Source organism: Achromobacter sp. EB05 (genome assembly GCF_044232075.1).
GTDB classification, from domain to species: Bacteria; Pseudomonadota; Gammaproteobacteria; order Burkholderiales; family Burkholderiaceae_B; genus Achromobacter; species Achromobacter dolens.
In genome coordinates this window covers 1,186,720-1,300,405 of record NZ_CP155917.1, presented here as the reverse complement: position 1 = coordinate 1,300,405, position 113,686 = coordinate 1,186,720, and the positions used below count along the sequence as shown (strand labels likewise).

Below are 113,686 nucleotides of genomic sequence, written 5' to 3'. Positions count from 1 at the left end.
GACCATGAACATGGCGGCGGTGCCCACCACCGACAAGGTCTTCATCAGGTAGGGCGCGGCCGCCACGATGCGCTTGCCGAACCAGGCGGCCAGCGCGGCGCGGCGGGCGCTCAGGTAAAGGCCCAGGTCGTCGAGCTTGACGATGCCCGCCACCAGGCCGTAGACCCCCACCGTCATGACCAGGGCGATGCCGGCCAGCACCACCGTCTGGCGCAGCAGATCGGCGCCGGCCACCGCCCCCAGGGTGATGGCGATGATCTCCGCCGAGAGGATGAAGTCGGTGCGCACCGCGCCCTTGATCTTGTCGCGCTCGAACGCCACCATGTCCACCGCGGCGTCCTGCAGCGCCTCGGCGCGGGCGGCGTGATAGCCCTCGGCGGTCTCGCCGTGCGGCAGGAACTTGTGGGCCAGCTTCTCGACGCCCTCGAAACACAGGAACAGGCCGCCGGCCATCAGCAGCGGCGTCACGGCCCACGGCGCGAACGCGCTGATCACCAGGGCCGACGGCACCAGGATGAGCTTGTTGATGAGCGAGCCCTTGGCCACCGCCCACACCACCGGCAGTTCACGATTGACCGGCACGCCCGAGACCTGCTGCGCATTCAGCGCCAGGTCGTCGCCCAGCACCCCGGCGGTTTTCTTGGCCGCCACCTTGGTCATGACGGAGACGTCGTCCAGGATGGTGGCGATGTCGTCGAACAGTGCGAAGAAGCTGCTGCCTGCCATGGCGGATTCCGCAAAGTGGAGATGCCCGAGTGTACAGGCGCCCGCCGGCCAGCAGACGCGTCCCGGACATGGCCGTTTCCGCCCGTTACCTGTCCGGAGGCGGCGTGGGCGCCCACCCGCTGTCCGCGTATGCTGGCCACCAGTCCGCCCGAAGGAGACTTTCATGCTCGAATTGCGCCCTAGTTGTGAACACTGCGACGTCGACCTGCCGCCGGCCTCGACCGAGGCCCGCATCTGCAGCTTTGAATGCACCTTCTGCGCGCGCTGCGCCGACGAGGTGCTGGGCAACGTCTGCCCGAATTGCGGCGGCGGCTTCGCGCCACGGCCGGTGCGGCCGGCCACGGACCGGCGCAATGGCAATTTCCTGGGCAGGTATCCGGCGGCGGCCGAGCGCAAGCACCGCCCGGCCGACCTGGCCGCTCACGCCGCGCTGCGGCAGGCGCTGCGCGGCATCCTCGCGCAGGACCGCTAGCGCCCCATCACGTCGAACACAACGAAGGGCCACGCCACGCGTCCGCGTGCCGCAAGTGGCGTCGTCCCACCGTTGAACGACATGGCGCGGCCGGCGGGCCCCGGCGTTCAGGGACCCGGGATCTGCTTCAGGCAGACATTGACCACGGCCATCACCTGCGCGCCCAGCTTCTCGCTTTCGGCGTTGTTGACGTGCGTGGCCAGCAGCTCGTCATAGCGCAGAAAATCCTTCACCGGCACCTTGGACTGCAGGCCATCCATCACGCACTGGCAATAGCCCTTGGCCTTGGCGTCGACGTCGCTGGCGGCGATAGCGGGCGGCGCCTTCGCCTTGAAGGCTTCCAGGCAGGAACCGTAGGTGGCGCGCTGCACTTCGGGCGGGTATTCCGTCTTCTTGCCGCAAGCGACCAACAGCAGCAAAGCCGTTGCGCCCGCGCCCAGGGCGGCGCGGCGGGACCGGACTCTCATGGCGTTCCTCTGTATTCGATCGACCAGCGCCGATTGTGGCACGGCCCAGGCGCGGCCGCATGCCAGCGCGACCGCCTCGCCGGTGCGGCCTGAGAAGACGCCAGAACCGCCCCTTCAGGCCCGACCCGCCGAAAACGCAAGAACCGGATAGCGCGACCGACGCGGTCTGCCTATCGTTGCGGCTCATTTCTTCCAGGAGGAACCATCATGCAGCAACTGATCGGCAAGGTCGCCATCATCACGGGCGCCAGTTCGGGCATCGGTTACGAGACGGCCAAGCTGTTCGCGCGCGAGGGCGCGGACCTGGTCCTGGTGGCGCGGCGCCAAACCGAACTGGAACGCCTGGTGGCGGACATCGAACGCGACGGCGGCCGCGCCGTGCCGCTGGCCGGCGACGTGCGCGACGAGGCGGTGGCCGAAGCGGCCGTCGCCGCCGCCGAATCCCACTACGGCGGCCTGGACATCGCCTTCAACAATGCCGGCATGACCGGCGACGCCATGCCGCTGCACCAGGTTACGCCGGCGCAGTGGCGCACCATCCTGGACACCAACCTGGGCAGCGCCTTCCTCGGCGCGCGCCACCAGATCCCGGCCTTGTTGCGGCGCGGCGGCGGCTCGCTGGTCTTCACGTCCACGTTCGTCGGCCATACCGCGGGATTTCCGGGCATGGGCGCCTATGCCGCCAGCAAGGCCGGCCTGATCGGCCTGGTCCAGGCCATCGCCGTGGAATACGGCGCCCAGGGCATCCGCGCCAACGCCCTGCTGCCCGGCGGCACCGACACGCCGATGGGCCGCGCCTCGATGGACTCGCCCGAGGCGCGCCGCTACATCGAAGGCCTGCACGCGCTCAAGCGCCTGGCCACGCCGGCCGAGATCGCGCGCTCGGCTCTGTACCTGGCCTCGGACGCGTCCAGCTTCACCACCGGCACGGCATTGCTGGTGGATGGCGGGGTGTCGGTCAATCGGGGGTGAGCGCCGCCGTGGACATTCTCGCGCCGCAGACGCTCGGCGAAGAATCAGTCGATTGTCCTAGAAACACGCAACAAGCTTGATACGTGTGGGCAGGAACCTTAGAAAGTCTCAGGTTCCTGCTTCTTTTGCTTTGGCAGGGCGTAAACCTATATAGATTAAGCTATATACTGGACAGGCTCCGCATTGTTGTGTACGTCATCAACTGGGCAAAGAAGGCCGTCAGGCAATTGTTGAAACTCCCCGTCAGCGATCAACGACGCATCCTTGGAGAAGTCGCCAAACTGGAAGCCTTCCCGGCCATGCACAACATCAAGGCACTCAGCCAACACCAATATGGCTTCCGTCTGCGGATCGGCGCGTACCGCGTCCTGTTTGATGTCGCAACCGCCGTTCGCATCATTGACGTTCAGGAAGTGAAGCGACGCGACGACAATACCTATTGATACCAACCGTGGAACCTCCATGCGCCTGCACCCCACTATTCTCGAGTCCGACGGCAAGCCTGCGTTCGTCGTCCTTCCCTACGCGGAATACCTGGCGTTGACCGGCAAGAAATCGCGCCAGACCCGGCGCCCTGCGCGGGTGCCCGCGGATGGCTCGATTCCCCATGAGGTCGTCGCGTTGATGAGCGGAAATGGCTGGAGCATCGTACGCGCGTGGCGCGAGTACCTGGAGATCACCCAGATCGACATGGCCACCCGGCTAGGCATACGTCAACCCAGCTACGCGGCGATGGAAGCCCCCGATGCCAATCCTCGAAAGAGCACGCGTGAGCGCATCGCGGCAGCCCTCGGCATCCAGTTCGACCAGCTCGACGTGTAGCTCGGGAAAAGGAATGGCCCTTCAGGCGGGCCATTCCCCACAGTGATCACCGATTGCCTTAGGTCCGGACGACACCACCGACAGCAAACTCGCCAAGCCCCCCTCAACTCATATACACGCCGCCATTGATCGCATAGTTCGCGCCCGTCACGAACGCCGCCTCGTCAGAAGCCAGCCAGGCGCACAGCCCGGCCAGGTCCTTGGCGGTGCCCAGGCGGCCCACCGGCACGCTTTCGATGATGCGGTCCAGCAGCGCCGGCGGGAAGGCCTTGACGGTGTCGTCGGCGATGAAGCCCGGCGACACCAGGTTGACGGTGACGCCGCGCGCCGCCACTTCCTGCGCCAGCGAGCGGGTGAAGCCGATGACGGCGCCCTTCGCGGTGGCGTAGTTGATCTGGCCGATCTGGCCCTTCTCGGCGGCGACCGAGCCGATGTTGATGATGCGGCCCCAGCCGCGCTCGGCCATACCGTCGACCACCTGCTTGGTGCTGTTGAACAGCGTGTCCAGGTTGCTGCGCAGCACGGCCGACCAGTCGGCGTGGCTCATCTGGCGAAAGCGCATGTCGAGCATGGCGCCGGCGTTGTTGACCAGCACGTCGATCTCCCCGACCTCGCGCCGCACCTTGGCGAAGGCCGCCTCGGTCGAAGCCCAGTCGGTGGCGTCGCCTTCCGAGGCGATGAAGTCGTAGCCCAGCGACTTCTGTTCCTTCAGCCAGTGATCCTTGCGCGACGAGCGCGGCCCGCAGCCGGCGATGACGCGGTGACCGGCGCGGTGCAGGGCCTGGCAGATCGCGGTGCCCGTGTGGCCCATCCCGCTGGTGACGTAAGCAATGCGCAAAGCCATGAACGTGCTCCTTTCAAGAAACGTGGGAAAGCGCGGCCGTCAGGCGACGGAGCCGACCAGGGGGAACAGGCCGAACGCCAGCGCGGCCGCCAGCATCACCAGGCAGACCATCGTGGCCCACTTGAGCGAATAGCGCTGGTGGTCGCCAAACTCGACGCCCGCCAGGCCCACCAGCAGGTAGGTCGACGGCACCAGCGGGCTGAGCAGATGCACCGGCTGGCCGATCAGCGAGGCGCGCGCCATTTCCACCGGCGTGATGCCATAGCCTTGCGCGGCTTCGCTCAGGATCGGCAGCACGCCGAAATAAAAAGCGTCGTTCGACATGAAGAAGGTGAACGGCAGGCTGACCAGCGCGGTGATGCCGGCCAGGTACGGTCCGAGCGCGTCGGGGATCACCGCCAGCAGGCTGCGCGACATGGCTTCCACCATGCCCGTGCCCGACAGGATGCCAGTGAAGATGCCCGCCGCGAAGATCAGCGACACCACCGACAGCACGTTGCCGGCATGCTGCGCCACGCGGCGGCGCTGCTCGGCCAGGTTCGGGTAGTTGATGATCAGGGCGATCGCGAAGGCGATCATGAAGAGCACCGGCAGCGGCAGCACGCCCATCACCAGGCTCACCATCAGCGCCAGCGTCAGGCCGGCGTTGACCCACAGCAGCTTGGGACGGCGCAGGTCGTGGTCGACCTCGATCTCGGGCAGGTTCTTGGGGCCGTCCTCGTCGTAGCCGGCGTGCAGCGAGGCGCCCTCGGGCAGCGACAGCACGCCCAGGCGGCGGCGTTCGCGCAGGCCCAGGAAGAAGGCCAGCAACAGGATCGCGACGATGGCCACGCCCATCACCGGCACCAGCGGCACGAAGATGTCGCCGGCGTCCACGTGCAGCGCGCTGGCGGCGCGCGCGGTCGGCCCGCCCCATGGCGTCAGGTTCATGACGCCGCTGGCCAGCATCGCCAGACACGTCATGGACAGCGCGTTCATCTTCAGGCGGCGGTACAGCGGCAGCATCGAGGCCACCACGATCATGTAGGTGGTGGAGCCGTCGCCGTCCAGCGAGATGACCAGCGCCAGCACGGTGGTGCCGACCACGATCTTGAGCGGGTCGCCCTTCACCGCGCGCAGGATGCGGCCGACGATGGGGTCGAACAGGCCGGCGTCGATCATCACGCCGAAGTAGAGGATGGCGAACATCAGCATGACGCCGGTGGGCGCGATCTTGCGGATGCCATCGAGCATCATCTTGTCGATGCCGGCGCCGAAACCGCCGAGCAGGGCGAAGAGGATGGGGACGAGGATGAGCGCCACCAGGGGCGAGAGGCGCTTGGTCATGATCAGCGTCATGAACGTGATCACCATGCCGAAGCCAAGCAGGGTCAAAAGCATGAGGGGGTATCTCCGGGCTCGTTGTTATTTGCACGCCGGTGGGGCGCTGGGGCGGAAGACTAGGAAGAAAAGCTGTCTGGAACCTGTCGTTTTTTGGGAGGGCCGGGGTCGGGTGGATGGGGTTTGGTGGGGGGCTAAAGGAGATGTAGGCCGTCCGGGGCGGGGTGGGTGTCGCGGAGCGCGCCTGCGATTGCGGTCCGGAGCCTTCGCTCCGGACTTGCCTAGGCGGCCCCCCCCTGCCTCAACCTCGTGGCCGCCCTTCGGCGGCTGCCTTCGGTTTCCGTCGGGCGCATCTGACGGCGCGCTCCGCGACACCCACCCCGCCCCGGACTACCGGTTTCTGGGTTTGATGCGTTGCTGGACCTCGGCGGCATGGGGGAGTGGTGGCGGCCCGCCTTTTTGGGCCGCGCGGGCGGCCCAAACGGCATACGCGGTGGGGGATTGCGTGGCGGTGTGCGCTGCGCGCTGGTTGGGAGCGGAGTGCTATGACAGGGCGTTACAGGGGGACGGATGTGGCGGCGGGGGCCATTGGTGGCGTGGGACGCTATGCGACAATCTCGCGCATGCGGATTCTGGTGATCGAAGATGATGAGGACCTGGCCGACGCGCTTGTGCGTCGGCTGCGTCGTCTTGGGCATGCCGTTGATTGCCAGAATGATGGGTTGAACGCGGATGGGGTGTTGCAGTACGAGACCTTTGACCTGGTGATCCTGGATATCGGATTGCCGCGCATGTCGGGGTTCGAGATCCTGCATCGGCTGCGGGATCGGGGCAGCAAGACGCCGGTGCTGGCGTTGACGGCGCGCATCGATATCGAGGATCGGGTGCATGCGCTGGATACGGGGGCCGATGATTACCTGGCCAAGCCGTTCGACTTTCGCGAGCTGGAGGCGCGCTGCCGGGCGTTGCTGCGGCGGCCCGGCGTGCAGGCGGCGGGGGTGCTGCGGTTTGGCGAACTGGTGATCGACAGCGCGGCGCGGCAGGTCAGCCTGGCGGGGCAGCGCATCGATCTGCCCAAGCGCGAATACAGCCTGCTCGAAATTCTGCTGGCAGGCATGAACCGCGCGGTCAGCAAGGCCGAGATCGCCAACAAGCTGTTCGCGTTCGATGACGACGCGGCGCCCAATGCCATCGAGGTCTACATCGCGCGGCTGCGCAAGAAGCTGGAAGGCTCGCCGCTGCGCATCGAGACGCAACGCGGCACGGGTTATCTGCTGACGGCGGCCGGGGATGCCGACGCCACCGCGGCGCCAAGGGACTGAAACGGTGCGGTCCCGCCGTATTTCCGTGCGCCGGCGCCTGCTGGCGATGCTGCTGGGGCTGTTCGTCGTGGGACTGGGCGCGCTCTACCTGCTGGTGCGCGGCTATGCGCAGCAGAACGCCGACACCACCTATGACCAACTGCTGCGCGCCTCGGCGCTGTCGATGGCCGACAGCCTGCAACTGGTGCAGGGCGAGTGGCAGATGGACATGCCCTACGCCGCCCTGGCGCTGCTGGAGCAGGCGCCGCGCGACCGCGTGTTCTATCGCGTGGCGGCGGCCGACGGCGCGCTGATCTCCGGCTACGCCGACCTGTCCGCTCCACCCGCTCACGGCGCCGACGCCGGCGCCGCGCCGCAACTGTTCACCGCCGACTACCAGGGCCAGGCCGTGCGGGTGGCGTGGATGGAGCGCAAGATCGCCGGCCCGCGCGCCACCGAGACCGCGCTGATCCAGGTGGCGCAGACGCGCGAGGCGCGCAATGCGCTGGCCGAGCGCATCCTGTGGCAGGGCACGCTGGCGCTGATCGGCTTTACCGCCGCGGCGCTGGCGCTGGCCTACTGGGGCCTGCGGCGCTCGCTGTCGCCGATCCAGCGCATCGAACGCGAGCTGGCCGCGCGCAGCGCCGCCGACCTGCATCCGATCGCCGCGCCGGTGCCCGAGGAACTGGACACGCTGGTGCATTCGCTCGACGGCTTCATGGCGCGGCTGTCCGAGAACCTCGACACCCTGCGCCTGTTCATCGCCGAGGCCGCGCACCAGTTGCGCACGCCGCTGGCCGCGCTGCACGCGCAGATGGAAGTGGCGCTGGACGAGGAAGACCCGGCCGAACAGCGCCGCAGCCTGCTGGCGGTGCTGCGCAACGCCGAAAAGCTGTCGCGGCTGGTGAACCAGTTGCTCAGCGACGCCAGCGTCATCCACCGCAGCAACGTGCGCAAGTTCGGTCCCGTGGACCTAGCCGAGCTGCTTTCGCAGGCCGTCTACGACACCGTGCCGCAGGCCGACCCGCAGCCCGACGTGCGGCTGCGCCTGCCCGCCGCGCAGGAGAACGCGCCGCCTTGCATCGCGGGCGACAGCCTGATGCTGCGCGAGGCCTTCAAGAACCTGGTCGACAACGCCCTGCGCCATGGCGCCTCGGCGGACGGCCACATCGACGTGCGGCTCGAACGCGACGACGCCGGCTGGCGCATCACCGTGGCCGACCAGGGGCCCGGCATCCCGCCCGCGCTGGCGCAAAGCGCCTTCGAGCGTTTCTCGCGCGGCCCCAATCCACGCACGCCCGGCGCCGGCCTGGGACTGTCCATCGTCAAGCGCGTGGTCGATATCCACCAGGGCCGGCTCAGTCTCAGCAATCGCCCCGGCGGCGGCCTCGAAGCCGTCGTCTACCTGCCCGCCAACGTTCATGACGCCTAGATTTCCCCTGCTCGCGCGCCTGGCCGCGGCCGGCGCCGCCCTGCTCCTGGCCAGCGCCAGCCCCGCCGCCGAGACCAGCGCCGACGGCCTGACGCTGGGTCCGGCCGACAGTAAGCACGTGCTGGTGCTGCACGCCTCCAACAGCGTGCGGGTGTTTCGCGGCGTGCTGGAGGACTTCAGCCAGCTCAATCCTGGCGTGCGCCTGGAATACACGGAACTGTCGACCCAGGCGCTGTATGCCGAAGTGGCCGCCCGCGCCGCGCAGGCGCCGGGCGAGAAGGCCGGCCCCGACCTGGTCATCAGCAGCGCCATGGACCTGCAGACCAAGCTGGTCAACGACGGCCATGCGCAGCCGCACGTGTCGCCGGACACCCGCGCCCTGCCCGCCTGGGCCAATTGGCGCGACGAGGTCTTCAGTATCGGCACCGACCCCATCGTGATGGTCTACGACACCCGCACGCTCGACGCCGCGCGTGCGCCCCGCACCCGCCGCGAGCTGCTGGCGCTGCTGCAGGCGCCCGACCAGCCGCTGGCCGGCCGGATCTCGACCTACGACGTCGAAGGCAGCGGCATCGGCTACCTGGCCGCCACCCAGGACGCGCGCCTGGACAGCCTGGCCGGCGCGCTGCTGGCCGCCTTCGGCCGCAACGGCGTCAGCGTGCACGAATCGACCGAGCATGCGCTCGACAAGCTCGAACGCGGCGAGATCACGCTGGCCTACAACCTGCTGGAATCCTATACCCGCCACCGCATCGACCAGGGCGCGCCGCTGGCCATCATCTACCCGCAGGACTACACCCTGATGCTGTCGCGCTCGGCCATCATTCCACGGCAGGCGCCGCGCGCCGACCTGGGCGCGCGCTTTCTCGACTACCTGCTGTCGCCGCGCGGCCAGGACATGCTCGCGCGCCAGTCCGGCATGCGGCCGGTCGGCGCCTCGGTGGTGCCGGCGGCGGGCGTGCGGCCGGTGGCGCTGGGCGTGGGCTTGCTGGTGTACCTGGATCCGCTCAAAAAGCGCCACTTCCTCGACCTGTGGCGCGCCGCGGCCCAGCCGCCGGGCAAGCCGGACTGAAGCGGGCCGGCCGCCCGCTCGCGGCGCATGGCGCCTGCCGATGACGGGGCGAGCCCTTCGTCTCCAGGCATTGCGCCTCGACGAGCGCCAGCCCAATGAGCGCTAACCGCCCAGTTGCCCGCCCGCGCGTACCAGGTCCGCCAGCGTGCGCACCTGCATCTTGCGCATGACACGCCCGCGCCGCACCTTGACCGTGATCTCGCTGACATTGAGTTCGGCCGCGATCTGCTTGTTCAGCATGCCTCGCACCACCCGCTCCATCACCGCCTTCTCGCCGTCGGTCAAAGTATCCCAGCGGGCCTGGACCTCATCAGAACCCGATGCGCTTGCCAGTTGCGCGCGATCCTTCTCGACCGCCGCGTGGATGGTGTCCAGCAGGTCCTGGTCGCGAAACGGCTTGGTCAGGAAATCCACCGCGCCCAGCTTCATCGCCGCGACCGACATGGGAATGTCGCCGTGGCCGGTGATCATCACCACGGGCATGCGCCGCCGCGCCTGCTGCAGGCTGCGCAGCAGGTCCATGCCGCTCTGCCCCGGCAGGCGCACGTCCAGCACCAGGCAGGCTGGGCCGGTGCCCGGATCGGCGTCCAGGAACTCCCGTGCCGACCCATAGCCGCGCACGGGCAGTCCGACCGAATGCATCAGGTCCTCCAGCGACTCGCGCAGCGAGGCGTCGTCATCGACGATGTGGATGGTGGCGGGCTCGGGCCGCGTGCTTGCGATCATGAAGACTCATCCTCGGCCGCCGCTGGCAGCATGAAACAGAACACCGCGCCCTCGCGCGCGGCGGGTTCGGCCCACAACCGGCCGCCATGGCTTTCGATGATGCCGCGACTGATGGTCAGCCCCAGGCCGGTGCCTTCGGGCTTGGTGCTCCAGAAGGTGTCGAACAGGCGTTCGCGCGCCTGCGGCGTCAGGCCCGGGCCGGAGTCCGTCAGCGAACACTGCACCTGCCCCGCCTCATGGCACGACAGGCGTAGCGTCAACTGGCGGGCGCCCGCCGGGGTCTGCTGCATGGCCTCGATGGCGTTGAGCACCAGGTTGACCAGCACCTGCCCAAGCTGGACGCGATCGCCCAGCACCGCCGGCACGCGCTCCTGGATGCGGGTGGACACCACCACTTCGTTGCGCGCCAGCTCGCCGCCGGCCAGCTCCAGCACCTCGCCGATGACGTCGGCCAGGTCCAGCCGCTCGCGTTGCGGCGCGGCATTGCGCGCGTCGCGGCGGATGCGCGCCACCACTTCGCTGGCGCGATGCACGTCGCCGGTCATGCGCTGCAGCGCGCGCAAGGCCCTTTCGATGTTGGGCGGATCGTGCTCCAGCCAGCGCTGGCAGGCGCTGCCGCTGGTGGCGATGGCCGCCAGCGGCTGGTTGATCTCGTGAGCAATGGACGCGGTCAGCTCGCCCAGGCTGTGAATGCGCGCCATGCGCGCCAGTTGCGTGCGCGCCTCGAATGCCGCGTCCTCGGCCGCCGCCCGCTTGAGCGCCAGGTAGGTGGTCACGCCAATGGCGGCAATGCTGATGAGCGCGTTGATCAGCCCGAGTTCGCGCAGTGCGCCGCCATTTGGCGTGAGGTACAGGCTGAGCAGCGTCAGCGCCGCGCACGCCACCGCGACCAGGGTGACGCCCTGTCTCGGCAGGAAGCTCAGCGCCGCCAGGATCACCGCCACGTAGAACACGGCCACGGCGATTTCCAGGCGGGTGAAGGTGTCCGCCAGGAACACTATCGCCATCAGCGCCACCAGCAGCGCAACGCCCGCGCGGGGACGCTGTTTCAGATACCTGGCCGGCTTGAGGAACATGGCGCTGCCACCTCGTTGAATGGACGCCGGCGCCGGGCCCCGATGGCCCCGCGCCGCGAGCTGCCATTGTAGAGACAGGCGCGGGCCGTGGCGCACTTTCGGAAAGCCGGCATATACCAAGGTATAGGTCCGCCATCCCAATGGCGGCTCGCCCGCGCGGGGGCCGGTTCCTATAATTTTCGGATCCCTCCCGGGCGCGTCCTTCGGCCGCGCCGCCCCGCCAACGCCTACTGGCAGCGTCCCCATGAAACCGTCCATCAAAGTCCTCTGGATCGTCCGCGGCGCCGTGCTCGTCGGCATCTGGATCGCGCTCGGCGTGATCCAGGCGCTGCACCGCGTCGCCTGAGACAATCGGGCGGCGCCCGGCCGCCCGATCCTCCCTCCCTTCAGGGCAGGAAACACAGGATCCCGCCCACGCCCAATGTCCACGCCAGCAGCATCGGCACCAGCAGCCGCAGCGGGATCAGCGGGCCATCCGGCAAGTCCGGCGCCTGCCCCGCCTGACGGAAGGCGGCCCGTTCGATCTCGTAGGCGTGCATGTCACGCGAGAATTTGCGCATTTCCTCGAAAGCCTTTTCCATGTCGTCTCTCCCGGCATGTCAGTACCACCGGCCGTAGCGGCGGATGTAGAGGGTCTTGACCTGCTGCGTCAGCGCGATGTAGCCCAGGATGGTCAGCGCCAGCCAGCCGAAATAGATGGGCGGCAGCGACACGAATCCGATGGACTCGGCGATCGGCGAGAAGGGCAGCCAACATGCCAGCGCGATCGCGGCGGTGGTCGACAACAGCACCGGCAGCGACGCCGTGCTCTGCAGGAACGGGATCTTGCGGGTGCGCAGCATGTGCACCACGAAAGTCTGCGACACCAGGCCCTCGATGAACCAGCCCGAATTCATGATGGTCTGGCCGCCGTCGCCGCCATGCAGGGCATAGGCCGCGCCGGCGCCGAACACCGTCCACATCAGGAAATAGGTGGTGATATCGAACACCGACGAGGTGGGCCCCAGCCACAGCATGAAGCGCTGGATGTTGCCCGCTTCCCACTTGCGCGGCTTCTTCAGGAACTCATCGTCCATGCGGTCCCACGGCAGCGTCAGTTGCGAGATGTCGTACACCAGGTTCTGGATCAGCAGTTGCAGCGACAGCATCGGCTCCCACGGCAGCCACGCCGACGCCACCAGCACCGAGAACACGTTGCCGAAGTTCGAGCTGGCGGTCATGTTCAGGTACTTGAGGATGTTGCCGAAGGTCTCGCGCCCCTTGATGACGCCTTGCTCCAGCACCATCAGATCCTTTTCCAGCAGCACGATATCGGCGGTTTCCTTGGCGATGTCGGCGCCGCTGTCCACCGAGATGCCGACGTCGGCGTCGCGCAGCGCGGGGGCATCGTTGATGCCATCGCCCAGGAAGCCCACGGTGTGACCGTTGGCCTGCAGCGCCTTGACCACGCGCGACTTCTGCAGCGGCGTCAGCTTGGCGAACAGCACCGCGGTTTCGGCGCGGCGGCACAGCGTCACGTCATCCATCTGCTCGATGTCGGCGCCCAGCAGCACCCGCGCGTCGTCGTCACCCAGATCCAGGCCCACGTCGCGGCAGACCTTGGCCGCCACGATGGGGTTGTCGCCGGTCAGCACCTTCACCGCCACGCCGTAGTCGTTGAGCGCACGGATCGCGGCCTGCGCCGAATCCTTGGGCGGATCCAGGAACGTCAGGAAGCCGCGCACCACCAACCCGCTTTCGTCGCTGGCCTGGAACTGCGTGCGGCCGCTGTCCTCCAGGCGGCGCGAGGCCACCACCAGCACCCGGAAGCCATCGCAGTTGTAGGCCTCGGCGCTACGCAGCAGGCGCTTGCGCATGGCCGCGTCCAACGGACGTTCCTGCCCGTCGATCATCACGCCCGTGCTGACCGCCAGCATTTCCTCGACCGCGCCCTTGGTGATCATCTCCAGGCCGCCGTCGACGCTGCGCACCACCACCGACAGACGCCGGCGCACGAAGTCGAACGGGATCTCGTCGACCTTCTCGTGATGCGCGCTGCGGTCCCAGCCGCGCAGCTCCCGCGCCCGGGCCAGGATGGCGCGGTCCATCAGGTTGCGCTGGCCGCTCTGGTTGGCGCTGTTCAGCCACCCCAGGCGCAGCACCTGGTCGTCGACGTCGCCGTCAACGTTGAAGTGATGCTCCAGGATGATGCGGTCCTGCGTCAGCGTGCCGGTCTTGTCGGTGCACAGCACGTCCATCGCGCCGAAGTTCTGCACCGAGTTGAGCCGCTTGACCACCACCTTGCGCCGCGCCATCGCCACCGCGCCCTTGGCCAGGTTGGCCGAGACGATCATCGGCAGCATTTCGGGCGTCAGCCCCACCGCCACCGCCAGCGCGAAGGTCAGCGCGGTGACCCAGTCGCCCTTGGTGACGCCGTTGATGACGAACACGATCGGCACCATCACCAGCATGAACTTGATGAGCAGCCACGACACGCTGTTGACGCCGCGGTCGAAGCTGGTCTCGACGCGCTTGGTCGACACCACGTTCTTGGCCAGCGAGCCGAAATACGTATTCGGCCCGGTCCCCACCACCACCGCGGTGGCGGTGCCGCTGACCACATTGGTGCCCATGAAGCAGATGTTGGCCAGGTCCAGCAACTCGGCGTTCTCGCCCGCTTGCGCCTCGGCGCGCTTGGCGCTGACATTGCCCAGCGTGTCGTACTTCTCGACCGGCAGCGCTTCGCCCGTCAGGATGGCCTGGCTGATGAACAGGTCGCGCGACTGCAGCAGGCGGATATCGGCCGGGATCATGTCGCCGGCCTGCAGTTCGACGATGTCGCCAGGCACCAGTTCGTTCATCGGCAGTTCGCGGCGCACCGGCTCGCTGGACTGGCTGTCGCGGCGGACCACCGTGGCGGTGCTGCGCACCATGGACTTGAGCTTCTCCGCGGCGCGGCCCGAGCGGTACTCCTGGATGAAGCGCAGCAGGCCGCTGACCGTCACCATGGTCAGCATGATGACGATGCCGGTCCAGTCGCGGTCGGCGGGCGCGGCGAACTGGATATCGGTGAGGTACGAGACCGCCGCCAGGCCCAGCAGCACCAGCACGAAGGGGTTGCGGAACGCCCGCAGCAACTGCAGCCAGGCCGGCGCGGGCTTGTCGTGCGCGACCTCGTTCAGGCCGTCGACCGCGCGACGCGCGGCAACCTCGGCGTCGCTCAGCCCGGCGCGTTGCGTCTGCAGCGTCTGCAGGCTTTCGTGCACCGACAGGCCGGCATGTCGCGCCACCGGCATCGTGCGGTTCTTGCCCGACGCGGCGCCGGCCGCGGGGGTCTTCTCGCTGCGAGGCCCGCGCGGGGCCGGCAACGAGGCTTCTTGGACTTGCTTCATGTTCGCTGCTCCCACCCGCGCACCGCCGGTGGGAGCCCGCCGTTTTCACGGCGCGAGCGTCCCCCGTCCACGGCCCGCGCGGGCTTGGTGGAAATTGAAAATCGGGTAAGGCGGAATCAATGCGGGACGGGAACGGCCGGCGCCTGCGCGCGCGGCGCTGGCGCCACGCCGACACGCAGCGTATGCACGCCAAGCTCGCGGCACAGGTCGCTGAGCCAGGTAATCACGGGCCAGGGATTGCCGCTGTCGCTGCGCAGGCTGATGGCGGTGCAGGCCTGTTCGCCGTCGGTCGAGTAACGCACGTCTGCCACGGTTTCCGACCGCTGCCGCAGTTCCTCGTAGAGGCGCTTGCGGATCAGGGCCAGCACCGCGGGGCTGCCGTAGAACGTCAGGTTGATGAAGGCCGGCGCGGGGGCCGCGCGGCGCACGGGGTTGGGGGAAAGGGTATGGAACAGCATGCGCGTCTCCTGGAAACGGGCGATTCCGCCCGCAGGGGTTCGGATGGCGCATGCAAGCCGTCGCGGCTCCGGATCGACCCGGACGGGCGTGGCGGCTGACAAAAAAATGCAGACCCGCTAGACCCGGCGTGCGCCGTGGGTTCTGGTACTTCCGTCGTCTTCCACGGCGGGCTCCTATAGGGTTGCAACAGGCGGCAGTGTAGGTCCGGGGCGGCGTTCCGAACAGATCATGAGGCGTATACCTTGGTATAGATGCCGGCGCGGGCAGGCCTCGCGTGCGGACTGCCCGCCCCCGGACGCCGCGCGCTCAGAAACGCGTCTGCATGCCGATCCGTACCGTCCGGCCCGGCGCAGGCATGAAACTCTGCGCCAGCGGATCCAGGTAATAACGGTTCGTCAGGTTCTGCACCGAGAGGCTCACCATCACCCGTTCGCGCAGCCGGTAGGTCATGAACAGGTCGAACAGGGTCACGGGGTGGTACACGAGCTGTTTCGTCGTCGGTGTTTCCTGCCACGGCTCGTCGGCCTTGACCGTGGGGCCCGAGGTGTAGGCCATGCGCCCGCCCAGCGTCAGCGCTTCATTGAAGAAGCGCAGGCCGGCGGTCAGGCTCAAGGCCAGCCTGGGCGGATTCTGAGCGTTGGTATACGAACCCATGAAACTGCCAGGGGTGCACGTCGGCGTGTTTTCCGTATGCCGCATAGCGCTGGGGTTGTCACGCAAGTGCTGCGCGAAGGCGGCGTCGCAGGTCTCGGTCTTCAGGTAATACGTGGCCGCCAGATCGGCGAACACCCGCCCGGCGTCATAGCGCGACTGGAATTCCAATCCGCTGGTCTTGTAGCGGTCGGTGTTCCGCATCTGCAATGCCTTTTCGGTCAGCTCCTCCACCCCGTCATAGTCGTAGTAGCGCACGATGTAGTTCTTGATGTTGTTGTTGAAATAGACCACCTTGGCGGCGACCGTGTCGCCATCGGCCAACAGGTTGCCACGCACCGTGCTGGCGCCGAATTCCCAACTATTGGAACGCTCTGGCTTGAGCCCCCTGCCCGGTGACAGGCTCATCGTGCCAAGGCTGGTCTCGAACAGCGATGGCAACCGCAGCCCCTGGGTGTACGAGGCATAGACGAAAGTGTCCGGCACCAGTTCCAGGTTCAGGCCCACCGATGGGGCGAAGCCGCCGCCGCGGCTGCGCAGCCTGGGGGCATGCGCATAGCCGGTGACGACCTCTTTCACATCCTCGTCATAGACGCGGGTCGAGCCCGCCCCGAAGTCGTCGTACGGCACGCCGACCTCGGGGCGGTTGCTGTCCTGAAACACGATGCCGTTATGCAGGCGCGGGTCGGTGGCGTCCGTGTACAGGCCTTGCTCGTCCGGCCACCACGTCTGGTAACCGAAGTTGCCCGGCCACCACCACTCACCCGGCTTTTTCACCATGATGGGGCGATAGGAGCGCGGTTCGCGGATGGCAGTGGAATACACGCCGCGGTCCCTGACGTCAAAATGGCTGTAGCGGCCGCCGCCCCACAACGTCAGCGACGCCACCGGCCGGTATTCCAGCTTGCCATTCAGGCTGAACTCCCGGCGCGAGGCATCGCGCAGCACGCGGTTGCCGTCGATGTCCTGCTGCGTCGTCACCACGCTGCGCTGCGGCCGGAGATCCTCGACCTGGAATGAGCCGCCCAGGTTGAGGCTGACATCGCCGCGCGCCGTGCGCCACCGCGAGGTATTGGACAGATCGCCGCCAATGCGGCGGTCGGCCTGCCGGGTCCATCGGCGATCCGTCACGTAGGCCTGGGACGCCGGCGCCCACACCGAGGTCAATTGGCTGGTCTTGGCATCCGTCATCCACAGGTTCACGCCCAGGTCCAGCAGCGGATTGTCCGCCGGCTGGAACTGATAGCGCGCCGTATAGGTGTCGATACCGATTTCCCCCAGCGGATACTGCGTGATGCCCGCCGTGCCGGACCGGATGATGTCCGACGGCATGATTTCGCCGATTTTGCCGTCGTAGCGGCGATAGCCCAGTTCCAATGCGTGGCCTTCGGCGGGTCGCAGCGTCAGTTTCAACAGCGTCGACTCGGTTTCGGCCGACGAATTCAACACTTCCTCGCCAGGGTTGTAGGACTTGGCCACGCTGTTCATCTCGTAGCGACCACCCGGGTAGTACATGCGATAACGCTCCCGCCCCTTCTTGCCCGAGAAGTAGTTGCCCTGGTTGCGGTGCGCGTAGGCCGCCACGAAGTCGAGGCGGTCGTTGGCATAGGCAAACGCCAGGCTGCCCGATTCCGCGCGCGACCCGAACAGGCTGCCATGGCTATCGTGCGGAACGGCACTCAGATCATTCGCCGAGGGCTCCCCTGTGGAGGACGATGGCGGATTGACGCCACGATGTGGCGGCGCCACGCCGTTGTTCCATAACTCGCCCTTCAGGCGCAGGCCGACCCGGCTGCCTTCCGTGAGGATGTCCCGCACGCCCAGCGTGCGCATTTCCACCGAACCGCCGATGGCGCCGGACGTCACGAAGGGACCTTTGTTGACGGTCACGTCGCTGATCAGGTCCGGGTCGATATAGCTGCGCTGGGCCGTGCCTCCGTATCCGCGGTACACGTCCAGCGCCTGCTCGGAGCCATCGACCCGCACCGCCACCCGGCTCTGCCCCTGGATGCCGCGGATGTTGACGTCCAGCGCGCCGCCGTTGCGGCTGTCGCCAACCTGCACCCCCGGTATGCCGGCCAGCAGATCACCGACCGACACCCGGCCGAAACGGTCGAGGTCCCGGCTGGACAGATACACGGATGAACGTGGCGCGGCATAGACCTCTTTCCCGGCCACCGCATCGCCCTCGATCTCGACCGGCGCCAGGGTCACGGCTCCCGGCGACACCACCAGCACATAGCCGGATGCGCTGCGCCGGGCCTGCAGGCCGCTACCGCGCAACAGCGCCGCGAAGCCTTCTTCCAGCGCGTAGCGGCCATGCAGCCCCGGACTCTCGCGACCGGCCACCTGTTCGGCAATCAGCGACAACGCGATGTCGGACTGTTGCGCATAACGGCTCAAGACGTCCGCCAGCGAGCCGGCGGGAATGTCGTATTGCCTGTCGACGCGCTGCGCCTGGGCAATCAGCGCGATCGACGCGCCCAACCCGGCCAGCACCAGGCGGGCAGCGGGGGGCAGGCCGCGGGGCTGCGGCGGCGGTGAAAATCGGAAACGGCGGCGCTGGCCTGCCGGGTGGAGCTTGTGCATGATCGTGGTCCTTAGCTCGGGCGTCGGGACCTATCGATACGTCCCGGATCATCGCCATTCAGAAGACATGACGCGCCGGACTCCAAAACACGAACCACCCATCGCAGGGAATCTTCCCGGACTAGCGGGCGGCTTCGCCACCGGTCCTCCCCACCCACACGAAATAGGACGAGGCGAACCGCAGCGTCAGGCCGGGTACGCTCTCGGCCAGCAATCGCAACGCCCGGCCCGTATCGTCCAGTGGCAACACCACCGTCATGCGGATCCCCGCCAAGGCGGCCTCGTCATAGAAAATGCGGCCGGACCGGTGCCGATTCAGCTCCTCCAGCACGTCCGCCAGCGGCTGGTCCCGCGCCGCCAACTGATGGAATCTCCAGGCGTCCTCCACCTGGCCGGGATCGACCGCCGCAATCGGCCCGACGCCCTGCGCCGTAACCACCACGCGCTGCCCGGCCCGCACCACCAGCGCCTGCGTCGGTGGCGTGCCGGCCGCCTCCACCCGCACGCGCGATTCGATCATTGCCAGCTTCGTCACGCCGTCATGCCGATCCACTGCGAAGCGCGTACCCAGCGCGACCAGCCGCGCCTCGCGCGTGCGCACCACGAAGGGACGCAGCGCGTCCTTCGCCACCTCGATCAGCGCCTGTCCCTGCACCAATTCCAGCTCCCGGCGCTGGCGGTCGAATCGCAGGTTTACCGCGCTGTCACCGGCCAGGGTGACGCGCGAACCGTCCTCCAGCAGCTCGACGCGCCACTCGCCGGTCACGCTGCGCACATCCGCCATCAGATAGGACGCGGGATACACCCGCAGTGTCATCCCGCCCGCCGCGGCCACGAGCAACGCCGCACCGATCGCGAACAGCATCCGGCTCGCGCAGCGTTTGCCCGAATGGGCAAACGCCGCTTCGAATCCCGCTCGCGCCGGCGCCCCCGATTTCGCCCCCGATTTCGCCCCCGATTGCGCCGCCGAGCCGCGCAGATCCTGCATCCGGTCCACCACCAGTCGCATGCCCCGCACCGCCGCCTCGTGCACGGGACTTTGCCGCACCCACGCCTCCAGTTCGCGCTGCGCGGCGTCGCGCTCGGCCGCGTCGTCAGAACTCAGGCGCACGACCCACCGGGCGGCCTGTTCGGCGATGGCATCGGGGATCGGCACGCGCCTCATGCGGCGGCTTCCGGTTGGCGACCGGATCGCCCGGCCATCATCAGGCCAGCACCCGGTGACAACGCAGCAACCCCTGCGCCAGATACTTCTGCACCATCCGCACGGAGATTCCGAGACGCTCGGCCACCACCAACTGGCTGTGGTCTTCCAGGTAATGCAACAGGAACGCCTCGCGCCCTTTCGGCGCCAGCGCAGCCAGCGCGGCTGCCAGTTGCTCCACCACCTGTATCGCGCTCATCAGCGCCTCGGGTGATGGCGCCCCTTGCGGCAAGGCATCCGCCGCCAGCGTCATGGCTTCGAGATAGGCCTGTTCGACGCGCTGGCGCCGCAGGCGGTCGAGCATCAGCCGGCGCGCGGCCGTGGTCAGCCAGGCCCGCGGCTCGACCAGTTCGGCGGGAGGAACCCTGGCCGTCAGCAGCCGCAGGAAAGTGTCATGGGCCAGATCCGCCGCCTGCTCCGGACATCCCAACCGGCGGCGCAGCCAGGCAGTGAGCCAACCGTGATGGTCGACATAGAGCGCCTTGACGGCCGAGACCAGGGGATAGGCTGCAGTCACGATCCACTTCATTCCGACGCGAGCGACCGGCGAGCGTCTTGAGGAACTCAAATAAAAATGAGTTTCAATACTATGTGGATGAAAAGCGCTGCGCAAGACAAGAGAAACATCCGTCGCTCATCTGTTGCACCGCGTCGTGCCGGCCGCCCGCCGCCTTCGTTGGCGCGGCGCCGCCGCCTGCCGCTCAGGTCAGATACGCCACTACCTCATCCGCCGTCAGATAGCGCACGAACGTCATCGACGGCTGCTGCGCATCATGGATCGCACCGTTGAAGCCAGACCAGTTGCGCTGCATGCCGTCCTCGGTCTCCAGCGCGATCAGCACCCGCTTGCCGTGCCTGGCCAGGTTGTCGCGCAGCGCCGCCTCGCCCCAGGCAAAGCGCATGTCGTTGACCAGCTTTCCCTGCGCATAGGCATCGGCCTGCAGCCACTGGAAATCGGCGCTGTCGCGCTCGGCGTCGGGCTCGCGCGCGGCGATCTCGCGGCGCACGCCCAGGGCCTGGACGTGGTCGCGCATCAGGTTCTGCAACAGCGTGAAGGCGTGGAAATTGTTATTGATGCCGTGCGCCCGCGCCACGAAGCCCGTGCCGGAGGTGGGCAACACCACCACGAGCTCTTCCTCGTAGCTGATGCGCGAGGCCAGCCACAGGTAGTGCAGTTGCTCGAACGGCACGTTGTCGTTGAGCGTGGTCATGGCGTACAGGAGGTCCATCAGTTCGGCGTCGGCGACGAAGGCCTGGTGATTGCGCTGGTCGCGCATCAGCATGGCCATCATCGGCAGCACCAGGGTGTCGATGGCGGCGACCTGCGCATCGAGTTCCCAGCGCCGGTCCTCGGGAATGGCTTCAAGCCGCGCCACCGCCTCTTTCCAGGCCAGGCGGTCGGCTTCCTCGACTTCGGCGTCGTCGTCCTCGACCTCCAGCGCGCAATACGGTCGCAGGGTCCGCAACCACGGGCCCAGCAACGCCTGCAACGCGGGGAATAGCAGCACGGGATCGGCGCCGTCCTCCACCAGCGAGCCGCACATCAGCGCCAGCGCCGCTGCCCGGCTGGGGTGCAGGGACGGCAGCAGTTCGGCGCAGAACCGCAGGCTGGCGGCGGTGTGCGCGGACGCCAAGGCATCTTCGTAGAACGCGCGCACCTCAGGCCGCTTGAAAAAGCCGTCGAGGGTTTCCGCGTCGTCGGCGGAGACGACCGGGGTGCGCAGCGCGGTGGCAAGCGTGGCGTGGGCAGCGGGCATGGCAGGGAATCCGTGGAATATCGTTGGCGCAAGGGCGGACGCCCCGCCCGCGTGGCTGCGGCGCGCCTCGCGGGAGGCAACCGCCCGGAGATCATCGCACCGGCAAGTGTACTGAATGGCGCGTCCCGTCCCGGGCAACCTGGCGGACCTATCCTAAACCGCGAGGACCGCGTCTCAATAGCAGACCTATCCGATGGCATCGCCGAAGCCTGCATCGCTACGATCCGCGAAGCCCTTCGTTAGCCGTTCCCGAGATAGTCCGATGTCGCAATTTCCCTCCCCCGCCCCTGCGGGCACCCACGCTGCCAGCGGCACGCACCCCCTCCCATCGGCGCCCGACGAAGCGTCACAAGCGCTGCCGCTGCAGTTCCGCGGCCGCGCGCGTGATTACTTTGGCGTGTGGGCGGTGAATGTCCTGTTGACGCTATGCACCTTGGGCATCTGGTCGGCCTGGGCCAAGGTCAGGACGATGCGCTGGTTCCGCGGCCACACCTACCTGGCGGGCGCCGGGTTCGACTATCACGCCACGGGCGGGCAGATATTCAAAGGGCGCCTGCTCGCCATTGCAATCATCGCCGCTGTCTCGCTCATCGGCGCGGTATGGCCGCTTGCCGAACGGCTGCTATCGCTTTTCATCCTGTTGGCCGTACCATGGCTGGTCAATGCCAGCCTGGGTTTCCGCGCGTACATGACCTCCTGGAGCAACGTGCGGTTCGGCTTCCAGGGCAGCTACGGACGCGCGCTGCTCGTCTTCGTATTTCTGCCGCTGCTCTCTATCTTCACGCTCGGGCTGCTGACCCCGCTGGCCACGCAACAACGTGCCAGCTATGTGGCGGGAGGCCACCGTTACGGCTACGCCGCCTTCTTCAGCGCCCCTCGCCTGGCGATCCTGTATGCCGGGTTGCTGCGCGGCATGGGCATATTCATAGTCGTCTGCCTGGTCGGAATGTTGGCCGCGCAATGGGTCGGTCAGGCCGCAAATCCCGAGTTCTCGTTTAGCGAAATGCTGCGGGGGCTTACCGACCCGTCGCATCGCCATCCTTCGGCCGGACCGCACATGTTCCTCTCCGTTTTCCCCGTTCTGCTCGCGACACTCTACGCCGCGCTGATCGTAGCCGCGTTGTACTACGGCGCCTGCGCCCACAATGAAATTCTCAACCGATGCACGCTACAAGGCAGGCACCGGCTGCACAGCGCCGTGGCGCCCTGGCGCTACACCTGGATCACCCTGTCCGGCATCGCGGCCAGCATATTGACGCTGGGGCTGGCCTACCCCTGGGCGCGCGTGCGCCAGTATCGCTACGTGACGCAGCGCATCACCGTGCTGGCGGCGCCTGGCCTGGATGAATTCGTGTCACGGCAACTGGCCCATGTCCCCGGCGCCTTCGGTGCCGAGTTCAGCCAGCTCGAAGGTTTTGCCGGTGTCTCGGCCCTCTGACCACACGGATGAGCCGGCGGCGGGCTCCCCGGCGTCGCCAGGCGACGCCGTATCGGTCATCATCCACGGCCGGCTCTACGCCGCCGGCAGCGCGGCCAGCCATCCGGCGAGCCTGCAATGGCAGGCGGATGGCTCCGTGTCGTTGCTGCACGGCCAGGCGCGCCGCACGCTGCCGGCCGGCGTGCTGCGATGGTCCAGCCGTATCGGCACGACAGCCCGGCGTGCCACGCTGCCCGACGACAGCGTCTTCGAAACCGATGACAACGACCAGGTCGACCGCCTGGAACGCCTGCTCGGCCGCCGCAGCCATCTGCTGCATCGCCTGGAGCGCCTCAATCTGGCCGCGCTCGGACTGGCGGCCTTGGCTACCCTGGCGTTCGTCGTCAGCCTGCGCTGGACCATTCCCTGGCTGGGCGACAGCCTTGCACGCACCGTTCCCCCCGCTACCGAAGCGCGCATCGGCGCCAACGTCCTGCATACACTCGATCGCCTCGTGCTGCGCCCCAGCCAACTCGCCCCCGACACCCGGCGGGCCATCCAGGCCGTATTCGATGAACTCGTGGCGCACGCCGACCTGGGCGCGACGCCACCGCAGTTGTTGTTCCGCCAAGGCGGCCCGTTGGTGGGCGCCAACGCGATGGCGCTGCCGGGCGGCCCCGTCATCGTCACGGACGAACTGGCGCGCCTGGCCGGAACAGCCCAGGCCCTTGCGGGCGTGTTGGCCCATGAACTCGGCCACATCCAGCACCGCCACGGCATACGCCGTCTTGGCCGCCTGGCGGGCCTGTCGACCGTGGCGCTGTTCTTGACCGGTGATGCCTCCAGCCTGCTGCACCAAGCCAGCGTGCTGGGCACGGGGCTGCTGGACCTGTCCTACTCCCGCGATTTCGAGCGGGATGCCGACGCGACCGCCGTCGCGCTCATGCGCAAGACCGGCAAGGACCCTGCGTTGCTGGCAAAGCTGCTGCAAGACCTGGCGGCGCAGTCCAGAGTGGCCGGCACCACACCGAACTGGCTTTCCAGCCATCCATCGACCGAAGAACGCACGCGCCTGATGCTGGAAGGCCGATAACTCGCGTATTGCAAGACAAGCCGTTCAATACCGGTAATTCACCCCCAGCATCGCGCTGAACGGCGCCCCGTAGTAATTGCTGTAGACGTTGGTGCTGGCGTAGTACTTCTTGTCCAGCACGTTGTTCAGATTCAGCGTGGCCGACCATTGGCGGTTGAACTGGTAGCGCGCCATCAGGTCCACCAGCGCATAGCTGCTTTGCGAGGAATCGAACTGCTGCCCGCCGGGGCCGCGGCTGGTGAAGCCGCTCTGGCTTTCCCAGCGCACCCCGCCACCCACGGTCAGGGCGCTCCAGTCGCCCGGCAGGCGGTAGGTGGTGTACAGCTTGGCGATGTGGCGCGGCAGCCCGACCTGGGTCGAGAAACCCGTCGGCAGGCGGCGGTCGACGTAGGCGTACGACAACTGCATTTGCCAACCGGGCGCGAGCTCGCCGCTGAGCTCGGCTTCGACGCCGCGCAGCACGGCGCCGTTGGCGGCGACATAGGCGTTATCGCCATTGGGGGCCAGCTTGTCGCCGTCCAGCATGGCGTAGTTGTCCTGGCGGGTGCGGAACAGCGCCAGCGCGCCATTCAGGCGGCCGTCCAGCCAGGCGCTTTTGAGGCCGATCTCGTAGGTATTGCCCTTGATCGGCGCGACGCCGCTGCCCGACACGGTCTGGGCCTGCTGCGGCAGGAAGATGCTGGTGTAGCTGGCATAGGCGGACAGTGTCGGCGTCAGGTCGTAGACCACGCCGGCATACGGCGTGTACACGCCCTGCTCGCGCATGTTGTCCGGATAGGCCGAGCCGTCGTTGTAGGTGTATGAGGCCTGCTGGTCCCACCAGGTGATGCGCGAGCCCAGGATCACCGACAGCGCGTCGGTCGGCCGCAGGCGCAATGCGCCATAGACCGCGTTCTGCTTCTCGGTGTAGTAGCGCTTGCCCGTCGCCTGCCATTGGGGTTGCGGCATGTCGCCATCCCAGGCGCGCACGTCCGGGATGACCGGGTCATAGCCGGGCGCGGTCCACAGCGGATAGGTGTCGTAGTCGCCCCGGGTGCGCGACAGGCTCACGCCCAGCACCAGGTCGTGGCGGCGGCCCAGCGCGTCGAAGGCGCCGCTGAGGCTGGCGTCCAGCGCGTTCTGGGTCTTGGGGATCGGCCATTTGGCGACCCAGACCGAGGCGCCCTGCCCGGTCTGCGGATTGGCCCAGCCGTTGCTGCTGAACCAGCCATAGGTGCGGTCGTTGTCGTCGCCGGTGCGCGACAGCGTCAGCGACCCCTTCCACGATGACGAGAACTCGTGGTCGAGCGTGGCGAAGACGTTGTAGCGCGTGCGTTCCTGGCGGCTCCAGTTGGTGGCGGAATTGAACCGTTGCCGAAAATCGGTCTTGGAGCCATCGGCGTAGTACGCGGGAAAGCCGAAGTACGAGCACGCCGTGCACTTCTTGCGCTGGTATTCCGCGCCCAGGGTCAGCAGGGTGCGCTCGGTCAGGTCCGCCTCGACCACCCCATACAGCAGTTGCGAATCCTGCTTGACGCGGTCGATGAACGAGCCGCCTTCCTGCCAGGCGCCCACCAGCCGCCCGCGCAGCTTGCCCGACGCATCCAGCGGGCTGCCCAGGTCGAACTCGGTGCGCTTGTAGTCCCACGACCCGATGCTGGCGCCCACGCCGGCCTCGAACTCGCGGGTCGGCCGCTTGCGCACCAGGTTGATGGACGCGGCCGGATTGCCCGCCCCGCTCAGCAGCCCGGTGGAACCGCGCACCACTTCGATGCGGTCATACAGCGCCGTGTCCAGCCCCAGGGCATTGAAGTCCTTGTGGGTCGGCACGCCGTCGACCTGCATGTTGGTGATCTCCATGCCGCGCGCATACAGGCCCTTCTCGTTGTCGTCGGCCGAGCCCTTCTTCTTGAAGGTCAGGCCCGGGGTGTTGACGATGGCGTCTTCCAGCGTGTTCAGGCCCTGGTCGGTGAGCCGCTGGCGCGTCATCACCGAGACCGACTGCGGCGTCTCGCGCAGCGTCATCGGCAGCCGGGTGGCGGTGTTCGACACGCCGACCGTGTAGGAATCGGTGCCTTCGCTGGGCGCGGGTTCGCGCGCGCCCAGCACTTCGACCGGCGCCAGGGTCTGCGCATTGGCGGCGCGCAGGCCATAGCGGTTGCCGCCCTGGTTGACGGCCTCCAGCCCGGTGCCCGACAGCATCGCCGCCAGGCCCGCGGCCACGCCATAGTCGCCCCGCAGGCCGGCGCTCTGGCGGCCCTGGGTGAGCGTGGCGTCGAACGACAGCACCACCCCGGCCTGGGCGGCGAACCGGCTCAGCGCCAGGCCCAGCGGACCGGGCGGCACATCATAGTGACGCGACGCCTGCGCGCCGGGAACGGCCTGCGCCTGCGCGGACGGCGCAGCGCCCAGGACGGTCAACGCGATGACAACGGCGCGCGCCAGGGGCGCGAGTGTGGCGGAGTGACGAAGCGAGGGTACAGAAGGCATGGACTCAGGTTTCCGTGTGGCAGATCCGACGTAATCCCTGCTAAGTCGGACGAGCGCGGAAAAAGGACAATGCCGAGCGAAAAAAATCAGTGGCGGGCGACGATGCGGACGTAATAACGGGTAAAGCGCGCTATGTTCACGGGCAGCGCGCGCGTCACGGCGGCCAGCGCCTGGTCGGTGTCGTCGACGGGAAAGGCCCCCGACAGGCGCAGCGCCGCCACGGCATCGTCGCATCGCAACAGCCCGGGCCGATAACGGTCGAGCCGGGCAACGAAATCGTCCAGGCGCCAGTTGTCGACCACCAGCAGGCCTCGCGTCCAGGCGTCGGGTTCGCCGGTGATGGCGCCGGCCGCCTGCGCCCCCGCGAGCGCAAGCGTGCCCTGTTCGCCCGCCTTCAGGATCACGGGCGCGCCGCCCGTCGCGGGTTCCAGCGCCACCGCATGGCGCAGCACCGCGACCCGCGTCAGGTCATCCTGCCGCGTGACGATGAAACGCGTGCCTAAGGGTCGCACCGCGCCGTGCGCGGTGCGCACGCGCAAGGGCGGCAGGCCGGGACGGACGTTGTCGGTATCGACCAGGATCTCGCCGGCATGCACGAAGATGCGCCGCTGGCCGGCGTCGACGGTCACGTCGACCGCGCTGGCGCTGTCCAGCCAGAGCAAGGTGCCGTCCGCCAGCCGCAGTTCGCGGCGCTCGCCCGCCCCGGTGCGGTAGTCGGCCAGCATCCGCTCCGTCGGCAGGGTGCGCCAGGCCGCCAGGCCGCCGGCGCCCAGCAGCGCCACCGCGCCCAGCCCGTTGCGCAGCGCGGCGCGGCGGCGCGAGAAGTGCTGGTCGGCACGATTGAGCGTGTCCGCAGCCAGGCGCGCCGGCGCGGCTCCCAGCGTGCCGCGCAGCCGTTCCACCTGGCCCCAGATGCGCGCATGTTCGGGATCGGCCGCCAGCCAGCGCCCATGCGCCGCCACGTCGGCCGCGCTGACGTCGTCTGCGCAGAGCCGCGCGTACCATTGCGCCGCCGCGGCGATGGTCTTGTCCGCCATGGCCGCCTACTGCCGGGCCAGCGCGTACACCAGGCAATGCTCGGTGGCGCGCGCCATGTACTTCTTGATGGAACTGACCGTCACGCCCAGGCGGGCGGCTATCTCGGCGTAGCTGGCCCCTTCCAACTGGGACATCAGGAAGGCGCGCCGCACCTTGTCGCCCAGGCCGTGCAGCATGGCGTCGATCTCGCGGATGGTCTCGAGCAGGATGGCCCGGGTCTCGGGTGAAATGGCGCTGGCCTCGGGCTGCTGCGCCAGGGTTTCCAGCCAGGCCCGTTCCAGCACCTGGCGGCGGATGTGGTCGACCAGCGTGCGTTGCGCCACCGTGGCCAGGAAGCTGCGCGGCTGCCGCACGCCCTGCAATTGCGCCATCGATGCCGGCGAGGCCAGCAGCCGCAGGAAGGTGTCCTGGGCCAGGTCGGCGGCCTCGGCCGGCACGTTCAGCCGCCGCAGCAGCCAGCCACGCAGCCAGCCGTGATGGTCGCGGTACAGCCTGCCCAGCTCGCGGTGTTCCAGGGATTCCGTGGACGACATGGCCGTCGCGTCAGCGCCTTGAGTATTTCGGGAATGGGAATTGTAATCATTATTGATGAAGGCGTTCAATCCGCCTCCTTCCCTTCCCTTTCCGCGATCGCGGCGCGCGGGGAGCCGCTTGAGACACCGCGCCCGAATGGGCACGGCCGGCGTTTACTTCTTCTTGCCCGAGGCGTCCTGCTCGACCACCATGTCCAGCACGTACACCTTCGAGGGCGCGTCGGCCGGCGGGTTCTTCCAGTCGTAGCGCTTGACGCGCAGCACGGTGCGCACGCCGTCGCGGTGATCGTAGCCTTCGATCGACTGGTACAGCGGATGCCAGTCCTCCTGCGGCGGCAGTTGCACACCGGCCTCGTTGTAGCGGCGCTCGCGCACCATCAGGCACTGGTAGCGCGGGATCATGGGATGGCTGCAATCGGCGCGCTTGGGCGCCACTTCCAGGAACATGATCTCGCCGGCGCTGCCGTACAGGGTTTCCGGCGTCGGCTCGCCGACGAACTTCAGCACGCTGCCGTCCTGCGCCACCAGTTCCAGGGCCGGTTCGGTGGACTCGCCGCTGAGCGTGGCGCGCAGGTCGCCCTTCAGGCGCTGGCCGATCTCGGCATCCAGTTTCATCAGGCCGGGTTCGCACGCCTTCATCGTCGAAGCGAGGTTGGCGACATGCAGCACGCCGTCCTTATACGTGTAGCCGCCGAACTGCGTGTTGCAGCCGCCGCGGATGTTCATGCCATCGGCCGAGAACGACAGGCGCAGCGGTTGTTCGATGCCCTTCTGCAAGGCGGGGATGGCCTTGCCCGAGGCATCGGTGGCGGACGCCAGGCGCCAGTGGTAGGCCGGCAGGCTCAATGCGTTGGCGGCGGGCGTCGAGGAAGAGGTGGACATGGTGGAAGATCCTTCGCCAGTGTGGGAAACCGGTGCGCAAGCCTGCAGCAAGGCGGCGCAGACCGACGCCAGGAGAATCGTTTTCTTCATGGTTTGTTCCTATCAGCCGTGTGGCACTGATGAAAACCGCGATTCTACGTCCGCGCCATGGACGAAATGGGCGGGTCCTGCCCACTGACGTATCAAAATCTTGCCGTCCGATTGAACACAAGCTGACACCAAAGGCTGCGTCCGCCCCGCGCCGCCCCTGCGGCGGCGCCACGAATGGCGCGGCGCGGGCCGCTCGCGTCCCGCCGTGTGATTACAGACTGACACTTACGCGTCGCGCAAACCGCAACATTGCACGCAGTGATGCGGAGTTTTGCGGCGTTCTTTCTTGCCCGCGGCGCGCCGCGGCGCCTCAATCCACCCGCAGCATCCCCGCCTCCTCGCGCACCCGGCCTTGCGCCAGCAGCGCCGCCAGCGCCAGGCCCAACCGCGCCTCGGCGTCCGCCGGGGTGCGCGACTGGCCCAGCAGGCGGCAGACCGACTTGATCACATCCGCGCGCGGGGCGTTGCCGGTCATGGCCAGCACCCGCAGCACGCCGTTGGCCAGTTCCTCCAGGCAGACGTCGTCGACGCGGCGGCGCGAGGCCTCATCGTCGCCCGCGCCGCGAAAGCCCGCCCAGTCCGCCGCCCGCGTGCCCGCGGGCCAGAGGAACGTGACCTCGCCTTCTTGCGTGCGGCCGCTGTCTGCCGGCGTCAGTTGCCGCAGGCGCTCGACGATGCGCGTGCCGGTGCGCTCCAGGCCCCAGGCCCGCGCCACCCGGCGATGCAGCACGCTTTCCGGCAAGGGGCCTTCGGTCTCGATCACCTGGCGCAATTCGGCGCTCAGCCGCGCGTTGCTGGCCTGGACGTAGAACGCCTGCGCATCGCCCGCTGGCAGCGCGGCCACCGCGTAGGTCTCGATGCCACTCGCCGGCGCGCCTGCCGGATCGGCCTGGCGCGGCTGCGCCTCGCCCTCGGTGGTGATGCTGAATGCCACGTCGTCGTCCGCGGCGTCCGGCGCCTCGGGCGCGACTTCCGGTTCCGGCGCGGCCTCCTCCTCCTCGCGCGCCAGTTCCGCCTCCAGGCGCGCCAGCAGCTTTTCCACTTCGCGTTCGGGATTGATCCACCAGTCGGTCGACCAGATCCGGTGCAGGCGCCACCCCAGGCCTTCCAGCACCACTTGCCGCAGCCGGTCGCGGTCGCGCGCGGTGGCGCCGGCGTGGTAGGCGCGGCCATCGCACTCGATGCCCAGCAGGTAGCGGCCAGGCGCGCGCGGATCGACCACGCCCATGTCGATGCGGTAGCCCGAGCAGCCGACCTGCGGATGCACCACCCAGCCGCGCTCGCGCAGCACCTTGATGACCTGGGTCTCGAAGGGGCTGTCGGGTTCGCGGCCGGTGGGCAGCGACTGTTCCACCAGCGCGCGCGGCCCCTTCAACGCAAACTCCAGGTAATGCTTCAGGTCGCGCACGCCGGCGGCGCGCACGCGCGACAGGTCGATCTGCTGCGGCAGCAGCGTGCTGTAGATCACCACGCCTTCGCGGGCCCGCGAGATCGCCACGTTCAGGCGGCGATGGCCGCCTTCGCCATTGAGCGGGCCGAAGTTCATCGTCATCTTGCCGGCCGCGTCCGGACCATAAGTGATCGAGAAATAGATCACGTCGCGTTCGTCGCCCTGCACGTTCTCAAGATTCTTGATAAACAGCGGCTCGCGCGCCTGCGCCGAAATCGCCTTGTCCAGGGCGGCATTGGCGCGCCGGCGCGCGTCCAGCAGGGTTTCGATGAGCGACTGCTGCGGCTGGTTGAACGTCACCACGCCCAGGCTCTGGCGGCGGCGCGCCGGATCCAGGTAATGCTGCTCAATGCCCTGGACGATGGCCTCGGCCTCGGCGCGGTTGCTGCGGCTGCCGCCGCGGTCGTAGACGCCGGCCACGCGTTCCAGCCGCACCGCCACGTCGTCGGTGACCGGCGACGGGAAGGTGATCAACTGCGAATCGTAGTAGGTCACGTTGCTGAACGTGATAAGGCTTTCGTGGCGACTGCGGTAATGCCACTGCAGCCGCAGGCGGTTCATGTCGGCGCCCAGGCACTCGTCCAGGATGCTCTCCAGGTCTTCCACCTGGCCATCGTCGCCGGCGCCGTCGTCATCGTTGGCGGACTTGCTGAAGAAACTGGTGGGCGGCAACTGCTTGGTATCGCCCACCACCACCAGTTGCTGGCCGCGCGCGATGGCGCCGATCGAATCCCACACCGGAATCTGCGAGGCCTCGTCGAACACCACCACGTCGAACTGCGAGTGACCGGCATCCAGGTATTGCGCGACGGACAGCGGCGACATCAACAGGCAGGGCTTGAGGCGCGGCAGCAGCGAAGGCAGGCGCTGCATGAGCTGGCGCACCGGCACGTGGCGCGTCTTCTTCTGCAGTTCGCGGCGCAACAGGCCCAGCTCACTGTCGGGACTGACCAGGACGGCATTGTTGGCAGGCACCTTGCCGGCCAGCAATGCCGCGATATAGGCCGAGGTGAGCTGCTGGAAGCGGTCGTCGGCCAGGCGGAACTCGCGGATCTTGCGATCGTGGTCGGCGCTGGAGAACGAACGCAGCAACGACGACCGGTCAATGACCTTCTTGACCCACCAGTTGCGATAACTGAATTCGAAATGCGCCTCGACCCCGGCCAGCGGCACGCGCCCCGCCTCCAGCGTGGCCACAAGCCCCTGCAACTGCATGCCAACCGCCTGTTCGCGCGCCTGGCGCCAGACGCACCACGGCATCAGGCTCTGTCTGTTGAGCCGCCATCCGGCCAGCACGCCCTGGAGGCGTTCGAGCGCGCCGCTGTCCTGCGGCAGGCCTGCCAACGGCGCGGCGGGATGCGCCAGCGCCTCCACCACGGCCAGTTGATCGCGCAGCCCGCGCCACGCGTTGCGGGCGTCGAGCAGGCGCTGGCCGAGCGCGGCGCCCGGCTGCAGCAAGGCGCGGTTCTCGCCCACCAGCGGCTGCAGGCGCGTGCGCAGCGCGGACGCCGTGGCCGGGTCGCCGGCCATCAGCGTGACCGCCTCGGCGAAACGTTCGGCCCACTGCTCGTGGCGCCCGACCTGCTCCCAATCCGTGTCCAGGCCGGCATAGTCATTCTGCAACAGCCGCTCGGCATCGGCCTTGAGCGCCGCCAGTTCGCGGTCCTCGGCGTTGACCCGCGCCAGCGGTTCCAGCATCGCGGCAATGGCGGCGTCGTCCGGACGGCGCGCATCGACGCGCAGCGCCGCCAGGCGTTTGCACACCCCACGCCTGGCGAAGACCGACTTGGGCCACCAGGCGGCGCAGGCGGCCTGCCATTGCGCCCGCAGCGCCGCCGCGTCCAGGTCCGCCAGGCGCGCCTGCCATTGCGCGCCGACCTCGGCCCAATGCGCATTGCGCGCCAGGCCATGGCGGGCCAGGGCCTGCACCCGCAGGCGCGCGGCCGGGTCATGCGCCTGCGCGGCCAGGCCGGCGGGCACCTGCGGCGCGGCCAGCAGGACGTCGATCAGCGTGTCCAGGCGCGCGTAGGCGTCCAGGCTCAAGCCCGCGGCCGGCACGCCCAGTTCCTCGCCAGCGGCCTCCACGCAGGTCTTGAACGCGTCCACCGCCTCGTCCAGCGCCTGAGCCGCCGCCAGCAGCGCGTCCTGCCAGCTCGGGCTCCACTCGGTCATGCCGATGTGCGCCAGCGCGTGGCCGTGCAGCGCTCCCAGCTCGCCGGACAACGTCGACATGCGCCGCGCCGCCTCGCGCAGCCGCTCCAGGTCCTTCTCGTCGTGCGCCTGGGCATCGGGCCAGTACATCGGCGACGCCTCCCGGCCAGCGTGCAGGATGCAGGTGCCGATGGCGTCATAGACCGTCAGGCCATTGGCGTGACGCTGGTGCAGCGCTTCGACCAGTCCGTTCAGCTCCTGGCGCAGCACGCCCAGGCGTTCGGCCTCGCGGTTCCACTCCTCGCTGGTGCGCTGGCCACCCAGTTCCAGCGCCCGGCCAAGCTGCTGCAGCACTTCGGATTTGCGCGCCTTGGACGAATGCAGCTCCAGGCAGAACGGCGCCAGCCCGATGTTGGCCAGGCGCCGGTGCACCACCTCCAGCGCCGCCATTTTCTCCGACACGAACAGCACCGTCTTGCCGCGCGCCAGCAGGTGCGCGATCAGGTTGGTGATGGTCTGGCTCTTGCCGGTGCCGGGCGGGCCTTCCAGCACCAGGTCGCGGCCGGCGTCCACCGCGCAGATCGCCTTCAATTGCGAGGAATCCGACAGCAGCGGCGTCAACAGGTCCTGCGGCCGGTAGCTGTCGTCCAGGCGCTCGAAACGCGGATCCCAGGGCTCCTGCGCAAAGGCCTGGCCGGGATGGTCGATCAGGTGCCGCACCACGCGGTTGGCCTTGAGCTGGCCGCTGCGATCCTGCAAGTCCTTCCACATCAGGTACTTGGTGAACGAGAAGATCCCCAGATGCACCTGCTCCAGCACTTCCCAACCGGCGATCTCGCGCACCGCCAGTCGGAACGCCTGCAGCACTCGCGCCACATCCACGCCCTTGTCGTCGGTCGGCAGCACGTCCAGGCCGGGGATGCGCAGCTCGTAGTTGTTGCGCAGCATCTGCAACAAGGTCGGATTGATGATGGTCTCATCGTCATGCCGCAGCAGCCGGAAACCGCTGCGCACCGACTGGCGCTGCAGCGACACCGGCATCAGGATCAGCGGCGCCAGGTGGGCGCTCTCGGCGGCGGGATGCTCGGTCCAGCGCAACATGCCCATCGCCAGGTACAGCGTATTGGCGCCCCCCTCCTCCAGCCCGGTGCGCGCGGCGCCGAAGAGGGTCAGCAGGTTGGCATCCAGCGCCTCCTGCGGCACGCGCGCGATCAGCTCCTGGTTGCCCAGGGCCTCCAGCGCCATGTCGTCCAGCGGTGCGCGGCCGCCACGGTCGACATGCACCTGCGCCACGCGCGGATCGCCGCCCTCCATCAAGGCTGCCGGCAACGGACGGATTCGGAACTCGCTGCCATCGGCAATGGCGTCTTCCAGGCGGCCCAGGTCGGGCGCCACCAGCGGCAACGTCGACTTGGTGTTCTTGAAATTCAGCAGCCGGTTGCGCAGCGTCAGATCCAGCAGGCGCGACTTCCATTTGGCCAGGCGGCCTTCGGGGCTGTCGTCGGCCGGCTCCAGGCTGATGACGAATTCCGGGTCCAGCGGCGGCAGGTCGGGCGTCGGCTCGATCGCTGCGGGCGCCTCGGTGGCGTCGCCCCCCTCCGGCGCCGTGGCGCCGGCGCGCGACGGCAGCGGCTTGATCTGCAATTCGCGTGCGCGATGCACGTCGATGGCATAGCGGAAAGCCTCGTCTTCACGCAGGTGGGCCGCGCCCTGTTCCAACGCCAGCCGCAGCGACGGCCGGAAATTCGGATGCTGGGCGATGCCCGTGGTTTCGAACGCCAGGAATTCGCCGCTGTCCACGCGTTTGCGCACGGCCTGCACGTCGTCGGTCAGCGGATCGGCGAAGCAGGCCGGATGCAGCCACACGCCCACCCAGGCGTGGCCTTCCTTCATCAGGATCACGGGGCGCAGCCCGGCCTGCTCCAGGCAGGACGAGAACAACATCGCCAGATCCAGGCAGGTGGCCACGCGGGCCTCCAGGATGCGGTCGGGCGTGCGGATCTTTTGGCCGTCGACGCCGAACGACGCGGGCGGCTCGGCGTAATGCAGCGATTCGGCCGCCAGCGTGCTGTAGATGGCCGACACCTGCTTCCAGACCACGTCTCGGCTCTTGGACTGGTAGCCGTTCATGGTCAGGTCGTTGTGCTGCTCGCGCAGCAGCCGGGCGGCCTTGCCGATCAAGACATCCACGGCCGGGTTGTTGGGCATGGAAAACGCGGCCAGCAGTTCCGGCAGGGCGCGCGTGCCGGCCCACTGGTCGTAGGCCAGCACGGCCACAGCCTGCGAGGCCCGGCCCACTTCGCGCCCATCGGCCTGCGCCGTCACCTCGATGGCGGCGCGCTGCGCCTCCTGCAGCTCGGCCAGGTAGGCATGGTCGGGCGTCAGGTCCAGCGGCGCGATGCGGCGGATTTCGCCCGGCACCAGCGCGTCGAAGCGCAGCCGCACGGGCTGCGCGAAGGCCGGATTGCAACGGATGTGGACCTCGACGTCCTCGAACGTCTCCTGCGAGCGGTTGATCAGTCGCAGCGAGCGCAGGACCGGCACCGCGTTCTGGATCGACGCGTAGCCCAGCGTCGGATCGGCCTCGATCTCGATCGCGACCGCGTCTGGCGTGCCCGGGGCCGGGCCGGCCGGCCCGGTGGCATGCGCCGCGCCTTCCTGAATCGCCGCGGGTTCCAGCTCTAGTCGCTTGTCCATCGATCGCTCTCTGCTCGGTTCATCGCCATTGGGCAGGGACTATAGACCGAATCGAGGGAATATTCGCGGCCGCCCCCAACGTTCACAGCAGGCGGAAGCTGCGCCGCCCGCGCGCCACGCCCCCCCCTGCCAACCCGCGGGCGCAGGCCTTCATCGATTACCTCGCCTGCGCCGAGGGCCGCGCGATCTTCAAGAAGGGGGAGCTGGAAAACAGACTGACGCCGACGGCGGCGTGTCAGCGGCGTTCAGCGATAATCGCGCAACCCCACTACCGCCCGGCTCGCCGCCGGGCCACGCCGATGCGTATCCGCGCCGCTTTGCTGCTCTGCCCGCTGGCCCTTGCCCTGCACGCCCCGATGGCGCGCGCCGACACCCGGGTGCAATCCCTGGACCAGGTGCCCGGCGCCATCAAGACGCAGGACGCCCGCAAGATGTACGACAGCCAGATGAGCGGCGCGCCCCGGCCCGACGGCCTGGGCGCGCAACTGCCGCCGGGCTTCAGCGACGCGTTCCTGCTGCAGGAGCTCGCGCCCGGCCAGAATCCCAAGCGCCTGCTCGTGGCCGGCGCCAAGGCCTGGCCGCAGCGCCCCGGATCCTATGTCGCGCTGGTGTGCCTGGCGGCCAGCGCCGAACGCGCGGAACGGCTCAAGCAGTTCGGCGGCGGCGATTGCGCCAACCTGTCGCGCGACCAGGACAAGAATGAAGTGTGGGTCGGGGTATTCGAATCGGCGCCCGGCGCGGCGCCCCGGCTGGTGGCCCGCACCGAGGCGCCGGTGACGACGCCGACGGACTGGAGCGACACCGACATCGACCCGCCCATGGACCTGGCGATGCAGGATGCCGGCGCGCCGATGCTGTCCACGCCTGAAAGCTGGAAGCGCTTCGACCTGGCGCCCTACCGGATCTCCCCCGACGCCACCGCCTTCGGCCTGCGCGCCGGCTGGAGCGAAGGCTACGCTGGCGGCGGCGCCGACTTCGAGGCGCTGTACCTGTTCCGCATCGAGGGCGCGGCCCTGGAAGTGGTGTTCGCCCAGCCCATGTCGTTCGTCAAGAGCATCGCCGGCGACTGGAACCCGGACGGCACGCGCGAACACGACGAATCCGACGCCAGCAACGCGCTGGTGATGCTGCCGGGCAAGACCGGCGGCTACTTCGACATCCAGTTGCGCCAGCAGGGCGGCAAGTGGAAGCGCACGTTCAAGTGGTCAACGCAGAAGCGGGCCTACGAGTAGACCCGCTCCGGCCCTCAGGCCGCATCCACGTAATTCGGTTTGCCGCCCAGGAACTTCAGCAGTTCCTCGGGCTGGCTGACCTGCGCCAGCGGAATGAAATACACCTCGTCCGGCACGTCCTGGCGCTGCACCGGAATGATCTGCAGATAATCCGGCGTCAGCGCGATCAATTCGATCTTGTCGTTCTCGTAGGCGGACTCGAAATGGCTGCCATTCTGATCCAGCACGAAGCGGTCCGCATAAAAACGCGCCGATCCCTTCAGGCTGGCGGCGCCCTTGAAGATGGTCTTGCGGATCATGCGCTTGAGCACCCACTTGGGCGTGGGCTGGCCGTTGCCCAGGCCCTTGATGATGCGGCGCGTCTTGGCGGCGGCGATGAAGCTCAGCGCCATCAACAGCATCACGCTGGCAAACACGGCGGTATGGGCGCCCACCTTGCCGGTGGTCAGCTTCTCGATGCCGACGATGACGATGGACGCGACAAACGACCCATGGCGGATCCAGGTCCACGTGCGCGTGGCCGCGTTGACCACGTCGGCGGCGCGCTGGCGCTGCGCCAGCAGATGGGCCTCCAGCGTCTCGAGCGGCAGGTCGTAGTCGGCTTGGCTGATGGGTACGGCGTCGGTCACGGCAGGGCCTTTCTGGATACGGACAAAACCTCGGATTATGCCTGTCCGCAGCCCCGGCAGGCCCCAGGCCGCTGGCGTGTCCGCAGGGCCCGCGGGTTTTCCCGACCCATGCCGGGCGCACGCATTGCATGAAAAAACCCGCAGACCCCGTGAACGGGATGTGCGGGTCTTGCGGTCCGAAGCCGGGCGCGCCAGGCGCCCGCCGGATCAGCCGATCACGCGGAAACGCTCGGCGTCGTCCATGAAGCCCTTTTCGCCGAAGCCGTTTTCGTTCGAGCCGAACGGCATCTGCGCGCGCAGCTTCCAGCTTGCCGGGACGTTCCACTCGCGCGCCACGGCGGCGTCGATCAGGGGATTGTAGTGTTGCAGGCTGGCGCCCACGCCAGCGTTGGCCAGCGCGGTCCAGACCGACAACTGGGCCATGCCGCCCGCCTGTTCCGACCACACCGGGAAGTTGTCGGCGTACAGCGCGAATTTCTCTTGCAGGCTACGCACCACGTCCTGGTCTTCGAAGAACAGCACGGTGCCCACGCCAGCGGCAAAGCTCTTGAGCTTGGCTTCGGTCTTGTCGAAGCCTTCGGCCGGAGCGACCTTGCGCACTTCCTCGATGGCCAGGTTCCACAGCTTGTCGCTTTCGGCGCCAAACAGGATCACGGCGCGCGAGCTCTGCGAATTGAACGACGAGGGGCTGTGCTTGATCGCTTCCTGGATCAGGGTCGCCAGTTCCTCTTTCGAGGCGGACAGGTTACGGCCCAGCGAATACTGCGTGCGGCGCTTCTTCAGTGCGTCGATATATGCGTTGCTCATGAGGATATGCCTTTCGACTGGTAGATAGAGGGTGAGGAGTGAGCAAATTCTAACGGCCGAGGCCGCGAGCGGCCACCTTTCCGGGCCACAAAAAGGCGCTTTTCCCCGGAACAAACTGTTCCAGTTTTGTGGCGAATGGCCCTCGAGGGGGAGGATGGCGCTGGCGTCGACCGCCTGGGCCGCCCGCCGGCGGCGGCGATGCGATCACACCGGCAATAGCCGTCCGTTGCCCGCTGACGCGATACGGGCCCCGGCCGTGGCGCTCGCTCCCCCCACGCGGAACGCCGAGACCGCCTGCCGCAGGTCGGCGGCCTGCTCGCGCAACGCTTCGGCGCCGGCAGAGGCTTCCTCGACGCGCTGCGCATTCTTTTGCGTGTCCTCATCCAACTGCGCGATCACCCGCGCCACGTGCTCGATGCGGCCGGTCTGCTCGACCGAGGCCTGCACGATGCCGTGCATGGTCGCGGTGGTCTGGGTGATCGAGTCCAGGATCAGATCCATGGTTTCCCCGGCGGCGCCGACTCGCTCGACGCCCTGGCGCACGGTTTCGGCCGACTGGCTGATCAGCGTGTTGATTTCCTTGGCCGCGGTGGCCGAGCGCTGCGCCAGCGAGCGCACTTCGCTGGCGACCACGGCAAAGCCCTTGCCCTGCTCGCCCGCGCGCGCGGCCTCGACCGCGGCGTTCAACGCCAGGATGTTGGTCTGGAACGCGATGCCCTCGATCACCGACGTGATCTCGGAAATCTGCGCCGATGCCCTGGAAAGATGCTCCATCGTGTCGACGACGGCATGCATGGTCTGGCTGCCTTGCCGCGCGGCATCCATGGCCTGCCCCGCCATGACGCCGGCTTCCTGCGCGTCGTGCGCATTGCGCTTGACCGCGCCGGTCAGCTCTTCCATCGAGTCGGCGGTCTGGCGCAGGGCGCGGGCCTCGTCGCTGGTGCGGGTCGACAGGTCGGCATTGCCCTCGGCAAGTTGTACGCTCACCACCGACACCGCGTCGGCATGCTGACGCACGCCGCCGACCACCGAGGCCAGGTTGCGCTGCATGCCCGCCAGCGTCGCCAGGATGCTGCTCTCGTCACCCGGTTTGACCGCGATCGGGCTGGCCAGGTCGCCGGCGCTGACGGACTGCGCGATGCGCTTGAGCGCGGCCGGTTCCGCGCCCAAAGCGCGGGTGATGCGGCGGGCAATCAGCCAGGCCAGGCCCGCGCCCAGCAGGATGGCGGCGCCGGTCAGGGCCAGCATCAGTTGCTGGAAGTCGATCCCCACGCGGCGCGCCATGTCGCTCTGATCCTTCATCAGGCGCTCTTCCAGGTCGATCATGCGGTTGATGGCCGCAAGCCACTGCACGAACAGCGGCCGCGCCTGGTCCAGCAAGGGCCGCGCCTGGGCGGTATCGCCCCGCTCCAGCGCCGTCAGCAGGCGCTGCACCACGGGCAGCGTGCGCGTCTCGACGTCCTTGATGCCGGCCAGGGTCTCGCGTTCCTGGTCTGACACATCGGCGCCCTGCACGAACAGGGCGTCCATCGGCACGGCCGCCTCGTCATATTGGCGCTTCAGGCGCTCGATGTCAGCCACCAATGCATGCAGCTCGGCGGGATTGGCCAACACCGCGTCGCGCAGCGCGATCGAACGGTCATGGACGCTGCCGCGGAAGGTAATGGCGTAGCGCTGCTTGACGCCATGGACGTCGTTGATGGCGGTCAACGCGCCATTCATCCGGTTCACCTGGGTGATGCCGACCACGGTCAGCAACACCATCAGGCAGAGAACCACGGTGAATCCGAGCATGATCAGGCCGCCCGTGCTGCGCAGGGTGCGTGAGGGGGAATGGGAGTCCTGCATGAAAGCTCCTGCGGCAGCCGGCGGACCGGAAATGCCTATTTGATTGATTTATAAAAACTATTAACCATTAATAATTAATTATATATAACTATTGTTGCAAATAAACACCCTTGTCCATGGCGTGAACGCCGCCCGCAGGGACCTGCGGCTCGCATGCAAGGTGGTGGCGGTGGCGCCCGGTGCCCGCACGCCGGCGGGTTTCGGCGCTGGCGCATCGGTGTCAGACTAGGCGCCTGCCAACCCGGAGATCCCATCGATGCTGAAAGACCGACGATTCCAGATCTGGCTTGCCGTGTTCGTCGTGATCGTGGGCTGGCATGTCGCCCTGCTCTGGCCGAGAAGCGCCGGCCATCCCTCCATCGGAGGCGGCGGGTACGATCTGTCGAACTTCGTCTACACGCTGACCCTGCTGGCGTTCACGGCGCTGTGGTCCCTGGTCGCGGCGCTGATCGGCATGGCGCGGCGCGACGCCCTGGCGGCCAGGCGAGCTAACTGGCTGGCGGCGGCGGGCGCCATCACCTTCGTGGTGGCGGCCATCGTCTTCGGCCACCACCTGCGATAGCGGCGTTCCGCGCCCGCGCACCGTCCGCGCCCATAGGCGCGCACGACGCCCGCGCAAGAAAAAGCCGGCGCACAAGGCGCCGGCCGATACGTCATCAGGCATGCCGACGGCCACGGGACAGCCCCGCGGACGCGCTCGCGGCCTCAGGTGCCGACGGCGGTGCCGTCCTGCTTCCAGATCACCACCGTGGCCGGGCGCGGCCGGCTGGCGCTGGCGTCATCGGGCCACTTGGACGCCATCAGCGGATTGTTCTGCGCATCCGTCACACTCGGGCCTTCGCCCGGGTGCTGGATGTTGATGAACAGGTACTTCTGGTCGGGCGTCCAGGTCAGGCCGGTCACTTCACAACCGACCGGGCCCGTCATGAAGCGGCGGATCTCCTTGGTGGCCGGGTTGGCCACCAGCATCTGGTTGTTGCCCTGGCCGGCGTAGGCGCCGGTGTTGGAGTAGTTGCCGTCCGTCTCGATCCACAGCAGGCCGCGCTTGTCGAAAGCCAGGCCATCGGGGCTGTTGAAGGTGTTGTCGGCCGTGACGTTGGCCGAGCCGCTGCGCAGATCGGTGCGCGGATACAGCGTCGGGTTGCCGGCCAGCACGAAAATGTCCCATTCGAAACTCAGCGACGCCGGGTCGCCATTTTTCTCGCGCCAGCGCACGATCTGGCCGTACTGGTTGCCGGTGCGGGGGTTGGCGTCATTGGCGCCCGGATGGTTGGGGCCGCCCGGATAGCGCGCGCTGCCGCTGCCGCGCGAGCTGTTGTTGGTCAGCGTGACATAGGCTTCGCGGGTGGTCGGGTGGGTCGTGATCCACTCGGGCCGGTCCATCGGCGTCGCGCCCACCGCGTCGGCGGCCTGGCGCGTCTTGACCAGCAGCTCGCCCATGTCCTGATTGAACAGCGCGCCGAGCGTGCCGCCGGCCTGCGCAGGCGTGTCGAGCTTGAGCGGGATCCACTCGCCCACGCCCATGGCGTCACCCTGCGCGGCGCCGTCCAGGAAACGCGCAACGTACAGCGTGCCCTTGTCCAGCAACAGACGGTTCAACGCCGGGCGGGCCGGGTCGTACTTACCGTCGGACACGAACTTGTAGATGTACTCGCTGACCTGGTCGTCGCCCATGTAGACGACCACGCGCTTGTCGTCGGCCAGCGTCATCGCCGCGTTCTCGTGCTTGAAGCGGCCCAGCGCGGTCAGCTTCTTGGGCGTGGAATTCGGATCGAACGGATCGATCTCCACCACCCAGCCGCAACGGTTGTATTCGTTGGGCTCCATCGCCCAGTTGAAGCGGTTGTCGTAGTGGTCCCAACGGTAAGAGCTGCTGGAGGTCTTGCCCGAACCCTTGTAGCGCTCCATGTGCGCCCGGTATTCGGCGTCGGGGTAGTTCACCGTGGCCGGATCCGCCGTGCCGACACCGAAGTAGTCGGTGAAGTTCTCTTCGCACGTCAGGTAGGTGTTCCACAGCGTGTAGCCGTTGCCACAATTGCCGAAGGTGCCGAAGCAGCGCGTGCCCGTCGGATCGGCATTGGTGCGCACCAGGCGGTTGCCCGCGGCCGGGCCCACCAGTTGCATGGCGACGTTGGCATTGACGCTGCGGTTGAACGGCGAATCCAGCACCGCTTCCCACTTGCCATTGGCCAGCCGCAAGTGACGCACCGACACGCCATGCGCGTGCTGCGACTTGCGCACCCAGTCCAGGTTCCACTGCGCGTTGCCGGGCTGCACGCCGACGGGATAGAAGTATTCCGGCGTGGTGTATTCGTGGTTGGTGACCATCAGGCCTTCCACGCTGCTGCCGTTGACGCTATCGCTGCCGTCGATCGGGAAGAAGTGCAGGCCGTCGTGGTTGTAGCCCAGTTGGCGGGCCTGGTCGTCGCCGCCATTGCTGGCGTCGGCCTTGAACGCCGGCGCGCCCGCAAAGAGCGGATCGCCCCAGCGGCTGATCACGGCGAACTGGTAGCCCTCGGGCACCACCACGGTATCGGCGGTGCTGATGGGCACCGCCTTGAAATTGAGCTCGACCGGCTTGGCGGGCGTCTCGCCGCCCGGGTTGGAGCCAGGATTGCCACTGGACGAATCATCGTCGTCATCGCCGCCACAGGCCGTCAGGCCCGCGCCCATGAAGCCGACCGCGCTGGCGCCCAGGCCGGCCTTGAGAAAGCCGCGGCGCGAAACGGCGCGTCGTACCACTTCGTTGAAATGCGGTGCCTTGGAGGGGTTGGACGGGATGTCGTCCTGGTCCGAAGAACTCATCAGTTTTCCTGTCAATGTCGCTGTTATCGACTGGCTCACCCGCGACCCAGCCTGCCGGCATGATCGCTGTCCAAGATGACGGGTTAATAACAGCTAAATGAAAGGTTTGACAGGGGCACGGAAACCGTCCCGTCCAAAGCCGCGCGCACGGCGACAAGCGCTGCAAAAGCAAAATGCAAAAAGCCCGCTGGAACTTGCGTTTCAGCGGGCTTTTCTTGATTCCTGGTGCCGACGGCGAGACTCGAACTCGCACAGCTTTCGCCACTACCCCCTCAAGATAGCGTGTCTACCAATTTCACCACGTCGGCTAACTTTTGCCAGAAAAGTCGTGCTTTCCTGGAAAGTCGAACATTCTATCACGCAATTGGCGATTCGCGTGAATCCGTCCCGCCATATCGCTCAAGCCTTCGCCGCCACCGGGCAACCCGCCCTGACGCGTCGCGCCCCACCTGGCATCAATCTGTCATGTGGACAGGCAATACTGGCGTGGCCATGCGCACACCCGGGCCGTTCCCGGGGAGTTCCCCCCGGATATTCATATGAAAGGGAATTCGTTGGCGCGCATGTCCGGCCGGCTTACGATGCCAGTCATACACAACAGGGCCTCAGGCCCGTACAAGGCTCCACCATGCAACGTCTGATATCCCCGATCCTGACCCGCCGTCCCACGCTGCTCGCCGGCCCGCGCAGCGCGCGCCGCTACGATGCCGTCGTGTCCCTGCGTGCCTACCGCGAAGCGCGCCAGCTACGCGAGTCCGCCGAGCGCATCCTCGCCGTCTCAGCGCGCCACATGCTGCCGGGCGCCTGAACGCCTTCCGCGCAAGACCAGCGTTCCAGGACGGAACGCCATGAAAAAAGGCCGGCGATAGCCGGCCTTTCTCATTGGGGCGGGACGCTTACTTGGCAGGCGCCTCGGCCGGCTTGTCGCCCGCGGCGGCCGGCGCCGACGGCACCGAAGCGTCCGGCTTGGCAGCCGGGGCCGGGGCAGGAGCCGAACCGGCGCCAGGCACCGACGAAGCGGCGCCGGGGACGGACGAAGCGCCGGGCACCGACGAGGCACCCGCGCCCGGTTGGGCCGGCGCGGCGCCCGGCACCTGCGGCACGGAACGGTCGGCCGGGAAGTTCTGCATCACGCCGGAGTCGACGGCGGGGCCGCTGGTGCCCTTGTGGCTGACATAGGCCAGGCCGGCCGTGGAGGCGAAGAAGACCACCGCGGCCCACTTGGTGGCGCGCGACAGGAAGTTGGCCGCGCCGGTGGCGCCGAACAGGCTGCCCGACGAGCCGCTGCCGAACGCGGACCCCATGTCGGCGCCTTTGCCCTGCTGCAGCAGGACCAGCACGATGATAGCCAGCGCCGAGATCATTTGGACGGCCAGCAGAAGTTTGAGCATCAAGGGCATTACAGACTCCGGAACGGAAACTTAGATGGCGGCGATTCGCAAAAATTCTTCGGCCACGAGCGACGCGCCGCCGACCAGGGCTCCGTCGATATCAGTCATGGCGAACAAACTGGCGGCATTGGCAGCTTTGACGCTGCCGCCGTACAAAACTTGCACCTGGGCCGCGCCCAGCGCTGCCAGGGCGGCGCGGATGGCGCCGTGGACTTCCTGCGCCTGCTCGGGGCTGGCGGTACGGCCGGTGCCGATGGCCCAGACGGGCTCGTAGGCCAGCACCATGCGCGAGACGGCCTCGGCGCCCAGCGCCAGCACCGGCTTGAGCTGGCGCTCGATCACAGCCAGCGTGTTGCCGGCCTCGCGGTCGGCCAGTGACTCGCCCACGCACACCACCGGGGTCAGGCCGGCGGCCAGGGCCGCGCGCGCCTTGTCGGCGACCATCTGGTCGGTTTCACCATGCAGCACGCGGCGCTCGGAGTGGCCGGCCAGCGCATAACGGCAGCCGAATTCCTTGAGCATGGCGCCCGAGACTTCGCCCGTGTAGGCGCCTTTGTCGTGGGCGCTGACGTCCTGCGCGCCCCACGACACGGCGCTGCCGGTCAGGGCCGACGCGGCCTGCGCCAGGTACGGAAACGGGACGCAGACGCCGATTTCGCAATGGCTGGCGGCATCCGCGGCGCGCAGTTCGGTCAGCAACGCGGCATTCTCGGCCAGGTTGCCGTGCATCTTCCAGTTGCCCAGCACGAGGCGGGCGCGGTGTTCGACTGAAGTCATGGCGCAAATGTCAGAGTGGGTGAACCCGGGGGAAAAGCACCCGCCCACGGGCTGGCCTGGAAATAATTCCAGGCGAAACCCGTGATTGTATCCTGTTGCGCGGCGCCGCGCCGAACGCCGCGCGTTTCTTACACGGTCAGGATGATTTTGCCGATGTTCTCGCCGCCTTCCATCATGGCGTGGGCCTGGGCGGCCTGGGCCAGCGGGAAGGTGGCGTGCACGATCGGCTTGATCGCGCCCTGCTCCAGCAGGGGCCAGGCGCGCTCGCGCAGCGCCCGGGCGATGGCGCCCTTGAAGGCCACCGGGCGCGGCCGCAGGGTGGAGCCGGTGATGGTCAGGCGGCGGCGCATGACCTGGCTGGTATCGACATTGGCCTGCGCGCCGCCCAGTTGGGCGATGATGACGATGCGGCCGTCGTCGGCCAGGCACTGCATGTCGCGGGCGATGTAATCGCCGGCCACCATGTCCAGGATCACGTCGACGCCGCGGCCGCCGGTGGCGTCCTTCACTTCCTTGACGAAGTCCTGCGTCTTGTAATTGATGCCGCGCGCGGCGCCCAGGGCCTCGACCGCGCGGGCGCGATCGTCGCTGCCGACAGTGGCGTAGACCGTGTTGCCCAGGGCGCGGGCCAACTGGATGGCCGTGGTGCCGATGCCGCTGGCGCCGCCGTGCACCAGCAGGATCTCGCCGTCGGCCAGGCCGCCGCGGTCGAACACGTTGCTCCAGACCGTGAAATAGGTTTCCGGCAGGCCGGCCGCTTCGATATCGGACAGGCCCTTGGGAATCGGCAGGCACTGGGCCGCGGGCGCGACGCAGTATTCGGCATAGCCGCCGCCAGCCACCAGGGCGCACACCTTGTCGCCCAACGCAAAGCCGCTGCCGGCCAGGTCGCCGCCGACGATCTCGCCGGCCACTTCCAGGCCCGGCAGGTCGGACGCTCCGGGCGGCGGCGCGTAGTTGCCCTTGCGCTGGAACACGTCGGGACGGTTGACGCCCGCAGCGCTGACCTTGATCAGCACTTCGCCCTTGCCGGGCTCGGGCGTGGGACGTTCGGCGGGAACCAGCACCTCGGGGCCGCCCGGGCGGGAGATTTCTACACAGTGCATCGCGTGCCTCCTTCGCAGCAAATGGATTATTATTGCGCCCTTTACGGCAAGTCGCGTTGTCGTCGGGTAGAGTGTTTGCCTGGCGGCCGGATTGCCGTCTCCGCAGGACATTGCGGCAGCAGGAAGCGTGGCAGAGTGGTCGATTGCACCGGTCTTGAAAACCGGCAAGGGGTTAAACCCTTCGTGGGTTCGAATCCCACCGCTTCCGCCAGAAGACCGCCCACCGTCCCCATCCCCCTCGATTTGCCCGAGCCGCCCGCCGTCACCACGGTCCAGGACGTGTCCGCTCGCGCCCATGTTGCGCAAATATCATTAACAACTGAACAACTCCTGAATAGAAACGATTTCGTCTACTATCTGGCGCATTCCGGGCGGCTCGCGGTGGCGAACCCGGTCAAAGAACCGGCGACACAGCCAGGCGCGATCCGTATGCCCAAACTCAAAGACGCATTCAAATCAGGCCTGTTCCGGTTGTCTCCGGCCCTGGCCGCGCGCTGCGGCGTGCAGTTTCCGCTGCGGGCGCCGAACCGGGCCTTCCTGGAACAACAGATCTTCGGCTATCTCAACCGCCAGGCGGACGGCCCGCAAGGCCCGGGGCGCTGCCTCTTCCTGGGCATGGGCGAATACACCTGGCACTATCCGCGGCTGCTGAAGCCGGAATTCCATTCGCTCGACATGGATCCGGAACAGGCCCGCTACGGCGTGCCTGGCCGCCACCTGACAGGCAGCGCCACCGAGATGGCGGCGCTCTACGAGCCGGGCTATTTCGACGTGGTGATCGCCAACGGCCTGATCGGCTACGGCCTGAACGAACAGGCCGGCTACGAGCGCATGCTTGCGCAATGCCATGCGGTGCTCAAGCCGGGCGGCCTGCTCGTCCTGGGCTACAACGACACGCCCGAACGCGCGCCCTTCCCGGTACATATCGACGCGCTTGGCCTGTTCACGCCTTTCGTGCCGCCGATCGCCGGCGTCGAACAGCCGCGCCATCCGATGCGCGACAAATACCACCACGTGTTCGTCTTCGCCCGCCGGCGGGAACCGGACGCCATCACGGCCTGAGCGCGCGCGGGACTAACCACAACCCGTCCTATTTGTTGATGACGGCGCCGTCGCCGCGATGCTCGCGGCCGCCCGTCCTGGCGGGCGCCAAGGCTCCCACGGATGGCGCCGACTCGGCCGTCGGCGCGGCCTGCGGCCGCTGGCGCTGGATCTGCTCCAGCCGCGCCGCCGCCTCGTCGCCCTTCAGCTCCGCCATCCGGCCGCGCACGATCGCATCCATGTACTGGCGCGTGAACGGCTCGCCCACGCGCCACGCGTCCCCTTCCTGCAGGAATTCGAAGTCGCCTTCGAACACCTGCCAGTCGGCGCGGCCGATGGTGGACATCAGGCGGTCGCGGTACTCGACCTGCAGGCGGCATGACCACCTGCCGCCGCCGAGATCCTTGCAGTCGCCCAGCGGCTGGATATTGCGCACGGCGCGCGTGTCGGTTTCCGCCGGCAGGCCCATGCGTTCGCGCTGCCGGTCCTGGGCTGCCTTGCGCGCCGCGCCCCGGGCCAACTGGTCGAACGCCGCCACGCCCTGTTCGAAGGCGGCGGCGAGCCTTGCCGCGCCCGCCGGCTGGCCCACATCGCGCGGCTTGCCATCGGCATCGAGCTGGCCGTAACGGGCCCGCACCACGCGCGGATCCGCGCCGGCGATCATCATCTCGCCCTTGTCGTTCGGACCGATGGTGTAGGCCAGGACCGACGTGGCCTCGCCGACCTTCAGCGTCGCGGCGCAGCCGCGCGACCGTTCCGGCTTGATGTAGCCGATTTCGTTCACATCCGAAAACGTCGCCAGGTACAGGTCGGCCGGCGCCGCTCCCCCGGCCAGCGGATTGCGGGACATCTGCTGGAGGCGCGAGGTAAACAGGCTGGCGCGCAGGGTTTTCTGCACATCGGCATCATCGCACTGCGGCGGCGTGGCCGGCGCGAACAGATACCATCCCGCCGCGGCCACCGCGATCACGCCGCCGCCCAGCCATGCCCGGCGCGGGCCGGGAAAAGCACGCTTGAGCGCGACCCGGCGCACCTGCCGTTCATATTCTTCAAGCTTGCGCTGCATCAGCGCGTCCATCTCGGCCAGTGCCTGGCGACGGGTGGCGTTGCCGGCGAAGGCGGCTTCGGTCACGGAGAGCTCGCCGATGGCCGCCAGATCCTCGTCGGAAACGATGTGTTCGTCCACCAGCCAGAACAACGCCTCGCCGAGCGACGTCCACGGTTCGGCGCCGCCCTCGCCCAGACGCTGGCGCGCGGCGGCGTGGTGATCCGGGCGAATGACGCCGTCGGCAAGCAGGCGGTCGAGAAGCGGAGTCGATGCAGGGACCATGACCGTACGGCGGGTTGCCAAAACGAGGATGGCACATGATACCGTCGGCGCAGTCGCGCGCACGGCTGGCGCGGCCTCGTCCCGCGCCGGCCTCAGGCGGCGTAGGTCTCAAAGATGCACTGCCGGACCGGGGCCGCGTCCAGGCGCGTGGATGCGCACCCGCAATGCGATCAACAGCGCCGCCAGCAGCATCAGGATGCCGGCGGCCACGAACACGCCGACGATGCCGTTGGCGCTGAACATCGCGCCACCGGCCGCCGCGCCGGCCGCGATCGACGACTGCACCGACGCCACCACCATGCCGCCCGCGCTTTCGGCCTGGTCGGGCACCGCGCTGGCCACCCAGTTCGACCACGCCACCGGCACCCCGCCGAACGCCATTCCCCATAGCGCCACCAGCAGCGCCTGTCCCGTTACGGTCGTCGGCAGCAAGGCCAGCGCCAGGGCCGCCGCCCCCACCAGCGCGGGCATCAGCACCAGCGTGGCGCGGGCGCTGTGGCCCAGCAACCATCCCGCCAGCAGGGTGCCGGCGAAATTCGCCACGCCAAAACCCAGCAGCATCAAGGCCAGTCCGTCGGCGCCGACGCCTGTCGTGGTTTCAAGGAACGGCCGGATGTAGGTGAACAGCGCGAAGTGGCCGGTGTGCACCAGCACGCATCCCAACATGCCCACGGCGATGCCGGGACGCAGCAATACCTCCAGCACCGTGCGCAGCCGCGCGGTCCGACCCGGCGCCAGCCGCGGCAGCGTGAGCCACTGGAACGCCAGCGTCGCCACGCCAACCGCGGCCGCGGCGACGAAGGCGCTGCGCCAGCCATACCTGCCGCCCAGATAGCTGCCGAGCGGCACCGCCACCACGGTCCCCACGGCAATGCCACTGAAGATGATCGACAACGCGCGCGGCAGCAAGGCGGGCGACACCAGGCGCATGGCCACCGCCGCCGCCATGCTCCAGAAACCGCCCAGCGCAACGCCGAGCAAAATACGCATCGCCAGCAGCACCGCCAGGCTGGAAGACATTGCCACCAGTAGATTGGAGGCCACCATCAGGGTGCTGAAGGCCAGCAGCACCACGCGCCGGTCGAGCGCGCGCGTCAGCCCCGGCACCAGCAGTCCGGCAAACAACGCCACCACCGCCGTCACCGTCACCGCCTGCCCGGCCAGCGCCTCGGAAACTCCCAGGTCGAGCGCCATCGGCGTCAGCAGGCTGGCCGGCAGGTACTCCGCGGTCAGCAAACCGAACACCCCCATCGCCAGCGAAAACACCGCCATCCAGGCGGGCGGCGCATCCGCCACGCGCGACATGCGGCCATCGCAGACCGCTTCACAGACACCATGACTCATCGCAGAACATCCTCAGGAAAACATCACAGCGGCCAGTCTAGGGATGGCATCCAGGATAATCTATGATGAATAATCTTTGATTTTTGACCTAAACACCTGAATGAATGCCACGGATGCCTTTGCGCTTTCGTCCGACCTGATCAGCGAACTGCTGACCGGCATGCGCCTGCGCGGCGTGCAATACCGCCGCATCCAGGTCGGCGCGCCGGTCGGCCTGGGCTTCCGCGCCCGCCCCGGCCACGCCTACTTCCACTATCTGGCGGTTGGCAACGCCGTGCTGCGCAGCGCCGACGGCGCGCTGCATCCGCTGTCCGCGGGCAACGCCGTGCTCATTCCCCAGGGCGACGCCCATCACTTGCTATCCGACCCGCGCGCCCCGGTGCGCGATATCGACGAGGTGGCCGCGGCGCCGCTGGGCGAGCAGGTCAGCGGCGTCGACACCTGCCCCAGCACGCACGACACGCCCAGCGCCGTGCTCTTCTATGGCTGCATGGCGTTCGACCTGGGCGGCATGCGGGGCCTCGGCCCCTTGATGCCTGGCCTGATGCTGGTGGACGCCGCCAGCGAACGCTACCCGGGCGCGCTGGCGCTGCTGGACGCCATGAAGCGCGAAATCTGCGCCGGACGCATCGGCTTTGCCGGCATCCTGGCGCGCCTGGCGGAAGTGGTGGCCGCCATGATCGTGCGCGGCTGGATCGAAAGCGGTTGCGATGATGCCGCCGGCCTGGTGGCCGCCCTGCGCGACCCGCGGCTGGCGCGCGCCATCCTGGCCCTGCATCGCCAGCCCGGCCGCGACTGGACCGTGGAAGAACTGGCGGCGCAATGCAATGTCTCGCGATCGGTCTTCGCGCAACGCTTCCAGGCCACCATCGGCACGCCGCCGCTGCGCTACGCCACCGAATTGCGCATGCGCCTGGCCAGCCAATGGCTATCCCACGAGCGCTTGCCGATCGACACCGTGGCCGAGCGCCTCGGCTATACCTCCCAAGCCGCCTTCAGCCGCGCCTATAAACGCGTCACCGGTCAATCACCGGGCGCCAGGCGCCGCGGCCCAACCGTAGCCCTGCAGCAGGCCCAGCAGGGATAGGCGAGCCACCGCCACGGCCTCATCGCGCAAGGCATCGGCGCGCCAGCCCATCTCGATGGCGTAGCCCGGCATGGCGACCGGGCACGGCAGCAGCCGCAGCCCCGTGACCGCCGCCAGGCCGCGCGCCGCGTGGGTCGGCAGGGTCGCCAGCGCGTCGCCGCCACGCAGCAGAAACGCCAGCGCCGCAAAGTGCGTGGTCGCCGCCAGCACCCGCCGCGTCAATCCCTGCGCGTGCAGCACCTCGTCAACCACGCCGATGAATCCGCCCGACGACACCAGCACGTGCGCACGCCGGGTGAAATCGTCCACGGACAACGCATCCTGGCCCGGCGCCAGGCTGGCCGGATCGACCAGGCAGGCATAGTCGCCCTGCCCAACGGTCACGCGCTGCAATGCGGGCGCGATCAGTCCGCCGGACGCGATCACCAGGTCGACGTCGCGCGCCATCAGCATGTCGGCGGCCAGGCGGCTGTGGGTCTGGCGAAAGATCAGACGCAGTCCCGGCGCAGCCTCGGCCAGCGCCGCGATGGCCTCGCGCCCCAGCGCGATCTCGAAGTCGTCCGACAGCCCCAGCGTGACCGAACGCCCGGCGAACCCGGCCGGTCCAGGCCGCGCCAGCGACAGGCTCTGCCGGCACTTGTCCAACGCCTCGCCGATGATCGGCCGCAGCTCGCGCGCCCGCAGGCTGGGCGACAGGCCACGCCCGGTGCGCACGAACAGCGGGTCGGCGTACAGCGCGCGCAGCCGCGCCAGCGCCGCGCTGACCGCCGACTGGGTCACCCCCAGGCGCAGCGCGGCGCGGCCCGCGCCGCCCTCGTCGTAGATCGCCTCGAACACCTTGAGCAGGTTCAGGTCGGTCGACTCGATATCGATCTGGTTCATATCATTTATCGCCAGGCAGGATTGATTGATTTTAGGCCGCCCCCGACACTAGGACGCATCGACTCCTCTGTGAAAAAGGAACCCCCATGACCGCCACCACCGTCGCCGCGCTGCAGATCGGCGCCTCGCCCGAAGGCAAGGACGCCACCCTGGAACGGATCCTGGCCTTCGAGGCCGAGATCAGCGCCTCTGGCGCCGCGCTGGTGGTCATGCCCGAGGCCCTGCTGGGCGGCTACCCCAAGGGCGAGATCTTCGGCACCCGGCTGGGCTACCGCCTGCCCGAAGGGCGCGACGCCTACGCCCGCTACTACCAGAACGCCATCGATGTACCCGGCCCCGAGACCGACGCGCTGGCCGCGCTGTCGCAACGCACCGGGGCCAGCCTGGTGATCGGCGTGATCGAACGCGCCGGCAGCACGCTGTACTGCACCGCGCTGTACTTCGATCCGGCCACCGGCCTGACCGCCAGGCACCGCAAGCTGATGCCCACCGGCACCGAACGGCTGATCTGGGGCCAGGGCGACGGCTCGACCCTGCCCGTGCTGGAGACGGCCGCGGGCCGCGTCGGCGGCGCCATCTGCTGGGAAAACCACATGCCGCTGCTGCGCACCGCCATGTACGCCAAGGGCGCACAGATCTGGTGCGCGCCCACCGTCGACGAACGCGACATCTGGCAATGCTCGATGCGCCACATCGCCCACGAGGGCCGCTGCTTCGTCATCAGCGCCTGCCAGGTGCAACCCTCGCCCGCCGAGCTGGGCCTGGACGTGCCCGGCTGGGATCCTCAGCGTCCACTCATCAACGGCGGCTCGCTCATCGTCGGACCGCTGGGCGACGTCCTGGCCGGCCCGCTGCACGGCCAGACCGGCCTGCTGACGGCAACCATCGATGTCGACGAACTGGTGCGCGCGCGCTATGACTTCGACGTGGTCGGCCACTACGCTCGGCCCGACGTTTTCACCCTGGAGGTGGACGAACGCGCCCGCCAGACGGTGCGCTTCATCGGCTGAGTTTTCCACAGGGGCGGCCTTGCATGACGGGCCGCCTGCCCGCGAGTGGTATAGTCACGCCCGCCGGATACCGCTGCGCGCTCGCGCCGCACACCCAGGTATCCCATTGCGGTTTCCTGTCGGAACCCCAATGCCCGAGTGGTGAAATTGGTAGACACAAGGGACTTGAATCCATTTGAGCCCTCCGGAGGAAACTCCAGAGGTGTAGCCCGTCAAACTCGGCGAATGCCCTGGACTTGTTCCGAGCCAACGCCGAGCCAAGCCCGGATCGAAAGAACCGGGAAGGTGTAGAGAGCAGACGGCGGGCACCTAAGGCCGCAAGGCTATGGTGAAGGCGTGCTCCAGACCACGAACGGCGCTCCGCGCGCCGGCGGCGAAAGTCGAAGTGGTACGAAAATCCCTCGGCCGCGAGGCCGTACCGGTTCGATTCCGGTCTCGGGCACCACCCCTGAACCACCACCGGCCCGCCTTTGCGCGCCCTTTGCCGCAACCGCATTCCTCTTCCCCGCGAACGTCCGCCCCCGGCCCGCTTCCCAGGCATGCATGCAACAGTTAGAATTGCGTCTGATTCTTATTTGCATAAGTTCTTCTTCAACGTGGAAGCGCCCTCAACTCCCGAGGCGGCCGACCGCAACGTGGTCGCGTCGATGTACCGCGAGCACCGCGCCTGGCTGTTCGCCTTCATGCGGCGCCAGACGGGACACCCGGCCGACGCCTGGGACCTGGTGCAGGACACCTTTGAACGCCTGCTGCGCCAGACCTACCTGGAATCACGCGGCTGGAACCGCGGCTACCTGGCCGCCATCGCCCGCCGCCTGCTGATCGACCGCCACCGGCGCCGTGAGCTGGAGGCCGCTTACCTGGCCGCGTTGGCGCAACAGCCCGAACCACTCTCGCCGTCGCCCGAAATGCTGGCCCAGGTGTCGCAGCAATTGCTGGCCGTGTGCGCGGCGCTGGACCGCATGCCGCGGCGCATGCGCGAGGTGTTCCTGCTGGCGCGCCTACAGGGCCTGCCCTACGAAGCGATCGCGGACCGCCTGCAAATCACGGTCAACATGGTGCAGAAAGACATGGTCCAGGGTTGGCAACGCCTTTATCACGCGCTCGATGTCTAGACGCCAACCCGACGTAGTCGCGCAGGCGGCCGGCTGGCTGGTGCGCCTGGAACAGGACGGCAGCGCCGCCACGCGGCAGGCCTGGCTGCGCTGGTACGAAGCTTCGCCCGGGCACGCCAAAGTCTGGCGGCGCTTCGAGCTATTGCAGGACGCCGTGCCCGCAAGCGGCGATGCCGCTGCCGCCGCGCTCGGGGCCATCGACTTTCGCCACACGCGCCGGCGCACGCTCAAGTTGCTGGCGGCCGGCGCGGGCATTGCAGTGGGCGGCCCGCTGCTCTACCGCCAGGCCCGGGAGGCGGGCTGGCTCGCGGCCTACCGCAGCGCCACCGGCGAACAGCGCAGCCTGACGCTGAACGACGCTGTGGCGCTGATGATGAACACCGGCACTGCGCTGGACCTGAGGCAGGACGGAGGCCGCCTGGACATCGAACTGCACGACGGCGAGATCATGCTGGACACCCGCGCCGCGGACTCGGCGCCGCGCGTGTTGACGCGCGGTGGCTGTATCGTGCCAACCCGCGCTCACCTGGTGGTGCGCACGCAAGGCCCGTTGACCCGCGTGGCGCTCGATGCGGGGCAGGCCGTTCTCACCACCCGAGGCGATCTCGGCCTGACCCTGCGCGCCGGCGACGTGCGCCGCTTCTCGGCGCACCGCATCGAGGACGAAACAGGCTGGGCCGGGCGCGAGTTCGCCTGGGTGCACGGCATGTTGATCGCTGACGATATGCCGCTGGAGGCGTTTGCCGAAGAACTGGCGCGCTATCGGCCGGGCCTGATCCAGTGCGACGAGCGCGTGGCTGCCCTGCGCGTGAACGGCAGTTTTCGCCTCAAGGACACGGACCAGGTCCTGGAGGCGCTGGCCATCACGCTAGGCCTGCGGGTGCGATACCGCACGCGCTACTGGGTTCGCGTGGAACCGGCATGATGAGAAACAAAATGTAAGTTTCGGCAGATTCCCGGCACCCGCTCGTTAGGACAAGTTGAAACCCGCTGCGCGGGTCCCAACCGAAGAACCCTTACCGATGTCCCAACGATTCCCTCCCGAGGGCGGCCGAATCCGCCGCTTCAAGCCAGCCACGCTTTGCCTGCTTCTGTGCGCCGTCGCGCTCGCCACGACGCTGCCCGCGCGGGCAGCGGAAAACGCCACCGTGGACATCACGCTGCCGGCGTTGTCCTTGCAGGACGCGCTCCTGCGGCTGGGCCAAGCCGCTCGCATCACCATCATCAGCGCCCCGCCGCTCACGGCAGGCAAACAGGCGCCTGCCATGCACCTGCAGGGATCGGTGGCGGACGCGCTGCGGCAGTTGCTGCGAGGCAGCAATCTGCGCGCGGTGCCCAACGTCAATGGCGAGGGATACCGCATCGAACGCGCGCCCGAACCCCTGGGCGCAGGCCCGGCCCTGTTGCCCAGCGTGACGGTGACCGGCCAGGGCATGGGCGACATCGGCCCGCTGGCTCTCGACAGCAGCGTGGGTACCAAGACTGGCACGCCGCTCATCGAGACCGCGCAATCCGTGTCCGTGGTCAACCGCGAGCTGATGGACATGATAGGAGCGAAGAACACCGCCGACGCCCTGCGCTACAGCGCCGGCGTCTCGGTCGGCTCGTATGGCGTGGACAGCCGCGTCGACGAGATTTCCGTGCGCGGCTTCCGCACGGGCAGCTTCGCCAACAACCTCTACCTGGACGGCCTGCGTCCGCCGGGCAGCAGCAGCGGCGCCACCGCCTCGGCCACCCAGTTCGACGGCTTCGGCCTGGAGCGGGTCGAAATACTGCGCGGCCCCTCGTCGGTGCTGTACGGCCAGATCGCGCCCGGGGGGCTCGTCAACGCGGTGAGCAAGCGGCCCACCGATTACGCGCGCGGCGAGATCGGGGTCGGCACCGACAACTACGGTCTGGCGCGCCTGAACGCCGACGTCAGCGGGCCGATGGACGAATCCGGCGAATGGCTGTACCGCGTGGTGGGCACCGCCTACCACTCCGACACCCAGGTCGACTACGTCAAGCTGAACCGCGTGATGCTGGCGCCCAGCCTGACTTGGCGGCCGTCAGCCCGCACCTCGGTGACCCTGCTGGCCAACTATCAGCAGGACCGCGGCGGCAGCACCTACCAGTTCCTGCCTTCCCACGGCACCTATTATGCGACGGACCATGGCCGCTTCGGTTCTGGCCGCTTCCTGGGCGAACCCGGCTTCAACCGCTACGATCGCACCCAATACGCCATCGGCTATGAATTCAGCCATGCCCTGACCGACCAGGTGAAGCTTGGCCAGAAACTTCGCTACATGCGAGTCGATACCGACAACGCAGGCGTCTCGCGCCAGGGCGACCTGCAGGCCGACGGCCGCACACTGCGGCGCACGGCGTCCAGCAACCGGATTCGCTCGGAAGGCTTCACGGTCGACAACAACGCCCAATTCGATTTCGGCCTGGGCCGCACCGAACACACCCTGCTCACGGGCCTGGACTATCGCACCCAGACCATCCGCGTGGCGCAGGCGTCAGGCAAGGCTTCATCGCTCGACGTCTTCGACCCGGTCTACGGCAGCCCCGTCGTCATGGGCGCCATGACGCCCACCCGGCGCAGCGACAGCGAGCAGACCGGCATCTACACGCAGGACCAGATCCGCTGGGGCCAGTGGGCCGCCACGCTGGGCGTGCGCCACGACTGGTCGCGGGACAACTCGCTGGTGCGCGCCACCGGCGCCAAGACGCATTACGAAGACGAAGCCACCACATGGCGCGCCGGCGCGGTCTACCTGTTCGATAACGGCCTGGCGCCCTACGCCAGCTATGCCACCTCGTTCGAACCGGTAAACGGGGTCGGCTACGAGGATCGGCCCTTCAAACCGACCGAGGGCAAACAGGCCGAGATCGGCATCAAGTACCAACCGCCAGGTTCGCGCAGCATGATCACTTTCTCCGCGTATGAGATCAAGCAGCAGAACATCACCACGCCAGACCCGGATCCCACGCATTTGTGCAACGGCAGCCAGTGCCAGGTCCAGACCGGCGAAGGCCGCGTCCGCGGCCTGGAGCTGGAAGGAAACTTCGCGCTGACCGACCACATCACGGTCATCGCCTCGGCGACGCTGATGCGCAGCGAAGTCACCAAGAGCAATGGCACGGAGCAGGGCAACGAACTGCCGCGCGTGCCGCGCCACAGCTACAACCTGTGGGCGGACTATCGCCTGCCGCAGGAGATCGCCCCGGGCCTGAGCCTGGGCGCGGGCCTGCGCCATATTGGCAGCAGCTACGGCGACACCGCCAACACGTACCGCAGCCCGTCGGTGAATCTGATCGACGCCGCCATCCGCTACGATCTGGGCGCGCTCTCTCCCAGCCTGAAAGGCCTGAAATTCTCCCTCAACGCCAGCAACCTGACCGACAAGGAATATCTGGCAAGCTGCTCGGGCAGCGCCAGTTGCTACTACGGTGCGCGGCGCAATATCTCGGCGAACCTGAACTACACCTGGTAGGCCTTCCATGAAAAACAAGATCCCGCGTCCGATTTCCGCCGCCGTGCTGGCGTGCATCCTGGCCACGGCGGCGCAAGCGCAAGCGCCTGCGGCGACGCCCGACGCCCCGCCGCGCCCCGGCATGCAGTTGCTGGGAGAAACCGTGGCCGACCATCCCTCGGCGGTGTACCGGTACGAAACGCACAATCTGGATTCGGACGACGGCAAGCGCCACTACCGCATCCAGATCGCCATCCCCAGAAAGGCGCCCGACGGCGGGGGCAGCCCGGTGCTCTACATGCTGGACGGCAACGCCGCCCTGGCCACGCTGACACCAGCCGACCTGGACACGCTGGGACGGGGCCGCACGCCGGTGCTGGTGGCGCTGGGCTACGACGTCGATACCCGCAACGACGTCGTGTCGCGAGCCTATGACTACACGCCGCCGGTATTCGTGAATGGCAAGCCCGTGCCCGACCCCGTGGTGCGCGGCCGCGTCGGCGGCGGCGCCGACATTTTCCTGGAGTTCATCCGCGCCAAAGTGAAACCGCTGGTGCGCGAACGCGCCGCCATCGACCCGCAACGCGAATACCTGTGGGGCCATTCGTACGGCGGGCTCTTCACGCTGCACGTGCTGTTTACGCAACCGCAGGCCTTCGCCCGCTACATCGTCGGCGACCCCTCGGCCTGGTGGCACGACGGCGCGTTGGTCGGGGAATGGCGGCGGTTCGACGCCCGCAGGGCTGCTGGCAAGCGGGTGGCCATCCTGCTCGGCACCAAGCCGCGCGATCCCAACCGTCCCCTGCCCGGCGGTGCGGTGCCCGCCGCGGGCGAGGATCCGCGCGCCGCCGTGCGCGAAATGGCCCAGGGCCTGAGGTCCGCGGGCGCCGACGCCAGCTACGAAGCCTTCCCGCAGTTCGGCCATGGCGAGATGATCCGGGCATCGCTGGAACGCGCGCTGGAGGTCGCGATGCAGCCTTGAAGCCTGGGGTTCCGGCGGATGCGCTTACACTGCACGGTCGCGGCCGCGTCCCGGCCGCTGCGAACACACTGCCAGCCTTGACCACTCCGACCGCCACCCCGCCCTTCATCGTCCTGGACGCCTGCGTCCTCATGTCCGGCATCCTGCGCCGCCTGCTGCTGCGCCTGGCCGAGGCCGGCGTGTTCCAGCCCGTCTGGACCGAGCGCATCGGCGAGGAATGGCGCCGCAACGCCTGCCGCATCTGGGACATCCCGCCCCAGGTGATGGCCGAGTTCTGGGTCGAGATGAACGCCCGCTTCCCGCAGGCCATCGAGCACGACACCGAGGTCTACGAAGCCGCGCTGCGCTACAGCGACCCCAAGGACTTTCACGTCATCGCCGCCGGCCTGGCGCGCCGCGCCCGCTGCGGCCTGGCGCAGACGCCGGTGGTGCAGGTGCTGACCTGGAACCTGAAGGACTTCAACCGCTCGGAGCTGCGCCGGCAGGGCCTGGACGTGTACAACCCGGACCGAATGCTGGCGCAATGGTGGCAGGACGGCGCCGACCGCATGCGCGAGGCCATCGCGCAGATTCCGGCGGACTACGTGGCGCTGGGGCGCGAGCCCGAACCGCTGGCCGCGACCTTGCATCGCGAGCGGCTGTACCGGCTGAAGAACCAGGTGGGCCGCGACCCGGAACTGGGCCGCGCCTGACTCAATGATCGTGGTTGCTGGCCGCGAAACCGGCCGCGTTCAGGATGTCGATCACTTCCTGGATATGCTCCGGGCCGCGCGTCTGCAGCACGAAATCCACTTCCACGTTGCGCACCGGCAATGAGGTGAACGCGCGCTGGTGATGCACCTCGGTGATATTGGCCTGGGCGTCGGCGATCAGCTTGGTGGCGTGCGCCAGCGCGCCCGGCAGGTCGCGCAGGTCGACGCGGATGCGGGCCAGGCGACCGGCGCGCACCATGCCGCGCTCGATCAGCTCGCCCAGCATCAGGGGGTCGATGTTGCCGCCGGTCAGCACCAGGCCGATGCGCTTGCCCTTGAAGCGCTCGCTGCCCGCCTCCTGCGCGCGCAGCAGCGCCGCCAGGCCGGCCGCGCCCGCGCCTTCGACCACGGTCTTCTCGATTTCCAGCAGCACCACAATGGCGTGCTCGATGTCGGCCTCGCTGACCAGTTCGATGTGATCGACCAGCCGGCTGACGATGGGCTGCGTCAGCCCGCCCGGCGATTTCACCGCGATGCCTTCGGCGATGGTGTATTGGCCATCCGGCATCGACACCCCCTTGACCGCGGCGTACATGGCGGGAAACCGTTCGGTCTGCACCCCGATGATCTCGATGCCCGGCTTGAGCGCCTTGGCCGCGGTGGCAATGCCTGAAATCAGCCCGCCGCCGCCGATGGCGATCACCAGCGTGTCCAGTTGCGGCTGGTCTTCCAGCATCTCCAGCGCCACGGTGCCCTGGCCCGAGATCACGGCCTCGTCGTCGTAGGGATGGATCATGATCAGCCCGCGCTGCTTGGCCAGCTCGTAGCCATGCGCCTTGGCGTCGTCGAAGGTATCGCCGGCCAGCACCACCTCGGCGCCGAAGCGGCGCGTGTTGGCGACCTTCACCGTGGGCGTGAAGCGCGGCATCACGATCACGGCGGGCACGCCCATGCGCTGCGCATGATAGGCCACGCCCTGCGCGTGGTTGCCGGCCGACACGGCGATCACGCCCGCGCGGCGTTCCTCGTCCGACAACGTCAGCATGCGGTTGAGCGCGCCGCGCTCCTTGAAGCTGGCGGTGAACTGCAGGTTCTCGAATTTCAGCCAGATCTCGGCGCCGAAGATGTCGGACAGCGTGCGCGACAGGGTGAACGGGGTCTTGAGCACCTGGCCGCGCAGGTTCTCGCGGGCGGTCTGGATGGAAGCGATATCGATCACGGTGGAAAAATCCTGTTAGCGCACCGGCAGGAAATTGAACAGCAATAGCCCTTGCGCATAGTTGATGCCGATGCGCCGCGAGTTCTCGCCAAGCAGGTTGGCGATCAGGTCGAGCCGGCCGATGATGGCGCCGAACTCGCGCTCGAAACTGAGGTTGGTGGCCTGCGGCGACATCTCGTTGGCCAGCAGCAGCGGTTCGCCCTGGTTGTTGCGGCGTGACGCCAGCAGCCAGGCCGCCGCCTCGACGTTCCGTGCGGCATTGTAGACCCGCTGCCCGTCCAGCGCGTCGGTGGCGTACAGGCGGGTCTTGCCATTGTGGGCGGCGATGATGGTGTCGGCCAGGCCGTAGATGAAGGCCCCGACGCGGTCGCCGCTGTAGTTGGGATCGAGCGACACCGCCAGGATCTGGATGTCGTGCAGGCCGGCCAGGTCGGCGGGCGGGATGCGCACCTCGATCGCATGCTTGACCCGCGAGACCGCGGTGGCGTGATCCGGCGCGCCGGTCTTGCGCCATTCTCGCGGATTGCGCCGGTAGAGCTTGTCCAGCAGGCTGTAGAGGCTGGCGAGGTTGTCGCGCACTTCCAGGGTGACGGTACGGTTGAAATCGGTCTGCACCAGTTGGTCGGCCGACATGCCCTCGCCCTTGGGCGAGCCCTGGCCCGGTCCCGGAGCGGACATGCATCCCGCCAGCAGCGTCCCCGCCAGCACGGCCGCCGCCGCGGCGAATCCTCGCCCTCGCGTCATGCTCGATCCATCCGAATCCCCCCCTGTTGGCGCCTTGCCGGCTTGCGCCGCGCCGGCGCTCGTGTCACGCGCAAGACTTTACCGTAAGCCGTGCGAAGATGGGAGATACCGGGGATTCAAAGACGAAAGGAGATGAATCAGCGCCGCGCCTGGGCAAAAAAAAACGGCGCCTCGCGGCGCCGTTTGCTCCAGCAGGAAAGGCAGGCCTTACTCGGCTTGCGGTTCCGCTTGCGGGGCGGCTTCAGCGGCGGGTTGCTGCTGCTCGATGCCACCGATGGCCTTGATGGACAGGCGCAGGCGGCCCTTGTCGTCGGCCTCGATGACCTTGACGCGGACTTGCTGGCCGACCTTCAGCACATCGTTGATGTTGGCGATGCGGTAGTTGGCGATTTCCGAGATGTGCAGCAGGCCGTCGCGGCCCGGCAGCACTTGCACGATGGCGCCGAAGTCCAGCAGGCGCAGCACCGAGCCGTCGTAGATCTGGCCCACTTCGACGTCGGCGGTCAGCTCGACGATGCGGCGCTGGGCTTCCTTGGCCTGCGCTTCGTCGACGCTGGCGATCACGATCGTGCCGTCGTCGGAGATGTCGATCTGGGTGCCGGTTTCCTCGGTCAGCGCGCGGATGGTGGCGCCGCCCTTGCCGATCACGTCGCGGATCTTCTCGGGGTTGATCTTGATGGTCAGCATGCGCGGGGCGAAAGCAGACAGCTCGCCACGCGAACCGTCCAGCGCTTCCTTCATCTTGCCCAGGATGTGCAGGCGGCCTTCGCGGGCTTGCGCCAGCGCCACTTGCATGATTTCCTTGGTGATGCCCTGGATCTTGATGTCCATCTGCAGCGCGGTGACGCCGTTTTCGGTGCCCGCGACCTTGAAGTCCATGTCGCCCAGGTGATCTTCGTCACCCAGGATGTCGGTCAGCACGGCGAACTTGCCGCCGTCCAGGATCAGGCCCATGGCCACGCCGGCCACGTGATCCTTGACCGGCACGCCGGCGTCCATCATGGCCAGCGAGCCGCCGCAGACCGAAGCCATCGACGACGAGCCGTTGGACTCGGTGATTTCCGACACGATGCGAATGGTGTACTGGAAGTCTTCCGGGGCCGGCAGCAGCGGGATCAGCGCGCGCTTGGCCAGGCGGCCGTGGCCGATTTCGCGGCGCTTGGGCACGCCGATGCGACCGGTTTCGCCGGTGGCGAACGGAGGCATGTTGTAGTGCAGCATGAAGCGATCGCGGTACTCGCCCATGAGCGCGTCGATGATCTGCTCGTCCTGCTTGGTGCCCAGCGTGGCCACGACCAGCGCCTGGGTTTCACCACGGGTGAACAGGGCGCTGCCGTGCGCGCGCGGCAGCACGCCCAGGCGCACGCTGATGGGACGCACGGTGCGGGTGTCGCGACCGTCGATACGCGGTTCGCCGTTCAGGATCTGGCCACGGACGATGGCCGATTCCAGCGAGAACAGGATGTTGTCGACGGTGACGGCGTCCGGCGCCGGCTCGCCCTTTTCGGCGGCGGCGGCGTTCAGCTTGGCCGACACGTCGGCGTAGACTTCACGCAGCTTGGTGGTGCGGGCCTGCTTTTCGCGGATCTGGTAGGCGGCGTTCAGGCCTTCCTGGGCGGCCGACGTGACGGCGGCGATCAGGGCCTCGTCCTTGGCGGGCGGCTGCCAGTCCCAATCGGGCTTGCCAGCGTCCTTGACCAGTTCGTGGATGGCGTTGATGACGGCCTGCATCTGCTCGTGGCCGTAGACCACGCCGCCCAGCATGATTTCCTCGGACAACTGGTCGGCTTCCGATTCCACCATCAGCACGGCGTTTTCGGTGCCGGCGACCACCAGGTCCAGCTTCGAGGACTTCAGTTGCGACGCGGTCGGGTTGATGGCGTACTGGCCATCGATGTAGCCCACGCGGGCGGCGCCGATCGGGCCGTTGAAGGGGATGCCGGAGATGGCCAGCGCGGCCGAGGCGCCGATCATCGCGGGGATGTCGGGGTCGATTTCAGGATTGACCGACAGCGTGTGGATGACCACCTGGACTTCGTTGTAGAAGTCTTCGGGGAACAGCGGACGCAGGGGACGGTCGATCAGGCGCGAGGTCAGCGTTTCCTTCTCGGACGGCTTGCCTTCGCGCTTGAAGAAACCACCGGGGATGCGGCCGGCGGCGTAGGTCTTTTCGATGTAGTCGACGGTCAGCGGGAAGAACGTCTGGCCCGGCTTGGCCTTCTTGGAGGCCACGACAGTGGCCAGGACAACGGTGTCCTCGATCGACACCACCACGGCGCCGGAGGCCTGGCGAGCAATTTCGCCGGTTTCCAGGACGACCGTGTGCTGGCCGTACTGGAACGATTTAGTCACTTTATTGAACATGACGATTATTCCTTACAAATGAAAAACCGTGGCCGTCGCGACATGCGTCGCACCGACCACGGTTGCGTCATGGGGAGCCAGCCCCGTCGATCACTTGCGCAGACCGAGTTTTTCGATCAGTGCGCGGTACGAATCGGGATTGCGGCCCTTGAGATAGTCGAGCAGCTTGCGGCGACGGCTGACCATACGCAGCAGACCGCGGCGCGAGTGATGGTCCTTCATGTGTTCTTTGAAGTGACCGGTCAGTTCGTTGATACGGGCGGTGAGCAGAGCCACCTGGACTTCGGGGGAGCCGGTATCGCCTTGAGCGCGTTGGAACTGCGCAACGATATCGGATTTCTTGATGTCAGCTACAGACATTGATGACCTCTTCGGACATGCGACAGGGCCGAGGCGCCCTGACGTGGTTTGGAAAAAAATCGCGGCCGGCGATAAGCGTTGTTGCGTTCTCACTGCTGCTTCGGGACCACCCTGGAAATGCCGGAGAACAAGGTTTGGCGCCTTATTTGCTCCCGCTCCAGCCAGCCCCGTTGCCGGCGCAAAGCATCTTGCAAAATCAATACACTTGATAAAGCCTGCTGATTATAGCCGATTCGCTAGAATTACCCCAGTGACGCCACCGCCCCGCCGCCGTGAGTCGCGCCGCCGACTCGACGGGAGGCCACAGGAGCAACAATATGTCGAATTATTACAAACTTGCCCGCACCACCCTGGCCGCTGCGGCCCTCGCCAGCCTGGGCGCCTGCGCCAACCTGGCCCAGGTCGCCCCCGGCACGCCCCTGGCCGACGTCCAGGCCCAGTTCGGCCGCCCCAACTTCGAATGCCCGCAGGCCAACGGCGGCCGCCGCGTGATCTGGACGCAGCAACCCATGGGCCAGTATGCCTGGGGCGCCAACGTCGGCGCCGACGGCCGCGTCGACCGCGTCATGCCGCTGCTGACCGACGCCCACTTCAAGGTGCTGGAACAAGGCCAATGGAGCCCCGAGCGCGTGCGCTGCGAGTTCGGCCCGCCGGCCCGCATCGACCAGGCCGGCCTGGGCGAAAAACGCGAGGTGATCTGGTCGTACCGCTACAAGGAAAACAGCGTCTGGAATTCGCTGATGTACGTCTACATGGGCCGCGACGGCAACGGGGTGACGCACTTCCATCCCGGCCCGGACCCGATGTACGACGATGACCGCTTCATGTGGCGCTGATGCCACCATGAAAAAACCCGCCTGCATCCAGGCGGGTTTTTCGTTTGGCGGGCGACGCGCTCAGGACGACTGGCCGCGGCGCTCCTGCTGCAGCCGGCGGGCGCGGTTCCAGCGCCAGGCCCAGATGACCCAGCCCGAAAAGCCGTACAGCACGAACAGGCCGAACAGCACCACCGGGGGATCGCTGGAGACGAACACGAACACCGCCACCACCAGCAGGATGCCCCAGAACGGCACGCTGCGGCCCAGGGCGAAACTCTTGCCGCTGAAGAACGGCGCGTTGGACACCATGGTGATGCCGGCGTACATGGTCAGCGTGAACGCGACCCAGGCCATCACGCTGTCGTGGATCGGCAGCTTGTTGTCCACCGCCAGCCAGACGAAACCGGCCACCAATGCCGCCGCCGCCGGGCTCGGCAGGCCCTGGAAATAGCGCTTGTCGACCACCGCGATATTGGTATTGAAGCGCGCCAGGCGCAGCGCGGCCCCGGCCACGTAGACGAACGCCGCCAGCCAGCCCCAGCGGCCCAGGTCGTTCAGGATCCATTCGTACATCACCAGCGCGGGCGCCACGCCGAACGAGGTCATGTCGGACAGCGAGTCGTATTGCTCGCCGAAGGCCGATTGGGTGTTGGTGAGGCGGGCCACCCGGCCATCCATGCCGTCCAGCACCATGGCCACGAAAATGGCGATGGCGGCGACCTCGAAGCGGTTGTTCATGGCCTGCACCACGGCATAGAACCCCGCGAACAACGCCGCGGTGGTGAATGCGTTGGGCAGCAGGTAGATGCTTCGGTGGCGGTTCTCGGAATCGCGCATGGAAAAATTGGGCATGGTCTCAATTACTTACGACAGACATTGAAAGGTTAACTCATCTGGCCCCGCAACGGGCCGCAGCAAGGGCCGTGCCCGCCGCGATCCGGCCCCGCCGGCGCGCAAAGCCCGCCCGCGCTTCCCGCGGCGCGCCCGCCTTCGCGCACTTTCTGCGCAAATAAAAACGGCATGCCCTCGCCAGGCATGCCGCTTTCGGCCGGCGCGCGCGGGGCGCAAACCCCGCGCGGAAACCGGAATCAGTTCTTGGACTTGTCCACCAGCTTGTTGGCGGCGATCCAGGGCATCATGGCGCGCAGCTTGCCGCCCACCACTTCGATCTGCGATTCCGCGTTGATGCGGCGGCGCGAGGTCAGCGTCGGGGCGCCGGCGGCGTTTTCCAGGATGAACTTCTTGGCGTATTCGCCGGTCTGGATGTCCGTCAGGCACTGGCGCATGGCCTTGCGGGTTTCGTCCGTCACGATCTTCGGGCCGGTCTCGTACTCGCCGAATTCGGCGTTGTTCGAGATCGAGTAGTTCATGTTGGCGATGCCGCCTTCGTAGATCAGGTCGACGATCAGCTTCAGTTCGTGCAGGCACTCGAAGTACGCCATTTCGGGCGCGTAGCCGGCTTCCACCAACGTGTCGAAACCGGCCTTGATCAGTTCGACGGTGCCGCCGCACAGCACGGCCTGTTCGCCGAACAGGTCGGTCTCGGTTTCTTCACGGAAGTTGGTTTCGATGATGCCGGCACGGCCGCCGCCGTTGGCGCTGGCGTACGACAGGGCCACGTCGCGCGCGGCGCCCGACTTGTCCTGGTACACGGCCACCAGGTGGGGCACGCCGCCACCCTGCTTGTAGGTGTTGCGCACCGTGTGGCCGGGGGCCTTCGGGGCGATCATGATGACGTCGATGTCTTCACGCGGCACGACCTGGCCGTAGTGGACGTTGAAGCCGTGGGCGAAGGCCAGGGCGGCGCCCGCCTTGATGTTGGCGTGCACTTCCTTGTTGTAGACCGAGGCGATGTTCTCGTCGGGCAGCAGCATCATGACGATGTCGGCCGACTTGACGGCTTCCGCCACTTCCTTGACCTGCAGGCCGGCGTTGGCGGCCTTGTCCCACGAGGCGCCGCCCTTGCGCAGGCCGACGATGACCTTCACGCCCGAGTCGTTCAGGTTCTGGGCGTGGGCGTGGCCTTGCGAGCCGTAGCCGATGATGGCAACGGTCTTGCCTTTGATGAGGGAGAGATCGCAGTCTTTGTCGTAGAAAACTTTCATGGGGTGCTCCAGATATCTTGGATATTCGTTGGTTCGTATGTAGGGTGCGGCTTGGCCTGGAAGGCCGGTCAAATCTTCAGAATCCGTTCACCGCGGCCGATGCCGGACACGCCGGTGCGCACGGTTTCCAGGATGGCACTGCGGTCCAGGGCTTCCAGGAAGGCCTGTACTTTTTCCTGCACCCCGGTCAATTCGATGGTGTAGGACTTGTCGGTCACATCGATGATGCGCCCGCGGAAGATATCCGCCATGCGCTTCATTTCCTCGCGTTCCTTGCCGACCGCGCGCACCTTGACGAGCATCAGCTCGCGCTCGATGTGCGCGCCTTCGGTCAGGTCCACGACCTTGACCACGTCCACCAGGCGGTTCAGGTGCTTGGTGATCTGCTCGATGACTTCGTCCGAGCCGGTCGTGACGATGGTCATGCGCGACAGTGTGGCGTCCTCGGTGGGCGCCACGGTCAGGGTCTCGATGTTGTAGCCCCGCGCCGAGAACAGGCCGACCACGCGCGACAGCGCGCCGGGCTCGTTCTCGAGGAGGACGGAAATCACGTGCTTCATGGTGGCCTCCTTACAGGTCTTCAGAGCCGAGCAGCATTTCGGTCAGCCCGCGGCCGGCCTTGACCATCGGCCACACGTTTTCGGTGCGGTCGGTGATGAAGTCCAGGAAGACCAGGCGCTCCTTGTGTTTCTTGAACGCTTCGCGCAGCGCCGGCTCGACGTCGGCCGGGCGCTCGATGCGCAGGCCCACGTGGCCGTAGGCCTCGGCCACCTTGACGAAGTCGGGCAGCGAATCCATGTACGACTCGGAATAGCGCGAGCCGTAGTCGATCTGCTGCCACTGCCGGACCATGCCCAGGAAGCGGTTGTTCAGGCAGACGATCTTGGGCGTCAGGCGGTACTGGGCGCAGGTCGACAGTTCCTGGATGTTCATCTGGATCGAGGCCTCGCCGGTGATCACGGCGATGTCATGACCCGGATTGGCCATCTGCACGCCCATGGCGTACGGCAGGCCCACGCCCATGGTGCCCAGGCCGCCGGAGTTGATCCAGCGGCGCGGCTTGTCGAACTTGTAGTACTGCGCGGCCCACATCTGGTGCTGGCCCACGTCGGAGGTGACGAAGGCGTCGCCGCCGGTCACTTCCCAGAGCTTTTCCACCACGAACTGCGGCTTGATGACTTCGTCCGAATTCGCGAACTTCAGGCATTCCTTGCCGCGCCAGGTCTCGACCTGGTCCCACCACTTGGCGATGGAAGCCGGCTTGTGCTCGGCCGAGGCGGCCTCGTACTGCGCGCTCAGGTCGGCCAGCACATCCTTGACGTTGCCGACGATCGGGACGTCCACGCGCACGCGCTTGGAGATCGACGACGGGTCGATATCGATATGGATGATCTTGCGGGCGTTCTGGGCGAAGTGCTTGGGATTGCCGATCACCCGGTCGTCGAAGCGGGCGCCGATGGCCAGCAGCACGTCGCAGTGCTGCATCGCCATGTTGGCCTCGTAGGTGCCGTGCATGCCGGGCATGCCCACGAACTGGCCGCTGCTGGCCGGGAAGCCGCCCAGGCCCATCAGGGTGCTGGTGCAGGGCGCGCCCAGTTGCGACACGAGCTTGTTCAGCTCGGGCGCGGCGTTCGACAGGATGACCCCGCCGCCGGTGTAGATCATCGGCCGCTCGGCGGCCAGCAGCATCTGCACGGCTTTCTTGATCTGCCCCTGGTGGCCCTTGTTGACGGGCGCGTAGGAACGCATCGAGATCTCGCCCTTGGGCGGGGTGTACTTGCACTGCGCGACGGTGATGTCCTTGGGGATGTCCACCAGCACCGGGCCGGGACGGCCGGTGCGCGCGATGTAGAACGCGCGGCGCATGGTTTCGGCCAGGTCCTTGACGTCGCGCACCAGGAAGTTGTGCTTGACGCAGGGACGGGTGATGCCGACGGTGTCGCATTCCTGGAAGGCGTCCTCGCCAATGGCCGCAGTGGGCACCTGCCCGCTGATGATGACCATGGGGATGGAGTCCATGTAGGCGGTGGCGATGCCGGTGACGGCATTGGTCACGCCCGGACCGCTGGTCACGATGCAGACGCCGACCTTCTGCGACGAGCGCGAATAGGCATCGGCCGCGTGCACGGCGGCTTGCTCGTGACGAACCAGGATATGCTGGAATTTGTCCTGCTTGAAAATCGCGTCGTAGATGTAGAGCACCGCGCCGCCAGGGTAGCCGAAAACGTGTTCCACGCCTTCATCGGCCAGGCAGCGCACGACGATATCGGCGCCATTCATTTCCATGTTGTCATTCCTTTCAAAACCGGCCCTGCAACCCTGACTGCTGCGCGCCCGGATACGGCGGCAACGGAACCCATGCCGGCTACGGCAACATGATCCGGCGCTTAGCGGCTCACGGAGCCACGCCACCCGGACACCCTGCCGACCCGACATACGTTCGACAGAACGCAGTGCAAACGCCCCTGGGGGACGCTGGAGGTCGAAATGGAAGCCTTGGCAACACACGCTTGTGGCGCGGCCAACGGCAAATAGGTCTGCTGCAGGATGGCTGGGAGGTGACCCTGGCCATCCGCCTCATCGCGCCGGTTTCGGATAGGCAGACCGGCGCAAGTGGAGCAATTTACCGCGTTGCGTCAAACGTAGCAAATCGAGGTTTCGCGGACGTTGCACGGAAGTCGCGCCGCGCCATGCGGGAAAGTCTGGTAACCATCTGGCCCCTAAAACGCGACCGGCCTCTCTATACTTGACGCGTCACCCGGATTCGAGTCCCGCCGCCCATGGATCTGCGCATTGCCAGCATTCGCCGTTTTCTCTACAGCCACTACTTCTTCGGCGGAGTGCGGCAGGGCGTCGGCATGCTGTTGCCGGTCCTGGTGCTGGGCGGCTTGTTCGGTCACTACACCACCGGCCTGGTGGCCACCTTCGGGGCGCAATGCCTGGCCATCATCGACCAACCCGGCGGGCCGCAGCGGCACCGCACCAACGAGATGCTGGGCGGCGCGGCGCTGGGCACGCTGACCGTCATCATCACCGGCCTGGCCTCGACCAACCCGGTGCTGATCTGGCTGGTGGTCATCGCGCAGTGCTTCGTCTATTCGATGTTCACGGTGTTCGGCAAGCGCGGCGGCCTGATCGGCTTTGCCGGCCTGCTGCTGATGACGTTGACCATGCATTCGCCGCTGGAACCGCACGAGGTGCTGGCGCACGCCGCCGCGACGCTGGGCGGGGCGCTGTTCTACGTAGCGTTCAGTCTGGGATTTTCACGGCTGTTCTGGCTGCGGGAAGAACAACAGGCGATGTCGGTGGCGCTGTTCGCCACCGCCGACTATGTCGCCGCGCGCGCCGCCTTCTACGACGAGACCGCCGACCTGGACGAGGCCTATCGCACCCTGATCCAGCGCCAGTCGGTCATGACCGAAAAGCACCAGGCCGCGCGCGACATGGTGCTGCGCGCACTGCCCCGCGGCAAGGGCCTGGGCGACCGCCACCGCGTGATGCTCTGGAACATGTTCGTCGACATGCTGCAGTTGCTGGACACGCTGGTGGCCACCCACACCGACTATGCGGCCCTGCGGCGCGCGCTGGCCGGCAACGACTGCCTGATGTTCATGCGCGACGCGCTGGTGAAGATGTCGCTGGAGCTGAACCGCATTGCGCTGGACGTGTCGCGCGGCCGCAAGGTGCAGTACCGCAGCAGCGCCAAGGCCGAACTGCGCGCCATCGAATACGAGATCGAACAGCTCAAGCAACAGGGCCTGGGCGAACGCGAGCCCGAAATGCTGGCGCTGATCGTGCAGGTGCTGCGCCGGCTGCGCAACTCGGCCCGCATCGTCGACCGGCTCGCCGACCACACCGCCGCCTCGCCCCACGCCAAGCCCACCGACGTGCTGCGCATCAACAAATCGCTGACGCGCTTCATCTCGCGCCAGGAATTCCGATTCGGCCTGCTGACCAGCAACCTGCGCCTGGATTCGCCGAACTTTCGCTACGCCCTGCGCGTGACGGCGGCGGCCGCCATCGCCATGACGCTGGCCAGCCGCTGGCTGTCGCCGGCGTTCTCGGCGCACAACTACTGGATCATGCTGACCATCGTCATCATCATGAAGCCGGGCTTCGCGCTGACCCGCCAGCGCAACGGCTGGCGCCTGATGGGCACGCTGATCGGCTGCCTCTGCGCGCTGCTGCTGTTCAACGTCACCGACAAGCCCGCCATCCTGTTCGCGGTGCTGCTGGGCGCCTGCATCATGGGCAACAGCATGGTGCAGTTGAACTACATGGCCAGCGCCATCTTCAATACGTTGTTCGTGGTGCTGGTGTTCCACTTCGTCTCGCCCGGCACGGTGTCGATGGCGGTGATCGGCGAACGCGCCATCGACACGCTGATCGGCTGCGCGCTGGCGCTGGTGTGCAGCTACATCCTGCCCTGGTGGGAGGCGCGCTACCTCAAGCCGCTGGCCGCGGCGGCCACCCGCGCCAACCGGGAATACCTGGTGGCCGGCATGCGCTACGTGGAAGCGATGCAGGCGCATGGCGCCCCGGTGGGCGCGGCCGCCGACGCCACCCCGGCGGTCACCGACGCCGACCTGGCCTGGCGCCTGGCGCGCAAGAACGTGCACATCGCCTTCAGCAATTTCGCCGAGGCCTTCTACCGCATGATGAGCGAGCCCAAGTCGCACCAGGTCAGCGTGCCCGAGCTGAACAACCTGCTGATCCAGAACCACGTGCTGGCCTCGCAGATCACCGCCGCCATTCCCATCCTGGCCGCGCTGCCGGCTACGCCCGAGGCGGTGCAACGGGCGCTGGCCGGCATGGTCGACCTGCTCGACGAGAACCGCGCGCCGCCCCCCGCCGACCTGCCGACCCAGTTCGACACCGAAGGCGAGCAGGCGGCGCTGGTCTATCCCGTCAAGCAGATGATCAAGGCCGCGCACATGATCCGCCAGGAACTGCTGGCGCTGGCCGATCCGCAGCACGCGCCGCCGGTCGCGGCGCCAGCCTGAATCGAGCCGCCGCGCTTCGCGGGAACAAAAAAACCGGCCCTTTCGGGGCCGGTTTTCCGCGCTACCCGCGTCCCGCTCAGAGCTTGCGGCGAAACACCAGCCTGTCCTCGGTCGAGGCCGAGGCGTCGTACTTGTAGCCCTCCAGGTCGAAGCCGTGCAGGCCTTCGGGCTTGGACACCTTGTGCAGGATGGCGTAGCGCGCCATCAGGCCGCGCGCGCGCTTGGCGTGAAAGCTGATGATCTTCCAGGCGCCGTTCTTCCAGTCCTGGAACACACACTGCACCACACGCGCCTTGAGCGCCTTCAGGTCGACCGACTTGAAATACTCTTCGGAAGCCAGGTTGACGATGACCGGCGCCTTCTGCCCGGCCTGGCGCTCGTTCAGGTACTCGGCGATGCCGCTGCCCCAATACTCGTACAGGTTCTTGCCCTTGGGCGTTTCCAAGCGCGTGCCCATTTCCAGGCGGTAGGGCTGCATCAGGTCGAGCGGCCGCAGCACGCCGTACAGGCCGCTGAGGATGGCCACGTGTTCCTGGGCCCAGTCCAGTTGCTTGGCCGACAGGGTCGAAGCCTCCAGGCCCTCGTAGACGTCGCCGTTGAAGGCCAGCACGGCCTGGCGCGAATTGGCCTGCGTGAAGGTGCGCTTCCAATGCGCATAGCGCTGCACATTGAGCTCGGACAGCGCCGGGCTCAGGCTCATCAGTTCGGCAATGTCGTCCGCGGTCTTGGTCTTGAGCACCTTGATCAGGCCGGCGGCCTGGTCCACGAACAAAGGCTGGGTGTGCGTCTCGACGTGCACCGGCGAGTCGTAGTCCAGCTTCTTGGCGGGGGAAAGCAGAAACAGCATTCGAAGGTTCCTTTGATCAGCGCGCCGTCCAGCCGCCATCGACGGAGACGGTGGTGCCGGTGATTTGCGCGGCGGCATCGGAGGCCAGGAAGACGGCCGTGCCGCCCAGTTGTTCAGGCGTGACGAACTGCAGCGACGGCTGCTTTTCGCTGAGCAATTCGCGCGCGGCGGTTTCCTGGTCGACGCCGTTCTTTTCGGCCAGCGCCGAGATCTGTTTTTCGACCAGCGGGGTGCGCACCCAGCCCGGGCAGATGGCGTTGGCGGTGATGCCCTGGCCGGCGGTTTCCAGCGCGGTCACCTTGGTGAAGCCGACCACGCCGTGCTTGGCGGCGACGTAGGCGGATTTGTTGGCCGAAGCCACCAGGCCGTGGGCCGAGGCGATGTTGATGATGCGGCCGAAGCCCTGCTTCTTCATGTGCGGCAGCGCGGCGGCGGTGCCATGGAACACGGCCGACAGGTTCAGCGCCAGGATGGCATCCCACTTTTCGGTGGGAAAGTCCTCGATCAGCGCGGTGTGCTGGATGCCGGCGTTGTTGACCAGGATGTCGATGCGGCCCATCTGGCGCACCGCGTTGTCGACCAGGCCGCGCACGGCCTCGCCCTTGGACAGGTCGGCGCCGTCATACAGCACCTTGACGCCATGCTGGGCCGCCAGGCCGGCGCGCACCTTTTCGATCTCGGCGGCGTCGCCGAAGCCGTTCAGGACGATATCGGCGCCCTGCGCGGCCAGCGCGGTGGCGATACCCAGGCCGATCCCGCTGGTGGAACCGGTGACGACTGCGACTTTTCCTTTGAGCATAGATGTTCTCCTGTGGCGGGGCGCGGAAGGCGGGCGGCGACCGGAACATGCCGGTCGGCGCCGTGGGCGAAACACGGGCTGAAAAACAGGGTCAAGTGTAGCTGCCCGGCAAGGCGCCCATCATGCCATGCCCCCACGCGGCGCGGGGTCAAGGCCGCGGCGATGGGGAATCCGATGGCTCCGCCTGGCCCGGCGGCGGCGCGGAATCCGACCGGTCCTGCGCCGTCTCGGCGGGCGGCGGCGGCGGCAGGTCCGCCATGCCCCCGAGGCGCTCCGGCACTCGCTCGAGCAGCTTGATGAGGATCGGCACCACGCCCATCGACACCGCCACCACCACTGCCAGCACGTCGCGCTGGTCCAGGTCCATCAAACGGTTGCTCCAGGCTTCGTTGAAGATGGCGAAGCTGAATTCGCCGCCCTGCGCCAGCACCATGGCGAACAGCAGGCGGTGATAGCGCGGCAGGCCCAGGAACCGCGCAAAGCCATACAGCACTAGCGCCTTGACCAGCAGCAGCGCCGTCACGCCCGCCAGGATGAAAGCCCAGTGATCCGCCACCACGTGCAGGTTCACGGACATGCCGATCGCGACGAAGAACAGGCCCAGCAGCAGGCCCTTGAACGGCTCGATGGCGTTTTCCAGTTCGTCGCGATAGCGCGACTCGGCCATCAGCACCCCCACCAGGAAGCCGCCCAGGCCGGCCGACAGGCCGGCGTAGTTGAACAACTGGGCGGTGCCGATCACCATCAGCAGCGCCGCCGCCGTGAACAACTCCTTCAACTGCGCCTTGGCGGCCCAGCCCAGCAGCCGCAGCCGGTAGGCCACCGCCACCACTGCCACCGCGATCAAGGCCTCCTTGAAGGACGGCTCGGATGCGGCACCGCTGCCCAGCAGTCCGGCCGCCACCAGCATCGGGATCGCCGCCATGTCCTGGAACAGCAGCACTCCCAGCGCCGAGCGCCCCATCGGCGTGCGCGTCAGGCCGCGCTCCTCCAATAGCCGCATGGCCACCGCGGTGGACGACAGGGCCAGCGACAGCCCGCACAGCACCGCCGCCTGCCAGCCCATGCCGGCCAGATGGCGCAGCGCGGCGCCGAACACCAGCCCCAGCAGCAGCCCGCAGGCCAGCATCTGCGACGCCCCCAGGGTAAACACTTCATGACGCATGGCCCACAGGCGCCGGGGCGCCAGTTCCAGGCCGATGATGAAGAGCATCATCACCACGCCCCACTGCGACACATTGACCATGTCGCCCACGTCGGTCACCAGCTTCAGGCACGACGGCCCCACCAGCACGCCGGCCAGCAGGTAGCCCGGGATCGCGCCCAGCCCCAGCCGCTGGGTCAGCGGCACGCACAGGACGGCGGCCAGCAACAGGATGAGGATCAGATTCATCGGCGCGAAGCGTGCAATTCGAGACAGTCCGATTCTGCGCAAAGATTACCCATGCGGGAAGCCGGGGAAACCGTCTGAAGCGCCCAACATCGAAAGGCTTTACACAAAAATTTTTTTTGCTGTAGAATTGCGGGCTTCGCTGCTCCGACAACGCAGATTCTTCCGACCAGGAATCTGATCGTGGGAAACCAGGAACCGCTGATGGGCTCGCCCTGAACCGGCCACTGGAATTTCACCGTTGCGGAATCCAGCCACGGAGAGGTGGCAGAGTGGTCGAATGTACCTGACTCGAAATCAGGCGTACGGTATCCCCGTACCGTGGGTTCGAATCCCACCCTCTCCGCCAGTATTCAAAAAAAGGCCAATCCCCCGGGATTGGCCTTTTTCTTTGCCTTCTTGCCGCAAGTCCTGCCCCTACCCCTCGGCCACGATCTTAGCGTCCTGGATGGTCTTGGCGTACTTGCGCTGCTCGTCGCGCATGAAGTCGGCGAAGCGCTGCACGCTGCCGCCACCGTCTTCCGCGCCGACCTGCGCCAGCTTTTCCTGCACGTCGGCCATGGCCAGGACGCGGTCGATGTCCTGGTTCATGCGCGCGACCATGTCGGCGGGCATGTTGGCCGGGCCCACCATGCCGAACCAGATGCTGGCCTCGAACCCGGGATAGCCCTGCTCGGCCACCGTCGGCACGTCGGGCTGGCTCCTGGAACGCTGCCGCAGCGTCTGGGCCAAGGCCAGCACCTTGCCGGACTGGATCAGCGGCGTGGCCGTGGTCATGCCCTCGAAGCAGTACTGCACGTGGCCGCCCAGCAGGTCGTTCATCAGCGGCGCCGAGCCCTTGTAGGGCACGTGCAGCACGTCGATGCCGGCGCGGGCCTTGAAGATCTCCAGCGCCAGATGCTGCGCCGACCCGCTGCCGGCCGAGCCGAAGATGATCTTGCCGGGCTGCGCGCGACACAGCGCCACCAGCTCGGGCAGGGTCTTGGCCGGCTGCGCCGCGCCGCCAATCAGCAGCGTCGGCGTCTTGCCCACCAGCGCGATCGGCGAGAAATCGCGCTCGGCCGAATAGGCCAGCCTGGGCTGCAGGCCGGGCGCGATGCCGTGGCTGTTGACGTGCGCCATCAGCAGCGTGTTGCCATCGGGAGGCTGGCGCGCCACCTGCTCGGCGGCGATGATGCCGGCCGCGCCGGCGCGGTTCTCGACGATCACCGGGATGCCCCACATCACGCCCAGCTTCTGGCCCAGCAGGCGCGCCAGCACATCGGTGCCGCCGCCCGCCGGAAATCCCACCACGATCTTGACCGGGCCCGGCGGCAGCGGTTGCTGCGCCCTGGCCGACGGCAGGACGAGCGCCGCCCCCAGCGCCGCGGCGCCGGTAATGAATTCCCTGCGTTGCATGGTTGTCTCCTCGCGCGCCGGGTCCATGCCCGGCGACTGTTGGTAAGCCTTGCCGGCCGCGGCCGGCTGGGCCGCGGCGTCCTGCGGGTCCTGCTGGCGCGGTCAGGCGGCAGGGGCCGCCAGCCGCTGGGCCAGTTGCGCCGACTGCGCGGCGTCCAGCTCCACCAGCGGCGGCCGGACCGTGGCCCACACCGGATCGTTGCGCCGCTGCGCGATCGCGGCTTTCATGGCCGGGATCATCGGGTACGACTGGAAAATGGCGCGGGCCTCGTTCAAGGCGCGCTGCCGGTCCTCGGCGCCGGCCTCGCGCCACGACCGGTACAACGCGACGATCGGGCTTGCATTGACGTTGCCGGTGGCGGTGATGCAACCCGCGCCGCCGGCCCGCATCGTTTCCAGCAACACCGTTTCGGTGCCGGCGAACACGTCGAAGCCGCGCGGCTGGAAGTCGCGCAGCATGGCCGCGGTGTTGTTCCAGTCGCCGGAACTGTCCTTGATGCCAGCGACGATGCCGGGAAATTCGCCCAGCAGCCGATCGATCAGGCCCAGGCTGATCGGCACGCCCGAAACCGGCGGGATGTGATACAGGTAGATGCGCAGGCGCTCGTCGGCGACCCGCTCGATCACGTGGGCGAAGGCGCGGAACAGGCCCTCGTCGCTGACGCCCTTGTAGTAGAACGGCGGCAGCATGAGCACCCCGCCGCAGCCGGCCTCGACCGCATGACGGGTCAGCTCCACCGCGTCGGGCAACGCGCAGGCGCCGGTGCCGGGCATCATGCGCGCGGCCGGCAGGCCGGCATCCAGCAACGCATCCAGCAGATGGCGCTTTTCCGCCACGCTGAGCGAATTGGCCTCGGAGTTGGTGCCGAAGATCGCCAGCCCCGCGCCCTGTTCCAGCAGGGCGCGGCAATGCCCGACGAAGCGCGGCACGCTGGGCGACAGGTCCGCGTTGAAGGGCGTGAGGACCGGGGAATAGACGCCTTGCGGCCGGTCTGCGGCGCGTGTGCTCATGAAAACTCTCCTGTCAGCGGCCGACGCGGGTCCACTTGCCGTAGCGCTCGACCATGCGTTCATCGAAACCGAATCCCAGCCCCGGCTCCTGGTGCAGCACCACACGCCCCTGTTTGTGGGTCAGTTGGCGGTCCACCAGCTTGCGGAAATTCAGGACCTGGTCGTCCCAGAAAAATTCAACATAACGCGCATTGGGCGTGGCGGCCACCAGCGGCGCGTGCACGTCGTGGAACCAGTGCGGGCACACCACCACGCCATAGCTCGCCGCGGTCGCCGCGATGCGCTTCCATTCGGTGATGCCGCCGCACACCGCCGCGTCGGTCTGCAGGATGCCGGCCGCGCCCTTGTCCAGCAGCTCCTTGTGATACCAGCGGCCATAGCCGATCTCGGCGGTGGCGATGGGCAGGTGCGTCAGGCGCGCCAGCTTGGCGTGGCTGTCGATGTCATCGGGGCCGAACGGCTCCTCGATGAAGTACGGCTCGTACTGCTCGAAGCGACGGATGTACTGCATGGCCTGGGTCACGTCCTGCCAGGCGTTGTTGCAGTCCATCATCAGCTCGACATCCGGCCCGACGGCCTCGCGCGCCGCCTTCAGCCGCGCCTCTTCCTCGCGCGGCGACAGGCGCCCGGTCTTCATCTTGACGGCGGAGAAGCCCTTGGCCACGTAGCTGGCCATTTCCTCGCCCAGGTGCTGCGGCGTCTTGCCATCCAGGTAGTAGCCGCCGCTGGCATAGGCCGGCACCGACTCCAGCTCGACCGCGCCCAGGAACTTGTGCAGCGGCAGCCCCGCCGTCTTGGCGTTCAGGTCCCACAGCGCGATGTCGAGCGCGCTGAGCGCGCGCATCACCGTGCCCTGGCGCCCTTGCAGCAGCGCTTCCTGGTACATCGCCTGCCACAGCCCTTCGACCGCGTGCGAGTCCTTGCCCAGCAGCACCGGCGCCAGCAGGCTCTGCACGGCGGCCTCGAAGATCGCGCCGCCGGCGCTGCCGACGTAGCAGAAGCCAATACCTTCGACGCCATCGGCGCTGCGGACCTTGACCAGTCCGTAGTGGCGGGTGGAGACGGTGCGGTTCGAAAACGAGGTGACCTTGTCCAAGGGCACCGCGGCGGCGCAAACGTCGATGGATTCAATGATGGGCACGGCTGGCTCCTGATAACGGGAATAGTGCGGGTCGCGCTGCCGGCGCGCCTTGCGCTGGCGCAACGCTCAAGCGCATTCTTGCCGCCATCAAAGAAACAAACAATTATCTTCATCCATCTTTAGAATATGTAAAAAGCATCTTCTATGAGCGCCCGCCGATGGATTCGAGATTCCTGCAGACCTATGTACATGTGGTGGAACTGGGCTCCATCGCGCAGGCCGCGCGCCACCAGGGGCTGACGCCGGCCACCGTGCAGCAGCGCCTGCGCGCGCTGGAGGCCGACATGGGCAGCGCGCTGATCGCCCGCTCGGGCCGCACCGTCAAACCCACCGCCGCCGGCACCCGCATCCTGGAGCGCGCCCGCAACGTGCTGCGCGACCTGCGCGACCTGCGTTCGGCGGCAACCGAGTCCGACCTGCCGGCCGGCCCCTTGCGCCTGGGCGCCACGCCCACCGCGCTCACCGGCATCATGCCGCCGGTGTTGCGCACCTGGGCGGCGCGTTATCCCCACATCGAGATCTACATCGAACCGGCGCCCACCACCCTGCTCTACAGCAAGGTGCTGGCCGGCGAACTGGATGGCGCGCTGCTGGTGCATCCGCTGTTCGCGCTGCCCAAGTCCTGTGTCTGGCGCGACCTGCGGCGCGAACCGCTGGTGCTGGTGACGCCGGCCGACATGGCGGTGCGCGACCCGCTGGCGGTGATCGCGCGCGAGCCCTATATCCGCTACGACCGCAGCGTGGTGGGCGGCCGCATGGCCGACGACTACCTGCGCGCCCGTGACCTGCGGCCACACGTGCGCTTCGAGCTGGACGGCATCGACTCGATCGCCAAGCTGGTGTCGGAAGGATTGGGGGTGGCGCTATTGCCCGACTGGGCCACCACTGGCGCGTCGGCGCCAGTCAGGCGCTGGCCGCTGCCGGCGCCATGCCCCGTGCGCACGGTCGGCGCGCTCTGGCCGCGCTCCGGCGTGCGCTCTGAATTGATGCGGGTATTCGTGGAACTGGCGCAGAGCCAGGCGGCGGCGGACCGCTGACGGCGAGGCGACGCCTACGCCGCCACGCTATCCAGCAAGCGGCCGTCACGCGCCACCACCGCACCGCCCGAAATCACCAGGCGACGCGGGACGCGCTGCGCCACGGCTTCGGCCACGCCGCTGGCCGCCACCAGCACCAGGTCGGCGCGGGCGCCGGGCGTCAGTCCGTAGTCGGCGAAGCCACAGGCGCGCGCCGCGGCGCCGCTGACGCAATCGAACGCCCAGCCGATCTCGTCATCGCGGCGCAGGTCGTTGCGCAACCCGATCATCATGGCACGCGCCAGCATGTCGGGGCTGCCGTACGGCGTCCAGGTGTCGCGGATGCCGTCGTTGCCGCCGAACAGCGTCACGCCGGCCTCGCGGCAGGCACGCAACGGCGGAACTGGCCGCGACGGCGGCGCGGTGGTCAATACCGCCACCTCCAGCGCGGCCAGCCGCTTGAGCAGCCCATCCAGACGCCTGGCATCCACACCGCCCAGGCAGAAGGCATGGCTGACGACGACACGGCCGCGCATGTCCAGCGCCTGCACCCGATCCAGGATCAGGTCGAGCGAAAACGCGCCCAGGTCGCCGGGCTCATGCAAGTGGATATCGAGGGGTTTGCCATGCTTGTCCGCCAAGCCGAACAGCACGTCGAGCGATTGTGCCGGGTCGCGGTCGATGGCGCAGGGATCCAGCCCGCCCAGCACATCCGCGCCTTGCGCCAGGGCCAAGTCCAACAGCGCGGCCGTGCCTGGCCGCCCCAGCAACCCTGACTGCGGAAACGCCACGGTCTGGATCTCGATCAGGCCGGCCAGTGCCTCGCGGGTGGCGTGCACCGCCTCCAGATGGTGCAGTCCGGCATCGGTATCGACGTCGACGTGGCTGCGGATGCGCGTAGTGCCTTCGCGCAGGAAGGCCAGCGCCAACGCGCGCGAGTGGCTGGCGGCGTCATGGCCGCTGGCGGCGCGCCAGGCCCGCTCGTTGTCGATACGGTCGGTCAACGCCGGCCCCACCTGATTCACATACCAGGGGGATTCCCAGGTGGTCTTGTCCAGGTGCGTGTGCCCCTCGACCAGACCGGGCAGCAGCAGCAGGCCGGCACCCGCTTCCCGCGCCACATGGGCCGGCGCCTGCAGATTCGGTCCGACGCGTTCGATACGGCCGCGGGATATCGCTACGTCGACCGCCGCGCCATCGGGCAGTCGAACGTCGTTTAACAACATGTCGGTCATGGATAGGTCCTCGGCCTCGCCTGCCCGCGTCGGGCGGCCGCGCCGGATCAGGCCTGCTGCGGCGGTTCGATCCAGAAGAAGCGCTGGCCCTGGCGGATCATGTCCGCCACGCCTTCGGCGCCGAGGCGATAGTCGGTGCCCATCAACGTGGCGCCGCCGTCGTCGTGTATGTGGATGACGGCCAGCGGGTCGTTGGCCATGGTGTACCAGTAGTAACCGGGCTTGAGATCGTGCAGGTCAGTATTCATACGTCGAGTATACAAACAACCTTGGAACGTATTCAAAAAGACACACTAGTAACCGTTTGCCTGACACGGCGATTGCCACGCGTCATACTGTTCCATGCGAGGTTTCGGATAACCCGCCATGTTGGCACGTGTCGACGCGGCCACAGCACTGCTGGTATGCAAGCGTCGAACGTGAGGGGAACAACAGGTATGAAAAGGCAAGCACTCCAATTCAGCGAGCCGCTCAAGCAAGCCATCCTGGATGGTTATAAGGTGCAAACCCGGCGCATCGTCAAACCGCAGCCCACCAAGCTGACGACCGCCTGGTATGCCGATGCGGCGGATTCCGGCAAATGGGTGGCCATGGGCCCGACCCGCGAAGGCGCGACCGAATTGCGCAAAACCTCGCCCTGGGTCACCTGCCCCTATGGCCGGTCGGGCGAGAGCATCACGCTCGAAGACGAATCCGGCAAGCCCTTCGCCACCGCCGTAATCGTGGGCGTGCGCATCCAGCGCCTGCAAAAATTGTCGGACGCCGACGCGCGCGCCGAAGGCACCCAGGCGCTCTACCAATCGTCGGCGCTGTTGCCCGGCGTTCCCCTGCAGACGGCCTTTGCCTTGACCTGGTGCGAACGCTATGGCGCGCACGCCTGGGCCGCCAACCCCTGGGTGTGGGTGGTCGAATTCCGCTGCCAGCAGCCGCAAGAGGCCTAGGCGTCCGCCGGCCCTGCCAGTCCGCTCCAGGCCGCCAACCGACTGGCGCTGGCGCACCGGTGTTGCTGCCAGGGGAAATCAGGCCCCAGGATCGTGACTGCCTGTAACTCGCCGCCCCCGCTTCACCGCATTCCACCTTATTTCAGTCGATTTCAGACGGGGGTTTACCAGAGTGAAGCCGGCCTGCCGCGACGCAGCATGGGGAACGTTCGTCGCCCCGCCCCCGTTGCGGATTGTCGCTATTGAGGGCCGCCCGCTTACCCCTGCCGATCCGAAAAGACCGAAAATAGCGTCAACGAATACTCAACTTTGCTGCGTCACGCAGCAGGCAGGTGCAACATGAAAAAATGGCTCATCGCAGGGGCAGGTGTCGCGGGTCTGCTGATCTCCAGCGTCGCGTTGGCCCGGGTGGATGTCGGCATCTCGATCGGCGTGCCCGGGGTGGTATACCCGGCTCCGGTCTACGCCGCGCCCGCGCCCGTCTACGTGGCGCCGGCGCCGGTCTACGCCCCGCCGCCCCCCGTCTACTACCGTCCGGCGCCCGTCTATGTGGCGCCCCCCGTGGTCTATCCGGCCCCTGTCTATATCCGCGGCGGCGGCTACTGGGGCCCGCGCGGCCACTGGCGCGGCCCCGATCGCGGCTACTATCACGGCCGCGGCGGCTGGCATCGTTGATGCCGCCGGGCTCCCAGCCCACCGCAATAAATACAAAGGCCACTCTTGCGAGTGGCCTTTTTTCCACAGGGTAATTTCCGGTACCCCACGGAAGGCACGTCAGGCGACAGGGGCCTGGACGGGTTTGCCCGCCGTGACGGCGGGCGGCTGCTGCGGCACCGCGACGGGCTTGCCTGCGGCCCAACGCGGCGCTTCCTGAACAAGATCGATCCAACGACGCGGAGCACTCGACGCCCGCCACCAACCATTATGCGGACGCATGCGCAAACTCCGGTTCACCGTTGAAACGAACGCCGTTTATTTCTTCAAACAATTGCCGGCTTTCCTGTTCCGCTTCGTGCAAGCTGTTGAACGGCGCCTGTCCGGGCACCGTCCAGCATTTTTCCGGCGCGGTTCCGCCTACCCGGCGGGTCCATATCTGCACACGGTAGCCCTGCTCGTCATCTTGAGCCACAGAGCATCTCACACGAAAATCTCCAATCATTCTTGAAGTCATGGACAACTCCTTGTTATTTATGTGAATGAAGCGCGTTGAACGCAGGTGTATTGTGCCGAACTATCCGGCCCTTTTATTGAAAATACACAATTGCTCACATCAAAATCAAGTACTGGCGTCGCCAACATAATCCATCGAGACGACAGGAATATGTCTCGATCATAAATAGGCCGCGTTTTCCGCCCCATCCACCATGTGGCCGACTTGCATCCTCAGCAAGCGGCGTGCCCACGCCGAGCGGCAATAAAAAACGGAGCCCGCGGGCTCCGTTTTTTTATTGCCGGATCGCTCAGCCGGGCGTCAGGGCTTCAATACCGTCAGGCCGCCCATGTAAGGTTGCAGCGCCTGCGGAACCACGATGCTGCCGTCGGCCTGCTGGTGGTTTTCCAGCACCGCCACCAGGGCACGGCCCACGGCCAGGCCGGAGCCGTTCAGGGTATGCACGTATTCCGGCTTGCCCTGCGCGTTGCGGAAACGCGCCTGCATGCGGCGGGCCTGGAACGTTTCGCAGTTGGACACCGACGAGATCTCGCGCCAGGTGTTCTGCGCCGGCAGCCAGACCTCCAGGTCGTAGGTCTTGGCCGAGCCGAAACCCATGTCGCCGGTGCACAGCAGCATCACGCGGTACGGCAGCCCCAGCAATTGCAGCACGCGCTCGGCGTGGCCGACCATGTCCTCCAGCGCTTCGTAGGATTGGTCGGGCTGCGTGACCTGCACCATTTCAACCTTGTCGAACTGGTGCTGGCGGATCATGCCGCGCGTGTCGCGGCCGCCGCTGCCCGCTTCGGAACGGAAGCACGGCGTGTGGGCGGTAAGCTTGAGCGGCAGGTCGGCGGCCGCCTGGATGGTGTCGCGCACCACGCTGGTCAGGGTGATTTCCGAGGTGGAGATCAGGTACTGGTCTTCGCGCACGAACGGCTTGCCGTGCTCGTCGACCTTGGGGTCGTCGTCGCCGCCGCCCTTGGACACGGCGAACATGTCATCCTTGAACTTGGGCAGTTGGCCGGTACCGTACAGCGTCGAGGCGTTGACGATATACGGCGTGTAGCACTCGGTGTAGCCGTGCGTGCCGGTCTGCAGGTCGAGCATGAACTGCGCCAGCGCGCGGTGCAGGCGGGCGATGGGACCGCGCATGAACGAGAAACGCGCGCCCGACAGCTTGGCGGCGGTGTCGAAATCCAGGCCCAGCGGTTCGCCCAGCGCGACGTGGTCGCGGGGCTCGAACGGCAGCGCGGGCGGGTTGCCATCGGCGCCCGCGGCGGCCGGCAGCCAGCGGCGCACTTCGACGTTGTCGTCGGCGGATTCGCCCAGCGGCACGCTGGCGTGCGGCAGGTTCGGCACCGACATGAGCAGCTCGTTGAGCGGCTGCTGCAGGGCGGCCAGCTCTTCTTCCAGTTGCTTCAGGCGCTCGGGCACGGCCTGCGATTCGGCCATGACGGCGCTCGCGTCCTCGCCCTTGGCCTTGAGCTGACCGATCTGCTTGGCCAGCGCGTTGCGGCGGGCTTGCAGGGATTCGGTTTCGGTCTGGACCGCCTTGCGGCGAGACTCCAGCTCGTTGAACCGTTCCGTGTCGAAGGACACGCCACGGCTCTTGAGGCGGTCTACGACGGTTTGCAGGTCTTTGCGCAGCAGTATCGGGTCTAGCATGGTGATGTCGGTGAGATTGCGGGAAGCAACGGGCGGCGCCCGTTACCGTTTCTTGGCGCGTTCCTGCGCGTCCAGCTCGCGCAGGAATGCCAACTTCTGCTGGATTTTAGCCTCCAGGCCGCGATCGGTCGGCCGGTAGAAGGAAGGCTTGAGCCCATCGGGGAAATATTGCTCGTCCGCGGCGTAGCCATGCGGCTCGTCGTGGGCGTAGCGGTAGGCCTTGCCGTGCCCCAGTTGCTTCATCAGCTTGGTGGGCGCATTGCGCAGGTGGATCGGGACCGGCGCGCTGCCGTGCTCGGCGGCGAACTTGCGCGCCTGGTTGTAGGCGTTGTAGACGGCGTTGGACTTGGCCGCGCAGGCCATGTAGACCACCGCCTGGGCCAGCGCCAGCTCGCCCTCGGGCGAACCCAGCCGTTCATAGATGTCGGCGCCGTTGACCGCCAGGTCGGTGGCGCGCGGGTCGGCCAGGCCGATGTCCTCGACCGCCATGCGCACCAGCCGGCGCGACAGGTATTTGGGATCGGCGCCGCCGTCGATCATGCGGCAGAACCAGTACAGCGCGGCGTCGGGGTTGGAGCCGCGCACCGATTTGTGCAGCGCGCTGATCTGGTCGTAGAAGGCGTCGCCGCCCTTGTCGAAGCGTCGCAGGTTCTGCGACAGCGAGATCTCGAGCCAGGCCGCGTCGACCGTGTCGCGGCCGGCGGCCTGCGCCGATTCGGCCACCACCTCGACCGCGCTGATCAGGCGGCGCGCGTCGCCGTCGGCCCAGGCCGCCAACTGTTCGCGCGCGTCGGCGTCGATGTGGATGCGCGCGCCCTCTTCGTGGCCGTCGTTGAACGCCGTGATGGCGCGGTCGACCAGTTGCTGCAGTTCCTCGGGCGTGAGCGATTGCAGCACGTAGACGCGGGCGCGCGACAGCAGCGCCGAATTGACCTCGAACGAGGGGTTCTCGGTGGTGGCGCCGATGAAGGTGAACAGGCCGCTTTCGACGTAGGGCAGGAACGCGTCCTGCTGCGCCTTGTTGAAGCGGTGCACCTCGTCGACGAACAGGATGGTGCGGCGGCCCTGGCCCTGCGCCACCTGCGCCACGGTGACGGCGTCGCGGATGTCCTTGACGCCGCCCAGCACGGCGGAAATGGCGATGAACTGGGCATCGAAACCGTCGGCCATCAGGCGCGCCAGCGTGGTCTTGCCCACGCCCGGCGGGCCCCAGAAGATCATGGAGTGCGGGCGGCCCGACTCGAAGGCCACGCGCAGCGGCTTGTCCGGCCCCAGCAGGTGCGACTGGCCGACGACGTCGGCCAGCGTTCGCGGGCGCAGGCGTTCGGCCAGGGGCACGTAAGGCCGATGGGCGGGATCGGCCGCGAAGAGATCGTTGCTCATTGGCAGCAGATGGGGGAAGACGGCAAGGAAATCAAGCCAGTATTACAACATGTCCGGCCGCCCCGCGCCCCGGGCGGCACGGCCGGGAACCCGCGTGCGGCGGCCCACCCGGCAGCCCCGCGAGAAACCGTCGCTTCAGGCCAGTTCCGGGGTCCCGAAGCGGCGGTTGGCCAGCACCGGCAGCACCTTGCGGGCATGCGCCAGGCGCTCGGGATCGATGTCGGCGAACACCAGCGCCGGGGCCTCGCCGGCCTGGGCAGTGACCACGCCCAGCGGATCCACCACCATGCTGCAGCCGATATTGCGTTCGCCGCACTCGCCGGTGGCGGCGACGTAGCAGGTGTTTTCCAGCGCGCGCGCCGTCACCAGCACTTCCCAGTGCTTTTCCTTCAACGGGCCGCGCACCCAGGCCGCCGGCAGCGCCAGCAGGTCGGCGCCGTCCAGCGCCAGGCGCCGGGCCAGTTCCGGGAAGCGCACGTCGTAGCAGGTCATGAGGCCGACCTTCAGCCCACCGATCTCCAGCAGCGGCGGAATGTCGTTGCCGGGCGTGACGTTGGTCGATTCCTTCATGGTGAAGGCGTCGTACAGGTGCAGCTTGCGATACTGCGACACGATGCGGCCGTCCTGCAGCGTGACCAGCGTGTTCCAGACCCGGCCGTCGCCGGTCGGGACGTGCACGCACATCATGGTGGCCAGCGAGGAGCCGCGGCTGGCCTCGAGCAGCCGCGTCATGAAGGGGCCATCCAGCGGCTGGGCGGCCTTCAGCACGATCTGCGGATCGGTGATGTCACGCGCCAGGATGCCCTCGGGAAGCACCAGCAGGCCGGCCCCGCCATCCCGGGCGCGCGCCATGAGATCGACGCACACCTGGGCGTTTTCTTCCCAGACGCGGCTGACGGCGAACTGGCCCAAAGCGACTTTCAGCATGAATCTTCCTTGTTGGGGGGCGGCAAACAGGCATCGCCGCGGATTTCCTATTGTCGCGCCAATGGCCGCGAGAGTGCAGCCGCCTGTCGGTTCGCCTGGCCGGCGCCTGCCGGCGTCTGCCATGGCGGTCGCCAACTACGGGTAACTCCCAACTGCCGCTTGTAAATTTCTTTCAGGATAATTGAAAAAAACGGATTTACCGTAAATATTTTCCATAGAAGAATCGCGCCATGCCTCATTCCTCCACCACCGCAGCTCCCCTGGACGTCAACGGCAAGGGCCTGGGCGCGTTTCCCGCCGCCTGTACCAACGCCGGCGTGGCGGCGCTGAACTGGAACCTGCTGGCCGAGGACGTCAGCCTGCCGGTGGCGGTGTTGTACGAGGCCCGGGTGCGGCACAACCTGCAATGGATGCAGCGCTTCATGGAAGCCTACCGCGTCAAATTGGCGCCGCACGGCAAGACCACCATGAGCCCCGCGCTGTTCCAGCGCCAGATCGACAACGGCGCCTGGGGCATCACCCTGGCGACCGCGCCGCAGGTGGCGGCCGCCTATAACCACGGCATCCGCCGGGTGCTGATGGCCAACCAGTTGGTGGGCCGCGCCAACATGGCCTTGATCGCCAAGCTGCTGCGCGATCCGGCGTTCACCTATTTCTGCATCGTCGACTCAGCCGCCAACGCCGCCCAGTTGGGCCGCTATTTCGGCGAGCAGGGCCTGGTGCTGCCGGTCCTGATCGAACTGGGCCCGAAGGGCGGGCGCACCGGCGTGCGCGATGACGCGCAATTGCAGTCCGTGGTCGAGGAAATCGGCCGCTGGCCCGGGCTGGCGCTGGCCGGCATCGAAGTCTACGAAGGCGTGCTGCAGGAGGAAACCGCGATCCGCGCCTTCCTGCGCCGCGCCACCGACGCGCTGCGCGGCCTGGCGACCGCCGGCCGCCTGCGCAAGAACGGCCCCGCCCTGATCTCCGGCGCCGGCTCGGCCTGGTTCGACGTGGTGGCCGAGGAATTCTCGCAACTGGATATCGGCGCGCCGCTGGAAGTCGTGCTGCGCCCCGGCTGCTACCTGTCGCACGACGTCGGCGTCTACCGCTCGGCCGCCGAGCGCATCAATGCCAACAATCCCGTCGCCCACAAGATGGAGCCGGGATTGCAGCCGGCGCTGCAGGTCTGGGCCTACGTGCAGTCGCTGCCCGAGCCTGGCCGCGCCATCGTGGCCATGGGCAAGCGCGACGCCGCCTTCGACGCCGGCCTGCCGACGCCTTCGCTGCATTTCCGTCCCGGGCAAAACGCGCCCGGCGCCGCGCCGTCCCAATGGAAGCTCACCGCCATGATGGACCAGCACGCGTTCATGCAGATCGGCGAGAACGACGACATCCAGGTTGGCGACATGATCGCCTTCGACATCTCCCATCCCTGCCTGACGTTCGACAAGTGGCGCCAGGTCCTGCTGGTGGACGAGCAGTACCGCGTCATCGACGTCGCGGACACCTTTTTCTGAGCCTTTGCGCGCGGCGCGGCCGCGCGCTCCGTTGCGCTACCGACAAGCCCCGCGCCCGGGGGGCAAGAACGAACTCGGGCATCCGGCGCCTTACCGGCCTTTCACTGAATCACGCGACAACCTGTTTTTGACCCTCTGGAGAGAGAATCATGAACTTCCGCACCTCCTCCCGGCAAGGCGGTGGGCTGAAAAGCCTGCTCGTGGCCGGCGCAATTGGCTTGACCGCATTGTCGTCCCCCGCCCTCTGTGCCACGCCGGTCAAGGGAGGCACGATTTCCGTCGCCACCATCGGCGAGCCGCCCACGCTCGACCCGATGAGCAGCACCGCCGACCTGGTCGGCATCCTGACGCAGCACTTCTTCGAAACGCTGTACACCTTCGACGCCAAGTGGAACCTGACGCCGCTGCTGGCCGACAAGATGCCCGAGGTGACGCCGGACGGCCTGGTCTACACCATCGCGCTGCGCCAGGGCATCACCTTCCATGACGGCTCCAAGATGGATTCGTCGGACGTGCTGGCCTCGCTCAAGCGCTGGACCGAGACCGCCACGCGCGGCAAGATGGCCGCCAAGGTCATCGCCAACATCGAGGCGCCCGACGCCAACACCATCCGCATCACGCTCAAGCAGCCCTACGCCCCCTTGACCGCGCTGCTGGCCATGAACAATGCCGCCGCCGTGATCATGCCCAAGGGGAAGATCGCCCCGGTGCTGACCGAGATCGTCGGCACCGGCCCCTACCAGCTCAAGGCGCGCGTGCCGGACCAGTACATCCAACTGACCCGCTTCGAGGGCTACAAGCAGCGCGAAGGCGAGCCCGACGGCTACGGCGGCGCCCGCAAGCAATACCTGGACGAGATCCGCTTCGTGCCGGTCGCCAACGCCAACACCCGTTCCGAAGCCGCCGCCGCGGGCCAGTTCGACTACGTCGACTCGCTGCCGGTGGAAGCGCTGGACAAGCTCAAGGGCGGCCGCTCCGACCCGATCATGCTCAAGCCCTTCGGCTGGCCGCGCCTGGTGCTCAACACCAAGCAGGGCATCATGTCCAACCTGGCGGTGCGCCAGGCGGTGCAACTGGCGCTGAACGAAGAGGACATGCTGTTCGCGGCGTTCGGCAACAAGGACTTCTACAAGCTCAACGGCGACCTGTATCCGGAAGGCTACCCGTGGGCCACGTCGCTGGGCGGCAAGGTCTACAACAAGGGCGACGCCGCCGCGGCCAAGAAGCTGCTGGACAGCGCCAACGTAGCCGACAAGAAGGTCCGCATCCTGACCAGCCAGCAGTACGAGTTCCACTACAAGATGGCGCTGGTGGCCGCGGAATACCTCAAGGCCGCCGGCTTCACCGTCGACATGCAGGTGGTCGACTGGGCCACGCTGACGCAGCGCCGCCAGGACCCGGCCGTGTGGGACATCTTCATCACCCACAGCGTGTTCCTGCCCGAACCCGCGTTGATCGACTTCCCGTCCAAGGACGCGCCGGGCTGGTGGGACACGCCGCGCCGCGCGCAGGTGATGGATGCCTTCAACCAGGCCCGCACCCAGGAAGAACGCGTCAAGCGCTGGGCCGACGTGCAGCAGGCCGTGTATGACGAAGTGCCGTTCGTGAAGGTCGGCGACTTCAATGCGCAGGCGGCCCGTTCGCCGTCGCTGCAAGGCGTCAAGCCGGCGCCGTGGCCGTTCTTCTGGAACGCCTGGAAAGCGCAGAAGTAAGCCAGGCCGCGGGGCGGTCCGCTCAGGGCCCGCCCCGCCTGAACCACAGCGCCGGCATCGGCGCGCCGATCCTTAGGATGCCACTGTGTTGCGTTATCTCTTGAACCGGCTGGTCGGGCTGGTGGCCGTGATGTTCATCGTCGCGACCATCGTGTTCGTCATCATCCGCGTCACGCCCGGCAACCCGGCCGCCGTGATGCTCGGCCCCCAGGCCAGCCAGGCCGACATCGCCGCGCTGGAGCACCAGTTGGGGCTCGACCAGCCGCTGGCGGTGCAGTACGTGTCGTGGCTGGGCAAGCTGGTCCAGGGCGACCTGGGCCAATCCATCTTCATGAACAAGCCGGTGCTGGCGGCCTTGGCCGACCGCGCCGAACCGACCCTGCTGCTGACGCTGATGTCGCTGTGCATCGCCACGCTGATCGCATTGCCGGTCGGCATCCTGTCGGCGGTCAAGCGCGGCACCACGCTGGACCAGTCGGTGCTGTCGTTCTCGATGTTCACCTCCAGCGTGCCGAGCTTCTGGCTCGGGCTGCTGCTGATGCAGGTGTTCTCGGTCAAGCTGGGCTGGCTGCCAGTGTCGGGTTACGGCGGCCCGGACGCCTCGTTCGCGACGCGGCTGTCGCACCTGGTGCTGCCGGCGGTGGTGCTGGGGCTGGTGAACTCGGCGCTGATCACCCGCTTCATCCGCGCCAGCATGCTGGACGTGCTGCGCGACGACTACGTGCGCACCGCCCGCGCCAAGGGCCTGCCGGAAAGCCGCGTGATCCTCAAGCACGCCGTGCGCAATGCGTTGATACCGATCCTGACGGTGCTGGGCCTGACCACCGCCCTGCTGATCAGCGGCGCCGTCGTCACCGAGACCGTGTTCGGCCTGCCCGGCGTGGGCAGCCTGGTGGTGTCGGCCGTGCTGCGCCGCGACTATCCCGTCATCCAGGGCGCGCTGCTGATCATCGCGGCCATCTACGTGCTGATCAACCTGTTCATCGATCTGCTGTACCTGCTGGTCGATCCGCGCGTCCGTTATTGATGATGAACCCACCCACGACCCGCCTTCGGCGCCTCCCCCTCACAGGGGCGCCATGGGCGGCCCGGCAAAGCCGGCTCCGCGGTGGCCCCGCTTGGAAGTGTTGCGAACGAAACGACCGAAATGACTAGTCCAACTACCGTTAACGCCGGCGCGGACCGCTGGCAGGTGCTGCGCCTGCTGGTGGCCCGCAAGACCGTGCTGATCAGCCTGCTCGTGCTGATCGTGCTGGTGGCCGCGGCGCTGCTGGCGCCGTGGGTCAGCCCCTACGACCCGTTCAAGCTGTCCATCATGAACCGCCTCAAGGCACCCGGCGCCGCGCACTGGTTCGGCACCGACGACTTTGGCCGCGACGTGTTCAGCCGCGTCATCTACGGCGGCCGGCTGTCGCTGATGGTGGGATTCTCGGTGGTGATCCTGTCCAGCGTGCTGGGCATCGCGCTGGGCCTGATCGCCGGCTTCTTCCGCTCGGCCGACAAGTTCGTGTCGCGCCTGATCGACGCCATGATGGCGTTTCCCGACATCCTGCTGGCGATCTCGCTGGTGGCCGCGCTGGGACCGTCGCTGGTGAACGTGGTGATCGCGCTGGGCATCGTCTACACGCCGCGCCTGGCCCGCATCGTGCGCGCCTCGACGCTGGTGATCCGCGAGCTGCCGTTCGTCGAGGCCGCCCGCGCGCTGGGCGTGTCGACCTGGCGCATCGTCACCGTGCACGTGCTGCGCAACCTGCTGTCGCCCATTCTGGTGCAAGGCACCTTCATCTTCGCCTACGCGATCCTGGCCGAAGCCGGCCTGTCGTTCCTGGGCGTGGGCGTCTCGCCCGACATCCCCACCTGGGGCACCATGATCAACGCCGGCCAGCAGTACATGGGCTCGGCCGACTGGATCATGATCTTCCCCGGCATCGCCATCGTCCTGTCGGTGCTGTCGCTGCAACTGGTCGGCGACGGCCTGCGCGACGTGCTCGATCCGCGCCTGCGCAAGGAGCTGTAATCATGACCGCAAGCACCCGAGACATCGTGCTGTCGGTGGAAGGCCTGAAGACCTGGTTCCACAGCCGCGACGGCGTCGCCAAATCGGTGGACGGGGTCACCTTCGACCTGGCCCGCGGCGAAACGCTGGCCATCGTCGGCGAATCCGGCTCCGGCAAATCCGTCACCAGCCTGTCCATCATGGGCCTGCTGCCCAAGCCGGCCGGCCGCATCGAAGCGGGCCAGATCCGCTTTCGCGACCGCCGCGGCCAGGAACACGACCTGGCCCACGCCTCGCCGGCCACGCTGCGCCGCATCCGCGGCGCCGAGATCGCCATGATCTTCCAGGAGCCGATGACCAGCCTGAACCCGCTGTACACGGTGGGCGACCAGATCGCCGAAGCCGTGCTGCAGCACGAAGGCGGATCGCGAGCGGCAGCCATGAAGCGCGCCCGCGACATGCTCGACCGCGTCGAGATCCCGGCGGCCGACCGGCGCGTCAACGAATACCCGCACCAGATGTCGGGCGGCATGCGCCAGCGCGTCATGATCGCCCTGGCGCTGGCCTGCAACCCGGCTGTGCTGATCGCCGACGAGCCCACCACCGCGCTGGACGTGACGGTGCAGGCCCAGATCCTGGACCTGCTGCGCCGACTGCAGGCCGAGATGAACATGAGCATCCTGTTCATCACCCACAACCTGGGCGTGGTGGCCGAGATCGCGCATCGCGTGGCGGTGATGTACGCCGGCCGCGTGGTCGAGGACGCCGGCGTCTACGACCTGTTCGAAAAGCCCACCCATCCGTACACGCGAGGCCTGCTGTCCTGTCTGCCGACCGCCGCGCTGCTGGCCTCGGGCGAGCGCCTGCGCGCCATCCCGGGCAACGTGCCGAGCGTGCTGTCGCTGCCGGCCGGCTGCACCTTCGCGCCGCGCTGCGCGCTGGCCGACGACAACTGCCGTCGCGACGTGCCCGAACTGGTGGCGGTGCAGGACCAGCACCGCGCCCGCTGCATCAAGGTGACCCCGCTATGACCGCAAGCCCCCAACCCGCGCGCGCCGCCGAACCGCTGGTGCGCATCGAGGACCTGAAGGTCCACTTCCCGACCTCGCAGGCGCGCAACGCGCCGGTGGTGCGGGCGGTGGACGGCGTCAGCTTCGACGTGCCGCGCAACACCATCGTCGGCCTGGTGGGCGAGTCCGGCTCCGGCAAGACCACCACCGGCCGCGCCCTGCTGCGCCTGTTCGCGCCCACCGCGGGCCGCCTGCTGTTCGACGGCCAGGACATCACCAGGCTGTCCGAGAAAGAGATGCTGCCGTGGCGCCGCCGCATGCAGATCGTGTTCCAGGACCCCTATGCCAGCCTCAACCCGCGCATGACGGTGGCCGAGATCCTGGGCGAAGCGCTCGACACCCATCGACTCGCGCAGCACCGCCGCGCGGCCCGCATCGGCGAACTGCTCGAACGCGTCGGCCTGAACGCCGACCACAGCCGCCGTTATCCGCACGAGTTCTCCGGCGGCCAGCGCCAGCGCATCGGCATCGCCCGCGCCCTGGCGGTCGAGCCCGACTTCATCGTGGCCGACGAACCGGTGTCGGCGCTGGACGTGTCGGTGCAGGCGCAGGTGCTGAACCTGCTGCAGGACCTGCAGCGCGACCTGGGGCTGACCATGCTGTTCGTGGCGCACGACCTGGCCGTGGTCGACTACCTGTGCGACGAGGTGGTGGTGATGTACCTGGGCCGCGTCATGGAACGCGGCCCGACCAGCGAGGTCTACGCGCGGCCGCGCCATCCCTATACCCGCGCGCTGCTGTCGGCCGCGCCGGTGCCGGATCCGCGCGCGCCGCGTTCGCGTATCCTGCTCAAGGGCGACATTCCCAGCCCGGTCAACCCGCCGTCGGGTTGCGTCTTCCGCACCCGCTGCCCGCACGCCATCGATGCCTGCGCCACGACCGAGGCGCGCGACGTCAACGTCGGACCGGGCCACTTCGCGGCCTGTTCGCGCCTCGGCGACGCCGAACTGGCCGCGTAGCGCCTCGCCCGCCCCGACCCAGGAACACCACATGAACATCATCCGCGACATCGTCTTCCAGATCCGCAGCCGCCGGGACGACCTGAGCGTGACCGAGCGCAAGGTCGCCGACGCCATCCTGGACAACATCATCTGGAGCGCCAGCGCCACCGTGGACCAACTGGCGGCCAAGGCCGGCGTCAGCATCGCCACCATCTCGCGCTTCGCCCGCACCGTGGGCTGCGACGACACCCGCGACCTGAAGATGAAGCTGGCGCAGGCCAGCACCGTGGGCAGCCGCTTCCTGGACCAGAGCACGCCGGCCGAGGAAAGCACGTTCTACGCGCGTATCTATGCCGACATCGAAAGCACCCTGCGCGCCCACCTGCCGACCTTCACCGAGCCGCTGTTCGAGGCCGCCGCCGCCATCGTCGACGGCGCCCGCATGGTCTACGTGTTCGGCATGGGCGGCGCCTCTGCCGTGCTGGCGCAGGAAGTGCAGTCGCGCCTGGTGCGACTGGGCTACCCGATCGCGGTGTACAGCGACGCCGTGCTGCTGCGCATGGTGGCCGCCACGCTCGACGAGCGCGACGCCGTGGTGATCCTGTCGGCCTCCGGCCTGACGCCCGAAATCGTCGGCGCGGCGCGCATCGTCAAGCAGTACCGCGCCCGCATCGTCGCCGTCACCGACGCCACCTCGGAGCTGGCCAAGCTGGCCGACGTGGTACTGCCGATCCGCACCGACGAAACCGACTTCATCTACAAGCCCTCGGCCTCGCGCTACGCCATGATGCTGGCGATCGACCTGCTGTCGACCGAGCTGGCCATGCTGAACCAGGAAGAAAACCGCGAACGCCTGCGCCGCATCAAGCTGGCGCTGGACGAACATCGCGGCGGCCCCAACCGGCTGCCGCTGGGCGATTGAATTTGGAAACCAAGATGTACGACACCCTCATCGGCAATGTCCGCGTGCTCGACGGCTCGGGCGGCGCCGAATACACCGCCGACGTGGCGCTGGCCGGCGGCCGCATCGCGGCCATCGGCGACCTGTCCGGCCGGCCGGCGGCGCAGATCATCAACGGCGCCGGCCTGGCGCTCGCGCCCGGCTTCATCGACGTCCACACCCACGACGACACCAACGTCATCCGCACGCCCGGCATGCTGCCCAAGCTGTCCCAGGGCGTGACCACGGTGGTGGTGGGCAACTGCGGCATCAGCGCCTCGCCGGTCTCGCTGCGTGGCGAGCCGCCCGACCCGATGAATCTGCTGGGCCAGCGCGAAGACTTCGCCTACCCGACCTTCGCCGACTACACCCGCGCCATCGAGGCCGCGCAGCCCGCCGTGAACGTCGCCGCGCTGGTCGGCCACACGGCCCTGCGCAACAACCACATGGACCGTCTCGACCGCAGCGCCACGCGCAACGAAGTGATGGCCATGCGCGACCAGTTGCGCGAAGCCCTGGCGCACGGCGCCATCGGCCTGAGCACCGGCCTGGCCTACGGCTCGGCGATCGAGGCCGACACCGCCGAGGTCAAGCTGCTGGCCGAAGTCCTGGACGAATTCGGCGCGCTCTACACCACGCACCTGCGCTCGGAATTCGCCGCCATCCTGGAAGCCATGCAGGAAGCCTTCGACATCGCCCTGCACGCCCGCGTGCCGGTGGTGGTGTCGCACCTGAAATGCGCGGGCGCCGGCAACTGGGGCCGCACCAAGGAAGTGCTGTTCAAGCTGGAGAACGCCGGCCGCATGCAGCACGTGGGCTGCGACTGCTATCCCTACTCGGCCAGCTCGTCCACGCTCGACCTCAAGCAGGTCACCGACGAATTCGACATCGACATCACCTGGTCGGTGCCACACCCCGAACAGGCCCGCCGCAAACTGTCCGCCATCGCCACCGACTGGAACGTGACGCTGCTGGAAGCGGCGAAACGCCTGCAACCGGCCGGCGCCGTCTACCACAACATGCACGAGGACGACGTGCGCCGCGTGCTGTCGAACCGGCTCACCATGGTCGGCTCCGACGGCTTGCCCAACGACCCCATGCCGCACCCGCGCCTGTGGGGCGCCTTCCCGCGCGTGCTGGGCCACTACAGCCGCGACGTCGGCCTGTTCCCGCTGCCCGAAGCCGTTCACAAGATGACCGGCCTGTCCGCCGCCCGCTTCGGCCTGGCCGAACGCGGCCTGGTGCGCGAAGGCTTTCACGCCGACCTGGTGCTGTTCAACCCCGCCACCGTTATCGACCGCGCCACCTTCGCCGCCCCCGTCCAGACCGCCGCCGGCATCGAGGCCGTCTGGGTCAACGGCGTCCTGTCCTACCGCCACGGCCAACCCACAGGCGACCGCGCCGGCCGCTGGCTGCCCCGCAACGGCGACCTGCGCGCCAGCTTCGCCGCCTCAACCCCCGCCCTTCAGGAGCCCTGACATGAGCAGCACCACCCCCACCCCCGACAACAACGGCATCACCCGCTACGGCGTCGCCGGCGGCACCGGCCAAGGCGGCTCCCACATGCCCTTCGCCCGCGCCGTCGCCGCCGACGGCTGGCTCTACGTCTCGGGCCAGGTCCCGATGGAAAACGGCGAAGTCATCGAAGGCGGCACCGTCGCCCAGTCGCGCAAGGCCATCCAGCAGGTCCTCGCCATCCTCAAGGAAGCCGGCTACGGCCCCGAACACGTCGTGCGCTGCGGCGTCTGGCTCGACGACGCCCGCGACTTCCCCTCGTTCAACAAGGTCTTCAAGGAATACTTCGGCGACAATCCCCCCGCCCGCGCCTGCGTGCAGTCGCCGCTGATGGTGGATGCGAAAGTAGAAATTGATTGTGTGGCGTACAAACGCCCCCACGCCGCGCTCACTGCGTGAGCTAGCTGCCCCCCAAGGGGGCTGCCCGGCCTTCGGACGGCCGGGCGGCCGGGCGCCCCTCCTGGCCCAAGCCATCCGCTGCGCGCCTCAAGTACACCGCCCACACCGCGCCGCAAGCGCGCAGCGATCAACATCACGACGCAAGCCACCACGTATGCAAAAAACGGCCGCCCGCGCGGCCGTTTTTTGCGGGCAACGCAACCCTCTCCCATGCCCCCCGAGGTCCAGCAGCGCGTCATTTCTCGAAACTGGTAGCCCGGCGCGGGGCGCGCAGGCGGTGAGCGCGCCGTCGATGCGCCCGACGGAATCTGAAGGGAAGGCCGAAGGCCTGGACGAAGATGAGGACGGGGAAGTCCGGAGCGAACGCTCCGGACCGCAATCGTTGGCGCGCTCACCGCCTGCGCGCCCCGTGACGGGCGGCCTACGAAGCAACCACTGCACCAACCAAGAAAGAAATACTCAAGAACTCAAAGGCAAGTCAGCACAGACGCCGCAGGACTCCCTACATCTTGACGACATCCACGCCCTTAGGCGCCACAAACCGAAACTCCCCCTCCCCAAGCTTGGGATTAGGAACGATCCCGGAAAGATCCACCCGCGTCGTCTGCCCGAACGAATCCAGCAGCTCCACCCGCACCGGCAGATTGTCCTTCATCCCGATATCGACGCGCGAAAACCCCGCATCCGCCGTGCGCGGCTTCGCCCGCAGCCAATCGATGCCATCCTTGGACGGCAGCGCCGACACATCGAACGACTGCTCCAGCGATCCCGAACCGAACAGAATCGCCGCCGGCGACGTCCCGATGGCCGCATCCACCTTGCGCTCGGTCACCTGCGCCAGATCCGGATCGAACTGGAACACCTGCTTGCCGTCGGAAATCACCAACTGTTCATAGGGCTTCTGCACCGACCACTTGAACTTGCCCGGCCGCTGGAACGAGAACACGCCCGTCTGCGCCGGCTGCGTGCGCCCCTGCGTATTGACGGTGTATTGGGAAAACGCGCCCGTCGCCGCCGTCACCGACCCCACGAACGCGCGCAACTGTTCCTGCGCGCTGGCGGCCATCGCCGCGGCCGGCGTCAACGCCGGGACCAGGCAGAAGACCAGGCCGGCGGCCAGGCCACGAAACGTCTTCATCATGCTTCCTCTCGAGCGGCGGCGGGCACCAGGATCTCCCGGTTGCCATTGGACTGCATCGCCGACACGATACCCGATTGCTCCATCTGTTCCAGTAACCGCGCCGCACGGTTGTAACCAATGCGCAGATGGCGCTGCACCAGCGAGATCGAGGCGCGGCGATGCTTGAGCACCACCTCGCAGGCCTGGTCGTACATCGGGTCCGACTCGGCGTCGCCGCCGATGCCGGTGACGCTGCTGGCGCCTTCGCCGCCGTCACCGTCCAGCCCGCCTTCCAGCAGGCCCTCGACATAATTCGGCTCGCCCTGCGCCTTCAGGCTTTCGACCACGCGGTGCACTTCATCGTCGCTGACGAAGGCGCCGTGCACACGCACCGGCAGACCGGTGCCCGGCGGCATGTAGAGCATGTCGCCCTGGCCCAGCAGGGTCTCCGCGCCCATCTGGTCGAGAATGGTGCGCGAGTCGATCTTGGACGACACCTGGAACGCGATGCGGGTCGGAATGTTGGCCTTGATCAGCCCGGTGATGACATCCACGCTGGGACGCTGCGTCGCCAGGATCAGGTGGATGCCGGCCGCGCGCGCCTTCTGCGCCAGGCGGGCGATCAGTTCTTCGATCTTCTTGCCCACCACCATCATCAGGTCGGCCAGCTCGTCGATGACCACCACGATGGTGGGCAGCGGCGACAGCGGCTCGGGCTGGTCGGGCGTCAGCGAGAACGGATTCGGGATCGGCTCCTCGCGCTTGATCGCGTCGCGGATCTTGGTGTTGTAGCCGGCCAGGTTGCGCACGCCCATCTTGCTCATCAGGCGGTAGCGCTTCTCCATTTCGCCGACGCACCAGTTCAGCGCGTTGGCGGCATGGCGCATGTCCGTGACCACCGGCGCCAGCAGGTGCGGAATGCCTTCGTAGACGCTCATTTCGAGCATCTTCGGGTCGATCAGGATCAGGCGGGTGTGCGAGGCGTCGGCCTTGTACAGCAGCGACAGGATCATGGCGTTGATCCCGACCGACTTGCCCGACCCGGTGGTGCCCGCCACCAGCAGGTGCGGCATCTTGGCCAGGTCGGCCACCACCGGATTGCCGGCGATGTCCTTGCCCAGCGCCATGGTCACCACCGAATGGCTGGCGTGGTAGGTCTGCGAGCCCAGGATCTCGGACAGCTTGACCACCTGGCGACGCGGGTTGGGCAGTTCCAGGCCCATCAGGTTCTTGCCCGGAATGGTTTCCACCACCCGGATGCTGACCAGGCTGAGCGCGCGCGCCAGGTCCTTGGCCAGGTTGACGATCTGGCTGCCCTTGACGCCGGTGGCCGGCTCGATTTCGTAACGCGTGATGACCGGACCGGCCTGCGCCGCCACCACGGTGACGGACACGCCGAAGTCGGCCAGTTTCTTTTCGATCAGGCGCGAAGTGAACTCGATGGTCTCGGCCGACACGGTTTCCTGGTTGGCCAGCGGCGGATCCAGCAGGCTGATGGCCGGCAGGTCGCCCTCGCCGCCCGGCGGCGGCGCGAAGAACAGCGACTGCTGCTTTTCCTTCTCGACGCGCTCGGACTTGGGCACCACGGTGATCGCCGGCTCGATGCGCACCGGTTGTTCGTGCACCAGCTTTTCCTGCTTGGCCACCACCTGCTCGGTGCGCACGGCCTTGGCCACCTCGCCGACCTTGCGGTCTTCGCGCGCGGCGTAGGAATTGCGCACCCGACGCACCAGGCCTTCGATCCAGGTGCCGACGCGCTCGGCCACGGTCAGCCACGAGAACGAGAAAAACAGGCTCAGGCCGATCGCCAGCATCACCAAAAAGGCCAGGGTGCTGCCGGTAAAGCCGATGCTGCGGCCCATCAGGTCGGCCAGGGTGTGGCCGATGACGCCGCCGGCGCCGCTGGCGCTTTCCGAGGCGCCCGGCAGGTGGGTGCCGCGGCTGGCCAGGCGCAGGGCTTCCATGCCCAGCGAGCCGACCAGCAGCAGGAAGAAACCGATGCCCTCTTCCCAGTGGACCCGCGGCAACACCTCAGGCTGCTTACCATTGGTAACACGAAGATGGCTGGCAAGGCGGCGGTAACCCGCCCGCACGCGGTGCAGCAGCAGGATCACCCACCACCAGGCGGAGAAACCGAACAGGTACAGCAGGATGTCCGCCAGGTAGGCGCCCAGGGTCCCGCCCTTGTTGTGGATGACGCCGGCGGGGACGGAGTGCGACCAGCCCGGGTCGGCGGCGCTCCAGGTGGCCAGCACCAGGGTGAGCCAGGCCGCCAGGGCGGCGAAGAGGATCCAGCGGGCTTCGCGCAGCAACGCGGAGATACGCGTCTGCAGTGGCGAGGGCCCGTTGCGGGTGTTGCGCGAAGCGCGCGGAGAAGCAGTCGAGATACGCGGCATGCGGCTCATTATAATTGGGCGTTAACCTAAAGATACCCGCCCATGTCCACGCCTACGCACGCTAAAGTTTTGATACTCGGATCCGGCCCCGCCGGTTACACGGCGGCCGTCTATGCGGCACGCGCCAATCTGAGCCCCGTCCTTGTTACAGGTTTGGCCCAAGGCGGCCAACTGATGACCACCACGGACGTCGACAACTGGCCGGCCGACGCCGACGGCGTGCAGGGTCCGGACCTGATGCAGCGCTTCCAGAAGCACGCCGAGCGCTTCAACACCGAAATGCTGTTCGACCACATCGCCAAGGTCGACCTGTCCAAGCGGCCGTTCACCCTGACCGGCGACACCGGCAAGGTCTACACCTGCGACGCCCTGATCATCGCCACCGGCGCCTCGGCCAAGTACCTGGGCCTGCCGTCCGAAGAGGCCTTCATGGGCCGCGGCGTGTCCGGCTGCGCCACCTGCGACGGCTTCTTCTACCGCAACCAGGACGTGGTCGTGGTCGGCGGCGGCAACACCGCCGTCGAGGAAGCCCTGTACCTGTCCAACATCTGCCGCAAGGTCACCCTGATCCACCGCCGCGACAAGTTCCGCGCCGAACCGATCCTGGTCGACAAGCTGATGAGCAAGGTCGAAAACGGCAACATGGAACTGAAGCTGTTCCACACGCTGGAAGAAGTGCTGGGCGACGACAGTGGCGTCACCGGCGTGCGCGTGCGCCACGTCGACACCGGCGCCACCGAAGACCTGAAGGCCACCGGCGCCTTCATCGCCATCGGCCACCAGCCCAACACCGAGATCTTCCAGGGCCAGCTCGAAATGAAGGACGGCTACATCGTCACCAAGAGCGGCTTGTCCGGCATGGCCACCATGACCTCGGTGCCGGGCGTGTTCGCCGCCGGCGACGTGCAGGACCACGTCTATCGCCAGGCCATCACCAGCGCCGGCACGGGCTGCATGGCCGCCCTGGACGCACAACGGTGGCTGGAGAATGCGGGGCAATAAGGTCGGCGCGGCCGACCTGAAACGCCTCAAGAAAGACCTGCAGGCCGAGCAGGAGCGCGCCGCCCTCGCCCAGCGCGTGGCGGCGCTGAAGAAAACCGCGCCGGCGCCCGGCGCGGACGCCGATCCGGCCGACGACATGGCCGCGTTCCGGCGCAGCATGCAGACGGTCAAGCCGATCAAGCAGGTCGCGCGCGCCGAACACAAGCCGGTGCCGCAACCAGCCCCGGCCCTGCGCCGCGCCAACGCGCTGGGCGAAACCGCCACGCGCGCCGATGCCGGCGTCTCGGACGGCGGCGAAATCACGCACCTGCTGTCCGAAGGCGGCACCGCCTTCGTGCGCGGCGACGCCGCGCCCGACACCGCGCGCAACCTGCGCCGCGGCCAGTGGCGCGCCGGCGCCGAACTCGACCTGCACGGCCTGCGCGTGGAACAGGCGCGCCACGCCATGCTGTCGTTCCTGGACGAATGCCAGGAACACGGCATCCGCTGCGTGCGCATCGTGCACGGCAAGGGCTATGGCTCGCAGGGCCTGGAACCGGTGCTGAAAGACAAGGCCCGCACCTGGCTGGTGCAGAAGAACGAGGTGCTGGCGTTTTCCGAGGCGCCCGAGCGCGAAGGCGGCGCCGGCGCCCTGCTGGTGCTGCTGCGCCAATCCGAGGGGCCGCGCAAATGAAGTGGCTCTACCTGGGCATCGCCATCGTCGCCGAGATCTTCGCCACCAGCGCCCTGAAAAGCTCCGAAGGTTTTTCACGGCTGGTGCCGTCGGTGGTGACGGTGTTCGGCTACATGATCTCGTTCTATTTCCTGTCGCTGACGTTGCGCGAAGTGCCGGTCGGCATCGCCTACGCCATCTGGTCGGGCGTGGGCATCGTGCTCATCTCCCTGATCGGCGCGCTATTCTTCAAGCAGCACCTGGACACCCCGGCGCTGGTCGGCATCGGCCTGATCATCGCCGGCGTGGTGGTCATGAACGTCTTCTCGAAGTCCGTGTCGCACTGAGCCGTTCCGGACGCGAGCCCGGATCCGGCCCGCGCCGGGCGTATATCCGGGCCACCCGGCGCCTGCCTCCGTTTCAGACCGTGCCGTTCTCCGTTGGCGGCTTCGGCGCGCCCGGATGACGCAGATAATCCACCAGCGCCAGCGTGGCGCGATCCGGCGGCGGCGTCAGCAGCGACACCACGACGATCGTCAGGAACGCCACCGGCGCGCCGAACACGCCCGCCGCGATCGGCTGGATGCCCCACCACAGGTCCACCGGCTGGGTCCGCGAAATCCCCAGCACCCACTCGCGCAGCCACGGATGCGTGTGCGTCATGTAGGCGAAGGTCACCAGCAGGCCCGCCGCCATGCCGAGCGTGGCGCCCCATTTGTTGGCGCGGCGCCAGAACACGCCCATCACCAGCGCCGGGAAAAACGACGAGGCCGCGAACGAGAACGCCGCCGACACCATGAAAAGGATGTCGGCCGGCTTGCGCGCCGCCACCCAGGCCGCGCCGAACGCCACCACCAGCAGCAGGATCTTGGACACCATCACCCGCCGCGCCGCCGACATGCGCGGCGATACCATCCGGTACCACATGTCGTGCGACAGCGAATTGGACAACGTCAGCAGCAGGCCATCGGCGGTGGACAGCGCGGCCGCCAGTCCGCCCGCCGCCACCAGCCCGGAAATCACATAGGGCAGCCCGCCGATCTCGGGCATGGCCAGCACCACCACGTCGGCGCCGATACTGATCTCGCTCAACTGCACCACGCCGTCCCGATTGATATCGGTGACATCCAGCAGGTTGCTGTCGACCGCGCTCCAGGCATGCACCCAGTTCGGCAGGCTGAGGAAATTCGACCCCACCACCTGCGTATAGACCTCGTATTTGACCAGCAGCGCCAGCGCCGGCGCCATGAAATAGAGCAGCAGGATGAACAGCAGCGACCAGCACACCGAACGGCGCGCCTCGATCACCGACGAAGTCGTGTATGACCGCATCAGGATGTGCGGCATGCCCGCGGTGCCCAGCATCAGGCACAGCACCAGCGCCAGGAAATTGATGCGCATGTTGCGCCGCTCTTGCGGGTCTTCGGAAGGAAATGGCTCGGCGTGCGGGGTCAGTGGCGCGGCACGCGCCTCGAAGGAGGCCTTGGCCTGAGACCAGGCGATCCTGGCCTCCTCGACATTGGGCGGAAAGGCCGCCAGCTCGCGCTCGACAGAGCGGATCTCGACCATCGGCGCATCACCGGCATTGAGCTGGGCCAGGCGGCTGCGCAGCTTGTCCTTCTCGAGCGCCCAGGACTCGGGCAGGTCGCGCACCCGCTGCGCCATTTCGTCGGCGCGCTCCTGCCACAGGCGGCGCACCTCGATCTCGGCCGGATCGTTCTGCAGATAGACCTCTTTCTCGGTCACTTGCTGCAGCACCGCCCCAGCCGACAATTGCGGCACGGGCATGTCGGTATGCTTGATCGACAGCCACACCACCGGCACCAGGTAGGCGATGACCAGGATGATGTACTGGCCTACCTGGGTCCAGGTAACGGCGCGCATGCCGCCCAGGAACGAACAGACCAGCATGCCTCCCAGCGCCACGAAGATGCCCAGCTCGAACGAAATGCCGGTCATGCGCGTCGTGATGATGCCTACGCCATAGATCTGCGCCACCAGGTAGGTGAACGAACAGAGGATGGCGCAGGCCACGCCAGCCAGCCGCGGCAGGTTGCCGCCGTAGCGCGCGCCCATGAAATCGGGAATGGTGTATTGCCCGAAGCGGCGCAGGTACGGCGCCAGCAGCATCGCCACCAGCACGTAGCCGCCGGTCCAGCCCATGATGTAGGCCAGCCCGCCGTAGCCCGTCAGGTAAAGCGTGCCCGCGACGCCGATGAAGGAGGCCACCGACATCCAGTCGGCGGCGGTGGCCATGCCGTTGTAGAAGGCCGGCACCCGCCGGCCAGCCACGTAGTATTCGACCTGGTCCGAGGTGCGGCAGACGATGCCGATGCCCGCGTACAGGCTGACCGTGACCAGCAGGAACACATAGCCGATCCAGTTGCGCGGCAGGCCCAGGATCTCGGCCAGCGCCATCAGCAGAATCATCAGCGCGAAGCCAGCCGTATACAGCACGTAGATGCGGCGCAGCCGGATGCTGAATTGCTGCGGGGTGTCTCCGCCGAACGGCATCAGGCGTCCCCCTTGCCCTCTTCCGAGCGTTGGTCGGCGCGGTTCATGATCCGCGCGTAGATGCCGATGAGGATGAGATAGGCCAGCGGCGCGCCGTAGGCCGCCATCCAGAACGAAAACGGCCAGCCGATGAAGTCGAACGACAGGCCGCGGGCGAAATAGGACGGGACAAAGGTCAGCGCCGCCCAAACGGCCAGCAACAGCACGATCAGCCGCACGTTGCGGCGCCAGTAGCGCGTGGGGACGGGTTTGGAGGAAGCGCGGGATTCCGGCATAGCTGGCGTGAGCGAAACCTGGGGAATAACGCGAAACGCGGCGCTGGAAAAAACCCTGGCGTGCGGAATACGGGCTTTTTATGCGACAACGGCCGGCACTGCCTGGTGCCAGCCGTTGTGCGTTTTGCTTTTCTTGAGTACTGCTACTTTTTTATGTACCGGTGCCGCCGGTAATTGCCCATGCAGGGCTTTGTCTCCTCACCTGCATGGGAAGAGATTCTGCACCAGATGCGGGAATGCCACACTAGGGGAATGCCCTAATTCGGCGCATTCATTTACATATTCCATGCACCACAGTAGTGCATTTTAAGGCTCGTGTTCTAAATATTGGGATTTATTCGGCCCCAACCCGCATTCCAGAGGCTGCCGGCGGGACCCATTTTGAGCCAGCCTCAACTACCGCCGACCCCGCTGCCCGCTTCCGGGCACCCGCGCCGCGCCATGACGGCGCATCCACGAACCGGAGGATGACAGCGCGTCTTTACGTTCCGTTTACACCCCCCCGCCAAAGCTATACCCCGTTTTTACCCCCTGCTCCGTAACCTGCCGATGTCCTGATTGGTCACTTCGCCCGCGCGGTCCGCATCCCCTTTTGCCGCCCGGGCCCGTCGTTCGAAGGGAGCGCCGCTCCCGGGAGGAAAAACGTGGATGCCATCTATATCGCGATCTTCGCCGTCATGGCCGGGCTGACCTACGCCCTGGTCTCGTTCTGCGAAGCCTTGTCCTCGGGAGAGCAACCATGAGCTGGCTCTACTGGCTGAGCGGCATCACGTCCGCGCTGCTGTTCGTGTACCTGCTGGTCGCGCTGTTCAAACCGGAGAAGTTCTGATGACTGCCGAATTCATCGGACTGCTGGTCGTGTACCTGGCGGTCCTGCTCGCGATCGCGCCCTTTCTCGGGCGCTATATCCGCGTCGCCATGGAAAACGGGCAATCCCGGCTGACCGCCTGGGGCCGCCCGCTGGAACGTGGCATCTACCGGCTGGCGGGCATCGACCCGCAAGCCGAAATGGGCTGGAAGCGCTACGCGCTGGCCGTGCTCGCCTTCAACATCCTGGGCATCGTGGCGGTCTACGCGCTGCAGCGCCTGCAGGGCTTGCTGCCGCTGAACCCGGCCGGCATGGGCGCCGTCTCGCCCGATTCCTCGCTCAACACCGCCATCAGCTTCGTGGCCAACACCAACTGGCAAGGCTATGGCGGCGAATCGACGATGAGCTACCTGACGCAGATGCTGGCGCTGACGGTGCAGAACTTTGTCTCGGCCGCCACCGGCATTGCGGTGCTGTTCGCGCTTATCCGCGGGCTGGCTCGCCATTGCTCGGCCACGGTGGGCAACTTCTGGGCCGACATGGTGCGCAGCACGCTGTACGTGCTGCTGCCGCTGTCGCTGGTGCTGGCGCTTGCGCTGGTAAGCCAGGGCGTGATCCAGAACTTCAGCCCCTATCAGGACGTGCAGACGGTCGAAGCCCTGCACTATGACCAACCGCGCGTGGACGCCCACGGGCAGCCGGTGCTCGATGCCAAGGGCCAGCCCGTGACCGACCCCGCGGTCACCCAGACGCAGACGCTGGCCATGGGCCCGGTCGCCTCGCAGGAAGCGATCAAGATGCTGGGCACCAACGGCGGCGGCTTCTTCAACGCCAACTCCGCGCATCCCTTTGAAAACCCGACGGCCCTGTCGAACTTCCTGGAGATGCTGGCGATTCTGGTGATCCCGGCGGCGCTGTGCTTCAGCTTCGGCGAAATGGTCGGCAACCGGCGCCAGGGCGTCGCCATTCTGGCGGCCATGACCGTGCTGTTCGTCGTATTCGCGCTGACCACGGCTTACTACGAACAACAGCCCAATCCGATGACCGCGCAAACAGGCGTCGACAGCGCCATGAGCGCGCTCTCGCCGGGCGGCAACATGGAAGGCAAGGAGACCCGCTTCGGCATCGCCGCCACCTCGCTGTTCGCCACCATCACCACGGCGGCCTCCTGCGGCGCGGTCAACGGCATGCACGATTCGCTCAGCGCCATGGGCGGACTGTCGCCAATGCTGCTGATGCAGCTGGGCGAAGTGGTCTACGGCGGGGTCGGCTCCGGCCTCTACGGCATGCTGGCGTTCGCCATCCTCGGCGTCTTCATCGCCGGGCTGATGATCGGCCGCACCCCCGAGTACCTGGGCAAGAAGATCGAGGCCTACGACATGAAGATGGTCTCTATCGTCATCCTGGCGACGCCGCTGCTGGTGCTCGGCGGCACCGCGCTGGCGGTGTCGGTGACGGCCGGCCAGGCCGGCGTGCTCAACCCCGGCATCCACGGCTTCTCCGAGATCCTGTACGGACTGTCCTCGGCCGCCAACAACAACGGCAGCGCCTTCGCCGGCCTGTCCGCCAACACGCCCTTCTACAACGTGCTGCTGGGCATCGCCATGTGGTTCGGCCGCTTCGCCATCATCGTCGCGGTGCTGGCGATGGCTGGCTCGCTGGCGGCCAAGCGCCGCCTGCCCGCCGGGCCCGGCAGCATGCCGACCACCGGCCCCCTCTTCGTGGTGCTGCTGATCGGCGCGGTGCTGCTGGTGGGCGCCCTGACTTATGTGCCCGCGCTGGCCCTGGGCCCGGTCGCGGAACACCTGCAACCCTGAATGCAACAGGCTAGGAAAGAAAATGGCCAAGATTGATATGCCAACCCAAGGCGCCGGCGGCGGCGCCGCCCGCGCGCCGTCGGCCGCGCCGCTCGAACGCAAGTTCGGCATGTGGTCGGGGGCGCTGGTCGGCCCCGCGCTGCTGGACAGCCTGCGCAAGCTCTCGCCCGCCGCGCAGCTCAAGAACCCCGTGATGTTCGTGGTCTACGTGGGCAGCATCCTGACCACCATCCTGTGGATCATGGCGCTGCGCGGCCAGGCCGAGGCGCCCGCGGGCTTCATCCTCGCGATCTCGGTGTGGCTCTGGTTCACGGTGCTGTTCGCCAACTTCGCCGAAGCGCTGGCCGAGGGCCGCGGCAAGCAGCAGGCCGCGACCCTGCGCGGTCTGCGCACCACCATCGACGCGCGCTTGCTCAAGGGTTTCCGCGACGAGGATGCCGCCCGCGCCGAGCCGGCGCTGTGGCGCAACCAGGCCGTCAAGCAGGCCTCCGGGCTGCTGCGCCGCAATGACGTGGTGCTGGTGGAAGCCGGCGAAACCATCCCGGGCGACGGCCAGGTCATCGCCGGCGTCGCGTCGGTCGATGAAAGCGCCATCACCGGCGAATCGGCGCCGGTCATCCGCGAATCGGGCGGCGACTTCTCGTCCGTCACCGGCGGCACCCGGGTGCTGTCCGACTGGATCTTCGTGCGCATCGCCGCCGACCCGGGCGAGAGCTTCCTGGACCGCATGATCGCCATGGTCGAAGGCGCCAAGCGCCAGAAGACGCCCAACGAGCTGGCGTTGACCATCCTGCTGGTCGGCCTGACGGTGGTGTTCCTGCTGGTGGTCGCGACGCTGATGCCGTTCTCGATCTACTCGGTCACGGCCGCCGGCGGCGGCACCACCGTCACCGTCACGGTGCTGGTGGCGCTGCTGGTGTGCCTGATCCCCACCACCATCGGCGGGCTGCTGTCGGCCATCGGCGTGGCGGGCATGAGCCGCATGATGGGCGCCAACGTCATCGCCACCTCGGGCCGCGCCGTGGAAGCCGCCGGCGATGTCGACGTGCTGCTGCTGGACAAGACCGGCACCATCACCTTCGGCAACCGCCAGGCCTCGACCTTCCTGCCCGCACCCGGCGTATCGCCGCGCGAACTGGCGGACGCGGCGCGCCTGGCCTCGCTGGCCGACGAAACGCCGGAAGGCCGCAGCATCGTGGCGCTGGCCGACAAGGCCATTCACGCCCCCGCCGTGCGCGCCTCGGACGCCGAATACGTGCCCTTCACCGCCCAGACCCGCATGAGCGGCGTCAACCTGAACGACCGCATGATCCGCAAGGGCGCCATCGACGCGGTGCGCGCCTGGCTGGCCGAGCAGGACGCGACGGTTCCCGAACAGGTGCTGCGCCTGGCCGAGGACGTGGCGCGCCGCGGCAGCACGCCGCTGCTGGTCAGCGACGGCAACCGCGCGCTGGGCGTGGTCGAGCTCAAGGACATCGTCAAGCCCGACATCCAGTCGCGCTTCGCCGAGCTGCGCCGCATGGGCATCAAGACGGTGATGATCACCGGCGACAACAAGCTCACCGCCGCCTCCATCGCCGCCGAAGCGGGCGTCGACGACTTCCTCGCGGAAGCCACGCCGGAAGCCAAGCTCAAGCTGATCCGCGCCTACCAGGGCGAAGGCCGCCTGGTGGCGATGACCGGCGACGGCACCAACGACGCGCCGGCGCTGGCGCAGGCCGACGTCGCGGTGGCGATGAACTCGGGCACCCAGGCCGCCAAGGAAGCGGGCAACATGGTGGACCTGGACTCCAATCCCACCAAGCTCATCGAGATCGTCGAGATCGGCAAGCAGATGCTGATGACGCGCGGCGCGCTCACCACCTTCAGCATCGCCAACGACGTGGCCAAGTACTTCGCCATCATCCCGGCGGCGTTCGCCACGGTGTACCCGCAGTTGAACGTGCTGAACATCATGGGCCTGGCCACGCCGGCCTCGGCCATCCTGTCGGCCGTGATCTTCAATGCGCTCATCATCATCGTGCTGATCCCGCTGGCGCTCAAGGGCGTGCGCTACCGTCCGCTGGGCGCCTCGGTCCTGCTGCGCCGCAATCTGCTGATCTACGGACTGGGCGGCCTGCTGGTGCCGTTCGCCGGCATCAAGCTGGTCGACATGGTGCTGGCCGCCCTGGGCTGGGTCTGACCCGCGCTCGTCACTGGAAAGGAACTCCTCATGAAACAAGCTCTTCCCCTGCCGCGCCAAGGCGGCATCCTGCGCCCCGCGCTGGTCGTGTTCGCCGCCCTGTCGCTGGTGACCGGCCTGGCCTACCCCTTCCTGACCACCGGCATCGCCGCCGCCGTGTTCCCGCATGAAGCGTCGGGTTCGCTGATCCGCCAGGGCGACAAGGTGGTCGGCTCGGAATGGATCGGCCAGTCGTTCAGCGCCCCCCAGTACTTCTGGGGCCGGCCGTCGGCCACCTCGCCGATGCCGTACAACGGCGCCAACTCCGGCGGCTCGAACCTGGGCCCGCGCAATCCTGCCCTGGCCGAGGCCGTGCAAGCGCGCATCGCGGCGCTGAAGGCGGCCGACCCGGACAATCCCACGCCAGTGCCGGTGGACCTGATCACGGCCTCGGGCAGCGGCCTGGACCCGCACATCAGCCCGGCCGCCGCGGCCTACCAGGCCGCGCGCGTGGCGCGTACCCGCCATCTGCCGCGTGAGAAGGTCGATGCCCTCATCGAGGCTAGCACCTCCAAGCCCTGGTTGGGCGTGCTGGGCGCCCCGGTCGTCAACGTGCTCCAGCTCAACCTGGCGCTGGACCAACTGGCGCCGGTGAAATGACACGCCGGCGTATAGTATTGCCAGCCGCTCCCCCACTTCGCTTGCGCGTTCATGGCCGACAATCCTGACGAGCGTCCCGATCCGGACGCGCTCTTGAAAGACCTCGACGACGCCGCGCGCCAGGCGGTGCGCGGCAAGTTGCGGGTCTACTTCGGCTCATCCGCTGGCGTCGGCAAGACCTACGCCATGCTGGTGGCCGCCCGCGCCCACGCCGCGCAGGGCGCCCGCGTGCTGGCCGGCATCGTCGAAACGCACGGCCGCCGCGAAACCGCCGCCCTGCTCGAGGGCCTGGCGGTACTGCCGCTCAAGGACGTCGCCTACCGGGGCCACGCGCTCAAGGAATTCGACCTGGACGGCGCGCTGGCCGCCCACCCGGACCTGGTGCTGGTCGACGAACTGGCCCACTCCAACGCGCCCGGCTCGCGCCACGCCAAGCGCTGGCAGGATATCCAGGAACTGCTGGCGGCCGGCATCGACGTCTGGACCACGCTCAACGTACAGCACCTGGACAGCCTCAACGAGGCCGTCGGCAGCATCACCGGCGTGCGGGTCTGGGAGACCGTGCCGGACGAGGTCTTCGACGCCGCCGACGAAGTCATCCTGGTCGACCTGTCGGCCGACGAGCTGCTGCGCCGGCTGAAGGAAGGCAAGGTCTACCTGCCCGAGCAGGCGCGCCACGCCACCCGCAACTTCTTCCGCAAGGGCAACCTGATCGCGCTGCGCGAACTGGCGCTGCGCCGCACCGCCGACCACGTCGACGACGACGTCCAGGCCTATCGCCGCGACCGCGCCATCGAGCCGGTGTGGCGCACGCGCGAAGCCGTGGTGGCCTGCATCGGCCCCGACGCCGACGCCGAATACGTCATCCGCAGCGCCCATCGCCTGAGCCAGCAGCTCGAATGCGACCTGCATGTGGTCACCATCGACGTGCCGCGCGCCGCGCCGCCGCCGCAGGCCGAGCAGGAACGGCTGCAACGCAGCCTGGCGCTGGCCGACTCGCTCGGCGCGCGCTGTGAAACCCTGGCTGGCGGCGACATGGTCGACGCGGTGGTGCGCTACGTGCGCCGCCACAACATCACCAAGGCCATCGTCGGCCGCACCCGCGCCAGCGGCCTGCAGCGCCTGCGGCTGTCGCTGTCGGCGCTGCTGACCGCGGCCATCAGCCCCGGCTGGCTGTGGCGCCGCCACAGCTTCGCCGACATGCTGGCCGCCGGCTGCCCCGAGATCGACATCATCCGCCTGGGCGCCCCGCCGCTGCCCGCCGCCAGCGTGCCGGGCCGCGATCCGCTGACGCTCGGGCGCCGCGGCCGACAGGCGGCCGACGAACGCGGCCCGCAGGCGCTCGCCGGCTATGCCTGGGCGCTCTGCTATTGCACAGTGGCCACGGCGCTGTCGGCGCTGGCGTTCCCCGCGCTGCACCAGACCAACATCGTCATGCTGTTCCTGCTGGCGGTGGTGGCGGTGGCGCTGCGCCATGGCCGCGGCCCGGCCGCGCTGGCCTCGGTCGTCAGCGTGGGGCTGTTCGACTTCTTCTTCGTGCAGCCGCTGGCCTCGTTCGCCGTGTCCGACGTGCAGTACCTGCTGACCTTCGGCGTGCTGCTGGCCGTGGGCCTGTTGATCGGCCAGCTCACCGCCGGCCTGCGCTTGCAGGCCCAGGCCTCGGTCAAGCGCGAGGCCGACGCCCGCAGCCTGTACGAGTTCGCGCGCGAGCTGTCATCGGCGCTCTTGCCCGAGCAGATCGTCGCGTCCGCCGGCGCCTTCGTGCACGCCACCTTCGGCTCGCGCTGCGCGCTCTATATCCTGGGCCTGGACGACCGCCTGAAGCTGGCCTCGCCCGCCGCCGACGACATGCCGCCGCTGGAATCGGCGCTGGCCCAATGGGTCTACGACCACGGCCAGCCGGCGGGCGCCGGCACCGCCACGCTGTCCAACAGCGACCTGCTGTACCTGCCGCTGAAGGCGCCGATGCGCACTCGCGGCGTGCTGGCGCTGGCGGCGCCGCGCCGCAGCCTGTTCTCGCAGCCCGACTCGCGCCGCCAGATCGAGGCCTACGCCACGCTCATCGCCATCGCCCTGGAACGGCTGCACTACGTGGAAGTGGCGCAGCAGGCGCTGGTCAGCATGGAATCCGAGAAGCTGCGAAACTCACTGCTGGCCGCGGTCTCGCACGACCTGCGCACGCCGCTCACCAGCCTGGTCGGCATGACCGACACGCTGACGCGGCGCCAGGACGCGCTGCCGGCCGACATCCAGGACACCATCCGCGCCATGCGCGACCAGGCGCAGCGCATGCACGCGCTGGTCGCCAACCTGCTCGACATGGCGCGGCTGCAGAGCCGCGACACCCCGCTGCGGCTGGAGTGGCAGTCGATTGAGGAACTGGTCGGCGCCTCGCTGGCCGCCATGCGCGAAGCGCTGGCGGCGCATCGGGTCACGGTCGACAGCCTGTCCGGGTTGCCGCTGGTCGAATGCGACGGCGTGCTGATCGAACGGGTGCTCTGCAATCTGCTGGAAAATGCCGCCAAGTACACGCCAGCCGGCAGCGCCATCCGCCTGCACGCCGTGGCGCAGGACGGCGAGCTGCGCGTCGCGGTCTGCGACAACGGCCCCGGCGTCGCGCCCGGCGCCGAACGCCGCATCTTCGAGAAATTCACCCGCGGCGAACGCGAATCCGCCACCCCCGGCGTCGGCCTCGGCCTGGCGGTGTGCGAAGCCATCGTCAGCGCGCACCACGGCCGCATCTGGGTCGAACACGCGCCGGGCCAGCAAAGCGGCGCGCAATTCGTCTTCACGCTGCCGCTGGGCACGCCGCCCCAGATCCAACCCGAAATCGCCTGAGTCCATCGCATGTTCGACTTTCAGCCCACCCTCCTCATCATCGAGGACGACGCCAATATCCGCCGCTTCGTGCGCCAGGCCCTGGAGAGCGAGGGCTGCGCGGTTTTTGAAGCCGATACCGTCAAGCGCGGCCTGATCGAGGCCGGCACCCGCCAGCCCGACGCCGTGGTCCTGGACCTGGGCCTGCCGGACGAGGACGGCATGACCCTGATCCGCGAACTGCGCGGCTGGACCGAAGTGCCGGTGCTGGTGCTGTCGGCGCGCACCGCCGAGGCCGACAAGGTGGCGGCGCTGGACGCCGGCGCCGACGACTACCTGACCAAGCCATTCGGCGTCAGCGAACTACTGGCGCGGCTGCGCGTGCTGCTGCGGCGCCATGCCCGCGGCGGCGCCGGCAGCGCCGCCGAAATCAGTTTCGGCGACGTGCGCGTGGATTTCGCCAGGCGCGTGGTCGAGCGCGGCGGCCAGCACGTACACCTGACCGCCATGGAATACCGCCTGCTGGCCGCGCTGCTGGCCCATCGCGGCAAGGTCATGACCCACCGCGAACTGCTGCGCGAGGTCTGGGGCCCATCGCACGTGGAAAGCAACCACTACCTGCGCATCTACATGGGGCACCTGCGGCAGAAGCTCGAGGCCGATCCGGCGCAGCCGGCCTACCTGCTGACCGAGATCGGCGTGGGCTACCGCTTCGCGGGCTGACGGCGGGAGCCGCACGCAAGCGCTCGAATGAGCCAGGCTTGGCCGCGCGGCGCGTTGTGTTGCCGCGCGGCGCACGGGGCAGACGCGACCTGCCGCGCCATTGATGCGCCTTTTACGCGCGCCGCGCGAGTCTTGTCTCGCCGTTTATGCCGCTTCTCCTATTGTGGCGATCCCGTCCAACACAGGAGAATTCCATGTCCCGCAACACCCTGGCCGCGCTCGCGCTGTTCGCCCTTGCCGCCCCCGTGCACGCCGCCGATGCGCCCACCGCCGGCGAGCCGGCTCCCGAGTACTCGCTGACCGCCAACGTCACCCTGGCCAGCCAGTACCGCTACCGCGGCCTGATGCAGACCAACAACCAGCCCGCGATCCAGGGCGGCTTCGATTTCACCCACGCCAGCGGCCTGTACCTGGGCAACTGGAACTCCAGCATCAGTTGGCTCAACGACAGCAACAGCAAGGTCTCGGCGCCGGTCGAAATGGACTTCTACGGCGGCTACAAGGGCAACCTGGCGCCTGACGTGCCGTTCGAC

General features: G+C 67.7%; 96 protein-coding genes and 3 tRNA genes (2 of these 99 running past the window's edge). 46 read left to right on the top strand and 53 right to left on the bottom strand.

Annotation, left to right across the window (positions count from 1 at the left end; all coding sequences use genetic code 11):
- A protein-coding gene (locus AAID08_RS05980) for a DUF808 domain-containing protein (RefSeq protein ID WP_269873259.1) crosses the window boundary here: on the bottom strand, positions 1-726 show its 5' portion. Its footprint begins 186 nt before the window's first position; only the first 726 of its 912 coding nucleotides appear in the window; the start codon lies at positions 724-726; its stop codon lies off the left edge, out of view.
- Between the two features lie 163 nt (positions 727-889).
- Between AAID08_RS05980 and AAID08_RS05975 the strand changes: the two genes are divergently transcribed.
- Positions 890-1,198, top strand: coding sequence for a DUF1272 domain-containing protein (locus AAID08_RS05975; RefSeq protein WP_064523129.1), 309 nt, complete (start codon positions 890-892; stop codon positions 1,196-1,198).
- A 107-nt stretch (positions 1,199-1,305) separates the two neighbouring features.
- On the opposite strand, the gene AAID08_RS05970 is transcribed toward AAID08_RS05975, so the two are convergent.
- Positions 1,306-1,665: a hypothetical protein gene (locus AAID08_RS05970; RefSeq protein WP_175142134.1), complete on the bottom strand. Its 360-nt coding sequence runs from the start codon at positions 1,663-1,665 to the stop codon at positions 1,306-1,308.
- A 207-nt stretch (positions 1,666-1,872) separates the two neighbouring features.
- On the opposite strand from AAID08_RS05970, the gene AAID08_RS05965 reads away from it, so the two are divergent.
- From AAID08_RS05965 to AAID08_RS05955, 3 genes are all read left to right on the top strand, one after another.
- Entirely contained in the window at positions 1,873-2,637 is a 765-nt protein-coding gene (locus tag AAID08_RS05965) for an SDR family oxidoreductase (protein ID WP_175142133.1), read from the top strand.
- 188 nt (positions 2,638-2,825) lie between these two features.
- Positions 2,826-3,080, top strand: a complete 255-nt coding sequence (locus AAID08_RS05960; RefSeq protein WP_054501956.1) for a type II toxin-antitoxin system RelE/ParE family toxin — start codon at positions 2,826-2,828, stop codon at positions 3,078-3,080.
- Between the two features lie 19 nt (positions 3,081-3,099).
- On the top strand, positions 3,100-3,459 hold the full coding sequence (locus tag AAID08_RS05955; protein WP_054433400.1) for a helix-turn-helix domain-containing protein: 360 nt from the start codon (positions 3,100-3,102) through the stop codon (positions 3,457-3,459).
- 103 nt (positions 3,460-3,562) lie between these two features.
- Here the strand turns inward: AAID08_RS05955 and phbB are convergent, their stop codons facing one another.
- The gene (gene phbB / locus AAID08_RS05950) at positions 3,563-4,303 is read right to left on the bottom strand and encodes an acetoacetyl-CoA reductase (protein WP_054417571.1); all 741 of its coding nucleotides are present in this window, start codon (positions 4,301-4,303) and stop codon (positions 3,563-3,565) included.
- A gap of 39 nt (positions 4,304-4,342) precedes the next feature.
- A complete protein-coding gene (locus AAID08_RS05945; RefSeq protein WP_054501638.1) occupies positions 4,343-5,683 on the bottom strand; it encodes a CitMHS family transporter in 1,341 nt (446 codons plus the stop codon).
- A gap of 563 nt (positions 5,684-6,246) precedes the next feature.
- Here AAID08_RS05945 and AAID08_RS05940 point away from each other — a divergent pair.
- From AAID08_RS05940 to AAID08_RS05930, 3 genes are read left to right on the top strand one after another with little or no spacing between them, the layout of a single operon-like run.
- The gene (locus AAID08_RS05940) at positions 6,247-6,945 is read left to right on the top strand and encodes a response regulator (protein WP_395757457.1); all 699 of its coding nucleotides are present in this window, start codon (positions 6,247-6,249) and stop codon (positions 6,943-6,945) included.
- Between the two features lie 4 nt (positions 6,946-6,949).
- The gene (locus tag AAID08_RS05935; protein ID WP_240317428.1) at positions 6,950-8,356 is read left to right on the top strand and encodes a sensor histidine kinase; all 1,407 of its coding nucleotides are present in this window, start codon (positions 6,950-6,952) and stop codon (positions 8,354-8,356) included.
- Complete coding sequence (locus AAID08_RS05930) at positions 8,346-9,428, top strand: ABC transporter substrate-binding protein (RefSeq protein WP_064522661.1); 1,083 nt, start codon at positions 8,346-8,348, stop codon at positions 9,426-9,428. Before AAID08_RS05935 ends, AAID08_RS05930 begins: the two co-directional genes overlap by 11 nt.
- 102 nt (positions 9,429-9,530) lie before the next feature.
- Here AAID08_RS05930 and AAID08_RS05925 read toward each other — a convergent pair whose 3' ends face one another.
- The 9 genes from AAID08_RS05925 to AAID08_RS05885 all read right to left on the bottom strand — a co-directional run bounded on the left by AAID08_RS05925 (position 9,531) and on the right by AAID08_RS05885 (position 21,261).
- A complete protein-coding gene (locus tag AAID08_RS05925) occupies positions 9,531-10,154 on the bottom strand; it encodes a response regulator transcription factor (RefSeq protein WP_175142129.1) in 624 nt (207 codons plus the stop codon).
- The gene (locus tag AAID08_RS05920; RefSeq protein WP_175167729.1) at positions 10,151-11,230 is read right to left on the bottom strand and encodes a sensor histidine kinase; all 1,080 of its coding nucleotides are present in this window, start codon (positions 11,228-11,230) and stop codon (positions 10,151-10,153) included. The genes AAID08_RS05925 and AAID08_RS05920 overlap by 4 nt, the downstream gene beginning before the upstream one ends.
- Positions 11,231-11,616: 386 nt before the next feature.
- Entirely contained in the window at positions 11,617-11,811 is a 195-nt protein-coding gene (locus AAID08_RS05915; RefSeq protein WP_054501644.1) for a hypothetical protein, read from the bottom strand.
- An 18-nt stretch (positions 11,812-11,829) separates the two neighbouring features.
- A complete protein-coding gene (gene mgtA, locus AAID08_RS05910) occupies positions 11,830-14,601 on the bottom strand; it encodes a magnesium-translocating P-type ATPase (RefSeq protein WP_395757456.1) in 2,772 nt (923 codons plus the stop codon).
- Between the two features lie 116 nt (positions 14,602-14,717).
- The gene (locus AAID08_RS05905) at positions 14,718-15,059 is read right to left on the bottom strand and encodes a hypothetical protein (protein WP_054501645.1); all 342 of its coding nucleotides are present in this window, start codon (positions 15,057-15,059) and stop codon (positions 14,718-14,720) included.
- Positions 15,060-15,366: 307 nt separating this feature from the next.
- A complete protein-coding gene (locus AAID08_RS05900) occupies positions 15,367-18,300 on the bottom strand; it encodes a TonB-dependent receptor domain-containing protein (RefSeq protein ID WP_395757455.1) in 2,934 nt (977 codons plus the stop codon).
- Between the two features lie 121 nt (positions 18,301-18,421).
- A complete protein-coding gene (locus AAID08_RS05895; RefSeq protein WP_395757454.1) occupies positions 18,422-19,465 on the bottom strand; it encodes a FecR family protein in 1,044 nt (347 codons plus the stop codon).
- Between the two features lie 40 nt (positions 19,466-19,505).
- Complete coding sequence (locus AAID08_RS05890) at positions 19,506-20,021, bottom strand: sigma-70 family RNA polymerase sigma factor (protein ID WP_336235783.1); 516 nt, start codon at positions 20,019-20,021, stop codon at positions 19,506-19,508.
- Between the two features lie 184 nt (positions 20,022-20,205).
- Positions 20,206-21,261, bottom strand: coding sequence for a hypothetical protein (locus tag AAID08_RS05885; protein WP_336235782.1), 1,056 nt, complete (start codon positions 21,259-21,261; stop codon positions 20,206-20,208).
- A 262-nt stretch (positions 21,262-21,523) separates the two neighbouring features.
- On the opposite strand from AAID08_RS05885, the gene AAID08_RS05880 reads away from it, so the two are divergent.
- Complete coding sequence (locus AAID08_RS05880; RefSeq protein WP_167517666.1) at positions 21,524-22,699, top strand: YjgN family protein; 1,176 nt, start codon at positions 21,524-21,526, stop codon at positions 22,697-22,699.
- Positions 22,683-23,771 (top strand): M48 family metallopeptidase, encoded by a 1,089-nt coding sequence (locus tag AAID08_RS05875; protein ID WP_336235781.1) that lies wholly within the window; start codon positions 22,683-22,685, stop codon positions 23,769-23,771. Before AAID08_RS05880 ends, AAID08_RS05875 begins: the two co-directional genes overlap by 17 nt.
- Before the next feature lie 24 nt (positions 23,772-23,795).
- Here the strand turns inward: AAID08_RS05875 and AAID08_RS05870 are convergent, their stop codons facing one another.
- The 5 genes from AAID08_RS05870 to AAID08_RS05850 form a co-directional block, all read right to left on the bottom strand.
- The gene (locus AAID08_RS05870; RefSeq protein WP_395757453.1) at positions 23,796-26,240 is read right to left on the bottom strand and encodes a TonB-dependent siderophore receptor; all 2,445 of its coding nucleotides are present in this window, start codon (positions 26,238-26,240) and stop codon (positions 23,796-23,798) included.
- Positions 26,241-26,326: 86 nt separating this feature from the next.
- Positions 26,327-27,277: a FecR domain-containing protein gene (locus tag AAID08_RS05865; RefSeq protein ID WP_175167736.1), complete on the bottom strand. Its 951-nt coding sequence runs from the start codon at positions 27,275-27,277 to the stop codon at positions 26,327-26,329.
- 6 nt (positions 27,278-27,283) lie between these two features.
- A complete protein-coding gene (locus AAID08_RS05860; protein ID WP_006389156.1) occupies positions 27,284-27,811 on the bottom strand; it encodes a sigma-70 family RNA polymerase sigma factor in 528 nt (175 codons plus the stop codon).
- Between the two features lie 153 nt (positions 27,812-27,964).
- Positions 27,965-28,693, bottom strand: coding sequence for a DUF4377 domain-containing protein (locus AAID08_RS05855; RefSeq protein ID WP_395757452.1), 729 nt, complete (start codon positions 28,691-28,693; stop codon positions 27,965-27,967).
- Positions 28,694-29,093: 400 nt separating this feature from the next.
- Positions 29,094-35,081, bottom strand: a complete 5,988-nt coding sequence (locus AAID08_RS05850) for a DUF3320 domain-containing protein (protein WP_395757451.1) — start codon at positions 35,079-35,081, stop codon at positions 29,094-29,096.
- 299 nt (positions 35,082-35,380) lie between these two features.
- Here AAID08_RS05850 and AAID08_RS05845 point away from each other — a divergent pair, with 299 nt between their 5' ends.
- The gene (locus tag AAID08_RS05845; protein WP_054501655.1) at positions 35,381-36,313 is read left to right on the top strand and encodes a hypothetical protein; all 933 of its coding nucleotides are present in this window, start codon (positions 35,381-35,383) and stop codon (positions 36,311-36,313) included.
- 14 nt (positions 36,314-36,327) lie between these two features.
- On the opposite strand, the gene AAID08_RS05840 is transcribed toward AAID08_RS05845, so the two are convergent.
- The 3 genes from AAID08_RS05840 to AAID08_RS05830 form a co-directional block, all read right to left on the bottom strand.
- The gene (locus AAID08_RS05840) at positions 36,328-36,942 is read right to left on the bottom strand and encodes a hypothetical protein (RefSeq protein WP_395757450.1); all 615 of its coding nucleotides are present in this window, start codon (positions 36,940-36,942) and stop codon (positions 36,328-36,330) included.
- A 207-nt stretch (positions 36,943-37,149) separates the two neighbouring features.
- Complete coding sequence (locus AAID08_RS05835; protein ID WP_064524610.1) at positions 37,150-37,749, bottom strand: nitroreductase family protein; 600 nt, start codon at positions 37,747-37,749, stop codon at positions 37,150-37,152.
- Between the two features lie 204 nt (positions 37,750-37,953).
- A complete protein-coding gene (locus tag AAID08_RS05830) occupies positions 37,954-39,597 on the bottom strand; it encodes a methyl-accepting chemotaxis protein (protein WP_064524612.1) in 1,644 nt (547 codons plus the stop codon).
- A gap of 256 nt (positions 39,598-39,853) precedes the next feature.
- On the opposite strand from AAID08_RS05830, the gene AAID08_RS05825 reads away from it, so the two are divergent.
- Positions 39,854-40,159: a hypothetical protein gene (locus AAID08_RS05825; protein ID WP_054501658.1), complete on the top strand. Its 306-nt coding sequence runs from the start codon at positions 39,854-39,856 to the stop codon at positions 40,157-40,159.
- A 143-nt stretch (positions 40,160-40,302) separates the two neighbouring features.
- Here the strand turns inward: AAID08_RS05825 and AAID08_RS05820 are convergent, their stop codons facing one another.
- Positions 40,303-42,402, bottom strand: a complete 2,100-nt coding sequence (locus AAID08_RS05820; protein WP_116793635.1) for a PhoX family phosphatase — start codon at positions 42,400-42,402, stop codon at positions 40,303-40,305.
- A 223-nt stretch (positions 42,403-42,625) separates the two neighbouring features.
- Positions 42,626-42,710: transfer RNA gene (locus AAID08_RS05815), tRNA-Leu, on the bottom strand.
- A gap of 320 nt (positions 42,711-43,030) precedes the next feature.
- On the opposite strand from AAID08_RS05815, the gene AAID08_RS05810 reads away from it, so the two are divergent.
- The gene (locus AAID08_RS05810; RefSeq protein ID WP_054501660.1) at positions 43,031-43,210 is read left to right on the top strand and encodes a hypothetical protein; all 180 of its coding nucleotides are present in this window, start codon (positions 43,031-43,033) and stop codon (positions 43,208-43,210) included.
- A gap of 88 nt (positions 43,211-43,298) precedes the next feature.
- On the opposite strand, the gene secG is transcribed toward AAID08_RS05810, so the two are convergent.
- The 3 genes from secG to AAID08_RS05795 form a co-directional block, all read right to left on the bottom strand.
- Positions 43,299-43,802, bottom strand: a complete 504-nt coding sequence (gene secG / locus AAID08_RS05805) for a preprotein translocase subunit SecG (RefSeq protein WP_395757449.1) — start codon at positions 43,800-43,802, stop codon at positions 43,299-43,301.
- 21 nt (positions 43,803-43,823) lie between these two features.
- Positions 43,824-44,570: a triose-phosphate isomerase gene (gene tpiA / locus AAID08_RS05800; protein WP_054433438.1), complete on the bottom strand. Its 747-nt coding sequence runs from the start codon at positions 44,568-44,570 to the stop codon at positions 43,824-43,826.
- A 128-nt stretch (positions 44,571-44,698) separates the two neighbouring features.
- The gene (locus AAID08_RS05795) at positions 44,699-45,676 is read right to left on the bottom strand and encodes an NAD(P)H-quinone oxidoreductase (protein ID WP_144655895.1); all 978 of its coding nucleotides are present in this window, start codon (positions 45,674-45,676) and stop codon (positions 44,699-44,701) included.
- A 121-nt stretch (positions 45,677-45,797) separates the two neighbouring features.
- On the opposite strand from AAID08_RS05795, the gene AAID08_RS05790 reads away from it, so the two are divergent.
- Positions 45,798-45,887, top strand: a tRNA-Ser gene (locus tag AAID08_RS05790).
- 218 nt (positions 45,888-46,105) lie between these two features.
- A complete protein-coding gene (locus AAID08_RS05785; protein ID WP_116793634.1) occupies positions 46,106-46,738 on the top strand; it encodes a class I SAM-dependent methyltransferase in 633 nt (210 codons plus the stop codon).
- Between the two features lie 28 nt (positions 46,739-46,766).
- Here AAID08_RS05785 and AAID08_RS05780 read toward each other — a convergent pair whose 3' ends face one another.
- Both AAID08_RS05780 and AAID08_RS05775 read right to left on the bottom strand, forming a co-directional pair.
- Positions 46,767-48,047 (bottom strand): hypothetical protein, encoded by a 1,281-nt coding sequence (locus AAID08_RS05780; RefSeq protein WP_064524616.1) that lies wholly within the window; start codon positions 48,045-48,047, stop codon positions 46,767-46,769.
- A gap of 108 nt (positions 48,048-48,155) precedes the next feature.
- Positions 48,156-49,391, bottom strand: a complete 1,236-nt coding sequence (locus AAID08_RS05775; protein ID WP_175188594.1) for an MFS transporter — start codon at positions 49,389-49,391, stop codon at positions 48,156-48,158.
- A 100-nt stretch (positions 49,392-49,491) separates the two neighbouring features.
- On the opposite strand from AAID08_RS05775, the gene AAID08_RS05770 reads away from it, so the two are divergent.
- Entirely contained in the window at positions 49,492-50,478 is a 987-nt protein-coding gene (locus tag AAID08_RS05770; RefSeq protein WP_045952815.1) for an AraC family transcriptional regulator, read from the top strand.
- On the opposite strand, the gene AAID08_RS05765 is transcribed toward AAID08_RS05770, so the two are convergent.
- Entirely contained in the window at positions 50,419-51,360 is a 942-nt protein-coding gene (locus tag AAID08_RS05765) for a LysR substrate-binding domain-containing protein (protein ID WP_395757448.1), read from the bottom strand. The genes AAID08_RS05770 and AAID08_RS05765 overlap by 60 nt on opposite strands.
- A gap of 86 nt (positions 51,361-51,446) precedes the next feature.
- Here AAID08_RS05765 and AAID08_RS05760 point away from each other — a divergent pair, with 86 nt between their 5' ends.
- From AAID08_RS05760 to AAID08_RS05735, 6 genes are all read left to right on the top strand, one after another.
- Positions 51,447-52,370: a carbon-nitrogen hydrolase family protein gene (locus AAID08_RS05760; protein ID WP_395757447.1), complete on the top strand. Its 924-nt coding sequence runs from the start codon at positions 51,447-51,449 to the stop codon at positions 52,368-52,370.
- A gap of 575 nt (positions 52,371-52,945) precedes the next feature.
- The gene (locus AAID08_RS05755) at positions 52,946-53,485 is read left to right on the top strand and encodes an RNA polymerase sigma factor (protein ID WP_196767531.1); all 540 of its coding nucleotides are present in this window, start codon (positions 52,946-52,948) and stop codon (positions 53,483-53,485) included.
- The gene (locus AAID08_RS05750) at positions 53,478-54,410 is read left to right on the top strand and encodes a DUF4880 domain-containing protein (RefSeq protein ID WP_395757446.1); all 933 of its coding nucleotides are present in this window, start codon (positions 53,478-53,480) and stop codon (positions 54,408-54,410) included. The genes AAID08_RS05755 and AAID08_RS05750 overlap by 8 nt, the downstream gene beginning before the upstream one ends.
- Before the next feature lie 97 nt (positions 54,411-54,507).
- On the top strand, positions 54,508-56,964 hold the full coding sequence (locus AAID08_RS05745) for a TonB-dependent siderophore receptor (protein WP_395757445.1): 2,457 nt from the start codon (positions 54,508-54,510) through the stop codon (positions 56,962-56,964).
- 7 nt (positions 56,965-56,971) lie between these two features.
- Complete coding sequence (locus AAID08_RS05740; protein WP_395757444.1) at positions 56,972-57,925, top strand: alpha/beta hydrolase; 954 nt, start codon at positions 56,972-56,974, stop codon at positions 57,923-57,925.
- Positions 57,926-57,993: 68 nt separating this feature from the next.
- Positions 57,994-58,617, top strand: coding sequence for a PIN domain-containing protein (locus AAID08_RS05735; RefSeq protein ID WP_395757801.1), 624 nt, complete (start codon positions 57,994-57,996; stop codon positions 58,615-58,617).
- 1 nt (position 58,618) lies between these two features.
- Here the strand turns inward: AAID08_RS05735 and AAID08_RS05730 are convergent, their stop codons facing one another.
- From AAID08_RS05730 to rpsO, 4 genes are all read right to left on the bottom strand, one after another.
- Positions 58,619-59,836, bottom strand: coding sequence for a threonine ammonia-lyase (locus tag AAID08_RS05730; protein ID WP_175142110.1), 1,218 nt, complete (start codon positions 59,834-59,836; stop codon positions 58,619-58,621).
- Positions 59,837-59,851: 15 nt separating this feature from the next.
- Positions 59,852-60,580 (bottom strand): hypothetical protein, encoded by a 729-nt coding sequence (locus AAID08_RS05725; RefSeq protein WP_064524633.1) that lies wholly within the window; start codon positions 60,578-60,580, stop codon positions 59,852-59,854.
- Positions 60,581-60,787: 207 nt separating this feature from the next.
- Positions 60,788-62,944 (bottom strand): polyribonucleotide nucleotidyltransferase, encoded by a 2,157-nt coding sequence (gene pnp, locus AAID08_RS05720; protein ID WP_175142109.1) that lies wholly within the window; start codon positions 62,942-62,944, stop codon positions 60,788-60,790.
- A 90-nt stretch (positions 62,945-63,034) separates the two neighbouring features.
- Positions 63,035-63,304: a 30S ribosomal protein S15 gene (gene rpsO, locus AAID08_RS05715; protein ID WP_006223612.1), complete on the bottom strand. Its 270-nt coding sequence runs from the start codon at positions 63,302-63,304 to the stop codon at positions 63,035-63,037.
- Between the two features lie 317 nt (positions 63,305-63,621).
- Here rpsO and AAID08_RS05710 point away from each other — a divergent pair, with 317 nt between their 5' ends.
- A complete protein-coding gene (locus tag AAID08_RS05710) occupies positions 63,622-64,140 on the top strand; it encodes a hypothetical protein (RefSeq protein WP_054501674.1) in 519 nt (172 codons plus the stop codon).
- Positions 64,141-64,200: 60 nt separating this feature from the next.
- Here AAID08_RS05710 and pssA read toward each other — a convergent pair whose 3' ends face one another.
- The 4 genes from pssA to AAID08_RS05690 form a co-directional block, all read right to left on the bottom strand.
- The gene (pssA, locus tag AAID08_RS05705; RefSeq protein WP_006389119.1) at positions 64,201-64,974 is read right to left on the bottom strand and encodes a CDP-diacylglycerol--serine O-phosphatidyltransferase; all 774 of its coding nucleotides are present in this window, start codon (positions 64,972-64,974) and stop codon (positions 64,201-64,203) included.
- 236 nt (positions 64,975-65,210) lie between these two features.
- Positions 65,211-66,227 carry a ketol-acid reductoisomerase gene (gene ilvC / locus AAID08_RS05700; protein WP_049071830.1) on the bottom strand — a complete coding sequence of 339 codons (1,017 nt, stop codon included), beginning with the start codon at positions 66,225-66,227 and terminating at the stop codon, positions 65,211-65,213.
- A gap of 68 nt (positions 66,228-66,295) precedes the next feature.
- Positions 66,296-66,787: an acetolactate synthase small subunit gene (ilvN, locus tag AAID08_RS05695; protein WP_006217868.1), complete on the bottom strand. Its 492-nt coding sequence runs from the start codon at positions 66,785-66,787 to the stop codon at positions 66,296-66,298.
- 10 nt (positions 66,788-66,797) lie between these two features.
- Positions 66,798-68,513, bottom strand: a complete 1,716-nt coding sequence (locus AAID08_RS05690; RefSeq protein ID WP_054443145.1) for an acetolactate synthase 3 catalytic subunit — start codon at positions 68,511-68,513, stop codon at positions 66,798-66,800.
- A 494-nt stretch (positions 68,514-69,007) separates the two neighbouring features.
- On the opposite strand from AAID08_RS05690, the gene AAID08_RS05685 reads away from it, so the two are divergent.
- The gene (locus AAID08_RS05685) at positions 69,008-71,230 is read left to right on the top strand and encodes an FUSC family membrane protein (RefSeq protein ID WP_395757443.1); all 2,223 of its coding nucleotides are present in this window, start codon (positions 69,008-69,010) and stop codon (positions 71,228-71,230) included.
- 76 nt (positions 71,231-71,306) lie between these two features.
- On the opposite strand, the gene yaaA is transcribed toward AAID08_RS05685, so the two are convergent.
- From yaaA to AAID08_RS05670, 3 genes are all read right to left on the bottom strand, one after another.
- Positions 71,307-72,077: a peroxide stress protein YaaA gene (yaaA, locus tag AAID08_RS05680; protein WP_054501677.1), complete on the bottom strand. Its 771-nt coding sequence runs from the start codon at positions 72,075-72,077 to the stop codon at positions 71,307-71,309.
- A gap of 16 nt (positions 72,078-72,093) precedes the next feature.
- A complete protein-coding gene (locus AAID08_RS05675) occupies positions 72,094-72,876 on the bottom strand; it encodes a 3-hydroxybutyrate dehydrogenase (RefSeq protein ID WP_049071820.1) in 783 nt (260 codons plus the stop codon).
- A 148-nt stretch (positions 72,877-73,024) separates the two neighbouring features.
- Positions 73,025-74,269 carry a cation:proton antiporter gene (locus tag AAID08_RS05670; RefSeq protein WP_395757442.1) on the bottom strand — a complete coding sequence of 415 codons (1,245 nt, stop codon included), beginning with the start codon at positions 74,267-74,269 and terminating at the stop codon, positions 73,025-73,027.
- Between the two features lie 255 nt (positions 74,270-74,524).
- Between AAID08_RS05670 and AAID08_RS05665 the strand changes: the two genes are divergently transcribed.
- Positions 74,525-74,615: transfer RNA gene (locus AAID08_RS05665), tRNA-Ser, on the top strand.
- A gap of 68 nt (positions 74,616-74,683) precedes the next feature.
- Here the strand turns inward: AAID08_RS05665 and AAID08_RS05660 are convergent.
- The 3 genes from AAID08_RS05660 to AAID08_RS05650 all read right to left on the bottom strand — a co-directional run bounded on the left by AAID08_RS05660 (position 74,684) and on the right by AAID08_RS05650 (position 77,816).
- Positions 74,684-75,664 (bottom strand): tripartite tricarboxylate transporter substrate binding protein, encoded by a 981-nt coding sequence (locus AAID08_RS05660; protein WP_144655872.1) that lies wholly within the window; start codon positions 75,662-75,664, stop codon positions 74,684-74,686.
- Between the two features lie 102 nt (positions 75,665-75,766).
- Positions 75,767-76,675, bottom strand: coding sequence for a dihydrodipicolinate synthase family protein (locus tag AAID08_RS05655; RefSeq protein ID WP_395757441.1), 909 nt, complete (start codon positions 76,673-76,675; stop codon positions 75,767-75,769).
- A gap of 13 nt (positions 76,676-76,688) precedes the next feature.
- Entirely contained in the window at positions 76,689-77,816 is a 1,128-nt protein-coding gene (locus AAID08_RS05650; protein WP_054501959.1) for a mandelate racemase/muconate lactonizing enzyme family protein, read from the bottom strand.
- Positions 77,817-77,974: 158 nt separating this feature from the next.
- Between AAID08_RS05650 and AAID08_RS05645 the strand changes: the two genes are divergently transcribed.
- Entirely contained in the window at positions 77,975-78,853 is an 879-nt protein-coding gene (locus AAID08_RS05645) for a LysR family transcriptional regulator (protein WP_116793619.1), read from the top strand.
- Positions 78,854-78,867: 14 nt separating this feature from the next.
- On the opposite strand, the gene AAID08_RS05640 is transcribed toward AAID08_RS05645, so the two are convergent.
- Together AAID08_RS05640 and AAID08_RS05635 are read right to left on the bottom strand one after the other, a co-directional pair.
- Positions 78,868-80,067 (bottom strand): amidohydrolase family protein, encoded by a 1,200-nt coding sequence (locus tag AAID08_RS05640; RefSeq protein ID WP_395757440.1) that lies wholly within the window; start codon positions 80,065-80,067, stop codon positions 78,868-78,870.
- A gap of 47 nt (positions 80,068-80,114) precedes the next feature.
- A complete protein-coding gene (locus AAID08_RS05635) occupies positions 80,115-80,315 on the bottom strand; it encodes a hypothetical protein (protein WP_049071804.1) in 201 nt (66 codons plus the stop codon).
- A 189-nt stretch (positions 80,316-80,504) separates the two neighbouring features.
- Between AAID08_RS05635 and AAID08_RS05630 the strand changes: the two genes are divergently transcribed.
- Both AAID08_RS05630 and AAID08_RS05625 read left to right on the top strand, forming a co-directional pair.
- Positions 80,505-81,008, top strand: coding sequence for an ASCH domain-containing protein (locus AAID08_RS05630; RefSeq protein WP_054501703.1), 504 nt, complete (start codon positions 80,505-80,507; stop codon positions 81,006-81,008).
- Between the two features lie 339 nt (positions 81,009-81,347).
- Positions 81,348-81,683, top strand: coding sequence for a virulence factor (locus tag AAID08_RS05625; protein WP_054501704.1), 336 nt, complete (start codon positions 81,348-81,350; stop codon positions 81,681-81,683).
- A gap of 247 nt (positions 81,684-81,930) precedes the next feature.
- Here the strand turns inward: AAID08_RS05625 and AAID08_RS05620 are convergent, their stop codons facing one another.
- From AAID08_RS05620 to AAID08_RS05605, 4 genes are all read right to left on the bottom strand, one after another.
- Positions 81,931-82,179 (bottom strand): hypothetical protein, encoded by a 249-nt coding sequence (locus tag AAID08_RS05620; protein ID WP_080977324.1) that lies wholly within the window; start codon positions 82,177-82,179, stop codon positions 81,931-81,933.
- A 300-nt stretch (positions 82,180-82,479) separates the two neighbouring features.
- Complete coding sequence (gene serS / locus AAID08_RS05615) at positions 82,480-83,826, bottom strand: serine--tRNA ligase (RefSeq protein WP_064524647.1); 1,347 nt, start codon at positions 83,824-83,826, stop codon at positions 82,480-82,482.
- Positions 83,827-83,868: 42 nt separating this feature from the next.
- Positions 83,869-85,209: a replication-associated recombination protein A gene (locus tag AAID08_RS05610; RefSeq protein ID WP_049071800.1), complete on the bottom strand. Its 1,341-nt coding sequence runs from the start codon at positions 85,207-85,209 to the stop codon at positions 83,869-83,871.
- A 135-nt stretch (positions 85,210-85,344) separates the two neighbouring features.
- Positions 85,345-86,136 carry a deaminated glutathione amidase gene (locus AAID08_RS05605; protein WP_081273456.1) on the bottom strand — a complete coding sequence of 264 codons (792 nt, stop codon included), beginning with the start codon at positions 86,134-86,136 and terminating at the stop codon, positions 85,345-85,347.
- A gap of 230 nt (positions 86,137-86,366) precedes the next feature.
- On the opposite strand from AAID08_RS05605, the gene AAID08_RS05600 reads away from it, so the two are divergent.
- From AAID08_RS05600 to AAID08_RS05560, 9 genes are all read left to right on the top strand, one after another.
- Positions 86,367-87,635, top strand: coding sequence for an amino acid deaminase (locus AAID08_RS05600; RefSeq protein ID WP_395757439.1), 1,269 nt, complete (start codon positions 86,367-86,369; stop codon positions 87,633-87,635).
- A gap of 149 nt (positions 87,636-87,784) precedes the next feature.
- Positions 87,785-89,347 (top strand): ABC transporter substrate-binding protein, encoded by a 1,563-nt coding sequence (locus AAID08_RS05595; protein ID WP_395757438.1) that lies wholly within the window; start codon positions 87,785-87,787, stop codon positions 89,345-89,347.
- An 85-nt stretch (positions 89,348-89,432) separates the two neighbouring features.
- Positions 89,433-90,374 (top strand): ABC transporter permease, encoded by a 942-nt coding sequence (locus AAID08_RS05590; RefSeq protein ID WP_054501707.1) that lies wholly within the window; start codon positions 89,433-89,435, stop codon positions 90,372-90,374.
- Between the two features lie 120 nt (positions 90,375-90,494).
- Positions 90,495-91,364, top strand: coding sequence for an ABC transporter permease (locus AAID08_RS05585; protein WP_054501708.1), 870 nt, complete (start codon positions 90,495-90,497; stop codon positions 91,362-91,364).
- A 2-nt stretch (positions 91,365-91,366) separates the two neighbouring features.
- On the top strand, positions 91,367-92,374 hold the full coding sequence (locus tag AAID08_RS05580) for an ABC transporter ATP-binding protein (RefSeq protein ID WP_116793615.1): 1,008 nt from the start codon (positions 91,367-91,369) through the stop codon (positions 92,372-92,374).
- Positions 92,371-93,372 (top strand): ABC transporter ATP-binding protein, encoded by a 1,002-nt coding sequence (locus AAID08_RS05575; protein WP_068980382.1) that lies wholly within the window; start codon positions 92,371-92,373, stop codon positions 93,370-93,372. The genes AAID08_RS05580 and AAID08_RS05575 overlap by 4 nt, the downstream gene beginning before the upstream one ends.
- Positions 93,373-93,403: 31 nt before the next feature.
- A complete protein-coding gene (locus AAID08_RS05570) occupies positions 93,404-94,276 on the top strand; it encodes a MurR/RpiR family transcriptional regulator (protein ID WP_049071791.1) in 873 nt (290 codons plus the stop codon).
- Positions 94,277-94,290: 14 nt separating this feature from the next.
- Entirely contained in the window at positions 94,291-95,772 is a 1,482-nt protein-coding gene (locus tag AAID08_RS05565) for an amidohydrolase family protein (RefSeq protein WP_395757437.1), read from the top strand.
- A 1-nt stretch (position 95,773) separates the two neighbouring features.
- Positions 95,774-96,208 carry a RidA family protein gene (locus AAID08_RS05560; protein ID WP_395757436.1) on the top strand — a complete coding sequence of 145 codons (435 nt, stop codon included), beginning with the start codon at positions 95,774-95,776 and terminating at the stop codon, positions 96,206-96,208.
- Positions 96,209-96,710: 502 nt separating this feature from the next.
- Here AAID08_RS05560 and lolA read toward each other — a convergent pair.
- Positions 96,711-97,346 (bottom strand): outer membrane lipoprotein chaperone LolA, encoded by a 636-nt coding sequence (gene lolA, locus AAID08_RS05555; RefSeq protein ID WP_395757800.1) that lies wholly within the window; start codon positions 97,344-97,346, stop codon positions 96,711-96,713.
- Positions 97,346-99,724, bottom strand: a complete 2,379-nt coding sequence (locus tag AAID08_RS05550; RefSeq protein WP_116793613.1) for a DNA translocase FtsK — start codon at positions 99,722-99,724, stop codon at positions 97,346-97,348. The genes lolA and AAID08_RS05550 overlap by 1 nt, the downstream gene beginning before the upstream one ends.
- Positions 99,725-99,766: 42 nt before the next feature.
- Between AAID08_RS05550 and trxB the strand changes: the two genes are divergently transcribed.
- The 3 genes from trxB to AAID08_RS05535 are packed head-to-tail and all read left to right on the top strand — an operon-like array spanning position 99,767 to position 101,725.
- Positions 99,767-100,726, top strand: a complete 960-nt coding sequence (trxB, locus tag AAID08_RS05545) for a thioredoxin-disulfide reductase (RefSeq protein WP_054501713.1) — start codon at positions 99,767-99,769, stop codon at positions 100,724-100,726.
- Positions 100,713-101,399: a Smr/MutS family protein gene (locus AAID08_RS05540; protein ID WP_064523405.1), complete on the top strand. Its 687-nt coding sequence runs from the start codon at positions 100,713-100,715 to the stop codon at positions 101,397-101,399. Before trxB ends, AAID08_RS05540 begins: the two co-directional genes overlap by 14 nt.
- Complete coding sequence (locus AAID08_RS05535; RefSeq protein ID WP_026382315.1) at positions 101,396-101,725, top strand: multidrug efflux SMR transporter; 330 nt, start codon at positions 101,396-101,398, stop codon at positions 101,723-101,725. The genes AAID08_RS05540 and AAID08_RS05535 overlap by 4 nt, the downstream gene beginning before the upstream one ends.
- Positions 101,726-101,798: 73 nt before the next feature.
- On the opposite strand, the gene AAID08_RS05530 is transcribed toward AAID08_RS05535, so the two are convergent.
- A complete protein-coding gene (locus AAID08_RS05530; protein ID WP_054501715.1) occupies positions 101,799-103,892 on the bottom strand; it encodes a sodium:solute symporter family protein in 2,094 nt (697 codons plus the stop codon).
- On the bottom strand, positions 103,892-104,167 hold the full coding sequence (locus AAID08_RS05525; protein WP_054501716.1) for a DUF4212 domain-containing protein: 276 nt from the start codon (positions 104,165-104,167) through the stop codon (positions 103,892-103,894). The genes AAID08_RS05530 and AAID08_RS05525 overlap by 1 nt, the downstream gene beginning before the upstream one ends.
- Before the next feature lie 739 nt (positions 104,168-104,906).
- On the opposite strand from AAID08_RS05525, the gene kdpF reads away from it, so the two are divergent.
- The 7 genes from kdpF to AAID08_RS05490 form a co-directional block, all read left to right on the top strand.
- A complete protein-coding gene (kdpF, locus tag AAID08_RS05520) occupies positions 104,907-104,996 on the top strand; it encodes a K(+)-transporting ATPase subunit F (protein ID WP_035360036.1) in 90 nt (29 codons plus the stop codon).
- On the top strand, positions 104,996-106,792 hold the full coding sequence (kdpA, locus tag AAID08_RS05515) for a potassium-transporting ATPase subunit KdpA (protein ID WP_395757435.1): 1,797 nt from the start codon (positions 104,996-104,998) through the stop codon (positions 106,790-106,792). Before kdpF ends, kdpA begins: the two co-directional genes overlap by 1 nt.
- A 22-nt stretch (positions 106,793-106,814) precedes the next feature.
- Complete coding sequence (gene kdpB / locus AAID08_RS05510) at positions 106,815-108,974, top strand: potassium-transporting ATPase subunit KdpB (protein ID WP_116793610.1); 2,160 nt, start codon at positions 106,815-106,817, stop codon at positions 108,972-108,974.
- Between the two features lie 30 nt (positions 108,975-109,004).
- The gene (gene kdpC, locus AAID08_RS05505; protein WP_395757434.1) at positions 109,005-109,613 is read left to right on the top strand and encodes a potassium-transporting ATPase subunit KdpC; all 609 of its coding nucleotides are present in this window, start codon (positions 109,005-109,007) and stop codon (positions 109,611-109,613) included.
- A 51-nt stretch (positions 109,614-109,664) separates the two neighbouring features.
- On the top strand, positions 109,665-112,451 hold the full coding sequence (locus tag AAID08_RS05500; protein WP_395757433.1) for a DUF4118 domain-containing protein: 2,787 nt from the start codon (positions 109,665-109,667) through the stop codon (positions 112,449-112,451).
- A 9-nt stretch (positions 112,452-112,460) separates the two neighbouring features.
- Positions 112,461-113,153 (top strand): two-component system response regulator KdpE, encoded by a 693-nt coding sequence (kdpE, locus tag AAID08_RS05495; RefSeq protein ID WP_175188579.1) that lies wholly within the window; start codon positions 112,461-112,463, stop codon positions 113,151-113,153.
- A gap of 194 nt (positions 113,154-113,347) precedes the next feature.
- On the top strand, positions 113,348-113,686 hold the beginning of the coding sequence (locus tag AAID08_RS05490) for a TorF family putative porin (protein ID WP_064523900.1). 423 nt of this gene lie beyond the right edge of the window; 339 of the gene's 762 nt are visible here — the first part of the coding sequence; it begins with the start codon at positions 113,348-113,350; the stop codon falls past the right edge of the window.

What these genes read in the sequence shown, in the direction of transcription:
- AAID08_RS05655 (WP_395757441.1), bottom strand. Translation starts at nt 76,675, where the DNA reads ATGAGCACACGCGCCGCAGACCGGCCGCAAGGCGTCTATTCCCCGGTC.
- AAID08_RS05895 (WP_395757454.1), bottom strand. Translation starts at nt 19,465, where the DNA reads ATGAGGCGCGTGCCGATCCCCGATGCCATCGCCGAACAGGCCGCCCGG.
- AAID08_RS05955 (WP_054433400.1), top strand. Translation starts at nt 3,100, where the DNA reads ATGCGCCTGCACCCCACTATTCTCGAGTCCGACGGCAAGCCTGCGTTC.
- AAID08_RS05580 (WP_116793615.1), top strand. Translation starts at nt 91,367, where the DNA reads ATGACCGCAAGCACCCGAGACATCGTGCTGTCGGTGGAAGGCCTGAAG.
- AAID08_RS05925 (WP_175142129.1), bottom strand. Translation starts at nt 10,154, where the DNA reads ATGATCGCAAGCACGCGGCCCGAGCCCGCCACCATCCACATCGTCGAT.
- AAID08_RS05625 (WP_054501704.1), top strand. Translation starts at nt 81,348, where the DNA reads ATGAAAAAATGGCTCATCGCAGGGGCAGGTGTCGCGGGTCTGCTGATC.
- AAID08_RS05630 (WP_054501703.1), top strand. Translation starts at nt 80,505, where the DNA reads ATGAAAAGGCAAGCACTCCAATTCAGCGAGCCGCTCAAGCAAGCCATC.
- AAID08_RS05675 (WP_049071820.1), bottom strand. Translation starts at nt 72,876, where the DNA reads ATGCTCAAAGGAAAAGTCGCAGTCGTCACCGGTTCCACCAGCGGGATC.
- AAID08_RS05530 (WP_054501715.1), bottom strand. Translation starts at nt 103,892, where the DNA reads ATGCCGTTCGGCGGAGACACCCCGCAGCAATTCAGCATCCGGCTGCGC.
- AAID08_RS05595 (WP_395757438.1), top strand. Translation starts at nt 87,785, where the DNA reads ATGAACTTCCGCACCTCCTCCCGGCAAGGCGGTGGGCTGAAAAGCCTG.
- AAID08_RS05825 (WP_054501658.1), top strand. Translation starts at nt 39,854, where the DNA reads ATGCTGAAAGACCGACGATTCCAGATCTGGCTTGCCGTGTTCGTCGTG.
- AAID08_RS05525 (WP_054501716.1), bottom strand. Translation starts at nt 104,167, where the DNA reads ATGCCGGAATCCCGCGCTTCCTCCAAACCCGTCCCCACGCGCTACTGG.
- AAID08_RS05795 (WP_144655895.1), bottom strand. Translation starts at nt 45,676, where the DNA reads ATGCACTGTGTAGAAATCTCCCGCCCGGGCGGCCCCGAGGTGCTGGTT.
- kdpA (WP_395757435.1), top strand. Translation starts at nt 104,996, where the DNA reads ATGACTGCCGAATTCATCGGACTGCTGGTCGTGTACCTGGCGGTCCTG.
- AAID08_RS05600 (WP_395757439.1), top strand. Translation starts at nt 86,367, where the DNA reads ATGCCTCATTCCTCCACCACCGCAGCTCCCCTGGACGTCAACGGCAAG.
- rpsO (WP_006223612.1), bottom strand. Translation starts at nt 63,304, where the DNA reads ATGTCTGTAGCTGACATCAAGAAATCCGATATCGTTGCGCAGTTCCAA.
- yaaA (WP_054501677.1), bottom strand. Translation starts at nt 72,077, where the DNA reads ATGCTGTTTCTGCTTTCCCCCGCCAAGAAGCTGGACTACGACTCGCCG.
- AAID08_RS05670 (WP_395757442.1), bottom strand. Translation starts at nt 74,269, where the DNA reads ATGAATCTGATCCTCATCCTGTTGCTGGCCGCCGTCCTGTGCGTGCCG.
- ilvC (WP_049071830.1), bottom strand. Translation starts at nt 66,227, where the DNA reads ATGAAAGTTTTCTACGACAAAGACTGCGATCTCTCCCTCATCAAAGGC.
- AAID08_RS05710 (WP_054501674.1), top strand. Translation starts at nt 63,622, where the DNA reads ATGTCGAATTATTACAAACTTGCCCGCACCACCCTGGCCGCTGCGGCC.
- AAID08_RS05930 (WP_064522661.1), top strand. Translation starts at nt 8,346, where the DNA reads ATGACGCCTAGATTTCCCCTGCTCGCGCGCCTGGCCGCGGCCGGCGCC.
- AAID08_RS05765 (WP_395757448.1), bottom strand. Translation starts at nt 51,360, where the DNA reads ATGAACCAGATCGATATCGAGTCGACCGACCTGAACCTGCTCAAGGTG.
- AAID08_RS05785 (WP_116793634.1), top strand. Translation starts at nt 46,106, where the DNA reads ATGCCCAAACTCAAAGACGCATTCAAATCAGGCCTGTTCCGGTTGTCT.
- AAID08_RS05860 (WP_006389156.1), bottom strand. Translation starts at nt 27,811, where the DNA reads ATGTCGTCCACGGAATCCCTGGAACACCGCGAGCTGGGCAGGCTGTAC.
- AAID08_RS05645 (WP_116793619.1), top strand. Translation starts at nt 77,975, where the DNA reads ATGGATTCGAGATTCCTGCAGACCTATGTACATGTGGTGGAACTGGGC.
- AAID08_RS05760 (WP_395757447.1), top strand. Translation starts at nt 51,447, where the DNA reads ATGACCGCCACCACCGTCGCCGCGCTGCAGATCGGCGCCTCGCCCGAA.
- lolA (WP_395757800.1), bottom strand. Translation starts at nt 97,346, where the DNA reads ATGAAGACGTTTCGTGGCCTGGCCGCCGGCCTGGTCTTCTGCCTGGTC.
- trxB (WP_054501713.1), top strand. Translation starts at nt 99,767, where the DNA reads ATGTCCACGCCTACGCACGCTAAAGTTTTGATACTCGGATCCGGCCCC.
- serS (WP_064524647.1), bottom strand. Translation starts at nt 83,826, where the DNA reads ATGCTAGACCCGATACTGCTGCGCAAAGACCTGCAAACCGTCGTAGAC.
- pnp (WP_175142109.1), bottom strand. Translation starts at nt 62,944, where the DNA reads ATGTTCAATAAAGTGACTAAATCGTTCCAGTACGGCCAGCACACGGTC.
- AAID08_RS05770 (WP_045952815.1), top strand. Translation starts at nt 49,492, where the DNA reads ATGAATGCCACGGATGCCTTTGCGCTTTCGTCCGACCTGATCAGCGAA.
- AAID08_RS05830 (WP_064524612.1), bottom strand. Translation starts at nt 39,597, where the DNA reads ATGCAGGACTCCCATTCCCCCTCACGCACCCTGCGCAGCACGGGCGGC.
- AAID08_RS05500 (WP_395757433.1), top strand. Translation starts at nt 109,665, where the DNA reads ATGGCCGACAATCCTGACGAGCGTCCCGATCCGGACGCGCTCTTGAAA.
- mgtA (WP_395757456.1), bottom strand. Translation starts at nt 14,601, where the DNA reads ATGAAGCAAGTCCAAGAAGCCTCGTTGCCGGCCCCGCGCGGGCCTCGC.
- tpiA (WP_054433438.1), bottom strand. Translation starts at nt 44,570, where the DNA reads ATGACTTCAGTCGAACACCGCGCCCGCCTCGTGCTGGGCAACTGGAAG.
- AAID08_RS05885 (WP_336235782.1), bottom strand. Translation starts at nt 21,261, where the DNA reads ATGCCCGCTGCCCACGCCACGCTTGCCACCGCGCTGCGCACCCCGGTC.
- ilvN (WP_006217868.1), bottom strand. Translation starts at nt 66,787, where the DNA reads ATGAAGCACGTGATTTCCGTCCTCCTCGAGAACGAGCCCGGCGCGCTG.
- AAID08_RS05975 (WP_064523129.1), top strand. Translation starts at nt 890, where the DNA reads ATGCTCGAATTGCGCCCTAGTTGTGAACACTGCGACGTCGACCTGCCG.
- AAID08_RS05620 (WP_080977324.1), bottom strand. Translation starts at nt 82,179, where the DNA reads ATGACTTCAAGAATGATTGGAGATTTTCGTGTGAGATGCTCTGTGGCT.
- AAID08_RS05920 (WP_175167729.1), bottom strand. Translation starts at nt 11,230, where the DNA reads ATGTTCCTCAAGCCGGCCAGGTATCTGAAACAGCGTCCCCGCGCGGGC.
- AAID08_RS05550 (WP_116793613.1), bottom strand. Translation starts at nt 99,724, where the DNA reads ATGCCGCGTATCTCGACTGCTTCTCCGCGCGCTTCGCGCAACACCCGC.
- AAID08_RS05685 (WP_395757443.1), top strand. Translation starts at nt 69,008, where the DNA reads ATGGATCTGCGCATTGCCAGCATTCGCCGTTTTCTCTACAGCCACTAC.
- kdpF (WP_035360036.1), top strand. Translation starts at nt 104,907, where the DNA reads ATGAGCTGGCTCTACTGGCTGAGCGGCATCACGTCCGCGCTGCTGTTC.
- AAID08_RS05605 (WP_081273456.1), bottom strand. Translation starts at nt 86,136, where the DNA reads ATGCTGAAAGTCGCTTTGGGCCAGTTCGCCGTCAGCCGCGTCTGGGAA.
- AAID08_RS05820 (WP_116793635.1), bottom strand. Translation starts at nt 42,402, where the DNA reads ATGAGTTCTTCGGACCAGGACGACATCCCGTCCAACCCCTCCAAGGCA.
- AAID08_RS05870 (WP_395757453.1), bottom strand. Translation starts at nt 26,240, where the DNA reads ATGCCTTCTGTACCCTCGCTTCGTCACTCCGCCACACTCGCGCCCCTG.
- AAID08_RS05535 (WP_026382315.1), top strand. Translation starts at nt 101,396, where the DNA reads ATGAAGTGGCTCTACCTGGGCATCGCCATCGTCGCCGAGATCTTCGCC.
- AAID08_RS05610 (WP_049071800.1), bottom strand. Translation starts at nt 85,209, where the DNA reads ATGAGCAACGATCTCTTCGCGGCCGATCCCGCCCATCGGCCTTACGTG.
- AAID08_RS05835 (WP_064524610.1), bottom strand. Translation starts at nt 37,749, where the DNA reads ATGAGCAACGCATATATCGACGCACTGAAGAAGCGCCGCACGCAGTAT.
- AAID08_RS05540 (WP_064523405.1), top strand. Translation starts at nt 100,713, where the DNA reads ATGCGGGGCAATAAGGTCGGCGCGGCCGACCTGAAACGCCTCAAGAAA.
- AAID08_RS05845 (WP_054501655.1), top strand. Translation starts at nt 35,381, where the DNA reads ATGCGTATCCGCGCCGCTTTGCTGCTCTGCCCGCTGGCCCTTGCCCTG.
- AAID08_RS05945 (WP_054501638.1), bottom strand. Translation starts at nt 5,683, where the DNA reads ATGCTTTTGACCCTGCTTGGCTTCGGCATGGTGATCACGTTCATGACG.
- secG (WP_395757449.1), bottom strand. Translation starts at nt 43,802, where the DNA reads ATGCCCTTGATGCTCAAACTTCTGCTGGCCGTCCAAATGATCTCGGCG.
- AAID08_RS05850 (WP_395757451.1), bottom strand. Translation starts at nt 35,081, where the DNA reads ATGGACAAGCGACTAGAGCTGGAACCCGCGGCGATTCAGGAAGGCGCG.
- AAID08_RS05970 (WP_175142134.1), bottom strand. Translation starts at nt 1,665, where the DNA reads ATGAGAGTCCGGTCCCGCCGCGCCGCCCTGGGCGCGGGCGCAACGGCT.
- kdpC (WP_395757434.1), top strand. Translation starts at nt 109,005, where the DNA reads ATGAAACAAGCTCTTCCCCTGCCGCGCCAAGGCGGCATCCTGCGCCCC.
- AAID08_RS05640 (WP_395757440.1), bottom strand. Translation starts at nt 80,067, where the DNA reads ATGACCGACATGTTGTTAAACGACGTTCGACTGCCCGATGGCGCGGCG.
- AAID08_RS05880 (WP_167517666.1), top strand. Translation starts at nt 21,524, where the DNA reads ATGTCGCAATTTCCCTCCCCCGCCCCTGCGGGCACCCACGCTGCCAGC.
- AAID08_RS05575 (WP_068980382.1), top strand. Translation starts at nt 92,371, where the DNA reads ATGACCGCAAGCCCCCAACCCGCGCGCGCCGCCGAACCGCTGGTGCGC.
- AAID08_RS05865 (WP_175167736.1), bottom strand. Translation starts at nt 27,277, where the DNA reads ATGGCGGACAAGACCATCGCCGCGGCGGCGCAATGGTACGCGCGGCTC.
- AAID08_RS05635 (WP_049071804.1), bottom strand. Translation starts at nt 80,315, where the DNA reads ATGAATACTGACCTGCACGATCTCAAGCCCGGTTACTACTGGTACACC.
- phbB (WP_054417571.1), bottom strand. Translation starts at nt 4,303, where the DNA reads ATGGCTTTGCGCATTGCTTACGTCACCAGCGGGATGGGCCACACGGGC.
- AAID08_RS05915 (WP_054501644.1), bottom strand. Translation starts at nt 11,811, where the DNA reads ATGGAAAAGGCTTTCGAGGAAATGCGCAAATTCTCGCGTGACATGCAC.
- AAID08_RS05775 (WP_175188594.1), bottom strand. Translation starts at nt 49,391, where the DNA reads ATGAGTCATGGTGTCTGTGAAGCGGTCTGCGATGGCCGCATGTCGCGC.
- AAID08_RS05940 (WP_395757457.1), top strand. Translation starts at nt 6,247, where the DNA reads ATGCGGATTCTGGTGATCGAAGATGATGAGGACCTGGCCGACGCGCTT.
- AAID08_RS05780 (WP_064524616.1), bottom strand. Translation starts at nt 48,047, where the DNA reads ATGGTCCCTGCATCGACTCCGCTTCTCGACCGCCTGCTTGCCGACGGC.
- AAID08_RS05900 (WP_395757455.1), bottom strand. Translation starts at nt 18,300, where the DNA reads ATGCACAAGCTCCACCCGGCAGGCCAGCGCCGCCGTTTCCGATTTTCA.
- AAID08_RS05690 (WP_054443145.1), bottom strand. Translation starts at nt 68,513, where the DNA reads ATGGAAATGAATGGCGCCGATATCGTCGTGCGCTGCCTGGCCGATGAA.
- AAID08_RS05740 (WP_395757444.1), top strand. Translation starts at nt 56,972, where the DNA reads ATGAAAAACAAGATCCCGCGTCCGATTTCCGCCGCCGTGCTGGCGTGC.
- kdpB (WP_116793610.1), top strand. Translation starts at nt 106,815, where the DNA reads ATGGCCAAGATTGATATGCCAACCCAAGGCGCCGGCGGCGGCGCCGCC.
- AAID08_RS05855 (WP_395757452.1), bottom strand. Translation starts at nt 28,693, where the DNA reads ATGTCCACCTCTTCCTCGACGCCCGCCGCCAACGCATTGAGCCTGCCG.
- AAID08_RS05905 (WP_054501645.1), bottom strand. Translation starts at nt 15,059, where the DNA reads ATGCTGTTCCATACCCTTTCCCCCAACCCCGTGCGCCGCGCGGCCCCC.
- AAID08_RS05965 (WP_175142133.1), top strand. Translation starts at nt 1,873, where the DNA reads ATGCAGCAACTGATCGGCAAGGTCGCCATCATCACGGGCGCCAGTTCG.
- pssA (WP_006389119.1), bottom strand. Translation starts at nt 64,974, where the DNA reads ATGCCCAATTTTTCCATGCGCGATTCCGAGAACCGCCACCGAAGCATC.
- AAID08_RS05745 (WP_395757445.1), top strand. Translation starts at nt 54,508, where the DNA reads ATGTCCCAACGATTCCCTCCCGAGGGCGGCCGAATCCGCCGCTTCAAG.
- AAID08_RS05570 (WP_049071791.1), top strand. Translation starts at nt 93,404, where the DNA reads ATGAACATCATCCGCGACATCGTCTTCCAGATCCGCAGCCGCCGGGAC.
- AAID08_RS05660 (WP_144655872.1), bottom strand. Translation starts at nt 75,664, where the DNA reads ATGCAACGCAGGGAATTCATTACCGGCGCCGCGGCGCTGGGGGCGGCG.
- AAID08_RS05560 (WP_395757436.1), top strand. Translation starts at nt 95,774, where the DNA reads ATGAGCAGCACCACCCCCACCCCCGACAACAACGGCATCACCCGCTAC.
- kdpE (WP_175188579.1), top strand. Translation starts at nt 112,461, where the DNA reads ATGTTCGACTTTCAGCCCACCCTCCTCATCATCGAGGACGACGCCAAT.
- AAID08_RS05750 (WP_395757446.1), top strand. Translation starts at nt 53,478, where the DNA reads ATGTCTAGACGCCAACCCGACGTAGTCGCGCAGGCGGCCGGCTGGCTG.
- AAID08_RS05725 (WP_064524633.1), bottom strand. Translation starts at nt 60,580, where the DNA reads ATGACGCGAGGGCGAGGATTCGCCGCGGCGGCGGCCGTGCTGGCGGGG.
- AAID08_RS05565 (WP_395757437.1), top strand. Translation starts at nt 94,291, where the DNA reads ATGTACGACACCCTCATCGGCAATGTCCGCGTGCTCGACGGCTCGGGC.
- AAID08_RS05810 (WP_054501660.1), top strand. Translation starts at nt 43,031, where the DNA reads ATGCAACGTCTGATATCCCCGATCCTGACCCGCCGTCCCACGCTGCTC.
- AAID08_RS05585 (WP_054501708.1), top strand. Translation starts at nt 90,495, where the DNA reads ATGACTAGTCCAACTACCGTTAACGCCGGCGCGGACCGCTGGCAGGTG.